The sequence below is a fragment of the Desulfomonilaceae bacterium genome (assembly GCA_041662605.1).
Lineage (GTDB): Bacteria > Desulfobacterota > Desulfomonilia > Desulfomonilales > Desulfomonilaceae > CAJBEZ01.
The window spans coordinates 173,014-288,356 of the sequence record JBAZSD010000001.1 but is presented as its reverse complement, the minus strand read 5'-3'; the positions used below and the strand labels follow the sequence as shown (position 1 = coordinate 288,356).

Genomic DNA, 115,343 nt, shown 5'->3' with positions numbered 1-115,343 from the left:
ACGCCGCTGACCCCGGTATGTTCCTGAAGAAAAAAGATATTGGCCTTGTTGTAGACGACACCAAGTATTTCAATGAGAGCAAAAACGAGAGAAGCCTTGAACATTGGACTGACTGAAAGCCAAGCTCCGGAGAGAATTCTGGTTTTTACCCGGCCCTTCAGGAAAATTTGGAATCCGAATATGATTCTGGTTATTCCGGATATTAATTTGAAAAGGCTGATATAGACGGGTCCTAGGCCCACGGCAGCGGATATAAATCCATAACCGTACGAGGCTATTGATCCGGCTACCTTGATGCGAGCTTCGACATTCTGGTTACCGCTGACCCTCAAACCGGCGAAGAAAGTTTCGGCGAATGCCTCGACGGAAAATCCGGCGGAAATCAAAGCTAGAACAGCGCTTAACTGAGCGCTAAGTTGCTGCCGCCATGCAAAAATCAAAACACCCACGAAACAGAGAATAAACAATGCTATCTTAATTATCTGAACGCCCAGAATGAGGCTCTTTGTCTCAGATTCATCAACATTTCCGAGCTTTGAAACCAGCGGGTAATAAAGACCGAATTGAATAATTGTCTGGATGACGGCTCCAGCAGCCATGGCATACATTATCTGCCCATAGTTCGTTGCGTTGATCCAGGCGAGGGTTAAAAAGAAAACAGTGCTTAACACGCCTTCCACGGCCTGCGCTGAAAGCAGATACGCCAAACGGCCCAAAATACTGTCATTACGTTTGGGAGAAAGGCCTGACTTGATCGAGCCGAACATAAAAACCTGACAACCTGGATTTTCACCCCCGTTGGAGGAGCGTGAGACGACAATCTAACATTTTGGCGATGATTTCGTAACCTTAATCCAAGAAAGGTTGAACCGTTTTCCACTATTGCGTTATGTTATGCGATCCTCTTTAGGAGAGTTCGTGACTATCGGGAGCCCAATCCATTGAAGATAGATGACCTTCTAGTAATGTGCTGGCGTTCAGCTCTTCGGAATCGCCGTCGCTACAAGGCTGTGATGATAGGCATCGCTCTTGGAACGGCAGGTTTCATCATTGTTCAGACAATGGGGGATTCAGTCGAAAAAAAAATGGGCGAGCATCTTGAATTACTGGGAGAAGCCACTGTCATGAAGGCGATCTGGCGCAATGATGACAACTACCATCCCGGCGAATATTCAATGAGCGACGTGAGAAAACTTCGACGAATTCCCCATGTTTGGGCTGTTGCTCCGGTTGTGTCCATACCAGCTATTGACGCGTTTTTCGAAGATAATGAGTGGAGTCCCGGATTAATAGGTATAGATCAGGAATTCTGGATAACCCAAAGCACGCAGTTGAAAGAAGGCAGGCTAATCGGGGCTACAGATGTGGTTGGTCGAAAAAGGGTCTGCGTTCTGGGAGAAGATGTTGTCAAATATCTTTTTGGAAAAGAAAAACCGGTTGGGAAATTCTTGGGTGTCGGCAGCCTGAAATTTGAAGTGATTGGTGTGCTTGGAGGCGTTCAGCAAAACGATCTCCAAAGATTCATAGTTATTCCCATGACAACAGCGCAAAGCCTTTTCTCAGGGCTCGAAAAAATTAGAGAAATTTATATAAGAGTGGACAACTGGGACGAAGTTGAACCCGTCAGGGATGAAGCGTCAAAAATCTTGAAGGATTCTCACAAAGGTTATGAACAAGGCGTAGACATTACGTACTACCCCCGAAGGATTGAAAAAGTCAAATCTACCGTCTATTTGGTCAAGCTATTTATATATGCGGCCTTGGGCGTTACCATCCTTTTGGGTGGTTTAGGCATTATGGCGGTCATGTTGTCCGCTGTTCAGGATCGGACCCAAGAAATTGGTCTAAGAAAGGCGTTGGGAGCCAAAGAGGGAATAATTCTGTTACAGTTTCTGCTTGAGGCGGTTCTAATAAGTCTAATCGCCGGATTTTTGGGTGTTGTGATCGGTGTGCTTTCAGTCACAATTCTCAAAGGACCATTAGGGGTCCAGGTGTCGACGTTGATGCTATCGTTCAGTATAATGAGCGGAATTCTCTTCACAGCTTTTTTGGGGATCGCCTCCGGTCTCTATCCTTCCGTGAAGGCCAGCCGCATGGATTCGGTGAGCGCTATGCGGTTTGAGTAATTATATGAATGATCCTCAATCCGTCCGGAAAGTTGGGTCCCGACTAAGTTATAAGACCCTGAAAATAAAAATTTATGAGGGGGTAATCCAACCACTCGTCTACTCACGGAATACGCCCCATTATGATGCGTTTGGAGTAGCTGTAGGACTGGTAGTAGGGCTTGGGGCTCCTTTGGGAAGCCACATGCTTTTTCTGGGTTTGATGAGGCTTGTTCAAAGGTTTAACGTTGTGGTCGCGTTTGGTTTCACATTCGTGGTGAATCCGCTCAACGCTATTCCAATGTATTATGGATACTATCTCCTCGGGTCATTTGTCATGGGGAAACCGGCTGTTTTGAGTTTCGAAAATTTTCGCATGACAATGGATCCTGTTATGGAGAGCGAATATTTCTGGGGATCCATAGTTACCTTTTTTCAACTCAGCGCTTCAATACTGGCTCGATGGTTAACATCCGCTATTTTGCTCGCCGTTTTATTTGGGGTTCTGGGGTATGCTATTACATATCTGATCCAGAGGAAGCGACTTATCAAAAAGGCCGTGAAAATGGGCTTGGAATACAAAAGTTTAGTTGAGAATTTGAAAGCCTCGGGACGAAACCCTGAATTGTCGGCACAGAAAGCGGGCTCCGAATATTCGGAAAAGCATACTCAATAAAACTACGGTGACTTTTGCGTAAATCTCTTGATTCCCTCCACAGACTATGTTTCTATAGGCATACTATAACCTCCGATAATTAAACTCTTATTAGTTCCAAATATGTACGTTGCCGGTTTTTCAGGAGTGTTTCGGGATTATCCCGTAAATGTCAAACCAGAGTCTCAACAACATTAACCCCCAAGAGGAGGCGGAAAAATGGAACGAAGGAATTTTCTAAAGTCCATCGCGGCCGCGGGAGTCGCGGCATCAGTAACTAGTCCTACCGGATTGATTTCCAAGGAGGCTCACGCTGGTGGAAAGGTAAACATCGGAGAAGTTAAGAGCGTCAAGGTTGATGTTCTCACAGAAACAAGCTGGTTTGACAATGATATCATGAAGAAGAACATGATGGATTATGGTGGCGCAATGACAAGCCAGTACGCCATTCCGTGGGATCCAAAAAACGCTGGTGGTTATGCCGCGTTGATTACTGTTACCACTCTGGATGGCAAGGAAAAGAAAATATTGCTCGATTCAGGCTGGAGCACCGAATGGATGGATTATGTTTTCCAGGATAAGAGCAATATAGCCTCTATGCTCAAGAGCGGCGAAATTGAATTCATGATTTTGTCACATTGGCATCTGGATCACTACTGGGGCATTGAATCCACATTAAAGCACAAGCCCGACATAACAATGTACGCTCCGGCGACATATTACCCCGAAGACATGGCTCTGCTAAAAGATAAAGCTCACCTTAAAGTTAAGGACAAGGCCGGTGAAGATGTCCTGATATGCAAGAATGACACGCCTCATACAGGCAAGTTGATTCTATGTAACCAGGATGGTGACGATAAAAGTGGTGTATACAAACTTATGCCTGGGGTAGCCTTGAGAATGTTTGACGTTCCGATACTCCTACGAGTTAGAGGCGAAAACGTATTGTATTTCAATGTCAAAGACCAGGGCATTGTCACTGTCACGGGATGTTGCCATCCAGGCCTTTTGTCTTTATTCTCATTCGCTCGTAACAATTTTGAAGGATATAAACCCTATGGCTGTTATGGCGGTCTTCACATCTCCCTTTTTGAGCAATGGGACCCCAAGTTTGATGATCTGATCAAAGGGGTAAAGTCGTTTAATATTGCTAAAGTAGGTTGCAACCACTGCACCGGCTGGATTTTCGCGGAAAAAGCGGCAGCGGCCGGAATCCCTATCGTAAAAGGCACCGACAAGTACAAGACCTACTCGCGATACTCGACGGTAAACAAAGGAACAAATGTATTTTTGACCAATGGTGATTCAATCGTTTTCTGAGCTTCCTGGAAAGTGAATTTTTGGTGAGACAGGTTGACACGCGAGATTTCATAGTTCCGCGTGTTAACCTGTCAAGAAACTGGAACCAAACATTTCAACCACCCAATATTGTGATGGAGGCCATTTTCATGAGCGCGAGTTCAGAGAATAAGACCGCATACAGTTTTGTCCTTGGTTTTGCTGCTTTTGTCGTTATTTTTCTGCTAGTTCTTGTCCTTTGGCGAGTATTCATGGACGCCAACGGAGTATTAAAGCTCTATACCCCAATGTACGGATTTTCACTGGTTGCCGTCTGGCTAACTTCAGTGCTGATAATTTCTAAAATATTTGAATTCTATCCCTTTAATGAAGATCAAATGACGGGCGACGGCTGGATGCCTCGAGGGCTTTCTCTAACAATAATATCGCTATGTTTAATGTTTGTCATTACGTTCGGAATATTCTGGAACTTCATTGGCAGGTTTGGTGTAGCGTATTTCAGTCCCAATGCGATAGTCATTTCAGGAGGATCAGGAGCGGAACCGTTTATAGCGAGAGAGAACTCTTCCACCGCGATAATTTACTTCGTAACAGCCTTTATCTGGTGGACCCTTGTTTGGGATCTTGGATTTGGCCGTTGGCCATGGAAGGACTCAAGTCAAGGTGTCAGGGCATGGTCCAGATTTTGTTCAATATCAATTCTCACGGTCTTGACCTACGCGATTCTTTTCCATCCTCACGTTTGCCAGTTGTTCTATCCTCCGCAGGACAAGGCCGGAGTAGCCCCATGGTGGGCCGAATACGCAGGGACCGGAAGCGCTTTCTTTAGCCTGGGGCTGGCGCTCTGCAGCCTCAAATGGGTCGTGTTGTCCGACCTGCTTTGGGAAGGATATCCCTGGAAACTCCTGGGTAAACAAGGAGAGGGGAATTTCATCAGAGGATTTTTTACGTTGCTTTCGAGTGTAATCTTGGGGATCATAAGCATGGTTGTCTTGCTTAAGATCATGAATATCTATTGGATGGAGCCATTCGAGGGGGGGCAGTATACGGACGCTCCTTATTTCAGATACTTACATGCAGGAGAAATCAGCGGTTTCATAATCCTTGCCGCCTTTATTCTAAAAACCTATTTCAACAATTTTCCCAACCTTTCGGCATTTTCTTTGACGGCCATTCTCAGGACGCTGGTTGCGTTTCTTGGAGGAGGGCTTATTTATGGGTTTTATTACTCTGATTTAAGCGTAAGATTGCTCGGGAAAGTGCCAGGAATAGCGCAACCGGATGACACACCGTTAGTGTGGACCATGTTGTTTTTGAGCGTGGTAATTGTTCATGGACAATTCTTAAATTCATGGCCCGTAAAACGATCCAATTCCTGAATCAGGGTTGATTGGTTTATACCTATGGTGAGGAATCATGTTGGATTCAGATAAAAGACAATTTTTCAGGAAACTGTTCACTGAAGCAATTCTAAAACCCATCGCAGCGTTCAAGTCTGGTGTTGATGAAGTTGATTCAAAAAGTAAACTTGACGAATTCTTCGGTTCTTATGAGTCGAGTTACTCATTGACCTTGAATTACCCTGATGAAATTATTATTGAGACGGCACGAATGGAAGGTATAGAGGTAGAAGGCCGCGAAAAAATAGACATCGTGCATGATTTGATAAAGAAGAAAGGAGAGTATTTCAATAGATTTTAAAGCGCTCTTTCGAGAACGTCTGGATAGTTTACTAATAACCGCCTCGTGGTTTCCAGAACTGAAGAATCAAATTGGCTTGCGTGGCGTGAGTCCTGTTTGGCAGGATACACCCGCGTATTATTTTTGGGTCGATAAATCGCCGTGCGTTTATTCGATTGAGTTCAGTGGAGCGTCACGTGAATCAAGGTTAGGGGTAGAGTTTGTCGATTGCGAGATGTTGGTTCGAGCTTTTCCGTTCCGGAATTCTGATCTTTACAACGGTTTTTCGGATATTGAGAAAGAGGCTCTCAATGGCCCGCTCTTTGATGGTTCAAATACCCCTCGTGTGGAATACCTTGAAAAACTCGACAAGAACCTGTTCATAGTTTCCAGAATTGAGTGGCTATATCCAGAAAGCGGCCTATGGAATATTTTCGCGCTTAACGCTCTTGATTCGAGTATTACTCGTGGCGATTTCAGCCCGGACGACGACTCCCAGCTTTCGCTCGACCCGACGGGAAGCTCCGTTCTGAGAAAGATCCCTTCTTGGGATATTAGTCTGCCTTTATTTGATATACTGAATTCTTTGTACGCTCTTTATTCGAGGCAAAAACCCCAAAGGGTCAGATTGAGTGCAGAGCCCGGTTTCGAATATGTTTCATGTTCTGCTAACCAACTAGAAGTAGTGGAAAACAAATCCATCCAATCGCTCAAATTTACCACATTATTTTGTAGTGAGCCTGATTCGAAGAATGGCGCCACATATCAACCATTTTTTCAAAGGACGTCCGTTGAGGAGTCAGGACAGGTTATTTTCGATATGAAATTTAATCCAGAGGATGTTGGTGGACATAGCTTTCAAGTCCCGTTTTATGAAAACAAAATGGGGCCAAACTGGTGGACGATAAGCGATTTGAAGTTTGATTCATCAATGACATGTCCCTGCGGGCGCAATCATGACTAAATTGACTGAAGGACCTGCAACTCCATGTCACGTCTTTTCGGATCGACGTATCACAGTGGGGTATTGCTTGATTGTGGCCTAACTGAGTTTGTCAGGAGGCGTGCCCAGCTTGTCCCAGCCTCGTTCTTTGTAGTAGTCAGCCAGGAGCGTTTGCATCTGCTCCTCTGTGATTGTTTTCCCTGTTTCTGGGAGCGCTTCAGTAGAAAACCGTTTCGGGAGTTTATCCTCTTCGGGAGTCAAGCCCTCGCGAATGTTGAATCTCCTGGTATCATCGGCAATATTCTTGGCGATAGACTTCATGTCTTCAACACTCAAATCAAGTCCGGTGATCCCCTTAATCATTTCGCCCAGTTCTTCCCACTGGTATAAATCTCGGTAAAAGCGGCAAAGAGTAAGCGTATCAAAAATAGTAAGCCGATCCTCCCACTCTATAAACATCGCGGCCTTTCCGGCAATTTGTTCGGGATCAATCATCTTGGATAATTCCGGTTTGTAGAAAGTGGAGCGGAGATGACACGCCCCACGATCCGATGTGCCGTAAGCCAGCCCCATACCCTTTAGCACACGGGGATCGTAGCCCGCAGGCTCCAGCCCTTTTACGTGGATGGCCTGATCTTCCATGCCCCACTCTCTTGCAACTGATTTGACACCATTGGCCAGTACGTCCCCGATCCCGCGCCGATAGGCTATGTCTTCGAGAAGTTCCGCAATTCTGTCGACTTGACCATAATCGATTTCATAATCAATCTTTTTCTGACGAGAGGCTTCAATAGTCAGCGCCGCCAGGTTCCCGGCGCTCATAGTGTCCAGGCCCAGCCGATCACACAGGTCATTGAGATAGATGATTTCTTCGATGGAATCCACCTCGCATAGACCTCCAAAGGCGTAAATGGTCTCGTACTCGGGGCCTTCGATAGTCAATCCTTTATGCCGCCCATCCTTGACCGTAGCCATCCGTCCGCAGGCTATGAAGCACTTCCTGCATGCATGGGGTTTGACTTCGCACCGGCTGTGAAGGGCAGCGGCGTTTATACTTTCGCGATGATCCGCCGTGCCTTTTTGCCAATATCTGGTCGGGAAGCTCCCCACATTACTCATGATGTCCACCATCATAGGTGTGCCCATGCTCTTGTATGCCTTAACGCCAGGATTATCAGTCGTCTTTTTGGCGATATCCTTGGTAAAATTCTTCACTGCGTCGACATTGGCGATCTCCTTTTTGCAATTACCCCAAAATGCAATACCCTTGATCTTTTTAGATCCCATTACCGCCCCGGTGCCAGTTCGCCCGGCCGACCTCCAATAGTCGTTTTCAATGACAGAGAAGCTGGCCGTATTTTCACCTGCAGGTCCTATAACCATGACCCCGCAGTTCTTGACATCGGGCCGATTCTCTTTGATCCATGCCTTTATCCGATCCTCAGTTTCATAAGTTTCCAGACCCCAGATATCATCAGCCGGATGGAAGTGAACTGTTTTCTCGCACACCTCAAGCCATATAGGTTCATCACTCGCTCCATGGATCATTACCGCGTCAAATCCGGTAGCGGCCATATAATCACTTACGGTTCCACCGGAATAGGATTCCGAATAATATCCCGTTTGCGGAGATTTGGTGTAAATCCCATGCCTGCATGAACCCCAGATGCCCGTACCACTCGCTGGACCCGAAGCCAGAATGAGGTGATTATCCGGTCCCAACGGCTCTGTTCCCTGAGGGTTATGTAATAGCAGCAGGTGGGTGGCAAGTCCTTTGCCCCCAAGCGTTTGGCGCAAGACACTATCGGATATTATCTTCAAATCAAAACACTTGAGAGTGGCATTGACTCTAAGCGCCATATTGTAAAAACCGAACATAGTTAATTCTCCACAAAAGACCCTGAATGCCTACCCCAAAAACGCCGTTATTCAAGTTCGACACTGGCCCGAGCGGTTAAGCCGCAAGACTTGGGCGTCATCGCTGACTAAAAACTTTTGTCACAGGACCCGGCGATAAATTTTTTCAGCGTCCTCCAGTTTAAGTTCTCTTGGGTTATTCGCCAGGAGCCTTGTAACTTTCATGACGCCCTGCGCCAGGGAAGGAATATCCTCATCTTTGACCCCAAACTCGCTTAGCGACGATGGAATCTCAACATCAGTTGCCAGGCTCCTGAGACTCTCCACCGCCACAGAAGCGGCTTCGCGCTCACTCAGACCCTGAGTGTTTTCACCTAAGAGTTCAGCCATGACGGCAAACTTTGGCAGGGATCCCATCATGTTAAATTCCATAACTGCAGCCAGCATGATGCTGTTGGCCACCCCATGGGGTATGTGAAATTCCGCCCCTATGGGGTAAGCGAAAGCGTGAACGGCGGTTACACCAGCGTTGGCGAAGGCCATGCCTGCCAGAAGGCTGCCTTCGAGCATCTTGGAGCGTGCGTCCAGATTTGACCCATTTGCGAAAGCCGTTCGGATGTTCTGTGAGATTAGCCACATCGCTTCTTTGGCCAACATATCGGTAAACGATGTAGCATTTTTGGAAGTAAAGGCCTCGACCGCATGGATTAACGCGTCCATGCCGGTTGCGGCTGTGACGGCCGCTGGTAAGCCAAGCGTAAGTTCGGGATCCAACGTGGCGACAGATGGAAACAAATAAGAACTCACAATTCCTTTTTTCAGTTTCTCATGATGATCCGAAAGGATGGCTATTGGAGTGACCTCGCTCCCGGTCCCAGCGGTGGTAGGCGCCAGAATCATCTTCAAGCCTGGTCTAGGAACCATGTCCACACCAAAGTATGAGCTTACGGGGCCGTCATTGGTTACCAATATGGAGGCGACCTTGGCTATGTCCAATGATGATCCTCCACCAATCCCGAGAATTAAATCCGCTCCTACGTCTTTAACAACTTGCGCCGCTTTAGAAGCGATCTCAAAAGGTGGGTCAGGTTCGACGCCGTCAAAACGCCGAAAAGAACACCCCCCTTTAGCCAACACACCCTCAATACGATCACAAATACCTGATTTTACTAGACCAGGGTCAGTTATGATCATGACGCTTTTTCCAGAAAGTCGCTTTACCTCATCGGCTATTTGATTGGATACTCCCGCTCCAACCAATATTCGTGGAGTAGTCTGAAAAATGTTAACTTTATTCATTTGTATGTGCCTTTCTGACTCCTGTGACCCCTAGAATTACTACACAGCCAAATATTTGCTCTGTATGGTGTCTTGTCTCTTAAATTCTTCCATCGTGTCTGTGTACACGACATGCCCCTTGTCTATGATGACCACGCGGTCCGAAACGGCAGTAGCGAACCGGATGTTTTGTTCTGAGAGAAGGATGGTGGAACCGGCGGACTTGAGAGTCATTATGAGGTCTTTCAAAACGGCTACAATTACGGGAGCGAGCCCCTCCGTAGGTTCGTCCAAAACCAACAGGTCCGGGTTACCCATGAGGGCCCTGGCAATCGTCAACATCTGTTGCTCACCCCCGGAAAGCGATCCTCCGAATCGGTCTTTGCACACCTCTAGTGTCGGAAAATGCTCCAGGACGGTAGCCATTGTCCACTGACCCTTTCTGCCCGAAATTTTACCCAACTCAAGATTTTCCCGAACGGTGAGAGGCCCAAAAATGCGTCGATCTTCCGGGACGAAACCCATTCCCATTCGGGCCATTTTATACGAAGGCACCCCAGCGCAAGGTTTATCCTTGAAAATTACCGTGCCCCTTTTGGGTGGAGTCAGTCCCATTAAGGATCTGAACGTGGTGGTTTTCCCCGCTCCATTCCGGCCCATGAGACAGACAGTCTCACCGGCGGACACGGAAAGGCTTACGTCAAACAGGATGTGGCTGCGCCCGTAGAAAGTATTAAGGCCATCGGCTTTTAGGATGTAGTTCACATGACCTCCTCGCCGAGATACGCAGTTATCACTTCTGGGTTTTTACGTATTTCTTCCGGAGTCCCTTCCGCCAGAAGCCTACCCATTTGCAGCACTCGAACTGTCTGAGCAATACCGAAAACTGTGTCCATATCGTGTTCAATAAATACCAAAGTGAGGTTGAATTCCTTCCAAAGCCTCTTGATCAAATTTCGTGTAAGCAGGCGTTCATCAGGAGACATGCCGGACGTGGGTTCATCCAGAAGAAGAACGACCGGCTCCAGTCCCAAAGCGACTCCAATATCGAGAAGCTTTTGATCGCCGTGAGCCAGTTCAAACGCAGGTCGATCAGCTTGCTTTTCCAGACTTAGACTTTCGAGTATCCTGTGTGCCTTGTCAGTCGCTTCTTTAAAGCTCGAAATACTTTTCATCATAATCCGTGTCTTATTCGATCGCGAAAGACAGGCTACGCGGACGTTGTCCAGAACAGATTCCTCTGGAAAAAACGAGGTAACCTGGAAAGCCCTGCCCATGCCGAGAGAAACAATTTCACGCGTGCTGAGATCGGTTATGTCATGGCCCAGAAAAGTTATCTTCCCCTTGTCCGGCCTTAAATAACCGGTGATCTGATTGAAGAGAGATGTCTTTCCAGCTCCATTGGGACCGATTATGGCTGATATGCTTCCTTTCGCTACAGAGAAGCTGACTCCCGCAGTAACCCTCAGTCCTCCAAATGACTTAGTTACGCTATCAAGCGTCAAAACCGGTTCCATTTCAACCTCGATTCCCGGCGCCGGGCCTTAATCGCGTCCTCAGGGATTGAATCTCTCCTACCAATCCCTTAGGTAGTAGAAGGACCATGACCATCATGATCAGCCCGATAATCAAAGACCAGTATTCAGTACGGGCTCCAACAACGTCCTGGATTATGATAATCACGGCTGCCCCGATGAACGGACCAAAGAACTGGCCGATGCCTCCGAGTACGGCCATGAGGATCACTTCTCCCGATGTAGTCCAATAAAGCATGTCAGGATGTATGGAATTGTCTGCGCCTGCCATCAGGCCACCGGCCAAAGCGGCGAAAAATGATGAAATCACGTAAATTCTGAGCTGATTGCGTCGAACTCGTCTTCCCAGAAAACGTACTCGGTCCGGATTTTGCCGGATGCATCGAAGCGTAAGGCCCATGGGCGAATTTACCAGACGTCGTAAAACCCAAATGGAAACAGCTACAAACAACAACGTAAAACAATAATAAACAATATGGTTTGAAAGAATTCCAGGAGGCATAATCCCTTGAATCCCATCGTCGCCACCAGTGAAATGGTACCATCTGAACGTTATTTGCCAGGCCAGTTGACCGAAAGCAAGTGTGAGCACGGTGAAATACACACCACTAACCCGTATTACCAAAAGGCCTATCAGGATAGAGACAACCACAGCCAGCAATAGCCCCACTCCAATTGCGGGCACGAACCAGGCTTCGCCAAAGCCCTTCGCGATCAGACCGACAGAGTATGCTCCCAGGCCGTAATATAGGGCCTGACCGAAAGAGAGCATGCCGGTGACTCCGAACAACATGTTGAAAGCCATGGCGAACATGCCCCAAATCAAAATGTGATTGGCCAACATTAGATGGTAGTCAGATTTCGCAAAAACAGGAACAAGGCCGAAGATCACAAAAAAGATTACCCAAAAGACAACTTCCTTAACTCTTGTCTGGTTATTCATGGCTACACCTTCCTGATTTTCCGAGAGGCAAAAAGGCCCTCGGGTTTGAAAATCAGGGTAAGCGCCATAACGAGGTAGTTAAACAGAGACGCCCAGTCGGGAACCGTAGCTACAGCGAAGGAGTTAACCTCGCCAAGGATCAAGGCCCCTAGCCAGGCCCCCCAGAAGTTGCCCATACCGCCAATTACTACCACAATCAAAGAGTCGATGATGACCTCAATGCCCGCTCCTGGGGAAACAGATCGCAGGGGCGCAGCGAGCGCTCCGGCAAATCCGCCCATTGCTGTTGCGATCCCAAAGACCAAAGTCATGACAAGGGGCACGTTCACGCCCATGGAACCCAGCATTTCCCGATCGAGGGCAGCGGCTCGGGCGATTCGTCCTGGACGGGTTCGGGAGAGAATCAACCATGCCATAAATACTACAAGGAGCCCGATCCCTATAATTGCAAGGTTATAGGCGGGAATGGTCAATCCCCCTATATCCACGGCTCCAGTGAACCCTGTAGGTCGCGCCAGAGACTTGTACTCAGTTCCCCACACCAGTTTTACTACGTCGTCAATTACGAGGATAAATGAATAGGTCAGAAGGATCTGAAAGCCCCCTTCATCGGAACGCCCATAAATGCGACGGAGGAACAACGCCTCAGCCAGCATACCCAGAACTCCGGCCCCTAAAGCGGCAAAGATTACCGAGGCCCAAAAGTTGGTGTGCCAGACAGAAACCGCCTGGTAGGCCAGATAAGCCCCAATCATATAAAAGGATCCATGGGAGAAGTTGAAAACATTTCCCACGCCAAAAATTAGGGTGAGTCCACTGGCTACGAGGAACAACAGAGTAGCCATCATCAACCCGCTCAGAAATTGCATCACTATGAACGAAAGGTCCATTACGAACTCTCATATATGGATGCGGACGTATGGACAGTCCGCATCCGTTGCTAACCAATTGGCTGTAATCTATTTCTTTTTCAGTTTCTCGATATATTCCTTCGGAGGAAGGAGATCTTCAGCTTTGTAAACCTTCCAGTCTCCCAGCATGAGTTTGGCTGGAGGAAACTTGTCATTCGGCATAGTGACGCCAATTGCTTGTACTTGGACAACCTGGTGTGTCGCAGGGTCAATGTAGGAAGTAAAACCTTCCGGATCTTCAGGCAGTTTAATTTTCAATCCTTCGAGCGCCTTTACAAGGGCTTCGGTGTCATCAGGGTTACCGACCTTCTTCACAGCCTCCGCAATAGCATATATTCCAGCATATGCGCCCTCAGCCGCATAGGTTGGGTAGCGACCCGTCCGTTGAAAGAACTTCTTCACGTATTCCCTGTTAAGCTCTGTGTCGGGCCAATTGTTGTGATGCCGGGCGCTGAGCACGAGTCCCTGGGGTAGGTCGGCGCCCATTGCGGCCATAAGTTCGTAGTTTCCGCCCGCGTCCGGATGAAAATAAAGCATTTTTTTGAACAGTCCATAAGGCTGGGCCTGCTTGATAAAAGCGACGGTATCTCCGCCCCAAAAACCTGCCACCAAAATGTCAGGTTTATCGTTTATAATTGACGTGATAAAGGCTGTGTAGTCTGGAGCGAAAAGTTTCGGCCAGTACTCACCCACAGCTTTATACTTTACGCCAAAACGGTCCAGGTTATATTTCAGTTCGTCCCACTGATCGTGACCATACGCATAGTCGGGACCAATGTATGCGATGGTCTGCCATGGCTTTGTTTTCTGCAGTTCCTGAAGATAAAGCGCCCCGGCCGCCATGGATTGGAAAGTGTTGTTAGACACTCTAAAATAGTATGGCTGTAATTTATCTGTAGTGAGCTGGGTTGAGGCATGATCCGTTCCAATAAATATCTTCTTATATTGCTTGGATACTTCCGTAACGGCCAAGCCAACAGCGGAACTGACTACACCAAAGAGAAAATGCGTCTTGTCCTGAGTGATGTAACGTTTGGCGACCATTACCGAATAATCGGGTTTGGCCTTGCTGTCAGTGTTTACGAACTCGATCTTGTACCCATTTACTCCGCCTTTGGAGTTAATTTCTTCAATGGCCATTTCCGCAGCGTCGACCGAATCCAGACCATATAGGCCGGCTCTACCGGTCATGGGGTACAATGCGCCTATTTTGATAATCTTGTCCTGTGCGTCCACGGAGAGCGGCAGCACTAACAATACCGACAACAGCAGCAGTATCAGTGAAAAATATTTGCGCTTAAGCATAGACCCACCTCCTCGTTACTTGGTTTTTCTAGAATTTGCTATCTGGATAGCAATAAATGTACCATCAATAGCGCAGTGTGGACCAGAGCCGGAATACATAGACATGTCCGGAGAAGTGGAGGGAATTTATATTGCAAATATGCAAGGAAACTACAGGTAGGGATTGAGTTAGATTTTATTATGGGCTCAAAATATAACTTATGGCGCTATATTGCATTGTTGCAATATCATTTCCGGTTTGCAACATTCTTGGAAACACCAAGTTTCGCCATCTTGCGCCACAACGTTGTAGGATGCACATTGAGGGCTCTTGCAGTCATGGAAAGACTCTGGTGCTTTCGTAGGGCCCCTTCTATTATTCTACCTTCCATCATTTCCAGCGCTTTCTTCAAGGTCACTCCCTCTTCAAATGGATCTACAGTTGTTGAGGCGGATTCTCTGAGTTCTTCCGGAATATCGGAAAGGGATATTAGGTGACCGTCACTCATTATCATTATGCGTTCCATTATGTTTATGAGTTCACGGACATTTCCCGGGTAGTCGTAGCGCGTCAGTCGGTCCATAGCCGCGGGATCTAAGCGTTTGTAATGACTGGAGGACTGATTGAATTTCTCCAGTCTGTTCAGGGCCAAAGCCGCAATATCATCGCGACGGTCCCTTAATGGAGGAATATGGATGGGAATTACATTCAGTCTATAGTAAAGATCTTCCCGGAAACGCCCATCCTGAACAAGTTCCTTCAAGTCGTGATTGGTGGCCGCAATAATGCGAACGTCCACTGAAATCGGCCGTGTACCTCCAAGACGGGTGAACATTTTTTCCTCGATGACCTCAAGCAGCTTCACCTGCATCGCCAATGTCAATTCACCGACCTCGTCCAGAAATACCGTCCCAGTGTGGGCAACTTCAATAAGCCCCGCCTTGCCCTCAGGGGCCGCGCCGGTGAAAGCCCCCTTGGTGTACCCGAAAAGCTCACTTTCTATTAAAGAGTCCGGAATGGCTCCGCAGTTGATCTTTATAAAAGGCTTTTCCTTTCTCGGGCTGATAAGGTGAATAATTCGGGCGAGCATGCTCTTGCCTACGCCGGACTCCCCGGAAAGTAGCACCGACGAATCAACAGCGGCGACCTTGATTGCTTTTTGTATTGTTTGAAACATAGAGGCGCTCTTAACCACTATGTCCTGCAGGTCGTACTGAAATTTTTCCTGTTCCATAAAGGACTGATAGTAGCGGGAACTCAAGCGGCGGGTTTCTTCCAGTTGGGATTGGAGATTATTTAAAAGCGTTATGTCACGAACATTGGTTACGACTAGGGCAACCTTATTTTCGTCATCAAAAATTGGAGTTCCAGTCACAAGCAGGTGCTTGTCACCCTTGATCTTTTGCATGATCGTAACCTGGCCTCTTTGCTTCAGGACGTCCAGCGTCACGGAATGGTCAAAAACCCCCTCTTCGACAAGATCCTGCATCTTTCGACCAATCAGATCTTCTCTTTTTAAGCCGGTTATTCTTTCGTAAGCATTGTTCACTCGAATTGTATTCGCTTTGCCGTCAGTAATGTATAGACCGTCAAATGAGGATTCGAATATCGCTTCGAGTTCACGATGGAGTTTCTTGTAACCATGGAGACCCGAGATCATTGCCTCGTATTCGGAAATGTCCTGAAAGACGCTTATGACTCCTTCAACCTTTCCGTGAAGAGTTATGGGACTACGGTTAGCGATGATGGTGGCTTGAGGGAAAACTATTTTTTTCCCAAGTTGAGGACGGCCCGTTTCCAAAATATTTTTCAGGTCCGGCCATGTCTCGGGCCGAATTTCTGAAAAATGACGTCCGACCGGGGACCTATCATCATCTCCAAAGATACGCCTTGCGGCCTCATTATATACCAATATCAGACCGTTACGATCAATGATGACTATTCCGTTGTGGGACGCGTCAGTTACAAGGTTACAAAATGAAGATACCTGGACAGGTTCGAGGCTTGTTGATTTCATAATGATTTTACACCGACGAAAACTCTTCTTGTGTTTCGAAAGTTCTCCAGGAAGCCTGGATTCCAGGACTATTATTGTACAATGAACAGCAAAAATTCACGAATAAAACACTTTCGAGCATCCAACGCGAAAAATCCGCATCCAAATTGACATAGAGAAGAAAAAGGACTTTAAAGGGTAATTTGAAGACTGCTTTCAACATAACCAAAATTTTGTGGTTTGTCCGGTAGGACAAGACGAGAAGTTTGAGTAGACCCAAAGTGACAATGATTGTTGACATGAACGTTTAACCTAGCTAATTTAGATAGGTTAAAGGGCTGGTAGAGTTTAATGAGATATTTACAAGGGGGTTGTTATGAGAATTATTAACATGGATCACGTCGCCGCTTCTCCGATACTCCCGGAAGTAGTAGACGCTATGTTGCCGTTTCTAAAAGAAAAATACGGTAATCCATCAAGCATGCATAGCATGGGTGAGGAAGTTACCGATGCGATGGATGAGGCACGAGAAAAAATTGCAGCGCTAATAAACGCCAAATCCCAGGAAGTATATTTTACTTCCGGAGGAACGGAAGCCAACAATTGGGCCCTAAAAGGAGGTTTGTTCGCAAACCGCGCGAAGGGTAACCATCTGATAACCTCCTCCATAGAGCATTTTTCAATAATGCACGCCATCAAAGCCTTGGAAAAGATGGGAATCGAGGTCACAAGATTGCCGGTGGATAATTACGGATCAGTAGACCCTGACGATGTCCGGAAAGCGATCACTCCTTCAACAGCGCTCATTTCCATCATGCACGCCAACAACGAAATAGGAACAATTGAACCTATAGCTGAGATCGGCAAGATTGCGAAAGAACATAATGTGCCGTTTCATACCGACGCTGTCGCCACTGTCGGTATAATACCCGTTGACGTCCAGAACCTCAATGTGGACATGCTATCCCTTGCATCCAACCCCTTTTACGGACCTCATGGGGTGGGGGCGCTTTTTGTGCGCAAAGGAACAAAGATCTCTCCCTTACTTGACGGGGGAATTCAGGAAGGTGGCTACAGAGCAGGAACAGAGAATGTGCTCGGCATAATAGGAATGGGGAAAGCAGCGGGAATCGCTATTGATAAAATTCAGGATCGAAGTAATCATGTAACACCCCTACGAGATCGTTTGATCAGGGAAATACCAGCCATAATAGAAGAGGTGGGTCAGGTCGGACATCCCACCAACAGATTACCAGGTAACGCCAGCCTAACAGTAAGATACGTTGAAGGGGAGTCCATGTTGCTGTTTCTTGATATGGAAGGAGTCAAGATAGCAAGTGGTTCCGCATGTATATCCAGATCACTTAAAGTCTCGCACGTAATGTTGGCCATGGGAATCGACGCAGGTACCGCTCAAGGCTCTCTTCTTTTTACTCTTGGCGCAGACAACACTAATGAAGACGTGGATGACGTAGTTCGAATTCTTCCCCCGATTGTTCAGAGATTAAGAGATATGTCGCCATTATATAAGAAAACAGGCAGGATCAAGGCTGCTAGTTGAACAGCCGCTCGGTAAAAGAACTCAGGAGTGTCAAAATGTACAATGAAGTAGTTATGGACCATTTTACAAACCCCAGGAACGTTGGAGAGATTCCGAACGCGGACGGTGTAGGCAGTGTAGGTAATCCCGCATGTGGGGACATCATGGAGTTTTATATCAAAGTTAATAACAACGTCCTGGAAGATGTAAAATTCAAGACTTTCGGTTGCGGAGCGGCAATAGCTGTTTCCAGCATGGTGAGTGAATTAGCCAAAGGCAAGACCCTTGATGAGGCAATGCAGATAACAAACGCGTCGGTAATTGACGCGCTGGAAGGATTGCCCAAAAAGAAACACCATTGTTCCAACCTGGGAGCGGACGCGCTTCACAGGGCAATTGAGGACTACATGGCTAAACAAAAGGGAAATCAATTCAGCAAACCTACAGATAGTCCGGAAGTCTGTTCGTGCCCTGTCTGTGATGTATCTGATCCTGAAGAAGCCCCATTTTGTTCATCGGCTTGTGAACGGGCTACATCCAAATAACCTTCGGTATTCTGAAAACCAACATTTTATTGATCGCTGAATGGGAAGAGTCAGACTCTTCCCTCAACGCGATCCTTGCGCGCCCTTCACATGACCGCGGAGAATAAACAGATCTGACGCCATTGGATGCTATATAAATAATATTAACTAAAACAATATGTTCTAAAAAAGGCCTGTGAGATGATCTACTTTTTATTAAATTAAATATTAAAAAAGCTTGACAACATATCAATAAAATGATTGATTCCTGTCCAGCGACAAACCAAACCTAATCCTTCCTTTGGCCCGTTTATAAAACGGGCTACTTTTTTGTGGGCAAAATTTTTACAATTGTCGTTACAAAAATCCGACCAACCATACCGGTCTCAACAGTGGGGCATTTGCCAAACAACTATGGTTCGACGAGTCGACCATACCCCTGGATCACGAATTCAAATCGCTCAGAAGTGTATGACAATTCAGTATGTTGCGCGGGTCAAGAGATCTCTTTATTCTTTTCATCTGCCTGACCGCTTCCTCGCCTAACGCCATTTCGAGGTATTTACTCTTGATTTTCCCGATCCCGTGCTCGCCCGCTATGCTTCCGCCCATTGAAACGACTTCCCCGGCAATTTCATCCATTGTCCGCTGCGCTGTTTTCTCATCCTCATCTGTTTGCGGCAAGATGTTGGCGTGTAGGTGACTGTTCCCGATGTGGCCAAAGACATACGAAATACAGTGTGGAAGCTTCTCGTCATACACGTCCAGAAGCTGCTTGAGGCTTTCTGATGGCACGGAGAAGTCAGACCCTATCTTTACAAAACCTGGATGTATAAGCTCATTTAACTTTTCTGGAATAGATTGGCGCAACAGCCTGAAGGCTCTGGATCCCCTAACATCAATCGCCACCTGGGTTTGAATCTTTTTTATCCCATTACCGAGCAATTGATTGAAATAATCTATGAGTTCAACCCACTGGGATGCGCTCTCGCCCATCTCCTCCTCATTCTCGTATTCCTGTTCAACAAAGATCGCTCCATAAGAATTTTTCAGGTATTTCTTGTGGTCTTCCGGCAATAGCTCTGCAGTCGAATTCCCGAACCATTCCATGCAGGACGGTAGTATCAAACGGAATCTTGAACAATCCAGTTCCTTAAACCAATGTTCGTGAGTAATTTGTTGGCTTTTGCATTCGCTGAGGCTATCCTCGGGAAAAGGTGAATTTAAAACCCTCAGCAAATTCAAGACATGGACAAAACGGACGGCTGTTTCCTCATCAGGCAGATAAATGATCAAAGAGAAAAAAGGACTTCTCCTCTTGAGCAGTTTGGTAGTTATTTGCGCAAAGACTCCGAGTATTCCTTCAGATCCGATGAACAAATCTACGAGATCCATGCTGTCCGCTGAATAAAACCCGGCTGAATTTTTTAAAACCTTCCACGGTGAAGCTTTCCATGATGGAGCCGGAACTACCAGGTCGTCATTAGGACTTGGATCCATTAGATCCTTTGGGATTCTAAACATCCCATTTTTGGCGAAAACTCGTTCGCGATCGAGATTCAGAATGGCGCCGGTAGGTAAGACAATCTTTAGGCCCTGAACATAATCACGAGTTGGTCCATAGAGATAACTCAATGCTCCGGAAGCGTTACAGGCTACGTTCCCACCTATGGTGCACGTGCTTTCGGATGTAGGATCAGGGGGGTAGAATAAACCCAACGAATCGACGAATTCCTTGTATTCTTTCAACACAGCCCCTGGTCCAACCTTGTTCGGCTCGTCCCGGCTCATCCAGTTTAGTTTTTTTACGTCTAGTATTACGCCGCCAAGAGGGACCGGAGCCCCAGTAAGAGAGGTTTTTCCTGAAACGACCGTGACAGGAGTCCCTGTGTCGTTACATGCCTTCATGACTAGAGCTACGTCAGAAATGTTTGACGCTCTGATCAAGGCGTCAGCGTGGCCGGTAAACCTGGATTCGTCCCTGAGATAGTCTTCGAATCCAGCGCTTTGAATATGGATTCCAAGTCTTGTCATTTCCTGAAAAAATGGATTTGGCATTTTCTTATGTGGTCTCTCGGGAGGCTGTTCCCTCAAGAGTAACTTCTCAATTAGATTCGAGCATATAGCCGACACCCTGGACGGTGACTATAAGCTCTGGATCCGATGGATTATCTTCTATCTTGGCTCTTAGATGTTGAATGTGGACATCAATAGCGCGACTCCCGGTGTAAAGGTCGGTATCTTTCCAAAGCGCTTTCTTTAGGTTGAAGGCGAATTGGCATTTTGTTTGTTCTCTCAGCTTGATATACTTTCCCTATAGCACAGACTGAACAGGCAGCGAAGACAATGGGCCGAGAAATCAATCAATTTTTAGACACGCCCATAACTCAATCGAAATCCACAAATCTAATTGACGTTGAACCATGAACGGATCAAAATACGCTCGTATGACCCGACCCGATTTATGTGCGGGACACGCCTGGAGAAAGCTTCCTGTGCACAGTCGGACGGATAAATTACAGGAAATGTAGATGGAAGAGCGTGATCTTCAACATCTAATCGACCGCTGCGGGAAAGACTACGTTTCCAATAGACTTCAGATACAAGTCGAACATTCTGCAAATGTCCTTGGACCTGGTCTGGGAGGTTTCCATTTTGAGAACCTCGATTGGGCTTTTGACGCTTTTGGTTGGCTTGTTAAGCTTTTCCGGGCTTGGGATAGAGGGTTTTCAAATATAAAAGCCCACAAGATTGTTATCAACCGTGTTGAATTGCCTGGTTTTCCCAATGCCTTTAATGGGTTTAAAATACTGCACCTTTCAGACCTTCATCTCGATGTGTTTGAAGGGATGGGCTCTCATGTGGGCAGACTCTGTTCTGCGTTGAATTGCGATGTTGCATTGCTTACCGGAGACTTTAGATTTCAAACCCACGGCAACTACTATCCTGTCTTTAAAGAGATAAAAGCGCTTACCAGGGATTTGAGCTGCAAGTATGGATGCTACGGAATATTGGGAAACCATGATTTCCTCGAGTTTGTTCCCAAACTTGAGGCGCATGGAATTCGAATGCTTCTGAACGAATCAACGGTCCTCGAAAAAGATGGGGTTCAACTCCATATAGTTGGGTTGGATGACGCTCATTTTTATGGAACGCATAACTATGAAAGAGGATTCGGCGATGTGCCGGATGACGCCACAAAAATTTTGATGATTCATTCACCGGAAACGCTCGATGACGCTCATAAGTATGGCGCTGACTTCGTGCTATGCGGTCACACCCACGGTGGACAGTTATGCCTTCCCGGGGGCGTTCCTTTGTGGCTGAACACAAACTGTCAGAGAAAATATTGTCGAGGGAACTGGATCCATCGTGGCATGCAGGGTTACACATCATCGGGAACAGGTAGCTCGGGCCTCCCGATCCGGTTTAATTGTCCTCCCGAAATAGTAGTCCATTTCCTTGTATCCTCAAAACCAACCAGCTAGAGTGATATACTCTCAATGCCATGCCTGGTTGGAATTCGGAAAAAAATCTTTTTAAACGCAAAAAGTCAGTCTAAATTTCACACGCCAACGCGAACCCATCATCCAAAGCGTTACCAATCTTGCCACATCTTTTCGCGTCCCCAATTATCTTCACGTTGAAGCCAGCTTCTTCCAAGGTCTTAGCCAGGGAGTTTTCGGGTCTGGAACCCATGGCCAGGACAACGGAATCGCTCTTTATGGTCACATCGTTTCCGTCAGCGTCCGTGTAAACTACAAAATTTTCTCCAATATCCTTCATCTTCGCCTGGGTGATTAGCCTGATGCCTCTCATCTCAAGCTCTTTCATTAGTACCCACCGAGTAGAAGCGCCGACATCCTGGCCCATCTTACGGGCCATCTCTATAACCGTGACGTTCTTAATCCCCTTCACCATCAGTTCTCTAAGGGTCTCAGTGGTCTCTGCGTTGTGTAGCGTTAGAAAATATAATTGTTCCGGCGATATTGTGCCTTTTGTGGCAAGGTAGATAGCAGTCTCCAAACCCACCGAACCACCACCGACAATCGTCACATCCTTGCCTGTTTGACAATTACCACTAAGCGCATCCCAAGCCTGATAAACATTTGGCGCTTGAACAGCCTCGATCGGTGGTTTGAAGGGGACAGCTCCTGTGGCAACCACCACGATGTCCGGTTTTTCTTTTAAAACCAGTTCAGGTGTGACCTCGGTGTTCAGCCGTACGTCCACACCATATTTCGGGAGAAGCGCCGTATAATAATCAAAAAGATAATGGAAATCGTGTTTTCCTGTTGGTTCAGCCGCCCATCTGACCTGGCCGCCTATTTCCGGTTCTTTATCAAGCAATATTACGTTATGTCCTCTTTCAGCAGCGGTTACGGCAAACTCACAACCAGCGGGACCAGCTCCGGCTACCAATATTTTTTTCTTGGCGGCCGCCGGTCCATATTCAGTGGAAGCTTCTTTACCTGCTCGAGGATTTACCAGGCAGCCGACCGGCTGGAGTAGGAACACATGATCAAAACATCTTTGATTGCAGGCGATACAGCGTCTGATCTCAGCGGTTTTCCCCTGTCTGGTTTTATTCACAAATTCAGGGTCCGCAATCAAACCGCGGGCTACGCCCACAAGATCAGCCACACCTTCCTTCAAAACTTCTTCGGCTACAAAAGGATCATTGATGCGGTTGCAGCCGACCACCGGCACAGTAACTGTCTCTTTAATTCCGGCCGCCAGATATACAAAGCCCGCTTGTGGCAGATCCATGGTGATCTGGGGTACCCGGCTCTCATGCCATCCACCGGTTACATTTATGCAGTCGGCCCCTGCCTTTTCAGCCTCCGCTGCAAATATTCTGGATTCTTTGTTGGTGTGGCTGCCTGGAACAAAGTCATTGCCTGCGACTCTGACTATCAGGGCGGTATGCTTTCCCACGGCGTCGCGGACAGCGGAAATGGTTTCCAAACCGAACCGCATTCTATTCTCTAGTGGTCCCCCGTATTCATCTTCGCGCTTGTTTGTCTTTGGAGACAGAAACTGACAGATTAAATATCCGGCTGACGCAAGGACCTCAACGGCGTCAAATCCGGCCTTTTCGGCCCTTTTCGCGGCTTTAACGAAATCGTCCTGAACTCTGCGAATATCCTCAATAGTCATGGCCTTGGTTTTCTGACGCGTGAAATAGCTCGTATATTCAGATGGGGCCAGCAGAGGCAATCCTTTAAGGCTACAGAATGAGTAGGCTCCGGCCATATACAGTTGAACAGCTACCTTTGCTCCGTCTTCATGAATCTTGTCTGTAAAACGTTTCAATCCAGGCACAAATGAATCATCCTTGATTCCAAGCATGAGATCAATTCCGGCCGCCTGATCGTTAATCTCAGCTCCACCCACTATTATCAGCCCTGTGCCACCTCTCGCTCTTGCTGAGTAAAAATTTATGAACTGATCACTCACGAGGCCATTAGGGGTATAATTTAGGTGCATAGCGGTCATTACGACTCGATTTTTGAGTTCAACCGGTCCAATTTTAATCGGCTCAAAAAGTTTGGTTATCAATCTTTCCTCCTCGAAATGGAAATGTTTGATTTAATGGCTAATAGATTGGGGTCTTTGCGCCGGATCAAGCCCCTTTGAAAGTTCCTTTTCTCTTCTGCATATATGCGGCGAAAGCCTCAAAGATATCTTCAGAAGGCATTATCATTGATGATCGAGCAGCGTTGAAATCAAGCGCCTGGTCAATTGGGACGTGCTGGTTATACAGAAAAACATCTTTTGCGCCCTGAACCGCCAAGGGAGGGTTGCTTGCAATCTCTTCAGCGATTTTCATGGCCTCGGCCTCCATGATCGTCTGGTCCTGATAGACATGATTAACAAGGTTGATATCACGAGCGTGCTGAGAGTCAAACCTGTTTCCACGAAAGGCTATTTCTCTGGCATGACCCTGGCCGACTACTTTGGGCAATCGCTGCAGGCCCCCCACGTCTGTTATTATAGCCAGGGTAGCTTCAGGTAGGCCAAAAATCGTTTCAGACGAGCAGACCCTGAAGTCGCAACATAGGGCAAGTTCCAGACCAGCTCCGAGGCAGTGCCCGTGAAGACAGGCAATCGTTGGTTGGGACAGTCGCTCCAATCTTGTGTGATAGTCCTGGATTCTTCTTACTACCTTGTAGAAAGTCACTTTCTGCTGTGCCGATGGGTTGCCTGTTATCATTGGAATCAGATCATTTTCCGGACTCAGGTCAAGCCCAGCGCAAAAAGACTTTCCTTGACCCTTAACCAATATGACCCTAACCTCCAGGTCAGCTTCAGCCTTAGCTATTGCCGTAGCAAGCGATTCCCAAAGACTCAAATTCATCGCGTTGCGTTTTTCGGGCCGGTTAAGAGTAATAAAACCAAGGACCCCTTCTCTATGATAAGTAACGAGGTCTTTTTTTGTTTCTGTTTGTTGATCCATATTTCAATCTCCAAGCGTCAGATTAGATTAAATCTAAGAGGTCTTTGATCTCACCATAAGTGGTCTGAGTTAATTACTCGTCAAAGAGTGAAGCCCCATGGACTATTGGCTTGGGAGGACGTTTGCCCGGTTTTGGTAAAGCCTCTCTATCCAGTGCCGCCAACATTTTGAGGTTCATGACATGATTCTCAAGAGCCGACAAATTAGCGCTGTCCGAAGACTTGGTTTTGAGACAGTCGAACAAGGTTTCTTGAAAATCGAAGTCGTGAGATTGCGGCGAGCTTTTAAGGAGGCTGTACGCCTGTTCCGGTTTGTCGAGTTTCAAAAGAATCCGGGCTCTTTTCAAAATATTCGAATGAATCGCAGGGCCTATTGCTTCATAATATTTTAGCGCCTGATCAAATTTCCCAGAGCCTGCCAGAGTATCGGCTACAGCGTTCAGGGCGTGAATTTTACCGGAAATTAGGTCAGCCAATTGGGCAACCATTTCGAGCTTATCCAGTTTTGCCATCATTTGGGTCAGCGCAAGGAAATGACCTGGTGTTCGTAGCAGTGTTTGATGGTCCGCGTCTCTGAGGCACAGGTAGTAAAGTATTTCATTTTCTGTTCTCAAAAAATCCAGATCCTGAAAATCGTAGTGGTTTTTCTTTGCCAGCCTTATGACGTCTTCTATCGACTCGGGCTGCAACGTCTTAAAGACTTTGTGAATTTTTGCATGGACTTCTACTGTCTTACCTTGCAACTCGGCCTGGAGGTAGTCTTGAGGAAAACTGAACTCAAATTTAACATCCTGCCCTGCTACGGCTCCAAGTAGCCCTTCTTCAAAGGACGGCAACAGCAACCCTCTACCTAATAGAACATCCCAATATTTGCCTGAGATACCGGTAAAAGGAACTCCGCCCATGTAACTCCTTGAATCGAATATTATTCGATCAGAGGAGTCAGAAGATTCATTGGTTTCATGGAACAAAATAAGTCCTGATATCAATTCACTGACAGATTCCTCATCCCCAACCAAATTTCTGAATCCGTTTAGAAAATCTTTTAATAGGTCGAATTCTTCTATAGCGTTGGAAGCGAGAGTCCCATAAACATAATATTCTGGCTCCTCTTTTAAATCTTCCCTGGCGTTTAACAGGAAATCCAACACCTCAAAAACACGCTGCTTATAATAAACATCTCGGCTGAGCTGTTCGTTGGCCAGAGCCCAAAGGTTTCTCACCTTTTGTATATTCTGAGCATCCATGGAGTCAGTTTCATATTGATCTCCGATGGAGAGATAGCCCGGTCTCCATTTTTCTATTGGTCTGTACCCAAAATCTCGGCAATTCCGTTCATAAGTCGACCCGAAATACAGTTGCATCTGTTGGGAACCGGAATTGGATTCCACCGGTACATTTAGTGATTTAACGAAACTGATTGTGGCCCTTGCGTCATCTATCGTCTCTCCGGGAAGCCCAAATATAGTAAAAAGCTCGGTTTCAAGTCCGATTGACTGGGCATAGGCTATATTTTCCCTTACCCTTTCCAGCGAGATTCCTTTTTTGGTTCTCTTGAGCACTTCCGGACTGCCGGATTCTAGACCGAATGCGATGGTATCAGCTCCGGCGGCCTTAAGAGAATCCATTATTTCCTCATCAACGAGGTCTGATCTAGTTTGTAGCCAGAAGGGGGTGTTGATACCAAGTCGTGTTTTTTCATTGAGAAGCTCGAGTGTCCTTTTCTTGTTCTCAGTGAAATTGGGGTCAGCGAACCAGAACCTTTGAATGCCTTGTTCGCTGAGCACGCTCATTTCTTCAATCACTCGGGATACCGAATGATATCGTATACGTCCTTTACAAACCCCCGGAGTTATACAAAACAGACAATTGTGCCTGCATCCTCTGGATGACAGCAGTATGGCCGTGTCTTTGCCCTGAACATTCAGGATCTGAGTGAGATACGGTGATGGATAATTGTCCAGATCATCACCGGGGACGGGACCTTCCGCATTGTGAAAAACGGCGCCACTTTCCCGGCCACTTAACCCCGCCACACTGTTAAAGGGGCTTCCGTTTTTTATGGAATTGACGAGGTTCAGAAACACCAACTCCCCTTCTCCGTGGACAAGAAAGTCTACGTCAGGCAAGTATTCAAGAGCGGAGGAGGGCATTCCGACAATTTGGGGACCACCAAGGGCGACAAAGATTTCTTTATGTTTGGATTTTATATATCGCGCATAAAAACGAATACGATTCATTGTGCTTTGATATGCCGTAAACCCGATGACACCCGGTCGAATCCTTTTGATCCAGGACTCGAGTTCGGTCAGCCCAAGTGGGCGGTCCTGCAGATCATCCAGTATTACTCCTTTGGAACCGTTTATTTGCAAAAAAGCCAATATGTATCCAAGGGAAATTGGAATACTTTCCGATGATTCATATCCGACGTCGTGATTTACATTGACGAAAATGAGGTTCACTTTGACTCCATAACTCTCGGTATTCTTGCTGACTTAATGACCTTTCGGATGAATTCTGACTTGTAAGGTTGACCTTGACCCAGCAGGCTGTTTATAGTGGGGACACCTGATGAATCATGAATACCACAAGAATCCGATATGAAATTTAATAAAATTTTCTATCTCCAAAAATAATCGTGTTTAAAGGAACTTTCGATGAAAAAAATAAAGAGTCCATATTACGGATTACTTTGGATTCTTATTTGGACTGTAGGGATCATTTGGTTTATTTGGACTGATATTTTTAGCCAGAGGGAGCTGACCGGTCTGATACTTGTTTGGCTTATATTGGTTGGGGTCACTTCATATTTTATCTGGATGAACTTTAAAGCCAAACGTAAAAAATTATAACCATCACCGGATGATCAACGACCCACTCGTAAAGCGGCCTCAATGGTCTGGATCACTTGAGCGCGAGCGTTCTCAACTGGCACCCCTCCCTGCAGCAAACATGTCAGATAATACCTTGCTGTCATCTGCATCTCTGCCTCGGAACGGGCATTTGCAATTAAAGCAGGGTATTGGGAGCAATCGGCTCTTGGCCTTTGCTGAACCGGGCCGATGGGGCGATGACCTCCTGGCGGTGGCGCATCCTGTCTGAATTGAGATTGCGGATTTGTCCGGGAATGGGGGTTTCCGTTTGTGGAATGGTCATTCTTGGGCCTTACAGGAGGAGACGATACCACTTGCTCTGGCGTATCGTCGGTTGGAGGCCCAAAGCCAAAATCCTTCATTATTTGGGGCGTCACGGGAGATATTTTAGGGCCTGTCCCCTGAGAATTAGGATTCTTGCTTGGACCCCTGCTTGCCGATGTAGCTGAGTCGAATTCAGGCGCCGTTGGGGCTAAATACGGGAAGTCCTGAGCCCGAGCGCAGTCAGGAACAACCAACCAGCAGTGTATGATAGACAAAACAATTATAATGCAGTAACGCAATCTCATCACTCAAAGGTCTCACCATTTTTTCAATGGCGATTTTATATCACAGGGCTGGATGAAAATCCATCCGACAAAGAGCTAATACATTATAACTATAAGGAATATATGCTCAAAAACATATTGGACACGCTAAAGGCTGGAGACATGATAGAAAATATTGACGTGAACGTGGCGATTGAGTAGGTTTTTTTAGGCGGACGGTTTCATTGATTCGAGTCAACGGAGATACGGGATGTTTGACTATACAATCCTAAAGGACAAGCGAATCCTCGCTGTCGACGACGAACCCGACATCCTGGAAGTCATTAGAGAAGAGTTTCCTGAGAGCCTAGTTCTCGTGGCGGGAAATTTTGAGACAGCGCTCCATTTAATTCAAAACAACATATTTGATCTGATCATTTTGGATATAATGGGAGTCAACGGCCTGGAATTATTAGCCCATAGCCGACAATTGGGTATGCCGGCGACGATGTTGACGGCGCACGCCATAAACTCCGATTCGTTGAACAGATCGATACGTTTGGGAGCCGTTTCATTCATCCCGAAGGATGAATTGGCCCATTTGCCGGAGTATGTAGCGGAAATATTGGAAGGACTTGAAGATGGCCACACGCATTGGAAACGTCTTTTTGAACGGTTGGGACCATTTTTCAGGGATCAACTGGGGATAGCGTGGGCCGATTTGGACAAACCCCCAAATCCGCCTTACATTTATTGATGAACTTCATGCTTGACCCTCCAGACCGTTACAGCCGCCATGTCCTCCTCCAAATGATAGGAGCCGCCGGCCAGGAAAGGATTCGAAAATCTCGGATATTGGTAGCCGGACTAGGCGCGTTAGGTTCTGTGATTTCCATTTTGTTGGCAAGGGCTGGAGTCGGTTTTCTCAGGATAGTCGATCGAGACTCTCCCGAACTACATAATTTGAGTCGGCAGATACTGTATAACGAGGATGACGTCCTCACGGGATTGACCAAGGCTGAAGCGGCCCGTAAAAATCTTTTGGCCATGGCCTCAAACGTGGAGATTGAAGCGGTCAATCAGGAGATAGACGAGACCAACGTAGGACGATTGGTCCAGGGAATTGATCTCGTGATGGACGCTCTGGACAATGCGCATACCAGATTTATCGTGAACGACGCTATCTTAAGAGCAAAAATTCCTTATATTTTTGGTGGCGCTGTAGAAACAGTAGGGAATGTTATGACGATCATTCCTGGAAAATCTCCGTGCCTAAGGTGTATCTGGCCCGACCCTACAAGTGTGGCCGGCCATGCCAAAGCGTCTACTGTAGGGGTGTTATCGTCTGTAGCGTCGTTGGTGGCGTCCGTGCAGGTCACTGAGGCATTCAAGGTTTTGTCAGGTGACATCTCGAATTTGATTCCAGGTATATTGGTCATAGACGCCTGGAAAAATCACTTTCATGTTGTTCCGGTAGAATCGAACCCACATTGTGTTTGCGAGCAAATTAGTTAAGAATTGTGGCTCACCTGAGTTAACGTTGGGGCATGTCTAAAAATAAACTAGATTTTAAGGCTTTTGTGCTCGTAGGTGGAATGGGAACCAGGCTTCGGTCAGTAGTTTCTGATCGGCCAAAGCCAATGGCCGACGTACTTGGAAAACCTTTTCTGGAAATCATAATTCGGCTCCTCGCGGCCAAAGGGGTAAGAAAATTTGTTCTACTTGTTGGCTATAAAGCTCATGAGATCGAATCATATTTCAACGGCGCAGAATTTCGTGATTATGACATAGAATTTTCTCATGAATCCGAACCCCTGGGCACGGGTGGAGCTGTAAGGAACGCTCAGAAATTTGCTACTGAACCGACTTTACTTGTCAATGGGGACACTTACTTCGATATTGATCTTGAACGATTCTGTGCATTCCATGCCCTGAAAAAGGCTGATGTCACAATATCATTATTTAAAGTCCCTGACGCTGGTAGGTATGGCTCGGTTGGCGTAAGCCCCGATGGATTAGTTACAAGCTTTCATGAAAAGGACGCAGGAAGAACAGGCGCCGGTCTTATTAACGCAGGGATGTCATTGCTGTCCAAAACATTTATTGCAGATCTTCCTAATCAGAAGTCCTTTTCAATGGAAACTGAAGTGTTTCCAAAATTTGTCAACACAGGCAAAATGTTTGGTTTGGAACAACAGGGACCATTTTTCGACATAGGAACACCTCAGAGTTATTTCGAATTCTGTAAATTTGCGAAGTCTGGCCAATAGGGATTGTGACAAAGCTATTGCTATATGGATGGATATGATTAAATCAAATTTGAATACGCAAAATCACGTTACGTAAAACATGGAGAATTTTATGTGTACCGTTAGCGCTGGAAACATTATAATGGAAAATGAAACGATAATGGATTTGATGGCTAATTCGAATCTGGACCTCATACACAAACAGGTGTTAATGACCCTGTATGCTTTTGAAGCGCAAAAGCGCCTTAGTGATTTCAAAGCCATTCTACCTGTATACCTTTCAATGTCGTGGGAAAATTGTGCAGAGATCCTGAAAGTTTTGGAATCAGAGGGCTTGATAACTCTTGTTAAGGATACAGTCGTTATGAACTATCCGCTGAATATCGAGGCTGCGGATTCATCATGCGGGTGCATGTCCTGAAGCCATCGCACGATACGTTTCTACCTTGGCGCAAATTGGCGAAAGTACGGTACTGAGGACCGTTGGCTCAAGTTATGGACACGGTTGGCTCTGGTCCTGTGGGGACAGGGTTGCCAAGGGAGTTTGGTTCGAATCCATCCGAAACAAGTATACCGTCTCGAATACGGATAATTCTGTCACACGCCCGACCTATTTCATCTTCGTGGGTTACAAGCGCTACGGTAAATCCCTGACGAGCGATATTTCTAAGTTGTTCAATCACTATGTCGGTATTTTTCTGATCCAATTGTCCGGTAGGTTCATCCCCCAAAATCAATGATGGATTGTTCACAAGCGCTCTGGCGATAGCGGCTCTTTGCCGTTCACCGCCGGAGAGTCTGTTGGACCAATGGTCTACCCGGTGTGAGAGCCCAACTCGCTCAAGAGCGCGAAGTATTTTTCCCCGGCGAATGGTTTTATCAGCTTCAGCATATATCAAAGGAAGCTCCAAATTCTCAAAGACGGTAGAGTTAGCCAGGAGATCACAGCTCTGGAAAACGAATCCAAGTTCTCTGTTTCGGAAATGGGCCTGTTCCTCTTTTGAAAACTCCAGTATGTTTTGGCCCTTGAATAAATACATTCCCGATGTTGGCGGATGGAGTAATCCAAGAACGTAAAGCAGTGTCGATTTGCCTGAGCCTGAAGGGCCCATTATGGCTACCATCTCACCCCGATATATCTTAATATTTATGCCTCGAAGCGCAGGTATCACCCTGTCTCCGTCGTAATAGTCTTTCCCCAGATCTCTTGTCTCAATTATAATTTCATTGTTCATGTGTGGCATAACCGCGTCCCATATATTTCAACATAAATATCATAAACTAAAACACGATTTTATTGAACGGCAATTATCGTCCGGCGCGTGATCAGGTGTGCAAAACAGTTTGAATATGATTTTCCGGGGGTACAAGTTTTCCACAAATCCATTCGTGTGATATAGTTGTGATATGTTCCAGATCTTGAAACAAACAGACGGCCTCCGAGGCTCTTTTGTGCGACTCATCAAAATGGGAGTTGATGATTTCACTGTCCTGATAAGGTCTTCAGACGATGGGCGTTTTCATCACCGCTACGTGGGGCCTGACTTAATAAAAGCTGAAGAAATTTTCACCTCAGAGTCTGACAAGCTACTATTCAATGTGGATTGACAAGGCGGGGCTTAACATCATATGGCCAAACTGAAATTGAAGAACGAATGGAAACTTTGGGCTGGCATAGGCGCTTTGGTTTTGTTGCTGGTTGGTTACCTCTATTGGGTAAGCCGACCTCCCACAGAGGGAGGAGAGCGTCTTTGGCGAGTTACTCAGGTTGTTGACGGAACAACTCTCACTCTGCGAGGCTCAGGCAAACTAATAGAACTGAAACTCATAGGCGTACGCGTTCCTGCATCTCAGGAAACAGCAGCGCGTGACTTTCTGACCAACTCCCTCAACGACAAATGGTTGCGGATCAAAATTGTACGAGAGAATCCAAATGGGGTTAACGAAGGTTTCGCCTACATTTCAGGTGAGGACGTAACCGCTCGAATGATTAGACTGGGCTTGGCTACAATAGATAGAGAAGAAAAAAAATTCGATGTGAGACCTTACATAGAGCTTGAGCAGGAAGCTGAAAAGGCAAAAAGAGGACTTTGGAACAAGTAATACATTAGGGAGCCTCAGTGATGAAGATTCTTTTGGTCGGATCAGGAGGACGTGAGCACGCTCTGGCCTGGAAGATGGCAGCGTCGGGATTGGTAAAGGAATTGGTTGCTGCTCCTGGAAACGTTGGAATTGCCGGTGAACCCAAGTGTCGGATCGTTCCAATTTCTTCGGATGACATTTCAGGTCTCGTCGAATTGGCGAAGAAAGAGAAATTCGATCTCACTGTTGTTGGGCCTGAAGCCCCCCTGGTCGCTGGTCTGACAGATGAGTTAATTAAAAATGGTCTCAAGGTTTTCGGCCCATCTTCGGGCGCTGCTCTATTGGAGGGAAGTAAGGCCTTTTCCAAAGAGCTTATGAAAAAGTACGGGATACCCACAGCGGACTTTGAAACTTTTGAAGACTATGGTCGAGCCGAGAACCATATTAATTCCGCTAAGTTTCCGCTGGTTGTCAAAGCCGATGGACTTGCCGCCGGGAAGGGTGTTTTTGTCTGTGAGACCCGCCACGAAGCTTTGGACGCAATCGATCAAATAATGAAGAAAAAAGTCTTCGGCGACGCTGGATCGAGATTAATTGTTGAAGACTGTTTGAAGGGTGAAGAAGCTTCATTTATCGCCTTTACCGATGGCGAGTCCGTAATGCCGTTAGCGAGTTCACAAGACCATAAGGCCATATTTGACGACGACAAAGGACCTAATACTGGGGGAATGGGCGCATATTCGCCTGCGCCTGTTGTCACGTCAACCGCTCATGACAGAATAATGAATGAAGTAATGCTTCCGACCGTAAAAGCCATGGCGGCCGAGGGTAGGCCCTACGTCGGTTTCTTGTACGCCGGTTTGATGATCAGGGACGACATTCCACAGGTTTTGGAATTCAATGTGAGACTTGGAGATCCTGAGGCTCAACCTCTTCTGGTTAGAATGAAAACGGACCCTATTCCCCTCATGATAGCGGCTTTGGAAGGGCGTCTCAGTAAACAATCCATCCAATGGGATGATGACGCTTCAGTATGCGTGGTCATGGCTTCCAACGGCTATCCGGGAACATATTCAAAAGGTAAGCTCATCTCGGGAATCGAACGGGCCGAAGCAATACCGGGGATAAAGGTCTTTATCGCCGGAGCCGGAAATTCATCCAATGGAATCGTAACAGCAGGCGGGCGAGTACTAGGAGTCACATCATTGGGTGAAAACATACCGAAGGCCATCGACATAGCCTATCAGGCGGTGGAGAAAATTGACTGGGAAGGCGCTCACTACAGACGTGACATAGGAAAAAAAGCCCTGTCTAGAGCTTGAGGGATACAAGTCTGCTTTAGACTTGAAGCCGAAAAAGTTTGTCCGGGAGCCATCAAGATTAGGATCCCGGACAAACCGCAATAGCGCTCGCCTGTTGACATTAATTATAAGCGCGTTAGGTTGGTGGTCAAGACAAAAGAAGGGCCACTCAATTTGATTGACAGGTCAATCAGATATTGATAGCTTCGCTTAATGACTGTCAATAACTCTCTAGCGACAGATTCCCGAAAGGACAAAGAAACCGTCATCCTCGACGCTGCCTGCAGGGTATTTAGGGAAAAAGGATTTCATCAGGCAAGGATTACCGATATAGCTCAAACGGCTGGCATTTCTTATGGTCTTGTTTATCACTATTTCACCAGTAAGGCGGATTTATTTGACGCAATATTGAAAGAGTGGTGGACAGGATTGTTCGATTTAATGGAGAAATGGGATAGCGACGCCGCAAACGTGGAAGTTCAACTGTCGGCCCTTGTGACCTATTTTCTCGATCAATATCAGAAAAAACCGGATCTCGTTCACATATTTATCACCGAGATTTCAAGATCGGCTGCCAACCTGACCCCGTCGCGCGTTAACTGGTTCAAGATGTTCCTGTCAAGAACCGAGAAGATAATGTCTGTAGGGCAGACGGGGAACATTTTACGAACGGACATCAAGGCGAGATATTTGACATACATTTTTTTGGGAGCTATTGAGAGCTTCGTGTCGGCTATGGTTCTCGAGAATCAACCGTTGAGGAGTAAAGCCCAAAAGCAGCGAATAGCCATTGGATTGATGCAGGTATTTATGAACGGGGCAAAACCGATAGACGCGAAAATTTAGAACAGGAGAAAAACAGATGGCCCTTACAACAGTAAATGAAGTCTTTGAAAAAATGCCGCAGGTATTTAATGCCACGGCAGCGTCAGGTCTGGACATGGTGTTTCAGTTTCACATAACAGGTGATCAGGCCGGTGATTGGAATGTAGTAATAAAAGACCAAACATGCCAAGTCGCTAGTGGAATTCATTCAAGTCCGTCAGTGACTTTGACCATGGAAGGTTCAGACTGGTTGGACATGTGCAATGGCAAATTAAACGGAGTAACTGCCTTTATGACGGGCAAATTGAGAGCTGCCGGCGACATAATGGCTGCCCAAAGAATTCCTACTCTTTTCCCTCTGTAATTGTAGACTACATTCGTTGAATGTGTGAACCGCGGCTTAGTTTTTCTGAGCCGCGGTTTTGTTCCTTATGTCTTGGGACTGCGATTTTTCAAGAATAAAGGTTGTCCGCATACCATCAGGACGACCACATCAGCCTCATTGGAAACGACTTGATTGCAACGTCCCATCAAATCCAGAAACAATCGTGTTTGTTCATTGTCCGGGACAATTCCCAACCCCGTCTCATTTGTTACCAGGATAATTTCTCCAGGATGGGACAAGCAGGCCTGAATCATGTTCGTCGCTTCTCTGAAAATGATATCTTCAGAAATTGAATTTTGATTCTTTTGACTCTCGTACATGAGATTGTTTATCCATAACGTCAGACAATCAATCAACAAGACATTATATCCACTTGAGCTAGATACCGCCCTCACTAAATTCAGCGGTTCTTCGATAGTGGTCCAGCCGGCGGATTTTCTTGCTTCCTGATGTTTTCTGATCCGGTCCGCCATTTCTTGATCCAGAACAGGACACGTGGCTATAAAAGCTCTAGGGCCGGGAATTTTTTCAGCAAGGGTTTGGGCATAATAACTCTTACCGCTTCGCCGACCGCCTACAACCAGACATATATTCCCCATCTAGAAAACCTCTTGTCAAAGTCATTCGCGTATTGACCCTTTTGAAAATCGTAGCCATGTTGCGGCCCTCAGGAAAATAAACAGTTCAAGAGATGGTCAACCCAAGCTACTCCGATAAAATATACCGATTCAAGCCTCACCATCATCTGCCATATTTCTGCCCAAATCAGTTTTATTCGTCAAGCGGTTGATAAAATGAGTTGAAAATGTTAATCATTTAAAATTCCTGTTTCTTATTAAGTGTTTCAAAAACTTTTGCCCGGAGTCTCTATGAATCTGAGTCAGATGGTGGACAGAGCCGCAAGTGATTTGCCCGATCACACTGCGTTGGTATTTGAGGATCAGAAGATTTCTTATTCTGAACTCCTAAAGGGGATCAACAGATTATCCAATGCTTTGGTAAAAGCTGGAGTACAGAGTGGCGATCGAGTTGTTACGCTCATGGGTAACCGGCCCGAATTTGTGATGTCCTATTTTGCAGTCATGCGAGTCGGCGCCATATGCGTCACCTTAAATCCCCTGTCCACGGCCTACGAGTTAAGCCATTATTTGAGCGATTGCAGACCCGCTGTTATTATCAGCGGGCCTGACCAATCAGCCAAAATCGTCAAGGCAAAGGAACACGCCGATTATTTGAAAATGATCATTTCCCTTGACCCTCAAGAGGGTGAAGTCGGATTTGCTCAAATTCAGCGGGATTTTCCTGATAAATTTGATGCTGTTGATTTAGACGAGAACGCCCCGGCCGTAATCATATTCACAGCCGGCTTATTAGGGAGGGCTTTAGGGGCGACGTTGAGTCACAGGAATCTAGATAGTAATTCCAATTTGTTACGTGATGTCGCTAAAAGGGGTCCGGAAACCCATGGGCTAGCTTTAATTCCGCTTTTTCACGCGTTTGGAGCTTCAACAAATTTATTGGGAACGATCAAGGCAGGTGGAACCGTATATTTAGTAGAAAAAGTAGATTTCCCTCGATTGATCCCCTGGCTCAAAGAAGCCCAAATTAGCTACTCCGGTCTCGTGCCGATGGTCTACTACGGGCTCATCTATCACCCATCATGCAAAGATCTGGATCTTTCAAGTTTCCAAATAGCCATTAGCGGAGGAGCGCCCCTGTCGATGGAAATCCATGAAAAATTCTGCGAGAAATACAGGATTCCATTATATCACGGCTATGGTTTGACTGAAGCGTCTCCTGTAGTGTCATGGAACAACATGAATTTTCCTAATAAGCCCAAAACCGTGGGTCTACCTGTGCCTGATGTCACGATACAAATCCATGACGATAACGGGAATCCACTGCCCACAGGAATTGAAGGGGAGGTTGTGGTTCAGGGTCCCAACGTGATGCTTGGATATTTTGGCAGACCTAACGAGACCAAAACAGTAATACGGAATGGATGGCTCTACACAGGAGACATTGGCTTTCTTGATGAAGACGGATATCTGACTTTGACCGGGCTAAAGAAGGACCTCATTATAACCTCAGGATTCAACGTATATTGCCAGGAAGTTGAAGAAATCTTGATCAGACACCCCAGTGTGGCTGACGTCGCATTAGTAGGGGTTCCAGATCTGATGCGCGGTCAAGTCATAGAAGCGATTGTGGTTCCAGAGAGTGGGGTCAAGGCGGATGAACGTGAGATTATGAGGTTTTGCAAGGAGTATCTTTCACGATACAAATGCCCAAGGAAGGTAGCGTTTGTTCAAGAAATTACCAGGGATTCTCACGGTAGGGCGTCCGGTTGGAAATGAAAAAGTTTGCCGTAATCGCTTCGCTGGATCTGGAAACCTCAAACGCTGTCATTAATGTTTCTTCAAAGGTCGCAAGAATAGTTGATGGAATCAAAATAGGCGTTCCGACTTTGCTGGAATCCGGGACAGAGATTCTCCTGAGAGTTCGTGATATCCTTGGTGACAAACCTTTACTGGTGGATCTGAAAATTGCGGACATAGGTTTTAGGTCATCAACTTCCTGGAATGGTACCAACGCTAAGATTCTTGCAAGATTGAACCAGTCTGGCGCCACCCATGTTACGGTTCATGGGTTTCCTGGGCCTTCATCAGTCGCGGAAGCGGTACATGTCGGCGATGATTACGGAATAAGGGTCTTGTTATTGCCTATGATGAGTCATGCGGGGGCTGATACTTTTTTTTCAAGGCCCCTGGACATATCACGGTTTCGCTCAGACTGCGCTTCTTGTGGAATAGAATTAGATTGCGATGACGTTGGTGAGTTTAGAGACATTACTGAGGGAATATTACGTCTTGGTGAGGCCATAGGTGTTGCTGGTTATATAGGACCCGCGACAAGGCCCGATGATCTGAAGCGTTACCGTTCTATTACGGAAAAACCAATCTGGTGTCCCGGTTTTGGGAGACAGGATCGTTTAGGAAGGTCTCTTGCCAGGCAGTTGGAAGACTGGGCGTCTGTTGTTGGCCCTCATTCCGCCGCAATAGTTGGGTCTTCGATATATGGCGCTCGGGACCCGGAAGCAGCGGCCCAACAAATAATAGAACTAAGAGATTCCATTCTCTTGGAATTCAATTCTTCATCCGAAGATTCTAGCGACTTTGCAAGCGTTGCTCGGAGTTTTACGTTCTAGACACATAGAAGGCGCATATCGGTCCTAGCGGCGCGCTATTTAGTGGAAGAATGTCCATGGCGAACTATTTCCCCGGTAGCCATATAAATGACATCCTCCGCGATATTGGTGGAATGATCAGAAATCCTCTCCAGATGTCTTGAAACAAGAAACAGGTGTGTGAGAGCATGGCGTCGGTCAAGTTCAGCAGCCAGTCTTTCTTCAAAATTCCTGTGTAATTTATGTTTCATCATGTCCACTTCATCATCATCCGTTAAAACCTCAGCGGCTAATGCGTCATCCATATTCACAAAAGCGTCCAGGGCTTTCTTGAGCATATTTTCAGTTCTCTCGGCCATGAAATAATAATCAAGAGGAATTTGAAGCGATGGTTCTGAAGCCAGTAACACGGCTGTTTCAGCGATGTTAACGGCAAGGTCGCCAATACGTTCGAGCTGATTAATTATTTTGAAGACCCCGGCTATGAATCGCAAATCCATGGCTACTGGTTGATGTAGAGCGAGGATTTCGAGGCAGTCTTCTTCTATCTCTATCTCGACTTTGTCAATTTCCCTATCCCCGTCAATGATACCTGTAGCCAACCTTGCGTCTCTATCTCGAATACTTTTTACAGCCAGCTTGACGCTTTCTTCAACTGTTGTGGCAAGAGAAATCAGCTTGTTTTTAAGCATCTCATTTTTTCGTTGCAGTCTTATCCTAGTGGCGCGAACCATAAGCTTTTCCTCTAAATAATTTGATCAATATGCTCGGCAACTGAACGTGTCTTCCGTAAAAGGGATCAAGTGCGACCCCTTCGTAAATTGGTTCGATTGAACCTGCTGACTCATGACGGTTCAATAATACATAACGGAAAGAAACTTGTCCTCTAATTTCATCACCTGTGTGATCAATCATTTAGTTACGGCACGAGGATGAATCTTCAAGATGGAGGATCGGGAGGAGTTGTGGCGCAATCTTACGGTAGTGATTTGAGTGGATTCGGATCAGAATCAAATAAGGGATCATGGAACCTGCGTTCGATATCGATAGACGCTGGTCTGACACAGGAAAGCAGCGATAGTGTCCAATTTGACAAAGAAGGACGTCTGAAATCGTTATCTGAACTGATCAACGCTTTGTCAGAGCTATTTTCTCAACAAAAACTTGCGGTGCTTGCTACACAAGGGGAAAGTGGTCCATACGGTAATCTGGTGGCTTTTCTGGCCAGCCTGGATTTAAGGAGTCTGATTTTTGCAACTCCAAAAGCCACAAGAAAATTTAGTAATATGATCGAGTGTCCTATGGTAGCTTTTGTTATTGATAACCGATCAAACAGTCTGGATGATTTTTTTCAAGCCGTGGTGGTAACGGCGATAGGCAGGGCGAGTGAATTGAAATCACACGATAGGGAATCGTTTCTGGAATTATATGAGCGGAAACATCCTAATCTTCGAGATTTCGCTTCTGACCCAGGTTGCGCCCTTATGAAAATAGACGTTGAAAAATACACCTGTGTGTTCAGGTTTCAAAACGTGTTGGAATTATACTGGCAAGGACGGGAACTAACCGCATAAGGAGCCATGCGGATTCCCCAAAGTTTCTACTGCCTGAAATTGAGTTGAGGAAAATTTATGAGAGCGATCAATGATCACAACGTATTTGACAAACGCATTATTGGTTTCTTGATAATCGATCAAACCGGCAAGATTCTGTATGTGAACCCTGGAGCGCAAAATCTGGCGATAGATAAAACGAATATAGCAGTCGGAACAGTTCTCAACAACGTCCCAGAGAATAGAAAGTCCCTTGAGCTTTCTGTAACGGAGCGGAATCAGTCCAGGTCTTTCAAGGCGATAATTTCATGCGAACCGATAGATATTTATAGCGGGAAACTCAGAATCTTGACCATTTATTCTTCGGATCCATGTGTAACATCCTATCATGAGACTATCTTTTCGGGACAAAGACTGAATTCACTGTTTTGCGACATGATGGAAAGCATGCTGATTGTCGATTCTTCTAATGGCAATATTCTGTGGTCTAACCCATGCGCCAACGCGACTTTTGGATATTCCCCTGAATGCTTGGTAGGCAAGCATTTTACTTGTATTTTCCCCCCGGGCTCGGAAATTAAAGCGACAAATGTGCTCAATGAAGTTGTTTGCGCTGACGGAGTATTTTTGACTCAAAGTTTTCAACGTAGTGACGGTCAAGTGTTCTACATGGATCTTACAGCGTGCCTCATCCCATGGGAGGGAGACTCGTCCGCGATACTCGCTGTTTTCAGAGACGCCTCAGAGCGGAAACAAATGGAAGAGGTCCGTTTAGAAACCGAGCGATTGAGATCGTTTTCAGAGCTATCAGCGGGGGTGGCTCATCATTTTAACAACATGCTCCAGGTTATAATTGGCTTCGCCGGCCTTGCCCAAATTGAGATCGAAACGGCAGACCCGCGTCGAATCAAGCAGAGACTGGAACAGATAATTATCAGTTCTAACGCCGCTGCTGCAGCCATTAGAAGTTTACAGGATTTTGCCAGATGTGGTCAGCCCATGGGTTCCGCATTCCGTAATGTGGTTAATCTCAAAAAACTCGCTCAAAGGGCCATAGATTTAAGCCGATTGTGGTGGAGAACACAATCTGAGAAGCGGGGCATAGTTGTTTCGATAGATACAGATTTGAAAGAAGATTGTTACATCGATGTGAATCAGGATCGGATCCTGGAAGTTATGATAAATCTGGTCAAGAATGGTTTGGAATCTCTATCTGAAAATGGAACGGTTCGTGTCGGGGTAGAATCTGAGGAGCACGAAGCCACGTTCTATGTTCAGGATACCGGAGTGGGAATAAAAGAAGCGGATCTCAAAAGAATTTTCGATCCCTTCTGGACGACGAAAGGACCTACAAAAAGTGGGTTGGGATTACCGAGCGCCATGGGAATAGTGAAGCAAAACAACGGGGAAATAACAGTGGAAAGTTCCGAAGGAAGGGGTTCGATTTTTAGAGTCAAGTTTCCCGCAACAAAAATTTTTCCCGGCGCTCGTTCAAGACAAGTCTCTAAAGATACTGCAGAACGCCTGACGGTCCTACTAATTGATGAAGAGGAAAAAGTTGTTGAATCATTCAGCGACGGTCTCGTTTCCAAGGGATATTCAGTTCACAGCGCAAACACTGTTGAGGACGGATTGAGGATTCTGGATGGAATTAACGTAGATGTGATAGTGAGTGACGCCAGTGTTCAAGGAATGAGTGGCTGGGATTTGGGGAGAACCCTGAAAAGAAGATTTTCTGGATTGGACAAAAAACGACCAATCCTGATCTTACTAACGGCCTGGGGGGTCGAAGACGGATCAAAGCATGACTTGTTAAAGGCCGGGGTGGATCGAGTCCTGTCAAAACCAATCTCAATAGAGGATCTCGTACATTACATAAAGGAAATCCTTTCAAGAAACCACTGATGTTCGATATCCGAGGTTAGCTAAGGGTGTTAAGTTTCTCCATGAGATCATTTTTATCCCATATAATTTGATCCAAAAACCTTGGGAAAAAACCGGAATAACCTCATTATTCTTTGAACGTGATCAGGACTTCATCTGTTTCGACAGTTTGGCCGGGGCGCACCAAAATCTGATCTATTTGACCGTCTCGTGTGGACGCGACAGCGCTTTCCATTTTCATGGATTCCATGCGAAGCAATTCCTGGCCCTTACGAACCTGAGTTCCTTCTTCAACAGTTATCGCTGTTATTAGGCCTGGCATGGGACATTTCAAAGAGTTTTCCTGGATAGGTTTGATGTCCCTAAGCATAAACTGGGCAAGGCTCCATTCAAGAGGCGTGTAGATTTCAAAGATACGGACTATTCCGCAAAAATAGGTCCTGATATGGTTGTCCAGGTACTGAAGGCGAAACATGTTGGCGATTCCGTCAATGTAGAGCTTTAAACGTCTCCTGTAATATTCAAATTCAGGTGCCACGACCGTGTATTGTTTCCCATTTACAGTGATGTCCATTCTTCTGTTTTGCTCTGAGCCTTCCAATTCTATCTCGAAGACATCAGAGGATGATCGGACTACATACCTGTGTATCAAGGGACGCTGTTCAGCAGCCCCAACATGTGGACTCATAGGTCTCAGAGAATCCCGGACCAGATTTCGTCTAGTGTGAGATACCAAGACTGCGGCCATAGTCATATAATGAAGATCCTGTTCAGCAGGTGGAATACGACTTTGCCCATCTTCAAAATAATCCTGAATGAAACTGGTTGACAAGTCGCCGCTCGCAAAAGCCGGGTGACAGAGTACGGAGTTAACAAAATCCAGATTTGTTGTGACTCCCTCAATATGATACCCGTTCAGCGCACGTACCAGATGCTTTCGAGCTTCTTCCCGATTCGCTCCCCATGCGGACACCTTCGCTAGTAAGCTATCATAATGAATAGTGATAACGCTTCCAGCGTCAATGCCGCTGTCTACTCGTATGTTCTTGCCGAGAGGAATGGCATAGCGGGTTATCATGCCGGTGGTTGGAAGAAAACCGCGTGAGGGATCTTCCGCGCATATCCGGGCCTCTATAGCCCACCCTTTTATCAATACATCTTCCTGTTTGATGGCAAGTGGTTCCCCTGCGGCAATCCGGATCTGAAGTTCAACCAAATCCAAGTCAGTTACTAACTCAGTCACGGGGTGTTCAACCTGGAGGCGGGTATTCATCTCAAGGAAATAATAATTTTTTTCTTCATTTAAAATAAACTCCACCGTGCCGGCTCCCGCGTAGCCGGCTGCCCTGGCTAGATCACAGGCTGTTTTACCCATTTGAACGCGAAGCGATTCGTGTATCGCCCTGGAAGGAGTTTCCTCAATTACTTTCTGATAACGCCGTTGTATCGAGCACTCTCTTTCACCAAGGTGAATAATTGAGCCATAATTGTCTGCCATGACCTGAATTTCTATATGTCGTGGCCGCGTTACGAAACGTTCCACGAATATCCGGTCATCTCCAAAGCTCTTCTTCGTTTCTGCCCTGCACGCTTCAAGCGCTCCGGGTAGTTCAGTCATGTCATTCACAATTCGCATGCCTCTACCCCCTCCGCCGGAGGCGGGTTTTAGAAGCACGGGGAAACCGATTTCCTTAGCCACGGCCATGGCTTCTTTGACGCTGAGGACTGGCTCTTCACGACCGGGCACTACGGGTACTCCGGTTTTAATCGCTAAAGCTTTCGACGCAATCTTGTCACCTAGCAGGGAAATAGCCTGGATCGGGGGTCCAATGAAAACTAATCCCACCTCTTGAACCATCCTTGCAAATTCAGCGTTTTCAGATAGGAATCCATATCCGGGATGTACGGCCTGGCATCCGTGATGCAAAGCGGCTTCTATGATCTTTTCTGAATTCAGGAAAGAATCCTGAGATCTGGAAGGTCCGATGAGACAAGACTCATCCGCGTCGTGAACGTAGGGAGATCTAAAGTCCGCCTCTGAATATACGGCCACTGATTTCAATCCCATTCGCTTGCAGGTGCGAATTATTCGAACAGCGATCTCGCCTCTATTGGCTACTAATATTTTGTCAAACACTCTGCCTAACCTCAAAGAGGAATGTTGCCATGTTTACGTTTTGGCCTGTCACCGTGCTTACCTTCCAGGAATTGCAGGCTTCTAATCAGTCGTCCCCTGGTGTCCCTGGGGAAAATCACATCGTCGATGTAGCCTCGTTTTGCGGCGAGGAACGGGTTTGCAAAAGTTTTTCTGTAGAAAGCTTCCTTTTCGACCAAAGCCGCCGACGGATGAGATGAAGCCTGAATTTCTTTTCGGTAAATGACTTCAGCCGCTCCTCTAGGGCCCATAACCGCTATCTCGGCGGTGGGCCACGCATAATTTAAATCCGCTCCTATGTGCTTTGAGTTCATGACAATATAAGCGCCGCCGTAAGCCTTTCTTACAACCACAGTAATTCTAGGTACCGTAGCCTCAATAAAGGCATACAGGAGTTTTGCCCCGTGTCGTATGATTCCCCCATGTTCCTGCTCGGGACCAGGCATAAAACCAGGAACATCGACGAAACAAATGAGTGGAATGTTGAAGGCGTCACAGAATCTAACAAAACGGGCTCCCTTCGCCGAAGCGTTACTATCAAGAACTCCAGCCAAAACAGCCGGTTGGTTAGCAATGAGCCCTATGGTTTGTCCACCAAGTCGTCCGAATCCCACGATCAGATTTTTTGCGAAGTGAGATTGGACTTCGAAAAACTCGGCCCCGTCCAGGACGCTGTTAATTAGAACTTTCATGTCATAAGGCTGATTAGGGCTCACCGGAACCAGATAATCGAGCGCAGGGTCTTTTCTGTCGTTTGGATCCCGGAGATCTAGAAAAGGGGGTTTTTGCATGTTGTTGGATGGTAAGTAATTAATTAGTCTGCGGACTTCCCTGATGCACAAGATGTCGTTTGGTAAAACGAAATGAGCTACTCCACTTTTGGACGAATGAACACCGGCGCCTCCCAAATCGTCAAACGAAATATCCTGATGTATTATCGTCTTAACAACATTAGGCCCAGTAACGAACATGTAAGACGAATGTTCAACCATGAAAGTAAAATCGGTCATTGCCGGGCTATAAACAGCCCCACCAGCGCATGGACCCATAATGCAAGATATCTGGGGAATCACTCCACTTGCCATCACGTTTCGATTAAAGATCTGGCCATATGCCGCCAGAGAATCCACGCCTTCCTGGATACGGGCTCCTCCGGAATCGTTCAGCCCAATGAATGGAGCCCCAACTCTAACCGCATGGTCCATAACTTTGCTTATCTTTTCAGAATGGGCTTCTCCTAATGAGCCTCCGATCACGGTGAAATCCTGACTGAAGATGAAGACTTCTCTTCCGTCGATGGTACCGTGCCCCGTGATTACACCATCACTGAGATGTTCTTTTTCTCCTCCGAGATGGCCTCCTCTTCCAGCCTTGAGGACGTCGAATTCTTCGAATGATCCTTCGTCGAGGAGTAAATCAACTCTTTCCCTTGCGGTTAGTTTCCCGCGGGCGTGTTGCTCCGTTATACGTTTTTGCCCGCCTCCACCCCTCGCTTCATCCCTCATCCTCTGCAATTTTGCGAGGTTATCGTGAATCGGCCAATCAGTATCTTTCGTCTCAATTGAATCGTTTAAAGCTGGCGAGTTGGTCGCGTCAATTGATTGATTGGACGGCTTTTGCATCTTTATCTCCAAGTTAAAATCCTGAACTAATTAGTTTCTCAACAGAATAGCCAACTAGTCAAGAATAAAAAATCTTTTCAAAGCTTCCAGAATCTCTCCCAATTGCGATTCATCCTTAAGGTGAACGCGAATCACATTCCTTTCTCTTTTAGTTAGAGTTCTTAAATCACCGAACGCCTGAGCGGATTTGAGCGTGCCGAATGAATAATTAACTCCAGGTATGGGCAGATCATCAAAATCGTCGGCTGTTATGATAAGGAAATGACCGTTATTTGCGCCTCCCTTGTGAATCTGTCCTGTTGAATGAAGATACCTCGGGCCAAACCCGACTGTCGTCGCAACTCCAAACTTGTCTCTCACAAATGTCCTTAAAACTTCGAGTTCCGAATCATTCACTGTATTTGATCTGATAAAGGCATTAAACGCAACATAATCCCCGGGTTTAACACTCGAGATAAAGTCTCCGATTTTAGAGTCAAAATTATGGCCTCCTATTTCCAGAACCTCAGACTCGGGAAATTGACCTTGAGCAGCACATTCTTTGATTGTAGAAGCTGCAATATCCTTTGATTCTTGAACGTTAGGCTGATCAAAGGGATTTATTTTGAGGATCTGACCTGCGACGGCAGTTGCGAATTCCCACCGAAAGATTTCCCGTCCAATATCATACGCGTTATGCATCCTTAAGGTAACGACAGGAAAACCATCTCGTTCAAGCTCTGAAACAGCCATGTCGTATGTTGAGTCCGAATCTAATCGGAGATAAACAAAAATTCTGTCCTTGCCGTAACAAAAAGGTCTTCCAACTGGCTCACCTTCGATTGGTAGAACTCCTTTACCGTCTTTTCCGAGACTCTCAGCTACCAGTTGTTCCAACCAACATGCGAAGCTCTTTAAAGGCGGAGAAACGATGAGGGTGAGTTTGTCCCGACCGGAAAAAGCCGCCTGAGCCATGATAACGCCGAGCCACGCTCCCGGGCTTTCCAAGGCTGGCGCATCTGCTCCAGAGGCTTCTACCGCTTGCGATGAACGGGCAAGAAGGAAACTGATATCAACTCCGATGAGCGCTGCCGGGACCAGCCCAAAATATGACAGGGCGCTAAACCTCCCACCTATATCCGAAGGATTCAGGAATATTTTCCTGAATTTTTTTTCAGCCGCGAGTTTTCCTAAAATAGTGCCTGGATCCGTTATTGCGACAAAATGTCTTCCCACAGAATCTCTCTCCGAGTCTTGCACACGTTTATAGAAATATTTGAATAAAGACATGACTTCAATTGTTCCGCCAGTTTTGCTGCTGACTATGAACAAAGTCTTTTTTAGGTCTAACGACAATTCAATATCTCGAATCGCGTCGGGAACTGTTGTGTCAATCACTCTTAGATCCGGATATTGCTCATTATGTCCAAAACAATTCAAAAAAACTTCAGAAGCGAGAGCGCTACCGCCCATCCCGATTAAAACCACATGTTCATATCCAGCCGCGATGATTTCTATCGCAAAATTCTTTAGTTTCTCGACTTCACAGACCATAGTCTCCACAATGCGAAGCCATCCCAGGCGATGAGCGATTTCGGCTCGACTAGAAGGATCATCGGTCCACAACTCGGGCCTCATGTCCCATATCTGGTCCGTCACCTTCTCCCTATCGAGTCGAACTAAAATTTCATCAACATCTCGTTGCAGGTTCCCCAAAGACGCGGACCTATGTCCCCAACCGCGAAGCAACCTGGTCCTCTTGCGAGCTATCTCCGAGAGCAATTCATCAAATGAATCGCCAAACGAACTGACCCCCGCTTCCGTTAATCTCTGCATGATCAGGTCCATGCTGAGGCCTTCTCTCTCTATTGCTTCAAAAATACTCCTGGCGTTTTTCGAATTTGGACCAATTCGACGTTCGGGATCTCCATGATCACGGTAGGCTTCCAGTGTAGCTTTCGGAAGTGTGTTGATAGTGCCCGGCCAAAGAAGATTGTCGACATAGTATGTGTCTGGATACAATGGATTCTTGACGCTGGTGCTGGCCCAAAGAACTCGTTGAGGTTTAGCTCCCATTTTTGACAGGTTTTTCCACCTGTCTGATGCAAGAATCTCAGTATAAATTTCATAAGCCAGATTTGCGTTTGCAATCGCCGCCTGTCCTATCAACTCGTTGCACGCGCTACGGCTAGCGGGACCTGAAAACTCGCGCAATCTTTCATCTACAACCGTGTCTACACGGCTTACAAAAAATGAAGCTACGGAAGCGATTCCATTTGGGTTTCCTCCCGTATCTATCCATTTTTCCAATCCATCCATATACGCTTGAACAACGGCTCGATATTGCTCAAGGGAGAAAATCAGTGTAGCGTTTATGTTAATCCCCGCCGATATCAGCTCTCTTACAGCGTCAACTCCCTGTGGAGTGGCGGGTACTTTGATCATGAGATTTGGTCGATCTACCTTGTCAAAGAGTCTCTTGGCTTCGGACACTGTTTTTGCCCTCTCATAACCCAGGTCAGGGGGAACCGCGAGACTCACAAAGCCATCGACACCGTTTGTCTGTTTAAAGATCGGGAAAAGAAGGTCTGCAGCTTCACTTATGTCCGCGATGACAAGGTGCTCATAAACACCCGTCACGCCAGCTCCTTTGTCGACTTCGATATGAATGTCTTCATCGTAAATTTTTTCGTTACTAATAGAATTAAGAAGAATAGTCGGATTCGAAGTTATTCCTGAGATACCGTCTTCTTCTATTAATCTTTTGAGAGATCCTGACCGGAGCAATTCGCGACCCAGGTTGTCATACCATATAGATTGACCGAAGGAGTTTATGAGTTTCAAGGAGCTAGACATGAGCACCTCCATCCTAACGTTTAACGAACTGAAAACTCACCGAAAATTAACAATCTTCTTGACACGGGGCATGCTTGCGATTAACAATGATAGCTAGAATCTATCATGAAAAAGTGATCGTTAACAACAAAGGCTGCTGAGACATGAACATGGATTTGAACAAATATTTGAAAATTCAGGCCCAGGAAATTGATAGACACAAATGGATTGAATCTGAAAAGGCCGGACGAGACCTGGGGACCGAGGCTGTCATTGACTGGATCATGAAGTATGCGGATAGGTTTAGTGATCAATACGAACAACAAAGGTCCGACTCCCAATAGCCGGATTTCCTCCATTTTCTCATCAGATCAAATGCCACAACATTTTAAGTAATTAGCCCAGGAGGCTTGACATTGGGGGATTTGTACGTTTGTTTCCCAAACTTGGAAATGAGCCGTGGTTTCGATGCGTGGCGTTCACTTGAAACCTGTGTTCAGGAAATATTTGTAGTGACATTGAAATGTATTAAAAAATCGCGAGTTTTTTGGTATTGGGCTGTAAAAACAATTGAGGGGCTGAACTGTCCAAAAAACCTGACGAGAAAAGAACCGCTTTATTGAATTATTAAAAAATCGTAGGAGTATTCAAGAATTGAAAAAATTCTGGCAAATATTTTCTATCGCTGGATTCCTGATCGCTTGCGGACTTATTGCCGCTGGTCTTGGAGTTTCAAAAGACCTTGGCGCCCAACTCACCAATGCCGCCTCGGCCGGAAAGGTGAATCGGGTAGTTTCGATCCTCGATAAGGGAACTCTTCCAGATGTACATGACTCCAAAGGCTGGACTGCTTTGGGTGGGGCGGCTTCTAATGGGCAAATTGAAACAGTGAAGTTACTGGTGGAAAAGGGAGCCGACATCAACTCGTCGGGACAGTATGGAAAAACCCCCTTGATGGTAGCGGCTTCTCGGGGGCATGTGGAAGTCGTACAATTGCTATTGGAAAAAGGCGCGAAAGTAAACGCAAAAGACTGGTACGGACAGACATCGCTAATTTGCGCAGCGTTAAAAGGCCACAAGGATGTCGTGAAATTGCTTCTTGCAAACGGAGCTGACGTGAACGCAAGAACCAGAAAAGGGTTTACAGCGTTGAGTCTTGCGACTGAGCAAGGACATCATCAGGTAGCGGATTTAATTCTTGAGAAGAACCCTAATCAAAATGTACTGTCATTTGGAGCTGAGATTATAACCGGTCCATAACAGCATCCCGTGATTGGCTTCAAGGATTGGAGCGATATAGGGGCAACGGCCGCGAAGCGTCCTGCCCTACAAGGAGTTAGAATGATTTTACTTCGCAACGCGATGATTGGCTTACTGCTCATCATGGCGCCTGCTTATGTCTACGGGCAGGATAAACAAACCGTTGGTTGGATCGAAAAAGCTCTTATTTACCCGGGCGGTCTGGCGTTCGATGCAAAATTGGACACTGGAGCGGCTACTACGTCAATTAACGCCGTTGACATCGAAAAATTTGATCAAGATGGCCAGGAATGGGTTCGATTTAGCGCCGTTGACAAATCAGGGAAAAGATTTCCTTTTGAGCGTAAACTGTTGGGTGTGGCTGAGATTAAACGCCACCAGGGGCCTCCTCAAAGACGTTTTGTGGTCAAAATGGGCATCTGTATTGGGAACCATTATGCTTCGACGGACGTCAACCTTATCGACCGCAGTCGTTTTAAGTATCCTCTTCTCATCGGACGCAGTTTCATGGCTGGCAGATTGATACCGGACCCCTCGGCCGAATACACTGTTGAACCGGAATGTCGGGAGAAATGAGGCAGTGAACAAAGCCCGGCTATATTTGTTAGCTATTAGTTTGACAATAGTGGGGCTCGGAGTCTTTTCCTACAAGGCCTATTATCTGGGTTTTCCTTTGACGCCTAAAACCAAGGTCCAAGTGTGGAACGTGGACGCTCGCATACGCTTTGACGCTGAAGGCGGTCCTGTGAAGGTCACGATGTTTCTCCCTTTAAATAGTGGCCGGTTCGCTTTCACCGATGAACATTTTATTTCAACCAATTACGGGCTCAATTCATCCACGGAGGATGTCAACCGCTCAGCGGTATGGTCCACACGCAAGGCTGATGGCGCTCAGAATCTTTATTACAGGGCAACCGTTCGTATGACAAGCGCTAAGAGGCCCAAGAATGAAGCAAAGCCGGCGGACATTACGAATCCTGATTTCAAAGGGGCCAAACTTGCAGCGGTCGATTCTTTGATCAGCAAGATCAAACCGAAGTCGGCAGACACTCCGAGCTTTGTCATGGAACTTCTCCGAAGGCTTAATTCATCTAATCCTGACGATAACGTGAAGTTGCTTCTCGGACAAAAAACCGCGCAGCGAAACAAAGCGGACCTCGCGGTTCGAATACTCGCCCAATCCGGCATAGCTGCAAGAGTCGTCCATGGAATACACCTAGACGACGATAAATTGGATTTTTCAAAGAAAGTTAACTTATTGCACTGGGTTGAAGTGCACAATGGCCAAAGATGGCTGACCTTTGATCCTACGACCGGGAAATCTCCCGTACCCGTGGACTGGTTGCCGTGGTGGCGTGGAGAAGGTTCCCTGGTTAAGGTTCAAGGGGGATCCAAACTTAACGTAACGGTGTCTGTGAGCCCGAAGGTCGATGAAGGAATTGCGTCGATAGCCTTTCGAGGAGAAATTTCCAAGCCTCTTTTACTTAGATTCTCACTATTTTCTCTACCGGTAAATACTCAGGCCGTGTTTCGTATCCTACTCACAATTCCAATTGGAGCCTTTCTGCTGGTCATTCTGCGCAACATAGTCGGGATAAAAACTTTTGGGACATTCATGCCGGTACTGATAGCACTGGCCTTTCGCGAAACAGGATTGGCCTGGGGGGTTCTTATGTTTGCCGTGGTGGTGGCTCTTGGTCTCATCACCAGATTCTACCTGGAAAGACTGAAGTTGCTCGTGGTACCACGATTAGCGGCTGTTCTTATTGTGGTTGTTTTGCTGATTGTGGCGTTGAGCATTCTAACCCACAGTCTTGGTATTCATCGGGGATTGTCTCTTGCCTTATTTCCTTTGGTCATTCTCACAATGACCATTGAAAGGATGTCTATAGTCTGGGAAGAGAGAGGAGCCTCGGAATCTCTTCTGTCAGGACTCGGAAGCATTTTTACCGCAGCCCTTGCATTTGTTGTCATGAATAACAAGTTTCTTGAGCATATATTTTTTGTGTTTCCAGAACTGCTATTGGTCCTGCTAGCCGCTACTTTGCTACTGGGAAGATACGCGGGTTACCGAATAACGGATCTATACAGATTCAAAGCCTTGGCAAGAGGCTGAGAAAGACATGCTGAACATATTTAGGGGACTCAAAGATAAGGGCGTTTTGGGAATTAATGGGAGGAACGCCAATTTTACACTGAAATACAACCCTAGACGTTTTTACCCGCTAGTTGATGATAAATTGCGGACTAAAAGACTCGCCCAGGCCAACGCTATCCCCGTGCCGGAACTCTACGCTCTGGTAGAAGCTGCCGGTCAGGTCCGTGATCTACCCGATGCGCTGAAAGAGTGTTCTGATTTTGTTATTAAACCCGCCCACGGCAGCGGGGGAGAGGGGATTCTGATAGTTTCAAGGGAGGACAACGGCGCTTTTCGAAGACAAAACGGCGATCCGCTATCCTTGGAGGAGTTGAAACACCACGTTCTTAACTCGTTAAGTGGTCTTTACAGCCTTGGCGGTCAACCAGACGAGGTTTTAGCTGAATACAGGGTGGAGTTCGACCCAGTTTTTGAAAAAATCAGTTACGAAGGTGTGCCGGATATCCGCATAGTCGTTATGTTTGGGATCCCCGTGATGGCAATGATTCGTCTTCCTACGAAAGAGTCCGACGGAAAAGCTAACCTGCATCAAGGAGCGATAGGCGTAGGCATCTGCATGAAGACAGGAACCACCCTTAGGGGGGTATGGAAGAACAACATTGTTACGGAACATCCCGATACAGGTAACCCAGTCACTGGGTTAATCATTCCGTGGTGGGACGACCTACTTGAACTTTCAGCGAAGTGGTATGAATTGACCGAATTGGGTTATCTAGGCGTGGATATTGTCCTCGACAAATCAAGAGGTCCTCTAATATTGGAATTGAACGCTCGCCCTGGGCTAAATATCCAGGTCGCCAATGATAGTGGCCTGCTTCCAAGATTGGAACTTGCGGAACGATACCATAAGGACTTGAAAAACATTTCAGAAAGAGTAGCTTTTGCGAAAGATAACTTTGCAGTAAACGCCCCTCATTAGGCTCTTGGGCCAAAAAGCGCAGTCCCAATTCTTACGACGGTCGAGCCTTCTTTAATCGCGACCTCAAAATCGCCCGTCATGCCCATAGAAAGTTCTTTAGAACCCGGATTCAGAACACTCTTACTTATCAGATCGTCCCGCAACTCACGTAGTCTGCGAAAAAAGGGCATGGCCGCATCCGGGTTGTCAAAAAATGGGGGCATGGTCATTAACCCCAATAATCGTAGGTTTGGTAGGGATTGAACGAGACCAATCAGGGGTGACGCTTTGGTTTCCGGAATCCCAGATTTTTGAGGTTCTCCTGACAGGTTAATCTGGATCATTACCCCGAGTGTTTTGCCGAGGTCTCCAGCCCCCTGGTTAAGGGCCTGAGCTGTTTCAAGGTCATCGACTGTCTGTATCACGTCAAAGATTTCAGCCGCCTTTTTAGCTTTGTTTCTCTGCAGATGGCCAATCATATGATATTCAAAGGCCCCACAGTCGGCTGACGGACGTTCCCTGATTGCTTCCTGGACATAATTGTGGCCGATGATTGGAATTCCCAGCCCTACGGCTTCCTCTACCGTTTTCCGACTTTGCGTCTTTGCCGCGGCCACTATCCTCACGGATCTTGGATCACGGCCCACTTGCGCCGCCGCAATAACAATCTTTTTGCGTAACTCGTCAAGATTCTCAGCTATCAATCTAATCAACTCCCAAGAAATCGAATATCCCGAGTTTTTTGAAGTCCCGGGCTACTTCACAAAGAGGTAAGCCGACAACATTCGTATAAGAACCATAGACTCTTTCAACAATCGCAGCTCCCACATCCTGTATGGCATAAGCGCCAGCCTTATCCATGGGTTCTCCTGTCAGGACGTAACCCTGAATCTCCGCTTTTGACAAAGTTCGTATAAATACTTCACTGCGAGCGTACGAGACGATTTTCATTTCGGGATAACATGAGTTGATTATAGCGTAACCGGTAAACACAATGTGAGTTCTTCCTGAAAGGATTGAAAGCATTTTCACTGCTTCAGCCCGATCGTGCGGCTTCCCCAGAATCCGGCCATCTATAACCACAATCGTGTCTGCCCCTAAAACCCATGAGTCCCGATATTTTTTTGATATTTCAGAAGCTTTTTCGTGAGCCAGTCTCTGAACATGAGCTTCTGGTTCTTCACCATCCCGAGCCAGTTCATCTATTTCGGCGGGAACTACGACAAAGGGAACCTTAATGGATTTAAGCAGCTCTTTCCTCCGAGGAGAAGAAGAAGCCAAAACCAACTTATTTTCAGAATCAATGTTAATTAGCATCTCTGGACACAAAAACTCCCAACTGATAAAAGAAAGACTGATAATATAATAAAAAGGAGACCTATGTTGGAAAATAAAATTCACACGGCTTTAATTCTTTTCCTATCAATTGTGCCCTTTCTTTTGGTGACCGCAGTTGGCGCAGCCCAATCAGTCACTACTCCATCAGGCCTCAAAGTCGAGATACTCAAGCAGGGCACGGGTCCGAAGGCCAAGTCGGGTCAGAATGTGACCGTACATTATACAGGAACGTTAATTAACGGGAAAAAGTTCGACAGTTCACGCGATCGTGGTCAACCTTTTACATTTAATCTGGGCGCAGGACAGGTAATTAAAGGATGGGACGAAGGGGTTGCGTTGTTGACAGTCGGCAGTCGAGCTAAATTGACCATCCCGCCGGAGCTTGGATATGGCGCTGCTGGAGCAGGGGGTGTCATCCCTCCTAACGCAACTCTGATCTTTGACGTCGAATTACTGGACGCCAAATAGAAATTCGGAGAATACTCAAATATCCTTGTGATAACCTTTCCAAATGGCGGGTGCGATCCAGGCCGGCCGGGGCCGTAATACACTAATATGGCCTCGTCCGGATCAGTGTTAATCAATTTGATAAATGATTGATCAGTGCAAGGAGGCGGCAAGTTGAGTCACGAATATTGGATAGCGGTTATTCTGGGAATAGTGGAAGGTCTTACCGAGTTCTTGCCTGTTTCCTCGACAGGGCATTTAATAATAGCAGGGGACCTTCTAAACTTTACCGGAGAAAAGGCCGCCTCCTTTGAAATTTTCATACAGTTAGGCGCTATACTCGCCGTCATGGTCCTTTACTGGCAAAGATTCGTCGGGCTTATCCCAGATGGATTTAGGCTGGGCAAAAAAAATGGATTCAAAGGGTATCAAGGGCTCCTGTTGCTTGCGTTGACTACTTTGCCCGCTCTGGTGGCAGGGTATCTTGCAAGACACGTAATTAGAGCCTATCTGTTCGGACCGATGACTGTGGCCCTTGCGCTCGGCGTAGGGGGAATCGCTATACTCTTGGCTGAGAAATACAAACCTCAAGCCAGGACCTCGAGTCTGGATGAACTCAGTTATTTCCAGGCGTTGATGATTGGTTGCTTTCAGTGTTTCGCTTTGTGGCCCGGAATGTCGCGGTCAGCTTCCACAATAGTTGGAGGGCTACTGTCAGGACTGGATCGGAAGGTGGCAACCGAATATTCTTTCCTCGCCGCAGTTCCCGTAATGGTAGCCGCCACAGGATATGATTTGTTGAAGAGCTGGAAACTCTTGGAAATATCTGACATACCGTTTTTCACGATTGGCTTTCTGGTTTCCTTCATAGTCGCCGCTGCGGCGATAAAAACCTTCATCGCGTTAGTGCAGAGATGGAGCCTGGCTCCTTATGCCTATTATCGAATATTGATAGCCCCCATCATTTGGTACGTAATGGTTTATTAGTATTGACCGGATGAGTCTTCAGTCTTCCCGTCAGATTACATTTCTTCTATAACAGCGTCATGAAGCAGTGGTCTGAAGTCCTTGATCCGGAAGTCAGATTCCCCCATGTAGACCCTGTTTGTCAGAAACGTGACAACAAGCTCTTTTTCAGGGTCGATCCAGAGTGATGTTCCGGTAAATCCTGTATGGCCTACACTCCGTGGACTAAATTTGTTACCGCAAGACGCTGCTGTCTCGAGATTGGTGTCAAAGCCCAAGCCGCGGGATGACGCTGGATGGAACCCGGCGAGCGAGCAGAACTCTGAGACTGTGGAATTGTCAAAAAAAGCTTCTTTCGATTTAAGACCGAGCAAAACCTGTTGGGCCATCTCTGTAACCCCTCGGGCAGTTCCGAACAACCCTGCATGACCTGAAACACCTCCTAGTGCGCGAGCGTTCAAGTCGTTGACGAGTCCAGGCGAATCACCAGAGCGAGTCCGAACGATTCTGTCCGAAAAGTCAAAAGGTTTGAACATGAGATCATGATGAAGCCCCAACGCCTCATATATGAATTCCTTCACGAACAAATCAAGAGTATGACCTGTTTCAACTTCCACTATAAAAGAGAGGAGCATGAAACCCAGGTCGGAATATATACATCCTTTTCCAGGCGCATAAACGAGGGGCTCCCTGAAGATCTTTTCTCTAATGAATGCCTTAGGTTCGGTGACCGGCGTCATGAGGTAATACGGTTTCCAGGCCGGCAGCCCGGAAGAGTGCGCAAGTAAGAAACGGGGAGTTATTTGAGCTTTATTATCAGGGATTTCTGGAAACCACTTTGTCATTGGCGCGTCAAGAATATTCGGATCTTTGGCGCTCAAGAAAAACCATGATGGTGTCGTCGCGATTATCTTGGTCAATGACGCAAGATCGAACAGGGTGTTTTGTGTGACTGGATGATCTACATCATTTGATAGGACCCCATAATACCCGTTATGGACTATTTGATCCCGGACGGACACTATAAGAGCCGCAGCGGAGAACATCCCCAGCCTCAACGCTTCATTGATCAGCTCTTCAGGTTTTTTCAATTTCATGGATTTGAAAGTTGACCAATCATTTTTTTGGACCGCCTGTTGTTTGTCGAAGGGGTAGGTTATGAAACATCAATAGGGCTATTGATCCGGGCCCCTGGTTGAAAATGTAGTCATGAGGTCCTGTTAATTTCATGTAGGTGACGGGAATTCCTTCATCGTTTAGCAAAGCTTTCATCTTATCTACGGATGGAGCCATGCTGTCCCCGTCGCTAGTAATCAATTGAATAGAGTGATTTTTCAGTTTATTCTTGTTCTTTCGAATCAGTCCGCGATATGTGTCTAGAAAAGGACCAAACGCTCCTTGGATAGAGCCTATAGATGAGAACGCTTCTGGATATTTTAGACCGAAAAGCATGGATCTCGCTCCACCCATCGAAACTCCATCAACTCCTACCAATCCCCTTGCTACCCTGTACCGGTGTTTCAAGAGTGGCAGGAGTTCCTTCATTACGAAATCCTCGTAGCCGGTGTTTTCGAACTCCGGTAAAGTTGTAATCAGCGGTGAATACGGACAGGCGACTATAACACCGGAAAAAGGGTGTCTCTTGAGCTTTTGATTAAATTCTACCAGCCTTTGCTCAGAGACAAGGCCTTTGAAGTCTGGGGCTTTCAGGTGATTGCTGGTCAAAGCGTGGATAGCATCATCCATCCTGTAATAACCCAGCCATGCCATCGCCCCCTCGCGAGGAGGACGAGAGCATTCTCCGGCCCCCCCAAAGGCAATCACCAGTGGATATGACTTGTCTGTCCGCGACGAGTAATCCAGAGGAAGAGTAACAACCACTACCGCATTCGGAACGTTTCGTGAGTTCAGAAATAGAAATTCACTAGGAGCTTTGCAAGATAAAATCGGCTCTGTTTTTCTCAATATCTTTTCAACTTCGATTTGCGCTCCTGACCCTGAAATCTCATTCGCCCCATGGTCGGTTTCTGAAGGAGAAGATCCCCCAAAGCGTGTGGATAATTCCCTCGAGGTTTTTCCGGAATCTCCATTAATGATCGAATGCTTGTTTACCCCTTTTCCTTCGGGTTTTTTGTCCGAACAACTAGCGCAAACTGTCGCGAAAACAGTAAGTGACGCGATGATCCAAAAATAGCGTGAGAAATAAGTTTCTGAATTCACTACCAATAACCTGGCAACACCCCTGAATTTCCGCTGGATGGTTTATGTGTCGTCTCTTGTGCGGCTTTCTTGAATTTGCTCTTATCAGAAGCCAGAACAGGCTTGATGTTCTGATTAATACCGAGGGCCTTAAAATTTTTGGAAAACTGTCTGGAAAACCAATAGAGAGCCTGATGTCCATTAGGATAGCGATATGCGCAATACCCGTGCCCGCAACTTTCGAATACATGTACATCAACAGGGAATCCCGCTGATTTCATATCCTGTACGAGTTCATAGAGTCGACCACGATTGCTGTAGGAATTACATCCATCTTTGACATTGGTGTTTATGTTGTAAGCGATTCCACCCGCCTTCTTGATTCGGGCCACATTGTTTCTCCACACGTCGGGGGTCATAGGATAACTCCCAAGGTCTGTCTGTTGCCCACCGGCATAACCGAATATGTCCGGTCGTCTTGCTGAGATCATTATCGCTTGGGCTGCTCCTGCGCAAGCGCCGTCAATTCCCCTGAACCTGCGATCCGGCACAGTCCTGTAATTAGCGTCAATGAAAGGGATAACCTCGTCTATAAGGTATTTTTCATAATTCGCGGTAGCCCCTCCACCGGGGTTCCAGACTGAAACCACAATGACATCCTCATAGGGCTTATCCCGAAGCCATTGATTAAATGTCTGTAACTCTCGGTCATTAATATTGTCCTGAAAGCTGGCTTTGTTCAAAGTGCCGGACTTGAGGTTATCCATCGTCAATGGAGTCTTGCACCAAACGGACCAATAAGTTGCGCCCCCGAGTTCAGGACCGTTGTCCCATCCTGATTTTCCGCCAAGAAGGTAGACAACTCCGTAACGCCTGTTTAAATCCATTTCATAATTCTCAGGTAAAATTACGTGCACAGGAAAGGGCCCTGGAACATCCTGACCACCTTTTGCTTTGGCGCTTCTAAAAACATCTGATTGAACTCGAACAACCTCGATATAATGTTTGGTTCTCAGGAACTTTGTCCGCGCTTCGATTTCAGACCAGGGCTCTTCTTTGGGGGCGGCGTATGCGGCTACTGTGCTCATGATTAACAAGCCCAGAAGCGACAATGTTAATAATTTAATTTTACCAATCATCACACTCTCCATGTGAGCTTAGAGAAAGACAGGAAAACTCTCAGACCGAACTTATCGAACATTAATCATGTATACTTGAACAGGAAACCCTTGTTGATCAACGGTTTGACCCGAAGGTGGATCCATAAGTATTACGCTGCTCTTAACATTTACCCCCCTCAGAGCGCATCTGACATACAAAGGGTAGGTTCCAGGTCTGCCTGCCTGTACCCCGACCTGCATCTCGTACGTCTTGTTTTCTCCCCAAAGCTCGATCCATTGCTCAGCCATCGGGACTTTCGTGCGAATCTTGTCGGAAGTGATCGACAGGACGGTACTGCCGGAGGGAAATACTCTTCCAGGTTTGCACGAAACTATCCGAAGACCTTGAGGGTCAGGGGAGGACACTGTTATGCCACCGTAGTCGGATTCAGCTCCCTTATTTTGAACCGTCACACTTAACACAAAAGATTTACCTGCCTGGACCTCTTTTGGGACCTTTACGTTAAGTATTTTAGGTTCAGCCTCACGAGGTTTGGCTATTTGAAAGACATTAGCCAACCATGGCTTGCCGTCTACTGTAACTTCTTCTACGTATTCCCCTTGAGTGGCTTCTATTGTGCCGGATGTTCCGAAATCCCGTGGAAAAACTACTTCGAAGTCAGTGCTTGAAGAAGGTATAGAACCCTTATAATCACGTTCTCCTGAGGGAGTTTTCAATAAAATGTTAACCAACCTGGGGTTGTCAGTCCTGTTCTGAAAAATAAACGTGACAGCCGACTTTGTGTCATCCGAGAACTTGGGAATATGCGTAACGATGTCAGGAATTTTGTTGAATACTTTGCCTGCAAGGTGGGTCAATTCGAGTTGAGGACCAACGACTTGTTTATGATCTTCTTTTTCGTTGTGGGAAGCGTCAACGCTTTGGTTTTGCAATGAGTTCCCAGGAGCTGGAGTTTCCCCTTGCGTTTCATTTTGAAGAACAGATGGTGTTGATTTTTCATGAGACGCTCCGGGGGGGAGCCCTGGTAGCGCATCCACAGGAGAGGATTTCATAGACTCCGGACTAGGGGGCGCCCCGTCTTGACGGTTAGATGAATCCTCGGACGCTACGGTAAGATCGGGTAGCTTGGCTTCAACAAATAGAATGTCTTTGTAGTCGCCCCTCGTCCCGCGAAACTGCCCCATGAATTTGGCCAAGCCCTGAGAAGAATTGATATCAATTTTGTGAACATTGCTTCGTTGCGTGGCGTGATAAAGCCAAATAGCGCCCTTTCCATCCGGTATGGCGATCACAACATGGTAATGAATCACTTTGTAACCAGGCTGATGGGCAGGTTTGCTGATATCTCCGAAATACGCATATCCCGGCCTCATTTGATTTATGACCTGGGTCCAACTGTTTCTGTCGTCAAGTCGAAATCCCCTGAGGTTCATGCCATCTGCAGTGTCAAGGTTTACTGCCCGCCCGTCAGGCATGATGACCCTACGTTCGACGCCGTCACTGAGGTTTAATATGAGATCAAAACCAAAATCCCAATCTTTCCCCAAGGCGGCTCCCTGACCGCTATTTCCATGCCTGTCCCTTGTCGCTTCGGTCAAGGTCCAGTTTTTATCGAATATAAACCTGCATACTGAAAGGACCAAACCGCTGCAATTAAGGCCTGGACTGTCAAAAAAATGATCCGGCCGACCAAACGTAGTGAAACGACCTTGATCATCCAAAGCCCCGTCATCCCGGTAAGGAATTCCAAGATGTGTATCCGCAATCGCGATCGGATCGGTCTTTTCCGCCACGCCCCTTTTCCACAGGTAATCGGGCGCATAAAGTTTAACAGGGAACGACAATGAAGGTATCAGAGCTATTATAGCTGCAATGATCAGGATACTGTAGATTTTACGAGATCTTATCACCTGACCTCCGATTTTGACTTTATAGATATTTTAGCAAGTCAATGAAGTTGACGCAATAGGAGCGTAGTGTGGCTAAGTTCCATGAAACCCTGTATTCGATGTGACGTTTCAGCAAGAAGTTACCTTACCTCACGGTAAATGTAAGGCGACGCGCCAGCTTACCCTCAAGGTACAACTCAACTTTCCAGAGACCGGGTTTATGATTGTAAAGCTGCATGGTGGGAATTGACTGAACTCGCGTGGTGCCATGGCTGCTGCGGTTTATGCCCTGTTTGCTCTCTTGTTTGGTGTCGTAGGTGGCTCTAATCTTCCTGAATTCCTGGTCCGAGGGGTCGTACCATATCGTTTCCGCCGTGTACTGATTCGTTTCATTCCTTGGCGTGAAATAAAGGTTCACGGAATCATTGACGTTGTGATCAAAATTGTCTTTCGCCGAATATGCAGACCCTGGAGAGAGAAAAACATCCTTGACTAGGTAGTAATACTCGTCAGATGATGTTTTTTCCACACCTTTCCACTTGCCCGGATTAATGGCTCCGCAACCGGTCAACCAAAAGGTGAACAGGAGACCCAACACCACGAACAGGCCGACAGACAAAAAGCATTTCGAGAACTTGTAAATTTGAAAAATTAATCCTACTTTCATCTACTCCTCAACTGTCAGATTGTTCAGAGCGCTGGTTCGAGTCCCTCACCATCGCAACCTCGTCACATTCCGGAAACTTTGGACACTTTACGCAATCTGCCCATATCTTATGAGGTAAAAGACTCTTGTCCATCAGAACAAACCCCATTTTTTCAAAGAGGCTAACACGATAGGTTAACACAAAAACTTTTTTTATTCCGAGTTCGCAAGATTCTTGTACCAGAGTATCAATAAGATTTCGCCCGACACCTTTACCCTGACGTTTCCTCTTGACCGCCACCGAGCGAACTTCAGCAAGATCTTCCCAAACTATTCGTAGGGCTCCACAACCGATGATTTCACCAGTTTCGTCATCGACAGCGACCGAGAAATCCCTAATTTGAGAATATATGTCGGCAATGGCGCGTGCGAGCAAGTGACCGCCTTTTGCCTGTTCAGAAATAAGAGCATGAACTTTTTTTACATCCGTCAGGACAGCTTTTCTTATCAACTTAGGACCTTTCCTTGGTCTTCTTTACCAGGTTTCTAACATGTTCACGAACAGGCGCCGAATCTTCGGACGCTCCCAGCATCCTGGCCAATTCCGAAATACGTTCCTCCCGGTGTAAAGCATTGGCTTCGATCGAAGTCCTACCTTCCTTCACAAATTTTCGTACGGCCAAGTGATGGTCAGCTTTAGCCGCAATTTGATGCAAATGTGTGATACAAATCGTTTGTTGTCGTCTTGCCACTTGAGCTAGCCTGTCAGCCACGGCGACCGCCGTATGTCCCCCAATACCGGCGTCAACCTCGTCAAAAACCAGAGTGGAGGCCTGTCCGGCAGAGTCAATCTCCAAAGTTTTCAACGCTAACATGACTCGTGAAAGCTCTCCGCCTGACGCAATCTTCGCAAGAGGTCTGGCTGATTCCCCTGGGTTGGCCGCAAGGAAGAACTCAATTGTTTCAAGACCCTTGGCTCCGGAGACCTCTCGAGATCTCTCGTTGAAGTTCACAGAAAATACTGCATCCCGCATCGCAAGATCAGAGAGTTCTTTCTTCATTGAGGTTTCTAAAATAATTGCCGCTTGGCGCCTCCGCTTTGATAGTGTTTGGGCTTCAATCAGGAAATCTTTTTCCGCTGATTCAAAACGTTTTTGACAATCCTTGAAGTCTTTCTCAGCGTTTAAGATAGCGGATACTTCGTTTGATACTGATTGAAGCCGCTGCATGAGATGCTCGTCATCTCCGCCATATTTTTTCTTCAAAGTCTTCAAACGACTTAAACGCTCTTCAATTTCTTCAAGTCTTGCAGGATTATCATTAGTGTTTTCTGAAATATTTCTTAACTCGAGAGCGACGTCTTCGAGCTGATACATAGCTCCAGTGAAGTTTTCAACAATCTTATTTGTTTTTGGGTTCAAAACGACAAGCGCCGCAAGCGATTTTTTAATTTCAGAGAGATTTGAGATCACGGCGCCTGATTTTGAGTAGAGCTTCTGGTAAGCGTCATAGGATTTCTCCCGAATTTGAGAAGCCTTTTTAAGGATCTCACGCTCTTCCGCCAGTTCTTCCTCTTCTCCAAGCTTCAGATTCGCTTTGCCAAGTTCCATCGCCATGGACTTATTTTCAGAGGCTCGGGTTTCAAGCCCATGAAGTCTAGTTTTTGAGGCGCGAACCTCATCTGAAGACTTGCGAACAACATGGAAAAGCTTTTCCAACTTTTTTCGCTGAGCTTGAAGATTGGCGGATCGGTCCAGTATTTCAATATGTTCCTCCGGATCCAGTAAAATATGACTTTCGTGCTGACCGAATACCGTTACCAGATTTTTTCCAATCCTTTCAAGCATAGAAATGGTAGTAAGATTCCCGTTCGTGAAACACTTTGACCTCCCGCTCTGGTTGATTCTGCGAGATATTATGAGTTCACCGGAACCTTCGAATATTGATCTGAAATCAGGATCAATAGAACCAACATCTGAAACTTCAAAAATAGCCTCTACTGCAGCTTCATCCGCGCCTGTTCTTATCAGATCCGCGCCTCCTCTTGCCCCAAGGATCAAACCGAGCGCCCCGATCAAAATCGATTTGCCCGCGCCGGTTTCCCCGGTCAGAACATTCAGGCCTTCCTGAAATTCAATTTCAATCCGATCTATGATCGCAAAATTGCTAATTCTGAGATATCTTAACATCTTTCAGAAAACATGATTCTCTGTTATTCGGGTTTGTTTTTTAGCCAACGTGCGTGAGTTACGAGTTTCAGCCCAAAATTATCTGACAATACCCAGTTTTGCTTCAAGCGCCTCGAAATATCCCCGGGTCCTTGATTTAACTATTACAAAAGGAATCGAAGATTTCTTGATTTTAATTGCATCCCCCAACTTTAAGTCACGAGACACACGTCCATCTATTGTGACTTTAAATGTTTCCCCTCTTTCAAGCGTTAACTCGACAGCTCGGTCAGCCGGTATGAGCAGCGGACGGGAGAGCCCCGAGTATGGGCATATTGGCGTGATCAACATAGCTTCCACGTCCGGATGCACCAGAGGTCCGTTTGCCGCGTACGAGTAGGCGCTGGAACCTACCGGCGTCGCAACGATTACGCCGTCAGCCCGAAGTTCAATATCTCTAGTTGCTCCTAACTTCAACACAATGTCAATGATCCTTGCCACACCACTCCAGTGGATTACCACTTCATTTAAGACCCTGACCTTGTTGTTTTCAGGCAGAGTTGCCTCGAGCATCATACGTTTGGCCAAAATTGATTTGCCCTCAATGGCCGCAAGGATTTCAGAGCAAGCTTCTTCAGGCGATATTTCTGCAAGGAACCCGACTCGTCCAAGATTAACGCCCAGTACAGGTACTGGTTTGTCATTCAGCAAAGCGGCGACTCTAAGGATTGTGCCGTCTCCTCCTAGCGCCACGATTAGATCCGCCTCTCCTGCTATATTGCTCGTTGGTTGGACATTCCAGCTTTTCGGCAAATCTGAAAAGGAATCTTCTACCAGGGCTTCTTTCCCGAATTTGGCAAGAAGATGGGAAATTTGTTCAGCCAAGGCTAACGCCTGTTCGTGCCCACTCTTAAAAACCAATCCGACCTTGCGCATGATCGCCCCGCCGTGACCTATCAGTAAAACGTTAACATTGAGTACCATGTTTTTGAGTCAAAATCTAGAGAAATAGACTAATTCTGAGCAACTGGCCGATACACCTTGATGACCTCCCCACAATCGTATAGGCTAAAACGCAAAGAAAATGACTAAGTGAAGCAATTGGCTCTCCTAGAAAAATCGAGAGAGAAGCGCAATGGACCTGTTTGAAAACAATCATCACACGTTGAAAGAAAGACCGCTTGCCGACCGAATGCGACCGAGAAGCCCGGATGAATTTGTTGGTCAGGATCGTTTGTTGGGCCCTGGTAAAGTTTTGACCAGGACTCTGGAAGGCGGGAGACTATTTTCGATGTTACTGTGGGGGCCTCCCGGAGTTGGGAAAACTACATTAGCTGAAATTATAGCCAACAAATCCAGTTCCAATTTTCATCACTTTTCAGCGGTTACAGTGGGTGTTAAGGACGTCAAAGAAGTTGCTGCAAAGGCAAGGGACGATCTTCGAATCTCGGGTGTAAAAACCATTCTTTTCCTTGATGAAATCCACAGATTCAACAAGGCTCAACAGGATTACCTTTTGCCTCACGTCGAAAAAGGAAATCTCATACTGATAGGGGCTACCACGGAAAATCCAAGTTTCGAAGTCAACGCTGCGTTGCTATCCAGAATGAGGGTTTTCATGCTTGACGAATTGAAACCCGAGGATTTGGAAACAATAGTTGATAGGGCGTTGAAGGACCAGGAACGTGGGTTGGGCCGGCACGACCTGAACATCGAAAAGTCGGCGCTTGATATGCTGGTTTCAATCGCCGGAGGTGACGCCAGAAACTGTCTCAACATCTTGGACGCTGCTGCAAATTTAGTCTTATTGAACAATCAGCAAGATATCGATGTGAAATCGATTGAGGAGGCGGCGCAAAAAAGGAGTCTTCTTTATGACAAGTCAGGGGAAGAGCATTACAATCTTATTAGCGCACTCCACAAATCTCTCCGGGACAGTGACCCGGACGCTGGATTATACTGGATGGGCAGAATGATAGAAGCGGGTGAAGATCCCCTTTACGTGGCCAGGCGACTTGTGAGGTTTGCGAGCGAGGACGTGGGACTGGCTGCGCCGCAAGCTCTTGAGCAGGCAGTGGCGACATTTCAGGCCTGCCGCTATATTGGCCTGCCTGAATGTGCGCTAGCATTGGCGCAATCTGTTGTTTACCTGGCGCTTGCGCCTAAATCCAATTCTCTGGAAGAAGCTTACATAGCAGTCAAAGGAGAAATAAAGAAGTCCGGGTCCTTGGCTACACCGTTGCACATTAGAAACGCCCCAACGAGTTTCATGAAATCCATAGGATATGGAAAAGGCTACAAATATGCCCACGATTTTCCGAACGCTGAGGTAGAACAGGAACACATGCCCGAGAAACTGAAAGGGACGAGATTCTATCACCCGACTGACCGAGGGTTTGAGAAAACCTTGAAGGAGCGTTTAGACGCTAAACATAAACTGGAAGACTGAACAAGGCCAACCCTCAGTTTTTTTAAATAAATCTGTGAGATCATAAATCCGAAATATATCGCATGGGACGTTTAGAATCACTATCAGACCACGAATTAGTAAAGGCATCTCAGAATGGCTCCGAGATTTATTTTGGAGAACTGGTGTATCGACACACTAATCTGGTCTACCGTATCGCAAGATCGATCACCGGTTCCCATGAAGAGGCTGAGGATATCGTTCAGGAGACTTTCCTAAGGGCTTTCAAAAGTATAGAAAAGTTCGATGAATCGAAATCCACGTTTAAAACGTGGTTACTGACGATCGCTCGAAACCAAAGTATTAATATTGTGAGTTCATTTAGAAGAAAAACCTTCAAATTTTTTAGCGATCGGGACGAAGATGACCCGGAACTCGAATTCTCGTCAAATCCATTATCTCAGGAAACTCAAGACGCTGAGACACAGTTATCCATTAAGCAGCAATTCCACGCGATGGAAAAGGCATTGAAGAAATTACCGGAACGACAAAGGAGCGCCCTTTTGCTGAAATCGCAGGAAAGCATGAGTTACGAAGAAATTGCGATCGTGATGGATATTTCAGTTTCATCGGTGGAATCGCTCATATTTAGAGCCAGAAAAAAAATTATAAAACTTGTGGAAAGATAAAAGATTCTCGCGAGTTCTGATTTGTTTACAGGTATAAGATATTGGAGGGCCAGACCATGAAGCACATGGAATATCAAAAAGAGATTTCTTTATTATTGGATGGCGAATTAGACTCGGCATCTCAACGTAAATTGCTGGATCACATGTCGGAATGTGCTGATTGTGTTCGGGTCTACGAAGAATTGGTGTCCCTAAATGATTCATTAGCGACCGTGAAATTCTCTTTGGCCGATCATTCTCTCGCAGACAAAGTGAAGGCTCGAATTTCCGGTGACTCAAGTTCTGTCAGCGACGCATGGAAATTTTCTCTCTTGAAGCAGGTTCCGATATGGGCTTTGATAGCGGTCCTGGCGGTCGGAGTTGGAGACAAAGCAGGGAAGACGCTGACGGAAGCTCTTAGCGCGCAGGACTCCAGCCCAAAGATGGATACATTGCTCCAGGATAACTCGGAATCTCTTTCGGATATAGCTCTTGACTTCGGGATGGCGGAGAACTCTCAATGAAAAGAGCTTTCTTTGTAGGTTTGTTGCTGTTTTCCCTATTGGTTAATGCTTCTGTTGGTGTGGTGATTGCTCGCCACTGGTGGCATGAAAAAAAATTTACAGCAATTGAGTCGACCGAGTGTCCGGCGCTATCGACCGAAGACGTAAAGAAGATTTCGAAAAGCTGGTCGGGTGAAACTAAGATGGGAATCATTAAGGCCAGGCGCGAACTCCAGAGCAAAAGAGCCGAAGTCCTTGACCTTATAGCTTCAAATCCCGGCAATTTGAAACCTGCTCAAGACGCTATCCACGAGATGATAAATCTTCGCGCCGTTTTGGAAAGTCAGATATTGGAACGCATAAGCCAGACCATGGCGTCTCTTCCTAATGAAAAGCGTATGGCCCTTTTGGAGTTTCTAAAACACAGAACCTGCAGAATGAGGCATTCGGGAAGGGGTTTAGGGCCGAGTGGAGATCGAGGTTGTGGTCCCCCCGGTTCAGGACCATGCAAGGAACCGGGAATGTAAGGCATCATTCAAGAAACGGACTTTTGAGTCCGTTTCTTATTTTTGGTGGAAAGAAAATAATAAACTTTCTCGCGCGGGATTCTCTAAACCAGTCGGTATTAGAATTATGATCGATGAGAAATTGATGATCATCGAAAACGAGAAAAGGAGAAATTGGTGAAATGAGAAACTCAAGAACAGCTCTCGGACTAGTTGCTGCAATGACACTGCTAATCGCTTCCTCGGCTTTTGCTTTTGGCCCTTGCGGAAATTGCCCTGGTTTTGGAGGAGGCAAAGGAATGGGGTTTGGTCAGGGGCTAGCTCAAATTGATAGCCTTACTAAAGAGCAAAAAGCACAGATCAATTCTTTAAGAACTGACTTTCTCAAGAAAGAGGAAACGCTGCGATCTCAGAAAGCTCAAAAAAGAATTGAGCTTATGGAGTTAGCGACCAAGTCTCCGCAAGATGAGGCCGCCATCCAGAAAAAGAAAGAAGAAATATGGACGATTCAGGATCAGATGCGAAATGAAGGCAGGGCTTTCGGCACAAAGATTCGTTCATTGCTAACTCCTGAGCAGCGCGAGAAAATGGGTGTTTGGGCTGGTCGAGGAGCAGGATTCTGCGGTTCAGGCGGATGCCGCGGTATGCGTGGCGGCGCCGGCAAAGGAATGATGGGATTTGGCCCGAAAAGCTAGACTCAACCACCCTTCTCCCTAATCCCCTTCATAAAGCCCGGCGCGACAACCGGGCTTTTTTTGCGAAATCTTTCAGGCGCCGTATTCTTCCAAATCTAGAGTGATAGTCTTATATCCTATTTTTTTTAGTTCTCCGGAAATTGTTTTTCTCAATTGACGGTTGCTGAGAATCTTTTCAAATCCATCCAAGTCAAAAACAATTCTGGCCAAATTTCCGTGAGTTCGTAGCCGAAAAATTCCGAAGCCAAGGTTTTTAAATAGCTGCTCTCCCTCTCTAATACGATCCAGAGCTTCTAACGTGATTGGGGTCCCTTGTGGAATTCGGGTAGCCAAACAGGGTTGAGAGCATTTCATCGCCATTTTATGAAACCCCGCGCCCTTTAATAAAGCCCTTATTTCATCTTTTTTCAGGGAAGCCTGACGTAGCGGGGTATGAATTCCAAGCTCAATCAGAGCAGCGAATCCTGGTCGATCTGAAGGATCATCATCAATGTTTGTGCCATCAAACAAGACAGCGTCAAGGGGAATTCCCCGGGTTGCGCTGATAGTTTGATAACGAACTTTCTTACAGTGATAGCATCGTTTCGGCCCATTTGCAGCGAAATCCGGGGAACTGCATTCCGGGGTTTCGGCAATGATTAGCTCAACGTCCAGCGCGTGCGCAAAATCCTGGGCTTCCTGTACTTGATCCTGCGAAGAAGTTGGGGAATTGGCAGTAACCGCTATTACACGATCAACACCCAGAGCGTTTACAGATTCCATTAAAAGGAGACTTGAGTCGACTCCCCCGGAAAATGCGACAACGGCCGATTTGTCCCCTACGGTTTTTGCGATTATCCGCTGAAGGTTTCTTTCTTTATTTACTAAATTCGAAAATTGTTTATGATTCATGGCCTATCCCGATACTCAAGACCGACCGGGCTCCAATTTTCTTCATTCCGGTGCTTTTTTACCATTAGCGATCCTAAAATCGCTGTTCCGTCAGAACTTGACTGCGCTCAAAATCCAGCCGCCTCCAACCACCTCATTTTCCTTATATAAAACCGCTGCTTGACCAGGCGCGACCCCGGATTGCGGAGAGTCGAAAGAAATTGTTAAGGAACCTGAGCCTGTATCTCTAATTTTGCACGTCGCTTCTCTAGAAGTCGACCGCACTTTTATTGTGAAACTATCATTCCAATCTGGAGTCTTTCCGGATACAAAACTTAGCTGATCGACTACGATACCTGAAACCAGTGTCCGGTTTTTCCTCCCTACTACAATCTCATGCCTTTCATGATTGATTGCGAGCACATATAGAGGCTCAGGCCCGCAAACCCCCAATCCTCTTCGCTGACCGACCGTAAAGAAGATAATCCCCGGGTGTTTTCCAATGACATTGCCGTCCTCGTCAACAATTAGGCCAGGTTTGGCCTCGGCGCCTTGTTCCAAAAGGAACTTGACGTAAGTATTATCAGGAACAAAACAAAGCTCCTGTGAATCTTCGGTTGAACTTACGGGAAGTCCCCTCAGTTCGGCGATTCTTCGAACCTCCACTTTGGTCAGTCCACCGAGGGGGAAAATCAAGTTGGACAGTATTTTCTGAGTCAGCATGAACAAAAAGTAGGACTGATCCCTTGAACTATCCGATCCTTTAAAAAGCGCGAACCGGTCATCTTTTGAGACAATTCTGGCGTAATGGCCTGTGGAGAGTCGCTCTGCGCCCAATTCAAGCGCTCGTTCCGCTAGAAGAGTCATTTTGATTTGTCTGTTACACCGAGGACACGGAGAGGGTGTGCGACCGGAATTGTACTCTGAAACAAAATAATCGACCACATGTTTTTGAAACGACTCACTCAGATCAACCAACTTAACAGGGATACCAATGGAGTCCCCTACGGCTCGGACCTGATCCCATGAATCGGAATCTCGGTCAATTAATTTCATGTGCAAGCCAGTCACACTGTGCCCCGCGTCTCGGAGCAATAAAGCAGCGCAAGCGCTGTCAACGCCTCCACTGAGAGCGACTGCTATGTTCATCTGACCGGGGGCGCTGGTTGGGGAGGATACATGGAGGTCGCAGGCGCCGCTCCAGTCTGAAATTGACCGGGGTCGACAGATGGAAGCGTCATTCCTCCACTTTCACTATAAAGGGGCATCGGTGACTTGACGTATTCAGCAAGCGTGTCAAAAGAATCCAACGGTGATAAAACAAGCGTGTAGCCGTTGAAAGGAGCATAGATCGGTTCTCTAACGGGTTTCAATGTTGCCCCATCCTTAGGGTCATTCACCACTGTGAGAAATTCTTTAAACATTATTTCCGGAGGTATTACGAATTCCCGCTCGGGTCTGTTACGCAGTATCTCTTTCATAAAATATCCCCAAACTGGAAGGGCGGCCCTTGAGCCCTCTTCTCTTCGACCGAGGGGACGTTTTTCATCGAATCCGACCCACACCCCGGTCGTATAGTCTGGACTGAAGCCCATAAACCACGTGTCTTCCGCATTATTCGTGGTGCCGGTTTTACCCGCTATGTCCTTGCGTTTCAGATACTGGCTAAGTCGAGATCCTGTGCCCTGACGAACACCCCCCTGAAGCAAGGAGATCATTATATAGGCTGTTTGAGGAGACATGACGGCCTTGACCCGGGGCGGTTCGGTGAGCCGATCGTCTTCTTCGAGATCATTCGTATTCTCGCTGGCGGCCGTCTTTCGAAGCTGCGGTTCACCATTCATTCCAGTCTTGGCAAAGACTTGAACCGGAGTTCCTGCCACTTGTGACGTTTTGTGTTCAGCGTTTTTTACCAATTCCCGAAATTCATCGCGCGGAGTGGGTACCAGAGGATCCGATTCCAAAACGGGGACCTCGCTGTGATCTTCAAGAACATTCCCAAACCTGTCTTCAATACGTTTCACAAAAATCGGCTCAACGTGTACTCCACCGTTGGGAAAAACAGTGTAAGCCGACGCTAACTCGAATAAAGTTACCTCTGATGTTCCCAGGCTCAAAGAAAGATTCCTGCCCAAAGGAGAAGTTATTCCCATCCGGTTAGCCATATCAAGTACTGGCCCAAGGCCGACATCCATCAAAATCTTAATGGTGCAAATATTTCTAGACAGTTCCAGGGCTCTTCGGAAACTCACAGGCCCCAGAAAACTGCCACTGGAATTCCTGGGTTCCCATTCTTCATCCGCTCCTTCAACATCAACAACTATAGGTTCATCAACGATTATCGTAGCTGGGCTATAGCTCTTCTGTTCCAACGCGACTGAATAAATGATCGGTTTGAAAGAGCTTCCCGGTTGCCTTTTGGCTTGGATGGCCCGGTTGAACTGAAAATGTTCAGAAGACGATCCCCCAATTATTGCTCTAACACTGCCATTATTGTTCTCTATACAGATTAGGGCGCCCTGCAACTTTGGGTCATCATCAGGAATGAACTCAGGGACCCCTCTGTCATATTTGGAAAAACGCAACGCCAGGACTTGCCCAACCCTATAAATAGCTGCGGCCGATTTATTTAGCTTAACCTGACCCTTAAGCTTCTTACTAAAAGCAATGTCTAATGTCACTTCATTGTTTTTCCCAGGAGCGGTCTTCACTACTATTCCCTGATAGATTCTGCCTTCCATCAGATTTGGAGTCCCCCGTTTCTGGAGTAGTTCTGATATTTCATTAGGTTGAACTGTTTTTAGGATAGCCAGGTTTTTTTGACGTTTCTTTATTTCATCAAGGCCTTTGTCCATAGCTTCAGCAGCGCGACGTTGAAAGTCCAAACGGCAGGTAGTGAAAACCTTAAGGCCATCATTGTATAGCTTGTCTTCTCCATATTTTCTTATCACGTAACGACGAACGACTTCAGTAAAATCGGGAGCCAGATCAAGAGGACGAACAATCTGTTTTCTGAAGGTCAAGGGCTCATCTTTAGCCTTTTTATATTGTTCCTCATTGATGAATCCCGCCTTGAGCATACGTCCCAGAACTGTCAATTGTCTGTGCCTGGCGAGATCCGGATTCTTGAAGGGGTCAAAACGAGCGGGACTCGCTACCAGACCGGCTATCAGAGCAGCCTCAGCTATGGAAAGGTGTTCAACCGGCTTGTCAAAATAGTCTCTTGCCGCTGCTTCCACTCCATAGCAACCATCCCCCAGATAAATTTCATTAAGATAGACATGAAGGATTTTAGCCTTTCCCCATGTTTTCTCTATCCTCGTAGCGAGGATAATCTCCTTAAATTTTCTAGAGAAGGTTCGCTCCCTGCTTAAAAGAAAATTCCTGGTGACCTGCATGGTTATGGTGCTGCCACCCTGAGTAATCCTGCCGGCAGAGATGTTTCGACCCATAGCCCTTAAGATCCCCTGCCAGTCCACACCATTATGCTCGTAGAAACGAGCGTCCTCAGCAGCGAGAAAAGCGTTTACCACATGCTTGGGTATTTGATCTAGGTCCACCACAAACCGTCTCTGCTTGAAAAACACCCCGATCACCGTTCCATCATCAGCGTAAAAAGTGGACACCGTTTTCGGTTGGTATGTGTTCAGATCAGGAATTTCCGGTAACTGTCGGGAGTAGACCAAATAAGCCCCTAAGACTCCACCCAGAATGCCTATAGGAATTTGCAGGATAAGAACAATCGGGGTCAGAAAGAATAGGGTGAAGACACCTCTATTCAATTTACGATGGCCGGATTCCTTCATGATCATATCCTATATCAGGCGCAGACGAATCGCAATCAGAGGCTGAAAAATCTCCTAATTTCGGTGTGTAATGATTGTTGTCCAAAAACCGTCCTAAAAATTGGCGTCCAATTCTATCGTCATCAAGTCCTCAGCCTTCAAAATTGGTCCGGTGAATTTGGCCCTCGCAGCGGAAAGGACATCAACCTCATCACAAGGAGGATAAAAATGGGTCAAAATCAATTGCTTCACTGACGCCTGAGTGGCCAATACGCCAACTTCCGAAGGAGTCATGTGCCCTGGAATTTTCATTGAATCAGGCATTGAACACTCGCAGATAAGCGTGTGCGAGTCTCGAGCCAGGTTGACGAGATTTTCTGAAAAGTCCGTGTCTCCAGAAATCGACAAAGAAACGTTGTCAGCTTCTATTCTGTAACACAAAGAGGGGAAAGAATGGATCGAAGGCGCTGATTTAATTCTAATTCCTTCCATTTCAAAAATATCGAATTCTACCGCTGACATCTCAGTCATCCTAAGGCGATTATCACTTGGCACGACCCAGTGACCAAAAATTTCGACCAGTCTCTCATAAACCTGTTTTAATCCATCTGGTCCTATCACGTTGATCAATCCCGTTCTTTTCACTCCGTACGCGTAATTGGAGGCAAATAGAAATGATATAAAGTCCGTAACGTGGTCAGGATGGAAATGGGTTAACGCTATCAGGTCGATCTCTCTGTAATCTATTTTCGATTCACACATGCGGCGGAGGGTTCCAGCTCCCATGTCTACGATGGCTTTGACTTCCGAAGACTGGATGTACAGGCCTGACGAGTTTCTAGCCAGTTGAGGAGTGCCTGTTCCACTTCCCAATATTGTGATTTTCATATATCGTCCTCGTTTTCCCTTTCCCTGAAAAGAATTAGCTTTAGATTGATCTTACGTTCATAGTTGGCTCATAAATTGCTCATCAGTTTTAAATAGTTCCATACAATTTGTACTGCTACAAATCCTTGAAAAGCTCCGGGTTACCATGTCCCATCCAAAACGCTGCCCCCCGGGGCTTTATTTTCTCAGAAATATGATTATTAGTTGAGGGAACATGTCGATTACAAATTATTCTGTTACTGCAGTAGCCTCTATCTATCATATAGGAACAAAAAACTATGGAAGTTTTTCCATGGAAATGATTCCATATATTGATGAATTGAATGGAGTCCATACAGATTGTCATCTCTCAAATATAATCATTCCAGGTCTCGCAAACTTTTTGTGATGCCCATTGTGCACACCGAGACAGACATGGGTGAGTTGGGCGATTCGGTAAAGTCCGCATACCTGAAGAAAATGGGGTTACAGGCATGGAAAAGGAAAAAGGAACTGATTAATCGTTTTTGGAGCGATCTCGAGAAGGTTGTCCTAGAATTGGACATCCCATATATGAAAACAAAACTTTATCAGGATGGATTACCTGTTTGTGAAGACGGCAGAGAAATCCAAATAATAGAGCAGCTTGCATCCAGCGGAAGCCTTAACCACTTGCTGTTGAAGAGATTGATTGAGAAAGGAGCGAAAGCGGTAGGGACCGAATCTCCAGAACTTCTGATGATGGAATATAACCTGGCCTTGAGGACTCTAGACGCATCAGGGGATTCGATCAAGGGCGACAACCTTGAAATGCAAAGCGGAGAGATCCTGAGACGAAGAGACGCGTTTATTGCAGAAAGGATCAATGGAACCCTTGAACTTGGGGAAACAGGCATATTGTTTGTCGGTTCTCTCCATAATGTTATTCCAATGCTTGATCCTGATATTGATGTGGTTTCCCTCATGAAGCCATTGGCTTCATCATAAAAGGAAACGATGCTTTCATATATTATGAAATTACTACGCGGGGATGGGACAAATGGTTCCTACAGGGGCTAGGGTCCTTATCGTAGATGACGAGAAAGATTTTTGCGACATTTTGTTCCGTGTCGTGAAGAAGGCTGGTTTCACCGCTCTTGTGGCTCATGATGGCGAAATGGCTCTGGACATGATTCGTCAGGGGCTGCCTGATATTGTGCTGTTGGACGTGAGAATGCCGGGAATGGATGGAATAGAGGTTCTCAAACGCGCAAGAAAGCTGAATCCAGCGTTGCCGGTTCTAATGATCACCGCATATTCAGGTGTTCATGACGCAGTTGAAGCCATTAAGCAAGGAGCGTATGACTATTTGCCGAAGCCCTTGGATAACAACGCTTTGCTGGCAAAGATCAGGGAAGCGATGTTACAAAAACCGGTTCTGGGCAAAGAGCGCAACGAAAATAGCAAGTCTGAACTATCAATAGACGAGCTGAAGAAAATTATGGGACCGAGTTCTGCTATGGATCGAGTTATAGCGGACTTGAATCTGGTGGCGAGTTCAAACTTTTCTGTTGTAATTCAGGGAGAGACTGGATCAGGAAAGGAATTGGTAGCCCAGGCTATACACCGATTCAGCGCAAGGTCAAATAAACTTATGGTCCCGGTCGATTGTGGGGCTATTCCTGAGACGCTTTTTGAGTCGGAGGTTTTTGGACACGAGAAAGGGTCTTTCACTGGCGCTGTAGCTAACAGGACTGGAAAATTCGAGATGGCCCATGGAGGGTCTTTGTTCCTAGATGAAATCACTAACATGCCTTTGAGTTGCCAGACGAAACTACTACGCGCCATTCAGGAGAAGACTTTCTTTCGAGTAGGGGGGCGACAGCCGAAACACATGGATGTTAGGCTGATAATTGCTACAAACAAAGATCTAAACACCGAGGTGGCGCTAGGGCGCTTCAGTCGGGACCTGTTTTACAGACTCAGCGAGTTCACGATAGTCATCCCGCCAATCAGGGACAGGAAGGAGGATATCGTTTATCTTGCGGACCTATTTCGTATGGCTACTAACGAGGAATTGAACAAAAATGTCAGAGGGTTTTCAAATTCGGCCCTGGATCTTATAAGGAGTTATCCATGGCCAGGTAATGTCAGGCAGTTGAAAGCGGCTATCAGAAGAGCTGTCCTTCAATCTGAAGATTGGGTCAGCCCGGAAAGCCTGGTTTTGGATTCGGAAGAGACCGGACCAGAGATCAATGGGGGCCTTGAAGAAGATACCCCATGGGATGGGCTTTCGTTAAAGGAGATTGTCCAGAAGGCCACAGCCGATGTCGAGAGTCGAGTCTTAGCCAAGGTTTTACGAAGAACCGGAGGTAATAAGGCTAAGGCGGCGCGTTTGTTGCAAATCGATTACAAAACAATCCACTCAAAAATCAAACAATACGGTATCAGGCTTTATTCGGAGGAAGAATAATGGCGAAGAAGACGACTCGAGAAGACACAATAGGGTCCAACGTTGGCGGCATACTGGGCGGCTTGTCGGACCTTGTCCAAAAACTGGCCGATCTGGCTGAAAAAGGTAAGGAACTGAAGGCGAGCGGTGAAATCCCGAACCTCCAGGGCGACAAGGAAATCAAAGCTGTTTACGGATTCAATGTTAAATTTGGTCTCGACAAGCAAGGTTCGGATCAAATCAAAGTAGAACCATTCGGAAATGTTACCAAAGATAAAGATTCTGGGCGAACCTTGGTGCACGAGGTGCGCGAGCCTCTTGTAGACGTGTTTGAAGAAGATGACCACATACTCGTGGTAGCGGAAACCCCGGGCATAGGTCCTAAGGATGTCAAGATCGATCTCAAAGATGACGTGCTGACTTTTTCCGCGGTCAAGGGTGACAAGAAATATTACAAAGAGCTTTTGTTGCCAAGGGTTTGTGACAAGAAAAAGATGAAACTATCATGCAACAATGGAATGCTTGAAATAAAATTCCCCAGTTAGTCTCGGAGTTTCAAAATGGGAAAAAATGCTGATCAACCTATAAAGTTGAAAATAGTTGAGGCTTTAAGCAAGGACATGGGTCGGGCCTACGCCAGGATGGACCCCGAGGATCTAGCTAAAATCGGCGCAAACATCGGAGACGTTGTAGAAGTTATCGGTAAAAGAAGAACCGCCTGTAAGGCCATGCCCGCGTACAAGGACTTGAGAGGCCAATCAAGAATTCAACTTGATGGTGTTTCACGACAAAACGCTCGGGCTGGACTCGACGAGACCGTCTCTGTCAGGAAGATTGTGTGTAGGCCTGCGGACCGCGTAGTTCTTTCACCAGTTAATGTGAAGCCTTCGGAACGAGATCTCGAATACATAGGAAGTCTGTTAGACGGCCTCCCCGTAATGGAAGGCGATCTTATAAAAGCTACATTGTTTGGGAGCCGTTCCGCTGATTTTACAGTTGAGAGCGTCTCGCCCAAAGAGCCGGTACTGGTTAATCCCACTACACAGCTTTTAGTGGGCAAATCTGCGGAAGCCAAAGCCGGTATGACTCTTTCCTATGAGGACATAGGAGGACTTAAACCCCAGGTTCATCGGATCAGGGAAATGATTGAGTTGCCTCTACGATACCCCGAGGTTTTTGAGAGGCTCGGCATTGACGCCCCTAAGGGTGTGCTCCTTCATGGACCTCCTGGTTGCGGCAAGACACTCATAGCCCGTAGCATTGCGAATGAGACGGACGCCAAATTCTTTTCAGTCAGTGGTCCTGAGATAATTCATAAGTTTTATGGCGAGAGTGAAGCCCATCTCAGAAAAATTTTCGCGGATGCCTCGGCCCAGGGACCGAGTATTGTTTTCCTTGATGAAATTGACGCTATAGCTCCACAAAGAGAAAAAGTGGTCGGAGATGTTGAGAAGCGGGTGGTAGCTCAATTGCTGGCTTTGATGGATGGGCTAAACAAAAGGCAGAATCTTATTGTAATAGCGGCTACCAACATTCCAAACGCCCTTGATCCCGCTCTGAGAAGACCAGGCAGATTTGACAGGGAAATAGCCATTCCTATCCCGGATAGAAACGGTCGAGAGGAAATTCTTGAGATTCATAGCAGAGGAATGCCTCTTGCCGCCGATGTAGACATGCATCATCTGGCTGAGATCACACATGGCTTCGTGGGAGCTGATTTAGAAGCTCTCTGCAGAGAGGCCGCGATGATCTGCCTTCGACGGCTCATGCCTGACATTGATTTCACTATGGCAGGAATTCCTTACGAGCGATTGGCACGGCTGGAAGTCCTCATGGACGATTTTATGACCGCCTTGAAGGATGTTGAGCCATCAGCAATTCGTGAGGTCTTTGTCGAAATTCCTGATGTGAAATGGGAAGATGTCGGAGGCCATTCAGACCTTAAGGCAAGGCTGATTGAAGCGGTCGAATGGCCATTGAAGTACCCGGAGATTTTTGCCCAGGCGGGAGTAAAACCTCCTAAAGGGATTCTGATATCCGGACCTCCTGGATGTGGAAAGACACTTATAGCAAAGGCTATAGCTAATGAGAGTCGTGTTAACTTCATATCGGTGAAAGGGCCGGCTCTTATTTCCAAGTATGTCGGTGAGTCGGAAAAGGGGGTTCGAGAGGTTTTTAAAAAAGCTCGGCAGGCTTCACCCTGTATAATCTTTTTTGATGAAATTGACGCGTTGGTTCCGGCACGCGGAGGCAGCGCCTCAGATTCCCATGTGTCCGAAAGGGTCCTGAGCCAATTCCTGGCTGAGTTGGACGGGATCGAAGAACTCAAGGGAGTGCTGGTTCTAGCAGCGACAAATCGGGCGGATATGCTTGACCCTGCTGCGCTTAGGGCAGGCAGGTTTGATGAACATTTTGAAATCCTGGTACCTGAGCAAAAAGATCGCGAGGAAATTTTCGCTGTTCATCTCAAGAATAAGCCTCTTGTCAAGAAGGTGGACATTAAGTCCCTGGCTGCGAAGACAGAGGGTTTTGCGGGTGCGGATATAGCTGGAGTATGCAATCAGGCCGCTCTTAAGGCTGTGAGGCGGGCTGTTGAGAATATCAGACAAGACCCCGACAAGCCTGTGAAAGTCGAAGTGACGGAAAAAGACCTTGATCAAGCCATTGACGAGGCTGCCTCTTAGTAAATTGAATTACTTAGTTTAGGAAACTCAACAGGCAGGTTTTGCTCGAATAGCCGACCTGCCTGTATAGTTTTTCCCAAGAAAAGAGAATTCCTAATGGGATCGGCCCTATATGTGTTCGGTTTTGTGCCGAAAGGGACCTTACCGGGAGATCTTGAAATCGACGGGATTGAGCATGACCACATAGTTATTCAGGAAGAGCTGTCAACCGTCAACGCTGTTGTGTCCTATGTTCCGATGTCTGAGTTTGTCGGAGAAGAAGCGGAAATTCGCTTGCAAGACATAGAATGGGTAACTCCCCGAGCGGTAAAACATCAGTACGCTATTGAGAAAATACTGGAGTTCAGCCCAATCCTGCCTGCTCAATTCGGCGTACTCTTCTCCAGTAGAGATAATCTGGAAAAATTTGTCCAGAGTAATCATGCGGAAATTACGGAATTCCTCGAGTTGATATCGGACAAGAGCGAGTGGGGCGTAAAAGTTTACTGGGATAGCTTACTAACAAAACAGCTTCTCATGGAGACTGAATTTGAAGCGCAGGTTCAACAACTGGCCGAACTCAGTGAAGGAGCCCGTTATTTTAAGGAAAAGCAACTAAATTCAGAAATAGAAAGAAATGTTGCAGATCAGCTCAGAAGTATTTTGGTCGACTCATCGACACAACTATCAAATATTTCGCACAACGCGCGGAAGCGGAAAATAATCATAGATGATTCAAGTGAAGAAGGCCAGCGAATGGTTGCAAACTGGGCCTTTCTGCTTGAAACGGCTAGAACTGACGAATTCATGTCGATACTCAACAAAATTAACGCTAATTTTTCACCTAATGGAATTTTTTTGCGGGTTTCCGGTCCATGGCCTCCGTATTCGTTTGTTCCCAGTCTGGAATGGGAGTATAGTTGATGAAGTGGCTCCTATACTGCGTCTTGAATTCAACAAATATTGAGGAAGAGGCGCCGCTTGTTGGAGTTGGTGAGCAGCGGATCGTGTTCCTGAGCTGTTCAGGTCTGTTTGCGGCGGTTTCTCGTTTTGACGGTTTGGAAACACCTTTCGATGTTAATTCTATGATCACCTATCACAGAGTGATAGAAACCTTGTTCAACCGAACGGCGATAATACCATTCAGATTCAAGACTCTTTTGAATAGTGAAGAAGAGGTCTTGACTATGCTTAAAGATAAAGACGCTCATTATAAAAAGTTACTTTCAACTTTGGATGGGGTGGTCGAGCTAGGGATAAGACTGGTAAAAGCCAAACCGGTTCAAGACAATCCGCTGAACAATCGCGTATTTACGCCACCCTCTGATAGTCTAAATCCCGGGATGTCATATCTGAAAAGTAGAAAAGCGTTTTACTCCACTGCGTTTTGGATTCAAGATCAGACAAAAGAATTTTCGGATTTATGCGTTAGCCAATTTGAAGGCCTTTTTATAAAGCTTAAAAGTGAAGCTACGACTCTACCTGAGATCCAGAATCGTAAGAACCTTACTCTGATATCGATCTATTTTCTCGTAAAGAAAGATCTGATTCAAGAATTCACACTCAAATTTCGGGAGATTAGGGCTCTGGTTACTGGCAGAATGTTACTAAGCGGCCCTTGGCCACCATATAATTTCGTCGTTTCATAAACCAAAGATCATTTCCAGGGGATTTATCCTTAGTTTAAGGCGCCTGCGTTGGATCAAGAGGTGTGAAAAATGGAAGCTGAGGTGTTGGGGGCTCCGAAAAGGGAAAGTTTTAGCAGACACGCCAAACTTTTTGAGATGCTGCTGGAAGCTATACCCTCATCTGTCTTGTTGATAGATAGTCAAATGAGAATTGTCGCGGTGAACAGAAATTTTCTGGAAAAAAACCGCAAGATGCGTGAACAGGCAATCGGGGCGAGACTGCAGGATCTTCTACCCGAGCCCCTCATTGAATACATGGACATCACTGCCCGAGTGAGGCAAGTTTTTGATCACAAAATGACCACACGGGGCGGACGAATGACTTACAGGGCGCCTGGCGTGCCACTACGAGTCTATTACTACAGCATTTTGCCGTTCTTGTGGCAGGGGCAAGTCGAAAACGTAATGCTGCTAATGGACGACGTGACAGAACAAATAAGATTGGGAGAAGAGGTTGTTAAGGCCCAAAGACATCTGGCCGGAATAGTTGAAAGCGCGTGGGACATAATCCTGTCTACGGATTCGGAAGGTATTGTCCTGACCTGGAATACTGCGGCTGAGAGATTGACAGGTTTCCGTTCAAATGAAATCTGCGGAGCGCTTTTCTTCGATCTGTTCCAAGCGGAGCTTCAACCGGAAATACGTAGGATCCTGAAGAAAGTTGCGGGACAAGGTGAATCTCAAGTTGGTGAATGGGACCTGATAACCAAGAACAATGAATGTCTGCCGATCGGTTGGATTTTTTCGGGGATGAAAGATGAAAATAACATGACCGTTGGTATAGTCGCAATTGGTCGAGATTTAAGGGAACGAAAAGAATTGGAGATGGAATTATTAAAGTCCCAAAAGCTGGCTGCTTTAGGTGTAATGGCCGGAGGAATAGCCCATGAAATAAGAAATCCGCTGGCAGTGAGCTATTCTTCAGCTCAGTTTCTGTTGGAAGATACGATTGATCCAGAATTTAACAAAGTCTGCATTCACAAAATCCTGTCCGGGATTGAGAAGGCGTCAACGATTATTCAAGACCTCCTTAAATTTGCCAGACCTTCTTCATCCAGCGATATGGAACAGTTGGATCTTGTTTCGGTCCTCAATGACGCGGTCAAGCTTGTTGTCAATCAAGCCAAAATACAAAAAGTGCAGGTTTCCGTCGAAAACAAGGGGCGGGAAGTCAGGGTCTTGGGACACTCCAATCTCTTGCAGCAGGTATTTGTGAATTTGTTTTTAAACGGCTTGAACGCGATGACCGAGGGTGGAGAACTTAATGTCCATGTTGAAAAAACGGAAACTGAAGCTTGTGTGAAAATATCTGACACCGGTGTAGGCATCCCAAAACAGGACCTCGAAAGGATCTTTGATCCGTTTTATACATCCGCCTCCGTTGGTAAGGGCACGGGCCTGGGACTGTCCATTTGCCATTCCATCATAGTAAAGCAGCACCTTGGTAAAATAGAAGTCGATAGTGAAGAGGGTAGTGGATCGACATTTTGCGTGAGTCTGCCTATATTCTGAAAATAGAGTTAATAATAAATGGAATCACTCCCCACGATTCTCGTAATAGACGATGAGCCTGACATGTTGTGGGTCTTGGAAAGCGTCCTCAGGAGCAACAACTTCGACGTTTTTAGGGCCTCTACAGGAGCTGAAGCATTGGCTATCGCTCCTCAAACTGAGTTTGAGATAGCTTTTCTCGACGCGAAGTTGCCGGACATGGAAGGTCTGGAAATAGCGCGTCTGCTCAAAGTATCACACCCCTCGACAAAAATTATCATGATTTCCGGTTATTACTACGAACACGATGACAAGATCCAGGAAGCGCTCAGAACAGGTCTCATTGTCCACTTTATTCCCAAGCCCTTTTCGAACGCCGCTATCGTGGATGCGGTGAAATCTGCGCGTTTGTTGTCCCAACCTTCAGATTAAAAGTACCTTAATACGGGGGCATAATGCATAGATATGGAATCAATTCCATAGATGTAGTTCCACATGTCTCCTTTTGTCGCCATACATTTCTGATATCGGCCGGCGTATTAAACGTCCGCATAAGTTATGTGAAATGCGCTTGAGATGTCTCTTGGCTTGGCTGGACGTGATAGCGCCGCCTTCGATTCTAAAGAATGAACCCGCGAGGACCTCTGTTACACCAAATGTCTTTTCTAAAGCAATGATAAGTTTATTATACCGCTTGGATAGACGCTTCCCTGCTATGCTTTAACGAGACGAGATACAGCCCCGCTCATCTTGGCACGTATCTAGCATTTACAATGGTCGGCATGCCAAATCATCAAAAGCCGTTAAGGCAAACTAAAACAGATGGAGGGAGAAAATGGCCAAGATAGCTAAATCTACCGATTCTTCCAGCCTCGCAGAGGTTGTGGACAGGATCTTGGACAAAGGTATCGTGATCGACGCTTGGGTGAAGGTCTCATTGGTTGGTATTGAGCTGCTCACAGTCGAGGCGAGGGTTGTCATCGCATCAGTCGAGACCTACCTGAAATACGCTGAAGCTATTGGTCTCACCGCCAGCGCCGCCGCTCCTGCGTAATTAGGCATATCTGCCTCTGGGTCCCCAACGGCTATGGGGGGAGCTGAGATACTGCGCCCCCCGAAGCTCTGGGTCCAGCGAAACCTGACATAACTGATCAGCTTGATTGACGAGAAAGAGTTGGCAAATCTGTCGGGTTAAACAGACAAAGGAGGATTAATGGGCGCTCTGACTGACGACATCGCCAGATTGTGCGGAGAGATTGAAGGCTTGCGGGAGTCTCGCAAAGTCTTTGGGGCTCATCTCGATAAAGAAACCAAGGAAATGAAAACCGAGGTTTCAAAAATGCGCGGCGGTTTCCGACAAGACCAGAAAAATATGGCGGTTCGGACCAAGGCCGATCGAGTAAAGTTCGTCTCAACTCTGGATGTTGAAGTTAACGGTCTCCTGAACGCCTTTGACAAGAGCCATGCTGAAATGGCGGCCAAGACCAAAAAGGCAAACGCTGAGTTCGTTTCAGATGTAGCCAACCACGTGTCCGGTCTCCTGACGGGTTATGACAAAAACCGAAAGGAGATGGGGGTCACTACGAAGCGAGAAAACGCCATTTTCGTAGCTGATGTGATCAGGTTCGTCAATGCCAAGAACAAAGAGACGAAGGTAATGATGGACGGGTTCAAGGCCGAGCACGTAAAAATGGCAAAAGCGACGAAGGCAGACAGGAACAAGTTTGTAAACCAACTTGAAAACAATGTCAAAGCGATGAGGAAAGTGAATGTTGATGAATTAGTAGGCGCACGAGCTGCATGGGTAACATTGTCTCCCCAGGGACGAAAATCAAAGTTAGAGGCTGAACAACGAGCCAAGACTGAACGGGACAGAAAAGCTCGGATGGAAGCTGAACAACGAGCTAAGGCTGAACAGGACAGAAAAGCTCGGATGGAAGCTGAACAGAGAGCCAAGGCCCTGGAAGAGTCAAGGTCAAGAGCAGAGGCCGAAAGATCTAAAGCTCAAGCTCAATCATCGGCAGGCATAAAAAAAGACAAGAAATGAAAAACATTGGTCAAGCCAAGGCCATCGGATTATCAGACCTGATCTGAAAAGCGATGGCCGACGCTAGGCCAACAAGAGAAAGACCATGAGTAAAATAACCTGTTCATTCTGCAGAGGTACCGGGAAAGACCCTTTCGGCATTATGTCGTGGCAGTCCGTATGCAGTGTGTGTGGCGGTAAAGGGGTCGTTGATGTTCCCAAACCTTACAGGGTTTGTCCTCACTGTGGTGGAACTGGGGCTGTTAAAACGTTTACCTGCACAAGCTGTAAGGGCAAGGGTTATGTTCCATTACCATCGAGTCCAATTGTTACTTGCCCGGAATGCCGTGGATCAGGAGATGATCAATCAAATCCCTCTCTTGATTGTCTCAAATGCCATGGCAAAGGATTTGTTATCACAGTCTGATCCGCTTTAGGCTGAATCGATCTCTTCCCGAAAGTTCTTCCACATTCCGGAGTGGACGGCCGATCAATAAAATTCAGGTGGTGAAAAGGGAGCAAAAGTCATGGGAGGCCTGGAAAATATAGAAGTTATTCAATCTGAAATTATCAAGAATGATGATGACAATGTTGTTCCGCAAGCTAGTGAACAGTTTGTCTATACATCGCACGTACGCAATTTGACGGAGAAGGCTATGGCCTTCCTCAACGTCGGCTATTCGGTCCATTTCGCAGGCCCAGCCGGGACCGGTAAAACGACTCTTGCTTTCCATCTGGCGGCTGAACGCGAAAGACCGGTCATTTTGATTCATGGGGATGACGAATTCGGGAGTTCGGACCTGGTTGGCCGGGATTCCGGTTATCGCAAGTCCAAACTGATCGACAATTATATTCATTCCGTCGTGCGAACTGAAGAAGAGATGCGCAGCCTGTGGGTCGACAATCGTTTAACAACAGCGTGTCGAGAAGGATATACTCTGATTTATGATGAATTCACAAGGTCTAGGCCGGAGGCTAATAACGTCCTCTTGAGCATCCTTGAGGAAAAAATTCTAAATCTACCCAGTATGCGCCGTACAGGTGAAGGTTATCTTGAAGTCCATCCAGATTTTAGGGCCATTTTTACGTCCAACCCCGAAGAATACGCCGGTGTGCATAAAACACAGGACGCTCTCCTCGATCGTCTGATCACGATAAATGTCGATCACTATGATCGTGAAACCGAAGTTCAGATAACAATGTCAAAATCCGGAATTCCTCTATCAGACGCTGAAACAATTGTAGACATTATTAGAGAGCTTCGCATGGTTGGAGTAAACAACCATAGACCGACAATACGGGCCTGTATAGCTATTGGAAAAGTGATAGCTCACATGGGCGCCCGGGCCCGTGAGAATGACCCTACCTTTGACTGGGTTTGCCAGGATGTATTAAACACCGATACGGCAAAGGTTACCAGATCGGGGCAATCCCTTATGCCTGAAAAGATCAAAGAGGTCATCAAGAGGGTTTGTCGCAAAAATAAGGCTCAGAGAAAAGCTACAATAAGGCCGGTGACTGTAGATTAAGATTGGAGTAAAAAGATGAGTATACGCCGATCACAAAATATTCGAAGTGTTCGAGATATTCGCACCTACTCCGGGAGGGTTGACGCCGGCGGGGTCCCTTACCTGGCTTATTTGAAAATAGGTTGCCTCGAGATGGAAAAAGCTCGTCGGGAGAAAGAAAGGGACGGCGCTCTGGCGCGTGTCCGAAACATCAATTCCAGGATCAACGATATTGAAGCTGAGAAAAGCATAATCCTCGAGAAACTTGGCGAACATCAGGGTAGGAAACAGGGACTCCCATCAGGAAATGACGGAACTGGCCATAGAAACGGCGGTGTGAAGGACAGGTCCTCTTTTCAATCCGGTAATAGGGACAAGGACGGTTTCAAAATAAGGTACTAATAGCGCCCGCGAATAGTGGCGCTGTGTAGTTCCGGAAAACGGAGTTGAGTAATGATCAGGATAAAAACATCCGACGAGATTAAAACCAGCTCGGAAATAAAGAGTTATCGGTCGTTGAGACATCCGGTAGGACCCCCTCTTAGCTCCCTGGATTGGGGACGAATGAAGATGGGTCACGCAAAACGTATGGCAAAAAAGGATTGGAAAATCTGGTTCCAGGCAGGAACCCAATGTGGGTTAAAAAAAAAGGTCCTGGGAAGTTGAATTCCTAAAAGATGGAAGGAATAAAAAGATGAAGATCAGATGTGTTTCATGTGGACACAGTATTTCTCTGGATGACGCCTACGACGATTTTGAAGGTCTGGTGAGGTGTTATGTCTGTAATGGACTATTACAAATAAAAACCGAAGAAGGAATGATCAAAGGCATTGTTGAAGGTTCCATGGAAAGGTCGCCCCAGATCATCGTAAAACATAGCTCACCGGTGTCAAAAGGAAAACAGGCCTAATTCGTAAATAAACTGCGGGACAGGAGCCCTGGAATGATGAAAAAAGTCACCAATATCCCCGCCAAAAACGGACGTTACCTGTACGCCATAATCCCTGGCGCGCACGAGCGGTCTTTTGGCCCGATAGGTATTAACGGGGCAAAAGTTTACACAATATGCGTCGGTGAAACCGCTGCGGTAGTTAGTGACGCTCCTAATGGAAGAATCCGTCCCGAACGAAAAAACTTCGCGGCTCACCAGGCTGTGCTCAAGACTCTTGTGGAGAATGGGGACCTTCTTCCAATGTCCTTCGGGAACATTTCCACCAATGGCTCCGCAGTAAAGGACTTTCTAGCTAAAAACAATTCTTCGATCGAAAAAGCCCTGAAACGAGTTTCAGGCAAAATTGAAATGGGGCTGAGAGTAAACCTCGATGTCCCCAATATTTTCGAATACCTGGTCAGGACTTATGATGAGCTTCGTATAGCTCGCGACGAATTGTTACGGCCGAATAGAGAACCAACCCAGGACGAGAAGATCGAACTGGGTCGCCTTTTTCAAAATATCCTGGAATCGGCCAGAGACGAACACATGGAGACGGTTTCCAAATGCCTGGCCCAACGCTGCTCGGAGATCAAGAGGAACAAGTGCAGGGATGAGCGTGAAATCATGAACCTCGCTTGCTTAATTGACCGAGGCGGCGTTGAAAAGTTTGAAGACGGCGTTTTAAAGGCTGCTAGTCTTTTTGATGACAACTTTGCGTTCGACTACAATGGGCCTTGGGCGCCACACAATTTTGTGGACCTTGAAGTAAAGTAAGAGCCTTTCCGGGCCTGTTTTAACAGAGGCGAAAATGTTTCTCGTTGACGACATATTGATGGCTCCAGTTAGTGGTGTTTTATGGATTTTTCAGGAAATCTATGAAGCTGCGGAGCAGGAACGCGCCAACGAAGCGGACAATATTACCCTCGAATTGCAAAAATTGTATAGGAGCCTGGAATCCGGGTCGATTTCCGAAGAGGACTTTGATGCCAGGGAATCTGCACTCCTTGATAGGCTTGACAGCATTGAAGGAATTGATTCTGACTCAGATGACGAGTTGGAAGACGACGAACAGGAAGATCAAGAAGCCCAGGTCGCCGAAGCGATCAGGGAAAGTAAATGATTCAACGGAACCGACTGTGTGTCATAATAGAAGAGACCGCTTATGCGCGATGATTTGATCAATGACGATCTCCACCAAGTAACTCTCTGCGAGGCCCTCGACAGGATACTGAACAAGGGAGCGGTGATCATAGGAGAAGTTACAATATCGGTGGCCAATGTGGACCTGATATACCTGGGTTTGCAGCTTGTTCTAACGTCTATAGAAACCAGGAACAACTCAAGTTCGGAAAACACGGGCCAGTCGTCAGCTTATGATTGCCTGGGACCGCAACAGGCTTCACAACTCGATAGCAATCAATTTCTCGTGTGATAAATTTAAGAGAGCGCTGATAAGGATTTAAATAATGGCTGCGCCATTTTGTATAGATGTTGAGACAAGCGAACTGGAAGGGACGGTAAACTTTCCTCGTGCAGTAAGTGTTTGTGAGGCGGCTGTCGAATCCGATTCTATCAAGGATTTCGCAACCATTATGAGCGTGACATCAGAGCTGAAGAGCAATTCCAAAAACGCCGCCGGGAAGATCAATCTTGAACAGGACAATGTTAAGAACGGTCTCGGTCAACTTGTTTTGACGCTTGTAAGGCTGTTGCACGAACTTCTGGAACGTCAAGCCATCAGAAGAATTGAAGCGGGGTCACTAAGTAATTCGGAGATTGAAAACATCGGCGTAACTCTAATGAGGCAAGCTGAAGAGATCGATAGACTTCGTAAGGAGTTTGGTCTTGAGAAAAAAGATTTAAACCTCGACCTCGGTCCGCTTGGCAAATTGCTGTAAGGAGGACCTGGAAATGGCTATGCAACAACATACGCGTCACTCGCTGGAAAGCACAAATCTAGCCGATCTGCTTGAGCGGGTGCTCGATAAAGGCATCGTAATAGCTGGCGACATAAAGATAAAACTTGTGGATGTCGAACTCTTGACGATTCAAATCAGATTGGTGATCTGTTCGGTCGATAAGGCCAAGGAAATTGGCATTGATTGGTGGGCAAACAATCCAGCGTTTCAAAAAGGACAGCCCGTCCCGATCGAAGAGTCGGCAGGAGCATAAGTTCGCTTTTCCCTTGGAAATCAGAATTTGTGTTGACTATTGCTCTGTGAGTTTCTTTATAGGCCCTGTTATGGGCTTTTCTTTTATTGGGAGCGTCACTCAACAGACGTATCCACGGGCTGACACATTGGAAGATAGACCCGTTTCAATCAAAACTCTGGCGGGCGCTCCGTCTCCACCTTCAATCTTCAACGGCAGGCAATAAATTTGGCAAGCGCCGAGGGGGGCGTCAAGCAAATCCAACCCTTCCACAATGAAAGCGCCCGCCGATAAAAGAATCCTGTGCGCAGGAGCGTCTTCGTCATCTAACCTGTCGACTGACAGATAGTCTATCCCAACAAGTTCTACGCCTCTTTCTATCAGCAATGCAGCGCCGGAATCCTCAATATATGTGTAATCACTGCGAACTTCCGGTTCTCTAATCTTTAAGCTGTTATCCGTCTTAAAAAATACCCGTTTTTCGTCGGTCAATGCTGAATTCTCGAGAACTATCCGATCGATGATGTTCACACCCCTCATATCCAGAACAACTCCCGGGCCTATCAAGACGTCGAGAGGAGCAAGCTCGATTGTCCTGCCGCCGCCCAGGTAATGGGCAGGGGCGTCAATGTGAGTTCCAGTGTGAGTAGTCAATGATAGCAGGGAAAGGTTGAATCCATCACCGTTTTTTATTGAAAATCCATGTTCAATAGAAAAAGAAGGGTCACCGGGGTAGGTCAACATCCCCGTCTTCAACGTTAAACTGACATCGAATATTGCCATGACACGGGTCTCAAATTAACAACAGAAGTGACGGGCACGCCCCGTTCCGCTACTACCAGGACTATTCATGGAGCGTCAAAAGCGTTTTGAATTATTTCTACATCCGGATCTGTCCCCAACGTGACAATCACAACATCAAATCTCATCGGGGAGTCTATCTGTTTACCGGAGATATAGAACTTCGCCGCCTTAATCACTCTGTTTAACTTGCGTTGGTCCAGTGTAAATAGGGGATTCAACGCTTCCTGTGAGTGACGGGAACGCACCTCTATAAAAACGAGGTCATCGCCCTGGGTCGCAATAAGATCGATCTCGCCCAGCTTGCAGAAATAATTCCTGGTGACAATTCTGTATCCAAGTTCCACCAGTTTGTGTTCCGCTATAAGCTCCGCCCGGGCGCCTCTAGCCCGGGTCGTAAGAGACGGGTCTGTTTGATCGTTTGGAGAAGCGATAATCTAATGCCTTTCAACCATCATTTTTTGGTGCAATCTCTTGGCTTGGAGCGAAAAAGCCTCCAATCGCGCTTCAATAATCTGTGGAAACGCATTCCCGTCTGTTTCTATCGCAAGAAAGGGCAGTTTACGGTCAGGACTCTTAAATATTGGATTGTCAAGGTTTGGTCTTGATCCGTTGTTGTCCATTGACGCGAGTTTTTCACCCACTGTGAATTTCTCGGACAAGATGGCTTCAGCGACTCGTGTAGGCATACATCCGAATGGACCTATTGAGATTATGCCGCAAGACGGATGAAGAATTTCATGGAGCGCAGCGCCTACCGTAAGGATCGCCTCTCCAGTTAACATTGGAGATATATAACGCTCCCCGGCCTTTATAAGATCGTCAACTTCCAGTATCTCGTTGAAAAACAGTCCGGAAGGTCCAAACAATTTCCTGACCTTTTTGTCAAAATGCCTCTTGACAAAATAACGAATCCAGAACGGAACATCACGGGAATCGCCCTCAATCCCAGTCTTGATGAGCCAGTCAACGTATTTAATCCATTCGCTGGTTTGAGATGTGCGGACAATAAAACCTCGATCCGACATTTTTTCAACAAGCTTTTGCAATGAGATAGGATCGTTTCGTACGTAGATTTCACCTATCAACGATATTTTCGGTATCTCATCGTACGGGGCTATAAGCGGAATCTTTGACAACTCGACCGCAGATAGGCCGATCTGTCGTTTTATCTCTTTCCATGGTCGGTGGATCACATCAACAAGAGATTTCCATTCCTTGAAAAATATTTCCAGACCGGATTCACGATCTTTGGCTGCAGCCATGATCGTGGACCAGATTTCATACATAACATCGCCTACTAGGATTGCTCGCCATGCAGGCAGTGTAAATCTGTCACCAAGTCCCATGTACCCGTTGGATGCGTTAAGAGTAAGGACAGCGGCATTGGGTATTTCGTGACGTTCAATCAACCTTCTGGAAAAAACATTGTACTGACCAAAACGACACGGACCGGCAGCTCCCGGCATGAAGTAGGCGGTAATTTCGTCCTTCGGCCGTAATTTCCAGAAATAATTCAGCATCGAGCCGACGGTTGTCTGGAGAGGCAAGCACTCTTTGCATGTTGAATTTCCGCGTCCTATTTTCAAAACTTCTTCATCCGCAGGAGGTAACCCATAGGCGTTTATGCCAACTTTTTCAAAGGTCCTGACAAGGGCTTGGTGCGCGAATCGTCCCATGGCAGGCAAGACCACACGAACTTTCGGGTGGTTTAACGGGTAATTCTGACCATCTGGTGTAATAATGCATGGTTTCCCATTCACCATGCCGGTAACTGCGGCCTTGAAGTCTTTATGAAGAGCTACAATTTTTTGCTGGCTTTGAAGCTCTCTATAGTAATGGACAATATCCAAAAACGCCTCAATTCGGGTTTCCAGACCCGCGTCGGCGGTATGACTGTCTAACTCAAGAGTAAGAGAGGGCTTGCGACCCATTTCATCCCTGAAGTAGCCGACTACAAAAGAGTCAGGACCGCATGAGAAGTTACTTATATAAACACCAAAAAGTTGAGGATGCTTTTTTACAAATCTGCCGGCCTTGAGAATCATTCTTCCCATTGACCAGTACATGGTTGCCTCGTCGTCCATGCTTTGATCTTCAAATGGCAGCATATCGAAAGGTAAGACTCGGTAACCCCTGGAAGCGAACTTCACAGGTATCCCTTTATTGGATTCCGACGTAAAGGAGTTATAAGGTCTGCCGAACAATACAATCGTGGTGATTTCGGGTGAGGCCTCTATCTCCTTCAAAATCTCGGCGCCTTTTGCCCGCAACCTTGCCTTGAAGTTGTCCTGAGCCTCAACAGCGGCCTTAAAAGCTCTCAAACCGTCGGCCTTGCTCTTGCCAAGCCCGGTGGCGATACCCACAAAATCATCTTTGCAAGATTGCAGACCTCGACTCATGTTAAGAAACGGACGTAAAATCTGTTTTGATTTAATCTGCTCAAACGCCGTCGATAGGTAGAAACCTTCACCCTGTACAAACACGCATGTACAGGTGTTGGGGTCTTCATCGTCAGTTGGAATGCCCCGGACGTGTGGCAGAAAGAGGATATCCGGGTCCGTTTGAATAAGGGTTGACATGTATCCGTGGGCAATCTCTACCGGAAAGCAGAAAGCGGCGCCCTGCTGGTCGCTTCCCTCAGGATCTATCTTATCAGGCAGGACAACACGGTATCCAAGTTCATTAAAGAATCTGTTAAAAAGGGGAAAATACGTATTGATCAGAAAAGATCTGTTCATACCGATTACAGGTCGATTATCGGACGGGGATTGGGGTTTAAGGTCTTCAAAAACCAATTTTTGCCGATAATCCACCATGTTCAAACTCTTGGTGTCAACTTCCAGGTTACGAATCAGGTTGACATATCTGTTACACGCTCCTCCAAATGGATATGTCTTTCCTTCCAGCTCGATCCGGGCGATTTCACACCGACGGTCACACTTTTCCTTCCCACCGCCGCAGACGAAAGACTTTTTGTAAATTACCTCCCGATTCGCAAGCTGTTTAAGATCAAAGCGCTCTTCCTTCATCAGGCCGAGACTTATTCGACGGTCAACTTCCAGCGCCACACCAAAGGCGCCCATCAAACCGGGCTCCGGCGGCACCACTATCTCCTTACCGGTTAACGCCGCCATAGCTGCCGGGATAGCCTCATTGTAACAGACGCCTCCCTGCATGAAGACTTTCTTCCCGACAGGTCTATTACCTTTGACCCTATTTGAATAATTCATGCAGATCGAATAAACCAACCCCGCGACTATGTCATTTACAGGAATACCCTCCTGAGCGGCGTTTTTGATGTCAGAACCGATAAAAGCGGCGCACTGGTCGTTGAAATTAGGGGGGTTGGTCGCTGTATAAGCTACTTTCCCGATATCAGTCACTTTAAGTCCCAGACTTTCTTTTGCAGATTCTTCAAGAAATGAACCAGTGCCGGCGCTACAGGCTTCATTCATAGCGTAGTCGCTCGGAACTCCGTTGGTGATGTAAGTGTACTTTGCGTCCTGCCCACCGATCTCAAATATTGTGTCAACCTCGTTATCGAAATGGACCGCTGCTGCCGCATGCGCAATAATTTCGTTTATCACGCCCTCTGTCATCGCATGAAGACCGGCAATCTGCCGACCTGATCCTGTAACGCCCAGACCCAATATGTTTATATCGCAGTCCAATTGCTTAAGCAGGCTCCGGTAAACATTTCTCGACGCTCCAACAGGGTCACCGTCCGTTCGCAAGTAGTCTGCGGCTAGAATGGCCTTGTCGTTTTGGCGCATGAGCACGCCTTTTGTGGTCGTCGAACCGACATCGAGTCCAAGGATAACCCTGTCACCTCCTTGAGCCATTCCTCTGGAACGTTCCTTGAAGCTCACGAGGTCGCGAAAGTTGGAAAGAGGTTTTAAGAAACTGAACGCGGAACTTTTTTGCTCAAAAACTTCGGTTGTTCCAGTATATGGTGTAGTTGGATTATCAAGGGCCCAAATTGCCGCGCCCATAGCCTCGAAATAAGGGGCTTGTTCGGGAATAAACAAGTCTTGTAGCTCATGGGAAAGGTAATGGATCATAGTCTTGTTAAGCGATGATCCCCCTATGAGAGCAACGGACCTTTTGGGTAATTTCTTCAACAATTCTACTATCTTGCTGGACATCATCATGGCCAGCCCTGAGACGACCTGGTCCTTAGGAATGCCTTTGTTCAAAGCGTGAGTGCAATCGCTCTTACAGAACACGGAACAACGGCCGGAAACCTTGTGTGGATGGTCCGAAACCCCGAGACGTTCGACCTCAGTTAGGCCTATGTTCATCCGTCCTATCTGTTGCAGGAAAAACTCCCCAGTTCCTGAAGCGCACTTGTTGCCTGTTTGAATACCCTGGATCTTGTTGTCTTCGTCAAGGTGATACACCATAAAGGTTTCACCGCCCGCGCTAACCAAGACCCTATATTTATTTATGTCCGGCAACGCGAATGAGACCGCTGATTCAATAGCTTCAGGTTCCGAGATTGTAGTCAATCTTATGAAATTAATGAATTTGCGTCCGGTTACGGCTAACCGAACAGTTTTGATATCCGGTATACTTTCGAGAGCATCCAGGAGGGTTTTCCTGGGGTTTCCTTCGTGAGTAATCGTCTTTGAGTCAAGAACTGAAATTTGATCGCCTTGACGTTCCACACGACAAATACTCAACGTCGAAGCTCCCAGGCACATGCCAAGCGCTTCCATCAGATTATCTCCATACATATCGTCAGTTTTTGAGGTGTCCTATTTTTTGGGGTCGCCAAAGTTAGTTATAATAAAATTAGTCTTTAATGTATTCCAATTAGTACCTTCAAAGCAACAGCACGCAAATCATTTCAAGTCGGAACTGTCATGAGTGGTTATTATAAGCTTTCACTAATATAAATAATATGTTGATATAATAAATCTAAATTTTGCATACAGTGTTTTTCCTAGATCAATCAAAAAAAAGAGTGACAAAACATCTTTTTTGATTACATTCTAAGGTCGCTAATTTTATGGGCTACGGTCAAGGAGGACAAATTTTGAACAAAAAGATTTTCATGTTGTTGGTCGTTTCGCTGGCCATAGTGGGAATGGCTTCAGTCGCTTTCTGTAGTTGAGCCGGCTGTTTTCCCTCCTGGTCAGGAGGATCATCGAGTTCCTACTCATCGAATTCATACTCGCCGTACTACGGAGGATATTCAGACCCATACGGGTACGGGTATGGCTCTTCAGGACAATATGGATACCAGACACAAAGTCCAACTCGTAAGCCTGCCAAGAAAGCCAAGAGTAACAAACCCGCCAACTAGATTAAGTCAAGCATATAAAATAGGCGGGCTTTTACACAGTCCGCCTATTCATTTCATGGAATTATAACTCTAATGCGGGGTCCCATTTTTGTTAACTCGAGCGTTGCTGTTGAACTCCAATAATTCGTGAGTTCAATCCTGTATCTCACCGAACAGGTCCACTCCATTAGCTCCCGTTATCAGCACGCGCTTGATCGCTCCTACATCGGCCGTTCCCGATGTAATATAAAGCTTTCCGTCTACTTCCGGAGCCTGGTCCCAGACCCTACCCTCCAAAAGCAAATCTGATTCTTCTGAGATACCTTCCACTATTGAGGACTCAATCCGACCGATTCTCGTCTTGTTCCTCTTTTTCAAGAATGTTGAGTGAATAGATCGAATCGCCCTGGCTCGCGCGTTTTTAATTTTCTTCTGAATGGGGTCTCCAAGCTTTTCTGAAGGAGATCCTTCTTCCTGAAAGTAGGTAAAAACCCCTACATGGTCCAACTTAAACTCGCTGATAAAACGTTTGAGTTCGTCAAAATCCGAGTCCTCTTCTGTGGGATAACCAACCATGACCGTTGTCCTAATCACTATCTCAGGGATCCTGGAACGCATGAAATCAATCATGTCCTTTATTTTTTCCCCATTCCAGGGCCTCCCCATAGATTTCAAGACCCGGTCGGAAATGTGCTGAATGGGGACATCAACATAAGGCAATATTTTCTGAGATCCCTGAATCATATCAATAAGATCTGATTTGACGCCGCTGGGATACAAGTACATCAGCCTTATCCACTCTATGCCGGGTGTTGAGTCAAGCCTCTCAAGTAACCTGACGAGGCCATTCTTGATACCCAGATCGCGTCCATATGACGAGAGATCCTGCGCGACCAGAACCAGCTCTTTCACGCCGAGACCAGACAGCGTCGTCGCCTCTCGGGCTAAATCCTCAATGGTCTCACTCCTGAGCTTTCCCCGTATCAGTGGAATCGCGCAAAATTTACATTCATGATCACATCCATCTGAAATCCTCAAATATGCGAATCCAGGGGTGGACAAGGCTCGGTTGAATTCGTAAATATCACTGCTTTTTTCTTTAACCGCGAGTTGAGCGACGGCCTCCGCTGAATCATCCGAGGAGCCGCAATCATTGCCTCTCTCGTAATCAGGACAAATTTGATATTCATAACGAAGACGGCTAGAAGACTCTTTACGGTTGTTTAACCTTTCAGTTTTTTTCAAGAGACTCAGTTTAACCGACTGCGCAAACCCTTCTATCTGTTCCGGTGTTATGAACATGTCAACTTCCGGAAACGATTCATGCAACTTCTGTTTGTAACGTAAAGGCAAACAGCCCGCGACGACGAGAAGGGCCGTGGGGTTCAATTGAAAACTGTCGAGAATCACGGAGATTGATTCTTCAACAGCGGGTTGAATGAATGCGCATGTATTTATTATTAGCACCTGGGCCTTTTGTTGATCTTCAGTATATTTAAATCCTGCGGCGAACATGACGTGGAGGATTTTTTCACTGTCCACTCTATTTTTCGGGCAGCCCAGACTTATAAGGTTAAAATATTTCATTTTATTGTAAAGATGGCGCTCTATTAGGCTCTCGATCGACGCCCTCAGTGAGAAGCCGGTTTGATGTCGAAACGGGAATCAGGAATTGATTTTAAGAAGGTCACGTCAGACAGGTCAAAACGATTGTAGTTTCCAAGGGCGTCATAAATGATGGCCCGATTTATAGTGTAACGAATTCTGTCAACGCCCAGAACTATTTTAACCTGTGCCTGTGAGTTGGCGTTATTGGTTAATTCAAGGAAAATCAGCTTTTCTTCCTGTTCGGGTTGTCTGGGAGACAACTCAACCCTGAAATTTTTGTCCAGAGCCGCGATGTTGGTAAAAAAACCAAAGAAATTCTCAATATTAATTTCCGGGGGCACTTCTCCGTGCACCTGAGATCCGTCATCGTAAAAATATACCAGGTAATTCCTGCCCTTCATCACTACCTTTTGCCGTTCAGGACTAGATACTTCCAGGGCTATATCCAGCGGTTTTTTTACATACATTCGGCCATGAAACCTGTCTCTCATATCCATGGCCACATTGACGGTCAATTGATCAAATGACGCAGTGAAGCAGCAGTTCGTGTTGTAGGTGTCCTGAATCTTTTTGATTATATTTTGGACATCCAGAGTTTCGCCCCGGCTGGGACCAGACAAGAGAGAGAATGTCACAAAAATGAGTGGAATAAGAAAAAAGATTTTCTTCAATTCAATAACCTTCCTGAACGGAACGCTTGAACAATGCTGTCCCTGATAGATTGCAAATCGAAAGTATCTTTGGGCATCGATATATTTCGAGATCTCAACTCCTCCACAAGTAATCCAACCGTGGGCAATATTCGCCTAAGTTCGGAATGATTACGTAGCTCTGAACAAACTTTCCGGATAGAACCGAAACAAACCTCTTGCCCCTCATGAATTACCAGAAGCAAGTCTAATTCCGAGAGGAAACAATCCATTTCGTGAGATACTATCATTACAGTACGGGAGCCGCCATTATTGAAAGATCTTATGAAATCCTTCAGTGTGACCAGAGAAGGTGGATCAAGGTCCGACGCCGGCTCGTCAAGTATCAGAATTTCAGGATCGTTGACAAGAGCCCCAGCCAAAGCGACGCGTCTTTTTTCACCAGACGAAAGTTCGAAAGGACTCCGGTCTCTTATCTCATCAATTTCTAATCTAACTCTGGAACATGCTTTGCTGACTAGTACTTCGACATCCTCTTCAGAGAAGTCATCATTGTTAATTAATGGGAAGGCTATATCGCGGAAAACTGTTTCTTCAAACAATTGTTTTTCAGGGTGTTGAAAGACTAGCGCAACTTTTTTTCTTAGGTCGGAACCATACTTCGAAATATCTGCGCCACCCAAAACAATTCTCCCTGAATCCGGTTTCAAAAGTCCGTTAAGGGTTCTAACCAAAGTCGTTTTTCCTGACCCTACCAGTCCCAGTATGCCGACAATTTTGCCTGAAGGGACGACGAAACTGATATTCTTGAGGGCCTGACGCTCTAGAGGGGTTCCGCGATTGAAACTGCAATTTAGATTTTCTACTCTAATTTCCAATAATGCCTGTTTGTTCGTGGTATTAATGCAGAATTTTCGTAGAGAGTCTCAAATTAGTCTTTGACTCGCCAGCTAGATCCAGTGGGGCCATCTTCTATCAAGATTCCTAATCCCAAAAGCTTATTTCGTATATCATCGCCTAGCTTGAAATTCTTGTTCTTTCTGGCGTCAGATCTTGCCTGAACCAATTCTTCAATTTCTTCTTCGGTTATACTGAGGTCCTTGGCTCCTGACCGGCGAGCATTTTCTATGAATGTTTCCGGAGACTCGTTCAACAGCCCGAAAACATCGCGAGCCCATCCCGTCAAACTTTCGCCCGCCTTTTCAACAAGATCCGGCCTGGGCGCATTATCCCGATTCTTTCCGGCCTCAGTGTGGATTCGGTTGATAGCCCTTGAAGCTTCAAAAAGTAGCGCCAACCCTCTGGGGGTATTAAAATCATCATCCAGGGCTTCCCGAAATTTGGCGTCCAGGTCCAACAGTTCTTCGGGCAGGTCATTTGATGCGCCGTTCATTTTTATGAGTTCTTCCAAGGATGCCAGGGCTGAGTAAAGACGCTCTAGACCTACGGACGCTTCCCTGATGGAAGTGTCATTATAGTCCAGTGGACTACGGTAGTGACTTGACAGCAAAAATAAGCGCAAGGCTTCGGGATGAACTTCCTTGAGGATGTCTCTGATATTCAGAACGTTCCCGAGAGATTTGGACATTTTCTCCGAACGTATGTTTACGAAACCATTGTGTATCCAATACTTCGCAAAAGGCTCCCCTGTGGCTGCTTCAGACTGGGCTATCTCATTTTCGTGGTGTGGAAATGTAAGGTCGGCTCCACCTCCATGTATGTCGAAACTTGATCCAAGGTACTTCATGCTCATTGCTGAACACTCGATATGCCAGCCTGGTCTGCCCGGGCCCCACGGGCTGTTCCAAAACGGTTCGCCTTGTTTGGCCGCTTTCCACAAAGCAAAATCTAGTGGATCTTTCTTTTTTTCGTCGACACCGACACGGGCCCCTGAAACCAGGTCTTCGGTCTTTTTGCCCGAGAGCTTGCCATAAGATGAAAAACTGGAGACTGAGAACATAACATCCCCATCAACTTCGTAAGCGTGGTTTTGTGATATTAGCTCACCGATTAGCGATATTATGTCCTGAATATGATCAGTAGCCTTGGGTTCTATTGTAGGTCGCCTGACGCCGAGGGAATCCATATCCACATGAAATTCTCTTATGTATCGCTCAGCTAGTTCTTGCCAGTTTTCCCCCCGCTGGTTGGCCCGATTTATGATCTTGTCGTCAATATCAGTAAAATTTCGGACATAGGTGACATCAAAACCGCTTTTCAGGAGATGCCTGTATATGACATCGAAGAGCACGACAGATCGAGCATGGCCAATATGACACATGTCATAGACCGTCACTCCGCATACATACATCCCAACTTTTCCCGGGTGAACTGGTAGAAACGGACCCTTTTTTCTAGTCAGTGTATTGTAGATTTTCAACTCCATACGTTTCTCCAATGAATATTGCTTCACAAGTCCTGGATTTCTTCGAGCAACGCTACCGCAGAAGCGGCCAACCCCTCATGTCTGCCTATAAATCCAAGACCTTCAGTTGTAGTGGCCTTAATGTTTACACGATTTACATCAATTGCTAAAGCTTCAGATACGTTCCGACGCATCGATTCCCTGTAGGGACCAATTTTGGGTTTTTCCGCAAAAAGAGTCACATCAACATTCGAAATCTTAAGTCCTAAAAGCACTATCCTGGCGCAGACATCAGACAAAAGACCAATACTTGAAGCCCCTTTGTATTTTGGGTCTGTGTCGGGGAACATCATTCCAATGTCGCCAAGTCCTGCAGCGCCCAGCAACGCGTCGATCACCGCATGAACCAACACGTCGGCGTCCGAATGGCCTTCGAGTCCGAAAGGATGATCAATGTCAACTCCACCTAAAATCAGCCGCCTGTCAGCGACAAGTCTGTGGGCGTCAAATCCTTGTCCTATTCGCAAAGAATAGCCTCCACAATCTGATGCCTCGAACTTAATTCATAGACCATACCGCGTCAAGAAAACTGAGGAACTCCGACCATCAGCAGAGTCCAGTTTGGGGACTTTGCTTGACGCTGCCCATCATCCGGCATAAAATCTAAATCATTTAAAACGAGTAGCCAAATATTCCTCAAAGTTTCAGCTACTTGATATTGAGAAATGACTAAAGAAAAATCAAGATTCAATTACCTGAAGGCTTTTAGCGGAATGTTTGTCTGGCTGGGAGTAGGCCTGCCGTTATTGCTGCTCTGCGGGCTGATATTCGGTTCTTTAGGGTCAGTATTCGGCGTATATCTCGTTTTTTCAAAAGATCTTCCAAAAATACCGGATCTGAGAGCTTACCGGCCTAAAACGGTTTCCACGTTTTTTGCCGATGATGGGTCAGTTATCGGTCTTTTTTACAAAGAAAAGCGATTCCCAATTCCTTTGGATACAATCCCCCCTCATGTAATGAACGCGTTTCTAGCGGCTGAAGACGCCAGGTTTTTCTCACATCCGGGAATCGACTTGCTGGGAATAGCCAGAGCCGCAATCAGGAACCTCAAGTCAGGTGAATTCTCTCAGGGCGCTAGCACAATCACTCAACAGGTCACAAGGAATTTTATTCTGACCAAGGAAAAGAAGCTGTCGAGGAAAATCAGAGAGGCCATTCTCTCTTTCAGACTGGAGAAGTCTTTATCCAAACAGGAAATACTCAGCCTTTATCTAAATGAAATATATCTCGGACGAGGAGCTTATGGTGTAGAAGCCGCGGCGAGGACTTATTTTGGGAAATCAACGGAGGGGTTAACGGTTGCAGAGGCCGCCATGATCGCGGGGCTTGTTTCAAATCCTAACAGGAGCGCTCCTCCAAAGAATCTCGAAAACGCCATGAAAAGAAGGGAATTTGTCCTTAGCAGCATGCTCCGAAACAGTTTTATAACGCAGGAACAGTTTCAGAAAGCGATGGATGAAGTCCCCGCATTCCGGGAGAATCTTCCCAATCCCTTCACCAGAGCGCCATACTTCACTGAGGCTGTGCGCCAGAAGATCATTGAAAAGTATGGAGCGAAGCGACTTTACAATGAGGGGCTGCAAGTCTGGACCACACTGGACCCGCGTCTGCAGGATACGGCCGCGTCTGCTCTGTTAAAGGGGGCGCAAGGTTGGGAGAAGCGCGAGCGTCGACCACAGGGACTATTGAAAAGATTGAAACCATTGGAAGCTAAAGAGTTTGTTAACAGCTCGTCTCCAGAGTCTTTCAAGGTAGGTGAGACAGTGCAGGCGTTGGTGCTGTCTTCTCCGGAAAACAAGAAACAAAAAGGCAAGAAAAATGCCGCTCCTGGCTCCGAAGAATACCTTCTGTCTCTAAATGGCAATATCAAATTCCATATGAAACTTGCTCAAGGATCAGTATACAGACCTAATGATCTCCTTGATTTCCGGGTTACCCAATCTGATGAGAAGAATTTTTCACTCCAACAAATTACGGCGCCGCCGATACAGGGCGCTGTTGTCTGCATAGAAAACAGCAGTGGATACATAAGGGCCCTTGTAGGAGGGATGGATTTTGATAAATCCCACTTCAACAGGGCCACTCAGGCTATGCGTCAACCAGGAAGCGCTTTCAAGCCGGTTGTTTATTCAGCGGCTCTTGAGAATGGGGCCTATAGTCCCAACACCATGGTTGTTGACGAACCAATTGCGGTATTGATCGATCCGAGTGAGCCGGAGTGGATGCCTTCCAACTCGGATGGCGGTTTTATCGGTTCAACCAACCTGACAAGAGCCTTGGCTTTATCCCGAAACATTGTCGCTGTGAAGCTACTCATGGATGTAGGGCTGGACACTACCATCAGCATGGCGAGAAGCATGGGAATAAAATCCCCATTAGGTCATAACCTGTCTCTGGGGCTCGGCTCATCAGAGGTCACGCCGCTTGAGCTAACCAGCGCATATACGGTGTTCCCCAACATGGGGGCTTTGATAACCCCTGTAATGATCAAGAAGGTAGTGGACCGTTTTGGGAATGTGCTTGAAGACAATACCAGACCTATCATAAATCCCAATGACAACAAGGATCCTTCCCCAGCCTGGATAGCGAATAAAATTGTGGAAGTTGACCCAGTCCATCCTGGTCCCGGTCAAGATCTAGACGATGAGGATGTTACAAACCATGCTTCTGTCCAGGACAATCCGGTGGTTGAAACAAATCAACCCAGCCTGCATCTCGAATCTGTGCTAAAAGGCTCCTTTCCAAGCATTAAGGGCCCTGAAACAAGGACCATTGAAAGGGCGATGAGTCCTCAAGCAGCGTTTCTCATGGTCAACATGCTCACGCAGACATGCGTTTCAGGCACAGCTTCCAATGTGGCGAAAATGCGCAGGACGGACCTGGCTGGTAAAACCGGCACGACGGACGGATGCGCCGATGCATGGTTCATAGGATTCAATCCTAGTTACACAACTGGTGTATGGATCGGTTTTGATTCTAAAATCTCACTCGGCAAGCATGAATATGGGGGCATAGCAGCTCTGCCGGTATGGATGGATTTCATGAGTGAAGCGCTCAAAGGGACAGTGTCTCAAGCCTATACCCCTCCACCGGGTATCGCTTTCCGGTCCCGACTTCAACAAACAGATCCTTATGGCAATAGGGCGAATAATTCAGGACCTGACTTTGATCCAAGTTTCGGGGCGAAGCAATATTGTCCTGTTGACGCTCCGCACTTCATGGTCGGAGGACCTGCTGGTTATCCTATGGGAATACAGACAGGGTACTCTTCAGGCTACATGTATCAAGGGGCAATGAGGGTACTGTCCCCAACGGGGCAAACACTGGGTTACGCATCCACATTAAATGATGACAGGGGACGGACGTTGCTTTATCCTGAAAGCTCCTACGATGGGCGAATGGGCTATTCTGAATTGCAGGAATCATATGATAGTCAGGGCATGAACGAGGGTAATCCGTACGATCAGTCGGGCGCGGGTTATATGAATCAATATCCTTCTCAGATCTGGGGTAGATAATGAAATCTCGTAGTTGGTCTGCGATAATTACAATTCTAACAATTCTTGTCGCAGGGGTGGTCATAGGCATGTGGCTCAACAAACGGCCCGCTGTTGTTTCAAAGCCGGCGCCTCCACCTGAAGCTTATAAGGCGCTCGAGACGGATGAATCGGTTGTAATGAGGGTTTATAAAGAGCTTAGCCCTGCCGTGGTCAATGTTGTTACTAAGACGCTCGCATACAATTTCTGGATGCAGGTAGTTCCGCAAACCGGCCAGGGAACAGGATTCGTAATTGACCAACAAGGACACATCTTGACCAACAGCCACGTAGTTGGCCATAGTCAAAATATTGAAGTGACCTTCATCGGGGAGCGAAAACTTCCGGCGAAACTGATCGGACAGGACCCTGTGAGTGACCTTGCGGTAATTAAGGTGGATCCCTTCAAGGGAATGGAGGTAGCTCCTCTTGGGGATTCCGACAACCTTTCCGTCGGCCAGCGTGTGATAGCCATAGGGAATCCGTTTGGTTTTCAACATACTGTTACCGCTGGTTTCATAAGCGCTTTGAACAGAGACATCGTAGTCGATCAAAGGACTATGATCGGAATGATCCAGACGGATGCGGCCATTAACCCTGGTAACAGCGGAGGGCCACTTATCAATTCAAGGGGTAAAGTCATAGGGATCAACACAGCCATATTTAGTCAGACCGGCGGGTTTATGGGGATAGGCCTGGCTCTCCCGATTGATAGGGCTAAAAAAGTTGCGCATCAAATATTGAAACTGGGCCGTGCAGTATATCCCTGGTCGGGGATAGTTTCGGGCACAGACATTGATCCTCAATTGGCTCAAAGTCTCGGGGCGCCTTCAGTTAAGGGATTCTTGATCACCATGGTGGCTCAAGGGAGCCCCGCTTACCAGAGCGGCCTCAGAGGCGGGAATCAGTTTGCCGGTGTCTATCGAGGCCGTCCTTTGCTGCTTGGTGGAGATATAGTTACAGCGTTGGATGACATTCCAACTCCGACATTTGATGATTTCCAGAATCTTATTTCTCAGAAAAACATAGGGGATGAGGTCAAATTAACAGTGGACAAAGGCGGCAAGCCAGCGACTGTGAAGATTAAACTGGGGGAGGACCCCAGAATCGGTCGCTAAATTTTGAACGACTGAATTATTGACAATTTCGTTTCCTCCAATTAAAGTTAAACATTACGTCGTATCTCCGACGTAATGTTCTGTCATACCTCCAGTGCGCCCGTAGCTCAGCTGGATAGAGCGTCTGACTACGGATCAGAAGGTCGGGAGTTCGAATCTCTTCGGGCGTACCAATAATATCCTCACAAACCAAACAGTTTCATATTTGGCTTCATCCGGCTTTTCTTCTCAAGATTACGATTGAGTGAGATTTGCGTGAGTTATTAACATGTCATTGGCGATAATTATTGTGGACATAGTTAGTTTCATTTGTTGATAACTTTATCAACTGTGACATAAAAGGAGTTAATACAATGGGAAACACAATCGGCTATATTAGGGTTTCAAACACACTCCAGGCCGAAGAAGGTGTCAGTTTAGAGGCTCAGAGCAGGAAAATCATGTCCTATTGTGATCTCCATGACGTGGAATTAATTGAGATAGTAGAAGATTCAGGGCTTTCGGGAAAGTCGATCAGTGGGTGCCCCGGTATCCACAGAGTCCTTAATCTAGTCAAGTCCCGGAAAGTGAAAAATGTCGTGTCGTCCTCACAGAGCCCGGATGGTTATAATTATAGGTCTGAATACGGTTCCTTTAAACTTTTGAATTTCTAATTCCGGCGTAACCGAAGTCGACTGTCATACAATTCTCCACTAACAAATTTCGGCCATCGAAAATAATTACTGACTCTGATCCAATTTTATCCTATTCTAACTTCCAGCCATTGATTCAATAATCAAGCATGGTAGACAATTTGCCGCTACACATTAGCGACGGCGCAAGTCAGAATATCTGACTTCTGATGTCGCTGGATTGTTCTTCGCTCCAATCATTCTGACCTTTGCGTGCTAGGGAGGGCGTCGATAAAGACCATTTTTTTAACATGTGTCCCAAGAGACGAAGTCCTAAAAGGCCATCTCAAAGAAGAGATTTTCCGGGCCAGCCTCAACGAAATATACGGCGGTCAGGCTGAAGATGTTTACCAGGACCCGAATATTTTCTTTAGCCATACATTCGTAACCGACGGTTTGAAGACCCTCGCCAATGAGGCGCTTGGCAGATTGACAGGCAGTAGCCCGGTAATCAGGCTGGAAACATCAATTTGAATGTCGGCAAAATTAATGTGTTGCCAAAACCGATACATTGATCGTGATCTGCACCAGATATATTTCTTCAGATTTTAGTTACTGACTTCTTGATTTTTATTACCTAATAGGTAATACTTTTGGGGGGCGGCATGGACATTTTCTTTGCGTCCAGAAAGTTACAGAGAACTTTTAATTCAGAAAACCAATTGTGTCGTGTTTACGGTGAAACAAGAGCGAAAATAATAAAGCGACGGATATCAGTTTTGGCCGAGGTGTCAAATTTGGATCAGGTTCCAAAATTGCCTCCGGACAAGTGTCACGCTCTGGCTGGTGAAAGAAAAGGACAATTCGCTGTATCTATCGGGAAACAGTTCCGACTGATATTCGAACCTGCGCACGACCCGGTTCCTACCACGGAGGATGGCGGGACTTGTTTGAAGTCCATCACTTCTGTAAGGATCCTGGGTGTTGAGGATTATCACTAATGAAGAAAGCGGCTAAATATAAATTCAAACCTGATTATGCAGTATCCCCAGGCGAAATCCTTGAAGAGACTCTTGATGCTCGCTGTATACAAAAGACGGATTTTGCTCTTCGTACAGGCCTCTCACAAAAGACCATATATGGCATTATTGCTGGAAATGCCCCAGTTTCCCCGGAGACGGCGTTAGCGCTTGAACGGGTCCTGAGCACTCCTGCTGAGGTCTGGCTTAATCTACAGGCAACATATGACGCGTTCGTCGCTAGGAAAAAGGCTTCAATCAGAACGGCAGAGGAGATTTCCTGGGCGAAATCATTTCCACTCAAAGACCTTGAGAAGATAGGAATGATTGATTCATCCCAAGACTCCGTGGAAAACGGATTGCGTTTCTTTGGAGTAGCTTCGATCGACGCGTGGAAGAAAATTTATGGCAAGAGGATTGAGCGCTTGACCAAGTCATTGGGGTCTAAAGACCGTCTGTATAGCAATCTGACGTGGCTTCGTATGGTCGAAATTAAGGCCTCCGAAATTGAAACAGACCCTTTTGATGAAACAAAATATAAGAGATGTCTGTCAAGGTTCGACAAATCTGACAAACAAGACCCTTATAGACTAATCGACACTATTTCTAACGATTGCCGGCAATCAGGAGTGGCCTTAGTATTGGCCCCACAATTAGGGAGAGCCAATATTAATGGAGCAGCATTTTGGCAAACCCCATCCAAACGTGTTATCGCTATTGGAGTTAGAGACAACAATGACAATCAATCATGGTTGAAATTCTTGAATGAGGCCTTACGCCTGCATCGCCACAGGAAGAAAGAAATTTTTATTGATGAACAGGAAATTCCAACTAGAAATCGCTCAGCTTCAAAAAAGCGAAATAGCTCTCTCACTGGAGGAAGCGCAACCTGTTGAGCCGCGAGCCAAAGGCTCTCACCTTATCACTGTGGCAGGTCTCCCGCTAAAGATAACGCTGGAAACAATTTTGACTATACTCAAAAAACAGGGTTATCCCCCCACACAATTCGCACCTCAACGAAAAGAACCTTTCGATCTCGATGAACCGGCCGGAGTCAGATTGGGCCTGATGTTTTTTTGCCCCTAAACCTCTGAAGAAACCATCACGTATGGCAGAAATTGTCTCGGAGATAAATCGAGTAATGGTCCAAGAAAAATGGACACTGGCTTAGGTGCAAGAGGTCTTGTAGGCCCTCTTAAAATCATTGAAAGGCTTGCCATCTCTCAGAAAAACGCGATTTGTTTTATGATTCCTCGGTAGTTTGGCTAACAAGGTTTTCACTCGGGGATGCAGCCACCAACCGTCGGCAATTGCGGATGATGTGAATTCTCTGTCCGACAGGCTCTTAGAAGCTGATATTTAGAGCTAAACCCGCGGCAATATCGTACCGAGTGAATGTGAGATTAATCTCGTCCAGAGGTAATACTGAAAAACCGGGCGAAGACACACAGTTGTTTGTGACATCACCCTTCCCGGAAATTCGCAGCCAGCCGGATTTCCCCCAAAGGCTTAAGTTTACGAGCGGAAGCCAGTTCATGAGATATTGGATATTGAATTCAAGATACGAGGCCGGCTCATTCGACGTTAAGATTGTGTAACAAGAAACACCGGATATCTGAGAGGCGTTTGCGCTCACTCTAGCCTCCATCTTGATATGTGACGGCGCAAACAAGCTGCCGATGAGGAATGCTTTAAAACTTTTTCCATTCAAGCCACATCCGATGTATGGTAGCCAGATGTAGCTATCGGCTTGATATGCCTTAAAAGTCACACTGGTAATTTTTGATCCAGTTGCGGCTTTGATCTCATAAGGCTCTTTAAACGCCAAACGAAAATCGTCATACCTAAGGCCGGCCTCTATGCTGAGAGGACCCAGTATTGATTGAATCAAGCCTGTCTCAATTTCAATCCAACTAAAATCGCTCTGTTTCCCGAGGAGTCGCTCGGCTGCTTCACGAGTCTCGGGAAACCAGGTGTTCAAAAGTCCCTGCAAAATATTGCCGGAGATCCTTGCAAACACGGAGGCTCCGCTGATGAATTGAGCTTCTATTCCAGCCTCAGCGACCCAGAGGTCCACTTCTTTGAGCTTTATAGTGTAGTAATCGCCAACTAAATCGGCCGATTCATTGAAAAGAAAAGTGTAAGGAACTGGAATTATGGCTCTCCAGCCTACTCTACGGTATCCGAATTTACCATAGGGGAAAAATTGAATTCGACTGACATTTGGAAACCCAATATCCGGAATAAATCCAACTAACTGAGAAGACAAGGTCTCAGACTTTGCCGATGCCTGGTCTGACGCGCGAGCAATCTTCGTAGGAGAACCTAAGATGCCTACAGTCAATACCAAATAGATAAGAACCAGAAATATTGTTTTACGGAATATCCGCGACGCTGAGTTGTCATCCGCAAATCGTAAGGCGCTATGTGTCTGCAGGATGTGTTTTTCCAGCAAGCCATGAAAGAATTGATCGTGAAAATGAGTGCGATGACAAAAAATCCTCCTACCCTCGCCTGTTTGGAGCGTACTAGACTGCTTTTCGATCGGCTTTAGCACGGAAACCGCAGTGATTTGGTAGCCTCTCAATGTTTTGCTACGACGGCAATATCTTCTTGAGTATTTTGTGTCAAATGCCAAGACTGCGGTGGTCTTGGTGGGTTAGCACCGTTACCCTCAACCGAGGGTTTTGGTCTATTCGCTATCTATGGACGGATTTCTGTCGCTGGGGCCACTAGAGGAGCCTGAATAGCCGCCTTTTTTATCGCGGAATGTCCATCCATCTCCATTACGCTCCGCTGCCCCCCGATAGGCGCCATCTGGGCCAAAATATTCTCTGCGTACATCGTTCCCACGCCACATTCCGGCATATTTGCCGTCCTTGTCACGATAGATGCCGTCCGCATGGGCTAGAGAGATTATCAGGAGCGATAACATTATGACTGTGAGTCTCATTGTTCACTCCCCGCAACATTTTTGGCTTTGATCGAATAGAGGCGCCTCTTTAACCTTTTTGCTTTTGCTGGAAGGACTAACCTCAAACGACAGCTTCGGACGCCCTAAGTGGACCCAAATGGCGCTATCGATAACATGGGATACCGAATATCCCTCCTGGTAAAGCTCCTGGAGCATATTATATAGTGATTCGTCCACTGTTATCGCCATTTTGACTCTTTTAGCTTTTTGGTCCTTCGTGGGCCTGGGACAGCTTGGTAATTTGTCGCCCATCGTGTTTCTGAGCCTCCTGATCCAGAGAATCCTGAAATACGTAAAGTCCATTCTGGGGCTGTTGTTTGAGCCTGTCAACCAAATCCTCAAAAATGGTGTTGTGTTCCAATGGAGGCAATGGTCTCTTTGTCATGATAGTGTTAATTTCTATGGTGATGTAATTGACTTCTAGCTAAACATTGACATCTTTTATCTACTAATTTCGAAAGGGAGATGGATAATGCGCACGAACACTAAATTGCTTGCCGTTGGACTCCTGGTTTTTTGCTCCGTTGTGTCTCCATTTGTCTCTGCGGTCTTTGCAGAAAATGTCGACACGGAACTCAACAAATTTCAAGGAACGTGGGTTTTGATTTCTGGAGAAATGGATGGAAAGAAGATTGCAGATGAGGACGTTAGTAAGAACAAAATAATCTATCAAGGGAACCAGGGTCAGCTCACGTCTCCCCACCAGAGTAAGGAAACGATTTTATTTGATATCGTAAAAATAGACCCCACGAAAAACCCAAAAGAATTTACCCTGATCCGCAAGAACGGGCCAAGCGCGGGTAAGACAATAAGAGCGATTTACGAGTTCGACGGTAATGACCAGTTCAAATTTGCCTTCGACCCTACCGGAGCTACAACACCCAAAGAGTTCGCTACCAAAGTGGGGTCCGGGTACCTTCTACACATATGGAAACGGCTGAAGCCATAGGTGGAGAATTGTCCCATCGTGAAAGATATTTTTCGTACCCGCCTTAGCGTTCTTCGCTAGGGCTTTTTTATTACAACTTACCTCTTCAATTATTCCCTGTTTCACGACTTTTCTCAATCGATTGATCCGACACTCTTCGCTGAATGTACAGACGAGAGCCACGCCTGAACGAACGCTAACCGCCATATATGAGAAAAACTATTGTTAGTCTTGGGCTTCCTGATATACTAATTAGCAAAATAATTTGACAGTTTCATTCCTTCTACCAGTCAGTTGATACTGAAGAACAGTGCCCTCAAGGTCCCGCCGAACCCTCACATGCATAACTTTCAGTCAGGAGGAATCTCCCATGCAAGACCAATACAAAACCAAGAAACAGCTAATTGACGAATTGAATGAAATGCGGCTTGAGGTGGCTGAATATAAAGCTTCCAGCACTATTCAACTGGACATTCCGGAACGCAACCAGACGGAACATGAGTTACGTGAGAATGAGCTGTGCTCCCGCTCTCTATTTGAACGACATCAAGCCGTCATGCTGTTGATCGAACCCAACTCAGGGGCTATTATCGATGCCAACGCAGCAGCAGCTAAATACTATGGATATTCCCGTGACGCCCTCAGAAAAATGGGAATCCAGGACATTAATTGTCTGCCTCCAGACGAGATTCTGGACGAAAGGCGTCGCGCCAAACTGGAAGAGCGAAACCATTTTGTCTTTCCGCATAGACTAGCCAGTGGAGAAACTCGAACAGTAGAAGTGCATTCATCACCCATAGACATTCAAGGGCGAACATTATTGTTTTCCATAGTCCATGACATCACCGATCGCAAGCGAGCGGAAGATGGGCTAAGAGATTCAGAGCAAAAATATCGTGCTGTTGTGGATGGAGCAAATGAGGGGATTCTCGTTGCCCAGGATGGAAAGATTCGCTTTGTTAACCCAAGGGCACGTGAAATGGTTGGTTTTGAAGTGGCCGAATTGCTTGATAGGCCTTTCACTGAGTTCATACATCCAGATGACAGGGATCTGGTGCTTCAGCGCCATTACCGGAGACTCAAAGGCGAGGAATTCGAGAGCCGTTATTCATTGAGGTTGATTGTAAAAGATGGAACGGAAAGAAGTTTTGATATCGATTCAAGACTAATTTCATGGGGTGGTGAACCGGCAAGCGTGGTTTTCCTTACTGATATTACCGAGCAAATACGAATGGAATATGAGCTTAAGAATAGCGAGGAACTCTATCAGTCTCTGGTAGAAAACAGTTTTGATGGAGTATTTCTTCAAAAAGGGCCGAAGATCGCATTCGCCAATTCGCGGCTTTATGAGATGCTTGGTTATTCGAAAGATGAGTTGGTAGGTATGGACCACTGGGCGGTTTATCATCGAGACGACCGAGAAATTATTCCCAGACGGTCGTTGGCAAGGATGAGAAAAGAACAAGTTCCTACTAGATACGAGGCCAGGTTGGTGCGAAAAGACGGAACATCGTTCCACGCAGAAATCAGCGCTCGTGAAGTGACAGTGAAAGGTATGCCTGGACTGCAAGTTTGGGTAAGAGATATTACGAAGCAAAGGCAATCCGAGAACGCACAAAGGCGGCTGGCCGCCGCTGTAGAACAATCGGCTGAAAGCATAATTGTGACTGATACTGACGGAAATATAGAATACGTAAACCCTGCCTTCGAGAGCATAACAGGGTACACACGAGACGAAGCAATCGGGAGAACACCTGGGTTCTTGAGTAGTGGTACCCATGACCAGAAATTCTACAAGGATCTTAGGGATGTCATTGCACGTGGAGACGTATGGAGAGGTGAATTCGTAAACAGGAGAAAAGATGGAACGCTTTATCAGGAAGACTGTGTAATATCACCCGTTCGGGATTCTTTAGGCAAACCAGTAAATTTTGTTTCCATAGGACGAGACAAAACTCTAGAAATCGAACTTCGAAAGCAGCTTTTCTGGGCACAAAAAATGGAAGCGATTGGAACCCTTACCGGGGGCATTGCCCACGATTTCAACAATCTCCTACAGGTAGTATTGGGATATTCCGACCTCATGCTCCAGAGAAAAAAGGGAGATGAAACTGACTATACCCAATTACTCCATATACATGAAGCTGGCAAACGCGGAGTAGACCTTATCCAGCGCTTGCTGACCTTCAGTAGAAAAATTGAGCCCAATCTCCGTCCTGTGAACTTGAACCAACAGGTAATTGAAATCGAGGGCCTTCTATCTCGAACTATACCCAGAAATATCAAAATTGACCTACACCTAGGCGCTGACTTGGAATTAATTAGAGCTGATCCGTCCCAGATTGGGCAAATTATAATGAATCTTGGGGTGAACGCCAGAGACGCAATGCCGGATGGTGGGACATTGTCTGTCATAACTGCAAACGATCAGTTGGACCAGGATTTCTGCCGGAGACATCTTGGAGCCAAACCTGGGCGCTACGTATCCCTCACCGTTTCAGACACTGGTTATGGTATGGATCAGGAAACGCAACTTCACATTTTTGAACCATTCTTTACTACCAAGGAAGAGGGAAAGGGGACTGGTTTGGGGCTTGCTACGGTTTACGGAATCGTTAAGCTCCATACAGGTTACATAATTTGTTACAGTGAACCTGAACATGGGACTACCTTTAGAATCTTTTTTCCTGCAATCTCAGGCGAAAGGGAACCCCAAACCAAAGTCGAAGAGACGCTCATTCGGGGCGGGTCCGAGACAATTCTCCTTATTGATGACGACACCTCTGTAAGAGATTGGAGTACCGAAATTCTAAGTAGCGTTGGCTACGAAGTCCTCACTGCAACTAATGGAAAAGAGGCCTTGGAGATATATCAAAGAGAAATAGCGAGAATCTCCCTGGTGATTCTGGACCTAATAATGCCGGAAATGGGTGGCAAGCAATTTCTGACGGAAATTCTAGGGGTCAACCCCAAAGCGAAGATGCTATTGGTCAGTGGTTTTCCCGCGGATAAACAGGCTCACTCTACGTTGACAGTGGGAGAGAAGGCGTTTTTACAAAAACCTTTTAGTGTGAAGCAACTTTTAAGTGAGGTTCGCAAAATTTTGGATGAGGATTGATTGATCAATTTCCAAGTCCAACTAAACCTCCTGGATATAGTCAACAACGACCAATTAATAGATTTGAAGATACGTATTCATTGCCTTTTCCTGGGCCTCACTCATTAGCCAATGAATTTGCTCATAATTGGCGTCTAGCACCTCAATTATGTTGATGTCCAAAAGGCGCCTATTGCCAAGATCTTTCAAAATAGACATGGCGTCATTCTTGTTCATGGCTTGTCTGTAAGGACGGTCCTCAGCCAATGCCGTGAAGATATCGGCGATTGAAACGATCCGAGATCCTATACCAAGTTTTTTCGATGAAAGGTGAAAAGGATATCCTGAGCCATCTAATCTCTCATGATGAAGCGCAGCCCATTCAGTGATTTGCCGTATTCCACCTATGCTACTCAATACCATGTAAGTCAAATAGGTATGTTGGCGCATCAATGCGAATTCTTCGTCCGTGAGTTTGGTGTCTTTTTCCAAAATGCTGTTAGGAATGGCCATCTTTCCCAAATCGTGTAAATTGCCGGCGACCGTCATCGATTCTGTTTCAAGCTCTGTCAGACCAAATAAACTCGCGATCATGGAAGCTGCGGCAGACACCCCAGCCGAATGTGTCACGGTGAATTTTGACCTGAAATCAATTAAATTCCGCACAAATTGGGATATAATAATCAATTGATCAAGTTCCACCTCAATTCCTCGACATGGAGCGCGGTGCAGGAGGAGCGAGTATAACCTTGGTGATGTTATGTCAAGCCAAAAATCCTCTCTCTGTCCAACGTATTTCAGCAAATCAACCACCAGGGGATGAATTTGATTGTCTGATAGGGATGACATCATAGAGGTTAGTTCATTGCTTTGATATAAGATGTACTGGTCTCGATTGATAAATCGTTCGAGCGTACCAGCTAGAAAGAGAATCTGTGACTGCAATACTAGTTCATTTTCTATTGGCTCGCTCCAGTCTCTCCAATGCCTATGGTGACATCGTACTATTTTAGCGCAAGGTTCGAAAATTGGGACCGTTTGAAGGAGCCGTTCTCCACGGAGGCAATGTTCATCTAGATTTGCAGCCTCTCCCTTATAAAGAGAGACCTTTTCGTCGGGTGACAGTGCCCCTAGGTCATGAAACAGGGCCGCAATAAAGAGATTCTTCAAGGGTTCCGGAGGTAGGTTAGCTGCTTGCCCTAGTTCCCAGGCCACAAAGGCTGACCGAATCTGACGTTGAAATAGACTTGGGCTAGCCAAGTCCAAAGCATCGGACAGAGAAAGCACCAAATTAAGAAGATTTGTAGTGACATTGTGATACATCTTAACCTCCTCCAACTATTTTCACATTTGTTTCCTGACTGAATCCACATGGAACCATTGATCAACTCAAAAGGCTATAAGCGAAATGTAAGATCATTCTATTTGCAAGTTGTACCCGATAACATAGTACATAAACAAAAAATGAGAAGATGCAGTGTTTAACTGTTAAAAATCCGGGATGGCGGTATCTTTATATTAGATGCTCGACTTTTGCGCTTGACGATACGGCCAGGTCTTAGAACTTGTCGAAACCCCGATCTTTACAAAATCGGTTCTGAGTCTTCTTCCTGATGATCAGTACCGTGAGTTGCAAACCCATCTTGCGAAATACCCTGACTCGGGAGTCATGATCCAGGATTCAGCCTGAAAATCGTATCTCAATAGGGCTGTATGATCTCATTACAATACCGATTCCAAACAACGCTATGTCACGCAAATAGACCATACTATGCGTCGCTTGAGGTACCCGCCTGTATGACCTGATTCGATATCATACATGAATGTAGGTATTTCGAGGGGACGATCTTGTCAACTTCAGCAAATAACGGCTGTAATTACTGGCCATTGGACAATAATTCATAGTTGGCACGTTTATTGATACCTGTTCGGCCATGAATGGTGGCTCATATTCCGGACACACACATCGATTGGGAAATCTCAAATAGTTCCGGCGCTGGGGATACGGACCGATTTACCCTGCAGTAGCCCCATTACAGACTGACTGCTTTGCGGTCATAGGCTAATGCATTGGAGGAATATATGAAATCGCCTGATACTGACGAATGTCGAGATACAAAAGATGGTCTCGACCGACGCACGGTTCTCAAATATGGGGCTGCTTTTGCAGGAACGCTGATCATGAATCAGCTCGCTGTCAAGAACGCTGGGGCTATGAACATAAAGCGCATGGACGCTACCGGAAAGTATCACATTCTCGGGTGCAATGACATGACGTCCACAGAAGGGTATTGGGATAATTCCATAAAACCTGCCCTTACCATGAATTCGGGAGAGATTGTGGAAATCGAGACAAATACACATTTGAAAGGCAAAATGATTCCGGGAGCGGAGATTGAAGACTGGATGGGTTGGTATAAGGAAGTGATGGCTAAAACTCCAGACGCCAGTTTTTATCCAGATGGTAAAACTGGAGTTCAAGCAGCTAAGAAAGGAGCGGGGCACCATACTCTTACAGGTCCGATCTTTGTGAAT

Annotated in this window: 110 protein-coding genes and 1 tRNA gene (2 of these 111 only partly in view); 64 read left to right on the top strand and 47 right to left on the bottom strand. The window is 46.4% G+C overall.

What is annotated here, in order from left to right; translation table 11 throughout:
- Positions 1-767: the 5' portion of a hypothetical protein gene (locus WC647_01210; GenBank protein MFA6220911.1), read on the bottom strand. It extends 685 nt beyond the left edge of the window; 767 of the gene's 1,452 nt are visible here — the first part of the coding sequence; the start codon lies at positions 765-767; its stop codon lies beyond the left edge, outside the window.
- A gap of 174 nt (positions 768-941) precedes the next feature.
- Between WC647_01210 and WC647_01205 the strand changes: the two genes are divergently transcribed.
- The 6 genes from WC647_01205 to WC647_01180 all read left to right on the top strand — a co-directional run bounded on the left by WC647_01205 (position 942) and on the right by WC647_01180 (position 6,703).
- The gene (locus WC647_01205) at positions 942-2,126 is read left to right on the top strand and encodes an ABC transporter permease (GenBank protein MFA6220910.1); all 1,185 of its coding nucleotides are present in this window, start codon (positions 942-944) and stop codon (positions 2,124-2,126) included.
- Positions 2,127-2,130: 4 nt separating this feature from the next.
- On the top strand, positions 2,131-2,781 hold the full coding sequence (locus WC647_01200) for a DUF2062 domain-containing protein (protein ID MFA6220909.1): 651 nt from the start codon (positions 2,131-2,133) through the stop codon (positions 2,779-2,781).
- 198 nt (positions 2,782-2,979) lie between these two features.
- A complete protein-coding gene (locus tag WC647_01195) occupies positions 2,980-4,080 on the top strand; it encodes an MBL fold metallo-hydrolase (GenBank protein MFA6220908.1) in 1,101 nt (366 codons plus the stop codon).
- A 128-nt stretch (positions 4,081-4,208) separates the two neighbouring features.
- Entirely contained in the window at positions 4,209-5,438 is a 1,230-nt protein-coding gene (locus WC647_01190) for a hypothetical protein (GenBank protein MFA6220907.1), read from the top strand.
- 37 nt (positions 5,439-5,475) lie between these two features.
- Positions 5,476-5,760: a hypothetical protein gene (locus tag WC647_01185; GenBank protein MFA6220906.1), complete on the top strand. Its 285-nt coding sequence runs from the start codon at positions 5,476-5,478 to the stop codon at positions 5,758-5,760.
- 85 nt (positions 5,761-5,845) lie between these two features.
- Complete coding sequence (locus WC647_01180; GenBank protein ID MFA6220905.1) at positions 5,846-6,703, top strand: hypothetical protein; 858 nt, start codon at positions 5,846-5,848, stop codon at positions 6,701-6,703.
- A gap of 78 nt (positions 6,704-6,781) precedes the next feature.
- Here WC647_01180 and WC647_01175 read toward each other — a convergent pair whose 3' ends face one another.
- The 8 genes from WC647_01175 to WC647_01140 form a co-directional block, all read right to left on the bottom strand.
- Positions 6,782-8,560, bottom strand: a complete 1,779-nt coding sequence (locus tag WC647_01175) for an aldehyde ferredoxin oxidoreductase family protein (protein MFA6220904.1) — start codon at positions 8,558-8,560, stop codon at positions 6,782-6,784.
- A gap of 120 nt (positions 8,561-8,680) precedes the next feature.
- Entirely contained in the window at positions 8,681-9,838 is a 1,158-nt protein-coding gene (locus WC647_01170) for an iron-containing alcohol dehydrogenase (GenBank protein MFA6220903.1), read from the bottom strand.
- Positions 9,839-9,877: 39 nt separating this feature from the next.
- A complete protein-coding gene (locus tag WC647_01165) occupies positions 9,878-10,582 on the bottom strand; it encodes an ABC transporter ATP-binding protein (GenBank protein ID MFA6220902.1) in 705 nt (234 codons plus the stop codon).
- Positions 10,579-11,334, bottom strand: coding sequence for an ABC transporter ATP-binding protein (locus WC647_01160; protein MFA6220901.1), 756 nt, complete (start codon positions 11,332-11,334; stop codon positions 10,579-10,581). The genes WC647_01165 and WC647_01160 overlap by 4 nt, the downstream gene beginning before the upstream one ends.
- Position 11,335: 1 nt before the next feature.
- Positions 11,336-12,295, bottom strand: a complete 960-nt coding sequence (locus WC647_01155) for a branched-chain amino acid ABC transporter permease (protein MFA6220900.1) — start codon at positions 12,293-12,295, stop codon at positions 11,336-11,338.
- Positions 12,296-12,297: 2 nt separating this feature from the next.
- Positions 12,298-13,185 (bottom strand): branched-chain amino acid ABC transporter permease, encoded by an 888-nt coding sequence (locus tag WC647_01150; protein ID MFA6220899.1) that lies wholly within the window; start codon positions 13,183-13,185, stop codon positions 12,298-12,300.
- A 69-nt stretch (positions 13,186-13,254) separates the two neighbouring features.
- On the bottom strand, positions 13,255-14,511 hold the full coding sequence (locus WC647_01145) for an ABC transporter substrate-binding protein (GenBank protein MFA6220898.1): 1,257 nt from the start codon (positions 14,509-14,511) through the stop codon (positions 13,255-13,257).
- Between the two features lie 227 nt (positions 14,512-14,738).
- Complete coding sequence (locus tag WC647_01140; GenBank protein ID MFA6220897.1) at positions 14,739-16,508, bottom strand: sigma 54-interacting transcriptional regulator; 1,770 nt, start codon at positions 16,506-16,508, stop codon at positions 14,739-14,741.
- Positions 16,509-16,863: 355 nt separating this feature from the next.
- Here WC647_01140 and WC647_01135 point away from each other — a divergent pair, with 355 nt between their 5' ends.
- Entirely contained in the window at positions 16,864-18,048 is a 1,185-nt protein-coding gene (locus tag WC647_01135; GenBank protein MFA6220896.1) for an aminotransferase class V-fold PLP-dependent enzyme, read from the top strand.
- 35 nt (positions 18,049-18,083) lie between these two features.
- The gene (gene nifU, locus WC647_01130) at positions 18,084-18,572 is read left to right on the top strand and encodes a Fe-S cluster assembly scaffold protein NifU (GenBank protein ID MFA6220895.1); all 489 of its coding nucleotides are present in this window, start codon (positions 18,084-18,086) and stop codon (positions 18,570-18,572) included.
- 423 nt (positions 18,573-18,995) lie between these two features.
- Here nifU and WC647_01125 read toward each other — a convergent pair whose 3' ends face one another.
- Together WC647_01125 and WC647_01120 are read right to left on the bottom strand one after the other, a co-directional pair.
- Complete coding sequence (locus tag WC647_01125) at positions 18,996-20,609, bottom strand: FAD-binding oxidoreductase (protein MFA6220894.1); 1,614 nt, start codon at positions 20,607-20,609, stop codon at positions 18,996-18,998.
- Between the two features lie 46 nt (positions 20,610-20,655).
- The gene (locus tag WC647_01120; protein MFA6220893.1) at positions 20,656-20,850 is read right to left on the bottom strand and encodes a helix-turn-helix domain-containing protein; all 195 of its coding nucleotides are present in this window, start codon (positions 20,848-20,850) and stop codon (positions 20,656-20,658) included.
- 232 nt (positions 20,851-21,082) lie between these two features.
- Between WC647_01120 and WC647_01115 the strand changes: the two genes are divergently transcribed.
- The gene (locus WC647_01115) at positions 21,083-22,039 is read left to right on the top strand and encodes a metallophosphoesterase (GenBank protein MFA6220892.1); all 957 of its coding nucleotides are present in this window, start codon (positions 21,083-21,085) and stop codon (positions 22,037-22,039) included.
- Positions 22,040-22,109: 70 nt separating this feature from the next.
- Here the strand turns inward: WC647_01115 and WC647_01110 are convergent, their stop codons facing one another.
- From WC647_01110 to WC647_01095, 4 genes are all read right to left on the bottom strand, one after another.
- A complete protein-coding gene (locus tag WC647_01110; protein ID MFA6220891.1) occupies positions 22,110-24,113 on the bottom strand; it encodes an FAD-dependent oxidoreductase in 2,004 nt (667 codons plus the stop codon).
- A gap of 64 nt (positions 24,114-24,177) precedes the next feature.
- A complete protein-coding gene (locus WC647_01105; GenBank protein MFA6220890.1) occupies positions 24,178-25,011 on the bottom strand; it encodes an enoyl-CoA hydratase-related protein in 834 nt (277 codons plus the stop codon).
- A 73-nt stretch (positions 25,012-25,084) separates the two neighbouring features.
- Positions 25,085-27,472 carry a radical SAM protein gene (locus tag WC647_01100; GenBank protein ID MFA6220889.1) on the bottom strand — a complete coding sequence of 796 codons (2,388 nt, stop codon included), beginning with the start codon at positions 27,470-27,472 and terminating at the stop codon, positions 25,085-25,087.
- Between the two features lie 404 nt (positions 27,473-27,876).
- Positions 27,877-28,452, bottom strand: coding sequence for a hypothetical protein (locus WC647_01095; protein ID MFA6220888.1), 576 nt, complete (start codon positions 28,450-28,452; stop codon positions 27,877-27,879).
- Between the two features lie 229 nt (positions 28,453-28,681).
- Between WC647_01095 and WC647_01090 the strand changes: the two genes are divergently transcribed.
- The 4 genes from WC647_01090 (at position 28,682) to WC647_01075 (ending at position 31,080) form a co-directional block, all read left to right on the top strand.
- Positions 28,682-29,167: a response regulator gene (locus WC647_01090; protein ID MFA6220887.1), complete on the top strand. Its 486-nt coding sequence runs from the start codon at positions 28,682-28,684 to the stop codon at positions 29,165-29,167.
- Between the two features lie 8 nt (positions 29,168-29,175).
- Positions 29,176-29,925 (top strand): HesA/MoeB/ThiF family protein, encoded by a 750-nt coding sequence (locus WC647_01085; protein ID MFA6220886.1) that lies wholly within the window; start codon positions 29,176-29,178, stop codon positions 29,923-29,925.
- A 32-nt stretch (positions 29,926-29,957) separates the two neighbouring features.
- Complete coding sequence (locus WC647_01080) at positions 29,958-30,680, top strand: nucleotidyltransferase family protein (protein MFA6220885.1); 723 nt, start codon at positions 29,958-29,960, stop codon at positions 30,678-30,680.
- A 91-nt stretch (positions 30,681-30,771) separates the two neighbouring features.
- A complete protein-coding gene (locus WC647_01075; GenBank protein MFA6220884.1) occupies positions 30,772-31,080 on the top strand; it encodes a hypothetical protein in 309 nt (102 codons plus the stop codon).
- A 67-nt stretch (positions 31,081-31,147) separates the two neighbouring features.
- Here WC647_01075 and WC647_01070 read toward each other — a convergent pair whose 3' ends face one another.
- Complete coding sequence (locus tag WC647_01070) at positions 31,148-31,894, bottom strand: ABC transporter ATP-binding protein (GenBank protein MFA6220883.1); 747 nt, start codon at positions 31,892-31,894, stop codon at positions 31,148-31,150.
- Between the two features lie 217 nt (positions 31,895-32,111).
- Between WC647_01070 and WC647_01065 the strand changes: the two genes are divergently transcribed.
- The 5 genes from WC647_01065 (at position 32,112) to WC647_01045 (ending at position 35,231) form a co-directional block, all read left to right on the top strand.
- The gene (locus tag WC647_01065; protein ID MFA6220882.1) at positions 32,112-32,267 is read left to right on the top strand and encodes a hypothetical protein; all 156 of its coding nucleotides are present in this window, start codon (positions 32,112-32,114) and stop codon (positions 32,265-32,267) included.
- A gap of 21 nt (positions 32,268-32,288) precedes the next feature.
- Positions 32,289-32,762: a thermonuclease family protein gene (locus WC647_01060; GenBank protein MFA6220881.1), complete on the top strand. Its 474-nt coding sequence runs from the start codon at positions 32,289-32,291 to the stop codon at positions 32,760-32,762.
- A gap of 20 nt (positions 32,763-32,782) precedes the next feature.
- A complete protein-coding gene (gene purD / locus WC647_01055) occupies positions 32,783-34,063 on the top strand; it encodes a phosphoribosylamine--glycine ligase (protein MFA6220880.1) in 1,281 nt (426 codons plus the stop codon).
- Between the two features lie 192 nt (positions 34,064-34,255).
- Complete coding sequence (locus WC647_01050; GenBank protein ID MFA6220879.1) at positions 34,256-34,888, top strand: TetR/AcrR family transcriptional regulator; 633 nt, start codon at positions 34,256-34,258, stop codon at positions 34,886-34,888.
- Between the two features lie 16 nt (positions 34,889-34,904).
- A complete protein-coding gene (locus WC647_01045; GenBank protein ID MFA6220878.1) occupies positions 34,905-35,231 on the top strand; it encodes an SCP2 sterol-binding domain-containing protein in 327 nt (108 codons plus the stop codon).
- Between the two features lie 65 nt (positions 35,232-35,296).
- Here the strand turns inward: WC647_01045 and cobU are convergent, their stop codons facing one another.
- A complete protein-coding gene (gene cobU / locus WC647_01040; protein ID MFA6220877.1) occupies positions 35,297-35,851 on the bottom strand; it encodes a bifunctional adenosylcobinamide kinase/adenosylcobinamide-phosphate guanylyltransferase in 555 nt (184 codons plus the stop codon).
- Positions 35,852-36,121: 270 nt separating this feature from the next.
- On the opposite strand from cobU, the gene WC647_01035 reads away from it, so the two are divergent.
- Together WC647_01035 and WC647_01030 are read left to right on the top strand one after the other, a co-directional pair.
- Positions 36,122-37,609 (top strand): AMP-binding protein, encoded by a 1,488-nt coding sequence (locus WC647_01035; GenBank protein MFA6220876.1) that lies wholly within the window; start codon positions 36,122-36,124, stop codon positions 37,607-37,609.
- On the top strand, positions 37,606-38,460 hold the full coding sequence (locus WC647_01030; GenBank protein ID MFA6220875.1) for an orotidine 5'-phosphate decarboxylase / HUMPS family protein: 855 nt from the start codon (positions 37,606-37,608) through the stop codon (positions 38,458-38,460). Before WC647_01035 ends, WC647_01030 begins: the two co-directional genes overlap by 4 nt.
- A 35-nt stretch (positions 38,461-38,495) precedes the next feature.
- Here the strand turns inward: WC647_01030 and phoU are convergent, their stop codons facing one another.
- The gene (phoU, locus tag WC647_01025; GenBank protein ID MFA6220874.1) at positions 38,496-39,173 is read right to left on the bottom strand and encodes a phosphate signaling complex protein PhoU; all 678 of its coding nucleotides are present in this window, start codon (positions 39,171-39,173) and stop codon (positions 38,496-38,498) included.
- Positions 39,174-39,371: 198 nt separating this feature from the next.
- Here phoU and WC647_01020 point away from each other — a divergent pair, with 198 nt between their 5' ends.
- Both WC647_01020 and WC647_01015 read left to right on the top strand, forming a co-directional pair.
- Positions 39,372-40,013, top strand: a complete 642-nt coding sequence (locus WC647_01020) for a pyridoxamine 5'-phosphate oxidase family protein (GenBank protein ID MFA6220873.1) — start codon at positions 39,372-39,374, stop codon at positions 40,011-40,013.
- A 57-nt stretch (positions 40,014-40,070) separates the two neighbouring features.
- Complete coding sequence (locus WC647_01015) at positions 40,071-41,897, top strand: ATP-binding protein (protein ID MFA6220872.1); 1,827 nt, start codon at positions 40,071-40,073, stop codon at positions 41,895-41,897.
- 106 nt (positions 41,898-42,003) lie between these two features.
- On the opposite strand, the gene WC647_01010 is transcribed toward WC647_01015, so the two are convergent.
- From WC647_01010 to WC647_01000, 3 genes are read right to left on the bottom strand one after another with little or no spacing between them, the layout of a single operon-like run.
- Entirely contained in the window at positions 42,004-44,013 is a 2,010-nt protein-coding gene (locus WC647_01010) for an acetyl-CoA carboxylase biotin carboxylase subunit (GenBank protein MFA6220871.1), read from the bottom strand.
- A gap of 11 nt (positions 44,014-44,024) precedes the next feature.
- Positions 44,025-45,653 carry an acyl-CoA carboxylase subunit beta gene (locus WC647_01005; protein MFA6220870.1) on the bottom strand — a complete coding sequence of 543 codons (1,629 nt, stop codon included), beginning with the start codon at positions 45,651-45,653 and terminating at the stop codon, positions 44,025-44,027.
- Between the two features lie 54 nt (positions 45,654-45,707).
- On the bottom strand, positions 45,708-48,488 hold the full coding sequence (locus tag WC647_01000) for a bifunctional transaldolase/phosoglucose isomerase (GenBank protein MFA6220869.1): 2,781 nt from the start codon (positions 48,486-48,488) through the stop codon (positions 45,708-45,710).
- 149 nt (positions 48,489-48,637) lie between these two features.
- Between WC647_01000 and WC647_00995 the strand changes: the two genes are divergently transcribed.
- The 5 genes from WC647_00995 to WC647_00975 all read left to right on the top strand — a co-directional run bounded on the left by WC647_00995 (position 48,638) and on the right by WC647_00975 (position 52,804).
- Positions 48,638-48,811, top strand: coding sequence for a hypothetical protein (locus WC647_00995; protein ID MFA6220868.1), 174 nt, complete (start codon positions 48,638-48,640; stop codon positions 48,809-48,811).
- A gap of 310 nt (positions 48,812-49,121) precedes the next feature.
- The gene (locus tag WC647_00990; GenBank protein ID MFA6220867.1) at positions 49,122-49,727 is read left to right on the top strand and encodes an ankyrin repeat domain-containing protein; all 606 of its coding nucleotides are present in this window, start codon (positions 49,122-49,124) and stop codon (positions 49,725-49,727) included.
- An 81-nt stretch (positions 49,728-49,808) separates the two neighbouring features.
- Positions 49,809-50,303: a RimK/LysX family protein gene (locus WC647_00985; GenBank protein MFA6220866.1), complete on the top strand. Its 495-nt coding sequence runs from the start codon at positions 49,809-49,811 to the stop codon at positions 50,301-50,303.
- Positions 50,304-50,307: 4 nt separating this feature from the next.
- Entirely contained in the window at positions 50,308-51,843 is a 1,536-nt protein-coding gene (locus WC647_00980) for a UUP1 family membrane protein (GenBank protein MFA6220865.1), read from the top strand.
- Positions 51,844-51,850: 7 nt separating this feature from the next.
- Positions 51,851-52,804 (top strand): alpha-L-glutamate ligase-like protein, encoded by a 954-nt coding sequence (locus WC647_00975; GenBank protein MFA6220864.1) that lies wholly within the window; start codon positions 51,851-51,853, stop codon positions 52,802-52,804.
- Here WC647_00975 and WC647_00970 read toward each other — a convergent pair.
- Complete coding sequence (locus WC647_00970; GenBank protein MFA6220863.1) at positions 52,801-53,487, bottom strand: YggS family pyridoxal phosphate-dependent enzyme; 687 nt, start codon at positions 53,485-53,487, stop codon at positions 52,801-52,803. The genes WC647_00975 and WC647_00970 overlap by 4 nt on opposite strands.
- A 1-nt stretch (position 53,488) precedes the next feature.
- Positions 53,489-54,100, bottom strand: coding sequence for a Maf family protein (locus tag WC647_00965; protein ID MFA6220862.1), 612 nt, complete (start codon positions 54,098-54,100; stop codon positions 53,489-53,491).
- 63 nt (positions 54,101-54,163) lie between these two features.
- Between WC647_00965 and WC647_00960 the strand changes: the two genes are divergently transcribed.
- A complete protein-coding gene (locus tag WC647_00960; GenBank protein ID MFA6220861.1) occupies positions 54,164-54,589 on the top strand; it encodes an FKBP-type peptidyl-prolyl cis-trans isomerase in 426 nt (141 codons plus the stop codon).
- Positions 54,590-54,742: 153 nt separating this feature from the next.
- Complete coding sequence (locus WC647_00955; protein MFA6220860.1) at positions 54,743-55,555, top strand: undecaprenyl-diphosphate phosphatase; 813 nt, start codon at positions 54,743-54,745, stop codon at positions 55,553-55,555.
- 35 nt (positions 55,556-55,590) lie between these two features.
- Here WC647_00955 and WC647_00950 read toward each other — a convergent pair whose 3' ends face one another.
- The 8 genes from WC647_00950 to WC647_00915 form a co-directional block, all read right to left on the bottom strand.
- The gene (locus WC647_00950) at positions 55,591-56,631 is read right to left on the bottom strand and encodes a serine hydrolase domain-containing protein (GenBank protein ID MFA6220859.1); all 1,041 of its coding nucleotides are present in this window, start codon (positions 56,629-56,631) and stop codon (positions 55,591-55,593) included.
- A 19-nt stretch (positions 56,632-56,650) separates the two neighbouring features.
- Complete coding sequence (locus WC647_00945) at positions 56,651-57,754, bottom strand: alpha/beta hydrolase-fold protein (GenBank protein ID MFA6220858.1); 1,104 nt, start codon at positions 57,752-57,754, stop codon at positions 56,651-56,653.
- The gene (locus tag WC647_00940; GenBank protein MFA6220857.1) at positions 57,754-58,872 is read right to left on the bottom strand and encodes an alpha/beta hydrolase-fold protein; all 1,119 of its coding nucleotides are present in this window, start codon (positions 58,870-58,872) and stop codon (positions 57,754-57,756) included. Before WC647_00940 ends, WC647_00945 begins: the two co-directional genes overlap by 1 nt.
- Positions 58,873-58,923: 51 nt before the next feature.
- Positions 58,924-60,765: a hypothetical protein gene (locus WC647_00935; GenBank protein ID MFA6220856.1), complete on the bottom strand. Its 1,842-nt coding sequence runs from the start codon at positions 60,763-60,765 to the stop codon at positions 58,924-58,926.
- Positions 60,766-60,889: 124 nt separating this feature from the next.
- Positions 60,890-61,411, bottom strand: a complete 522-nt coding sequence (locus tag WC647_00930) for a hypothetical protein (GenBank protein ID MFA6220855.1) — start codon at positions 61,409-61,411, stop codon at positions 60,890-60,892.
- Positions 61,412-61,418: 7 nt separating this feature from the next.
- Positions 61,419-61,901, bottom strand: coding sequence for an N-acetyltransferase (locus WC647_00925; protein ID MFA6220854.1), 483 nt, complete (start codon positions 61,899-61,901; stop codon positions 61,419-61,421).
- Position 61,902: 1 nt separating this feature from the next.
- Positions 61,903-63,579, bottom strand: a complete 1,677-nt coding sequence (recN, locus tag WC647_00920) for a DNA repair protein RecN (protein ID MFA6220853.1) — start codon at positions 63,577-63,579, stop codon at positions 61,903-61,905.
- A gap of 78 nt (positions 63,580-63,657) precedes the next feature.
- Complete coding sequence (locus tag WC647_00915; GenBank protein MFA6220852.1) at positions 63,658-64,494, bottom strand: NAD(+)/NADH kinase; 837 nt, start codon at positions 64,492-64,494, stop codon at positions 63,658-63,660.
- Positions 64,495-64,693: 199 nt separating this feature from the next.
- On the opposite strand from WC647_00915, the gene WC647_00910 reads away from it, so the two are divergent.
- The 5 genes from WC647_00910 (at position 64,694) to WC647_00890 (ending at position 68,337) form a co-directional block, all read left to right on the top strand.
- Complete coding sequence (locus WC647_00910) at positions 64,694-66,007, top strand: replication-associated recombination protein A (GenBank protein ID MFA6220851.1); 1,314 nt, start codon at positions 64,694-64,696, stop codon at positions 66,005-66,007.
- Positions 66,008-66,069: 62 nt separating this feature from the next.
- On the top strand, positions 66,070-66,654 hold the full coding sequence (locus WC647_00905) for an RNA polymerase sigma factor (protein MFA6220850.1): 585 nt from the start codon (positions 66,070-66,072) through the stop codon (positions 66,652-66,654).
- Positions 66,655-66,710: 56 nt separating this feature from the next.
- Positions 66,711-67,157 carry a zf-HC2 domain-containing protein gene (locus tag WC647_00900; GenBank protein ID MFA6220849.1) on the top strand — a complete coding sequence of 149 codons (447 nt, stop codon included), beginning with the start codon at positions 66,711-66,713 and terminating at the stop codon, positions 67,155-67,157.
- Complete coding sequence (locus WC647_00895; protein ID MFA6220848.1) at positions 67,154-67,663, top strand: hypothetical protein; 510 nt, start codon at positions 67,154-67,156, stop codon at positions 67,661-67,663. Before WC647_00900 ends, WC647_00895 begins: the two co-directional genes overlap by 4 nt.
- 161 nt (positions 67,664-67,824) lie before the next feature.
- Positions 67,825-68,337: a Spy/CpxP family protein refolding chaperone gene (locus tag WC647_00890; GenBank protein MFA6220847.1), complete on the top strand. Its 513-nt coding sequence runs from the start codon at positions 67,825-67,827 to the stop codon at positions 68,335-68,337.
- Between the two features lie 72 nt (positions 68,338-68,409).
- Here WC647_00890 and WC647_00885 read toward each other — a convergent pair whose 3' ends face one another.
- From WC647_00885 to WC647_00870, 4 genes are all read right to left on the bottom strand, one after another.
- Positions 68,410-69,228 (bottom strand): ATP-dependent sacrificial sulfur transferase LarE, encoded by an 819-nt coding sequence (locus WC647_00885; GenBank protein ID MFA6220846.1) that lies wholly within the window; start codon positions 69,226-69,228, stop codon positions 68,410-68,412.
- A gap of 90 nt (positions 69,229-69,318) precedes the next feature.
- Positions 69,319-70,356 carry a tRNA 2-thiouridine(34) synthase MnmA gene (gene mnmA, locus WC647_00880; GenBank protein MFA6220845.1) on the bottom strand — a complete coding sequence of 346 codons (1,038 nt, stop codon included), beginning with the start codon at positions 70,354-70,356 and terminating at the stop codon, positions 69,319-69,321.
- The gene (locus WC647_00875) at positions 70,353-73,013 is read right to left on the bottom strand and encodes a transglycosylase domain-containing protein (GenBank protein MFA6220844.1); all 2,661 of its coding nucleotides are present in this window, start codon (positions 73,011-73,013) and stop codon (positions 70,353-70,355) included. The genes mnmA and WC647_00875 overlap by 4 nt, the downstream gene beginning before the upstream one ends.
- A gap of 93 nt (positions 73,014-73,106) precedes the next feature.
- The gene (locus WC647_00870; GenBank protein ID MFA6220843.1) at positions 73,107-73,880 is read right to left on the bottom strand and encodes an MBL fold metallo-hydrolase; all 774 of its coding nucleotides are present in this window, start codon (positions 73,878-73,880) and stop codon (positions 73,107-73,109) included.
- A gap of 339 nt (positions 73,881-74,219) precedes the next feature.
- Here WC647_00870 and WC647_00865 point away from each other — a divergent pair, with 339 nt between their 5' ends.
- The 20 genes from WC647_00865 to WC647_00770 all read left to right on the top strand — a co-directional run bounded on the left by WC647_00865 (position 74,220) and on the right by WC647_00770 (position 88,772).
- Positions 74,220-74,846 (top strand): hypothetical protein, encoded by a 627-nt coding sequence (locus WC647_00865; protein MFA6220842.1) that lies wholly within the window; start codon positions 74,220-74,222, stop codon positions 74,844-74,846.
- 52 nt (positions 74,847-74,898) lie between these two features.
- A complete protein-coding gene (locus WC647_00860; GenBank protein ID MFA6220841.1) occupies positions 74,899-76,311 on the top strand; it encodes a sigma-54 dependent transcriptional regulator in 1,413 nt (470 codons plus the stop codon).
- Positions 76,311-76,835 (top strand): Hsp20/alpha crystallin family protein, encoded by a 525-nt coding sequence (locus tag WC647_00855; protein MFA6220840.1) that lies wholly within the window; start codon positions 76,311-76,313, stop codon positions 76,833-76,835. The genes WC647_00860 and WC647_00855 overlap by 1 nt, the downstream gene beginning before the upstream one ends.
- Positions 76,836-76,850: 15 nt before the next feature.
- Positions 76,851-78,974 carry a CDC48 family AAA ATPase gene (locus WC647_00850; protein MFA6220839.1) on the top strand — a complete coding sequence of 708 codons (2,124 nt, stop codon included), beginning with the start codon at positions 76,851-76,853 and terminating at the stop codon, positions 78,972-78,974.
- Positions 78,975-79,070: 96 nt separating this feature from the next.
- Positions 79,071-79,877 carry a GvpL/GvpF family gas vesicle protein gene (locus tag WC647_00845; GenBank protein ID MFA6220838.1) on the top strand — a complete coding sequence of 269 codons (807 nt, stop codon included), beginning with the start codon at positions 79,071-79,073 and terminating at the stop codon, positions 79,875-79,877.
- Positions 79,877-80,602, top strand: coding sequence for a GvpL/GvpF family gas vesicle protein (locus WC647_00840; protein ID MFA6220837.1), 726 nt, complete (start codon positions 79,877-79,879; stop codon positions 80,600-80,602). The genes WC647_00845 and WC647_00840 overlap by 1 nt, the downstream gene beginning before the upstream one ends.
- A 69-nt stretch (positions 80,603-80,671) precedes the next feature.
- On the top strand, positions 80,672-82,153 hold the full coding sequence (locus tag WC647_00835; protein MFA6220836.1) for an ATP-binding protein: 1,482 nt from the start codon (positions 80,672-80,674) through the stop codon (positions 82,151-82,153).
- An 18-nt stretch (positions 82,154-82,171) separates the two neighbouring features.
- Entirely contained in the window at positions 82,172-82,564 is a 393-nt protein-coding gene (locus WC647_00830; protein ID MFA6220835.1) for a response regulator, read from the top strand.
- A 403-nt stretch (positions 82,565-82,967) separates the two neighbouring features.
- Positions 82,968-83,186 carry a gas vesicle structural protein GvpA gene (gene gvpA / locus WC647_00825; protein ID MFA6220834.1) on the top strand — a complete coding sequence of 73 codons (219 nt, stop codon included), beginning with the start codon at positions 82,968-82,970 and terminating at the stop codon, positions 83,184-83,186.
- Between the two features lie 159 nt (positions 83,187-83,345).
- Positions 83,346-84,179: a hypothetical protein gene (locus WC647_00820; protein ID MFA6220833.1), complete on the top strand. Its 834-nt coding sequence runs from the start codon at positions 83,346-83,348 to the stop codon at positions 84,177-84,179.
- 85 nt (positions 84,180-84,264) lie between these two features.
- Positions 84,265-84,585, top strand: a complete 321-nt coding sequence (locus tag WC647_00815; GenBank protein ID MFA6220832.1) for a hypothetical protein — start codon at positions 84,265-84,267, stop codon at positions 84,583-84,585.
- Positions 84,586-84,685: 100 nt separating this feature from the next.
- Positions 84,686-85,687: a gas vesicle protein GvpN gene (gene gvpN, locus WC647_00810; GenBank protein MFA6220831.1), complete on the top strand. Its 1,002-nt coding sequence runs from the start codon at positions 84,686-84,688 to the stop codon at positions 85,685-85,687.
- A 15-nt stretch (positions 85,688-85,702) separates the two neighbouring features.
- Entirely contained in the window at positions 85,703-86,068 is a 366-nt protein-coding gene (locus WC647_00805; protein MFA6220830.1) for a hypothetical protein, read from the top strand.
- 51 nt (positions 86,069-86,119) lie between these two features.
- Positions 86,120-86,332, top strand: coding sequence for a hypothetical protein (locus WC647_00800; GenBank protein MFA6220829.1), 213 nt, complete (start codon positions 86,120-86,122; stop codon positions 86,330-86,332).
- 28 nt (positions 86,333-86,360) lie between these two features.
- Positions 86,361-86,576, top strand: coding sequence for a hypothetical protein (locus WC647_00795; GenBank protein MFA6220828.1), 216 nt, complete (start codon positions 86,361-86,363; stop codon positions 86,574-86,576).
- Between the two features lie 33 nt (positions 86,577-86,609).
- A complete protein-coding gene (locus tag WC647_00790; GenBank protein ID MFA6220827.1) occupies positions 86,610-87,374 on the top strand; it encodes a GvpL/GvpF family gas vesicle protein in 765 nt (254 codons plus the stop codon).
- A gap of 34 nt (positions 87,375-87,408) precedes the next feature.
- Positions 87,409-87,720 carry a gas vesicle protein GvpG gene (locus WC647_00785; protein ID MFA6220826.1) on the top strand — a complete coding sequence of 104 codons (312 nt, stop codon included), beginning with the start codon at positions 87,409-87,411 and terminating at the stop codon, positions 87,718-87,720.
- A 42-nt stretch (positions 87,721-87,762) separates the two neighbouring features.
- On the top strand, positions 87,763-88,032 hold the full coding sequence (locus WC647_00780) for a gas vesicle protein (protein ID MFA6220825.1): 270 nt from the start codon (positions 87,763-87,765) through the stop codon (positions 88,030-88,032).
- 34 nt (positions 88,033-88,066) lie between these two features.
- Positions 88,067-88,498 carry a gas vesicle protein K gene (locus WC647_00775; GenBank protein MFA6220824.1) on the top strand — a complete coding sequence of 144 codons (432 nt, stop codon included), beginning with the start codon at positions 88,067-88,069 and terminating at the stop codon, positions 88,496-88,498.
- A gap of 13 nt (positions 88,499-88,511) precedes the next feature.
- On the top strand, positions 88,512-88,772 hold the full coding sequence (locus WC647_00770) for a gas vesicle protein (GenBank protein ID MFA6220823.1): 261 nt from the start codon (positions 88,512-88,514) through the stop codon (positions 88,770-88,772).
- 99 nt (positions 88,773-88,871) lie between these two features.
- Here WC647_00770 and WC647_00765 read toward each other — a convergent pair whose 3' ends face one another.
- From WC647_00765 to ispF, 8 genes are all read right to left on the bottom strand, one after another.
- Positions 88,872-89,534, bottom strand: coding sequence for a cyclase family protein (locus WC647_00765; GenBank protein ID MFA6220822.1), 663 nt, complete (start codon positions 89,532-89,534; stop codon positions 88,872-88,874).
- 65 nt (positions 89,535-89,599) lie between these two features.
- Positions 89,600-89,986, bottom strand: a complete 387-nt coding sequence (locus WC647_00760; protein ID MFA6220821.1) for a YraN family protein — start codon at positions 89,984-89,986, stop codon at positions 89,600-89,602.
- 3 nt (positions 89,987-89,989) lie between these two features.
- The gene (locus WC647_00755; GenBank protein MFA6220820.1) at positions 89,990-94,273 is read right to left on the bottom strand and encodes an acyl-CoA dehydratase activase; all 4,284 of its coding nucleotides are present in this window, start codon (positions 94,271-94,273) and stop codon (positions 89,990-89,992) included.
- Positions 94,274-94,995: 722 nt separating this feature from the next.
- The gene (gene rimO / locus WC647_00750) at positions 94,996-96,429 is read right to left on the bottom strand and encodes a 30S ribosomal protein S12 methylthiotransferase RimO (GenBank protein MFA6220819.1); all 1,434 of its coding nucleotides are present in this window, start codon (positions 96,427-96,429) and stop codon (positions 94,996-94,998) included.
- Between the two features lie 44 nt (positions 96,430-96,473).
- Positions 96,474-97,121 carry an outer membrane lipoprotein carrier protein LolA gene (locus WC647_00745; protein MFA6220818.1) on the bottom strand — a complete coding sequence of 216 codons (648 nt, stop codon included), beginning with the start codon at positions 97,119-97,121 and terminating at the stop codon, positions 96,474-96,476.
- Entirely contained in the window at positions 97,118-97,978 is an 861-nt protein-coding gene (locus WC647_00740; protein ID MFA6220817.1) for an ATP-binding cassette domain-containing protein, read from the bottom strand. The genes WC647_00745 and WC647_00740 overlap by 4 nt, the downstream gene beginning before the upstream one ends.
- Before the next feature lie 53 nt (positions 97,979-98,031).
- Positions 98,032-99,486: a cysteine--tRNA ligase gene (cysS, locus tag WC647_00735; protein MFA6220816.1), complete on the bottom strand. Its 1,455-nt coding sequence runs from the start codon at positions 99,484-99,486 to the stop codon at positions 98,032-98,034.
- Positions 99,487-99,509: 23 nt separating this feature from the next.
- Positions 99,510-99,992 carry a 2-C-methyl-D-erythritol 2,4-cyclodiphosphate synthase gene (gene ispF, locus WC647_00730; protein ID MFA6220815.1) on the bottom strand — a complete coding sequence of 161 codons (483 nt, stop codon included), beginning with the start codon at positions 99,990-99,992 and terminating at the stop codon, positions 99,510-99,512.
- 198 nt (positions 99,993-100,190) lie between these two features.
- Here ispF and WC647_00725 point away from each other — a divergent pair, with 198 nt between their 5' ends.
- The 7 genes from WC647_00725 to WC647_00695 all read left to right on the top strand — a co-directional run bounded on the left by WC647_00725 (position 100,191) and on the right by WC647_00695 (position 106,705).
- The gene (locus WC647_00725) at positions 100,191-103,043 is read left to right on the top strand and encodes a PBP1A family penicillin-binding protein (GenBank protein ID MFA6220814.1); all 2,853 of its coding nucleotides are present in this window, start codon (positions 100,191-100,193) and stop codon (positions 103,041-103,043) included.
- Complete coding sequence (locus WC647_00720) at positions 103,043-104,179, top strand: trypsin-like peptidase domain-containing protein (GenBank protein ID MFA6220813.1); 1,137 nt, start codon at positions 103,043-103,045, stop codon at positions 104,177-104,179. The genes WC647_00725 and WC647_00720 overlap by 1 nt, the downstream gene beginning before the upstream one ends.
- A gap of 96 nt (positions 104,180-104,275) precedes the next feature.
- Positions 104,276-104,352: transfer RNA gene (locus tag WC647_00715), tRNA-Arg, on the top strand.
- 180 nt (positions 104,353-104,532) lie between these two features.
- The gene (locus WC647_00710; GenBank protein ID MFA6220812.1) at positions 104,533-104,832 is read left to right on the top strand and encodes a recombinase family protein; all 300 of its coding nucleotides are present in this window, start codon (positions 104,533-104,535) and stop codon (positions 104,830-104,832) included.
- Between the two features lie 231 nt (positions 104,833-105,063).
- Positions 105,064-105,324: a hypothetical protein gene (locus tag WC647_00705; protein ID MFA6220811.1), complete on the top strand. Its 261-nt coding sequence runs from the start codon at positions 105,064-105,066 to the stop codon at positions 105,322-105,324.
- Between the two features lie 131 nt (positions 105,325-105,455).
- Positions 105,456-105,791, top strand: coding sequence for a hypothetical protein (locus tag WC647_00700; GenBank protein ID MFA6220810.1), 336 nt, complete (start codon positions 105,456-105,458; stop codon positions 105,789-105,791).
- Complete coding sequence (locus tag WC647_00695) at positions 105,791-106,705, top strand: HigA family addiction module antitoxin (GenBank protein ID MFA6220809.1); 915 nt, start codon at positions 105,791-105,793, stop codon at positions 106,703-106,705. The genes WC647_00700 and WC647_00695 overlap by 1 nt, the downstream gene beginning before the upstream one ends.
- Positions 106,706-107,154: 449 nt before the next feature.
- On the opposite strand, the gene WC647_00690 is transcribed toward WC647_00695, so the two are convergent.
- The 3 genes from WC647_00690 to WC647_00680 all read right to left on the bottom strand — a co-directional run bounded on the left by WC647_00690 (position 107,155) and on the right by WC647_00680 (position 109,168).
- Positions 107,155-108,396, bottom strand: a complete 1,242-nt coding sequence (locus tag WC647_00690) for a hypothetical protein (GenBank protein MFA6220808.1) — start codon at positions 108,394-108,396, stop codon at positions 107,155-107,157.
- Between the two features lie 105 nt (positions 108,397-108,501).
- Positions 108,502-108,762, bottom strand: coding sequence for a hypothetical protein (locus WC647_00685; protein ID MFA6220807.1), 261 nt, complete (start codon positions 108,760-108,762; stop codon positions 108,502-108,504).
- Between the two features lie 220 nt (positions 108,763-108,982).
- Positions 108,983-109,168 carry a hypothetical protein gene (locus WC647_00680; protein MFA6220806.1) on the bottom strand — a complete coding sequence of 62 codons (186 nt, stop codon included), beginning with the start codon at positions 109,166-109,168 and terminating at the stop codon, positions 108,983-108,985.
- Between the two features lie 87 nt (positions 109,169-109,255).
- On the opposite strand from WC647_00680, the gene WC647_00675 reads away from it, so the two are divergent.
- Both WC647_00675 and WC647_00670 read left to right on the top strand, forming a co-directional pair.
- Positions 109,256-109,732 carry a TIGR03067 domain-containing protein gene (locus WC647_00675; protein ID MFA6220805.1) on the top strand — a complete coding sequence of 159 codons (477 nt, stop codon included), beginning with the start codon at positions 109,256-109,258 and terminating at the stop codon, positions 109,730-109,732.
- A gap of 349 nt (positions 109,733-110,081) precedes the next feature.
- Positions 110,082-112,829 (top strand): PAS domain S-box protein, encoded by a 2,748-nt coding sequence (locus tag WC647_00670; protein MFA6220804.1) that lies wholly within the window; start codon positions 110,082-110,084, stop codon positions 112,827-112,829.
- A gap of 54 nt (positions 112,830-112,883) precedes the next feature.
- Here WC647_00670 and WC647_00665 read toward each other — a convergent pair whose 3' ends face one another.
- Positions 112,884-114,131, bottom strand: a complete 1,248-nt coding sequence (locus WC647_00665) for an HD domain-containing phosphohydrolase (protein ID MFA6220803.1) — start codon at positions 114,129-114,131, stop codon at positions 112,884-112,886.
- 759 nt (positions 114,132-114,890) lie between these two features.
- On the opposite strand from WC647_00665, the gene WC647_00660 reads away from it, so the two are divergent.
- Positions 114,891-115,343: the 5' portion of an acetamidase/formamidase family protein gene (locus WC647_00660; protein MFA6220802.1), read on the top strand. The gene runs 747 nt beyond the window's last position; 453 of the gene's 1,200 nt are visible here — the first part of the coding sequence; its start codon is at positions 114,891-114,893; its stop codon lies beyond the right edge, outside the window.

Bases quoted from the DNA above. Each gene is read 5' to 3' on its own strand.
- WC647_00910 (MFA6220851.1), top strand. From the start codon at position 64,694: ATGGACCTGTTTGAAAACAATCATCACACGTTGAAAGAAAGACCGCTT.
- WC647_01050 (MFA6220879.1), top strand. From the start codon at position 34,256: ATGACTGTCAATAACTCTCTAGCGACAGATTCCCGAAAGGACAAAGAA.
- WC647_00775 (MFA6220824.1), top strand. From the start codon at position 88,067: ATGGCTGCGCCATTTTGTATAGATGTTGAGACAAGCGAACTGGAAGGG.
- WC647_00665 (MFA6220803.1), bottom strand. From the start codon at position 114,131: ATGTATCACAATGTCACTACAAATCTTCTTAATTTGGTGCTTTCTCTG.
- WC647_01060 (MFA6220881.1), top strand. From the start codon at position 32,289: ATGGCCAAACTGAAATTGAAGAACGAATGGAAACTTTGGGCTGGCATA.
- WC647_00875 (MFA6220844.1), bottom strand. From the start codon at position 73,013: ATGAAGGAATCCGGCCATCGTAAATTGAATAGAGGTGTCTTCACCCTA.
- WC647_00820 (MFA6220833.1), top strand. From the start codon at position 83,346: ATGGGCGCTCTGACTGACGACATCGCCAGATTGTGCGGAGAGATTGAA.
- WC647_01150 (MFA6220899.1), bottom strand. From the start codon at position 13,185: ATGGACCTTTCGTTCATAGTGATGCAATTTCTGAGCGGGTTGATGATG.
- WC647_01200 (MFA6220909.1), top strand. From the start codon at position 2,131: ATGAATGATCCTCAATCCGTCCGGAAAGTTGGGTCCCGACTAAGTTAT.
- WC647_01155 (MFA6220900.1), bottom strand. From the start codon at position 12,295: ATGAATAACCAGACAAGAGTTAAGGAAGTTGTCTTTTGGGTAATCTTT.
- WC647_01170 (MFA6220903.1), bottom strand. From the start codon at position 9,838: ATGAATAAAGTTAACATTTTTCAGACTACTCCACGAATATTGGTTGGA.
- WC647_00780 (MFA6220825.1), top strand. From the start codon at position 87,763: ATGCGCGATGATTTGATCAATGACGATCTCCACCAAGTAACTCTCTGC.
- WC647_00710 (MFA6220812.1), top strand. From the start codon at position 104,533: ATGGGAAACACAATCGGCTATATTAGGGTTTCAAACACACTCCAGGCC.
- WC647_00855 (MFA6220840.1), top strand. From the start codon at position 76,311: ATGGCGAAGAAGACGACTCGAGAAGACACAATAGGGTCCAACGTTGGC.
- WC647_00785 (MFA6220826.1), top strand. From the start codon at position 87,409: ATGTTTCTCGTTGACGACATATTGATGGCTCCAGTTAGTGGTGTTTTA.
- WC647_00700 (MFA6220810.1), top strand. From the start codon at position 105,456: ATGGACATTTTCTTTGCGTCCAGAAAGTTACAGAGAACTTTTAATTCA.
- WC647_01140 (MFA6220897.1), bottom strand. From the start codon at position 16,508: ATGAAATCAACAAGCCTCGAACCTGTCCAGGTATCTTCATTTTGTAAC.
- WC647_01030 (MFA6220875.1), top strand. From the start codon at position 37,606: ATGAAAAAGTTTGCCGTAATCGCTTCGCTGGATCTGGAAACCTCAAAC.
- WC647_00800 (MFA6220829.1), top strand. From the start codon at position 86,120: ATGATCAGGATAAAAACATCCGACGAGATTAAAACCAGCTCGGAAATA.
- WC647_01105 (MFA6220890.1), bottom strand. From the start codon at position 25,011: ATGGATCAACAAACAGAAACAAAAAAAGACCTCGTTACTTATCATAGA.
- WC647_00840 (MFA6220837.1), top strand. From the start codon at position 79,877: ATGAAGTGGCTCCTATACTGCGTCTTGAATTCAACAAATATTGAGGAA.
- WC647_00805 (MFA6220830.1), top strand. From the start codon at position 85,703: ATGAGTATACGCCGATCACAAAATATTCGAAGTGTTCGAGATATTCGC.
- phoU (MFA6220874.1), bottom strand. From the start codon at position 39,173: ATGGTTCGCGCCACTAGGATAAGACTGCAACGAAAAAATGAGATGCTT.
- WC647_00890 (MFA6220847.1), top strand. From the start codon at position 67,825: ATGAGAAACTCAAGAACAGCTCTCGGACTAGTTGCTGCAATGACACTG.
- WC647_00845 (MFA6220838.1), top strand. From the start codon at position 79,071: ATGGGATCGGCCCTATATGTGTTCGGTTTTGTGCCGAAAGGGACCTTA.
- WC647_00670 (MFA6220804.1), top strand. From the start codon at position 110,082: ATGCAAGACCAATACAAAACCAAGAAACAGCTAATTGACGAATTGAAT.
- WC647_00905 (MFA6220850.1), top strand. From the start codon at position 66,070: ATGGGACGTTTAGAATCACTATCAGACCACGAATTAGTAAAGGCATCT.
- WC647_00685 (MFA6220807.1), bottom strand. From the start codon at position 108,762: ATGAGACTCACAGTCATAATGTTATCGCTCCTGATAATCTCTCTAGCC.
- WC647_00930 (MFA6220855.1), bottom strand. From the start codon at position 61,411: ATGAAAGTAGGATTAATTTTTCAAATTTACAAGTTCTCGAAATGCTTT.
- recN (MFA6220853.1), bottom strand. From the start codon at position 63,579: ATGTTAAGATATCTCAGAATTAGCAATTTTGCGATCATAGATCGGATT.
- WC647_00985 (MFA6220866.1), top strand. From the start codon at position 49,809: ATGATTTTACTTCGCAACGCGATGATTGGCTTACTGCTCATCATGGCG.
- WC647_00675 (MFA6220805.1), top strand. From the start codon at position 109,256: ATGCGCACGAACACTAAATTGCTTGCCGTTGGACTCCTGGTTTTTTGC.
- WC647_01085 (MFA6220886.1), top strand. From the start codon at position 29,176: ATGCTTGACCCTCCAGACCGTTACAGCCGCCATGTCCTCCTCCAAATG.
- cobU (MFA6220877.1), bottom strand. From the start codon at position 35,851: ATGGGGAATATATGTCTGGTTGTAGGCGGTCGGCGAAGCGGTAAGAGT.
- WC647_01185 (MFA6220906.1), top strand. From the start codon at position 5,476: ATGTTGGATTCAGATAAAAGACAATTTTTCAGGAAACTGTTCACTGAA.
- WC647_00795 (MFA6220828.1), top strand. From the start codon at position 86,361: ATGAAGATCAGATGTGTTTCATGTGGACACAGTATTTCTCTGGATGAC.
- WC647_01095 (MFA6220888.1), bottom strand. From the start codon at position 28,452: ATGAGATTGCGTTACTGCATTATAATTGTTTTGTCTATCATACACTGC.
- WC647_00815 (MFA6220832.1), top strand. From the start codon at position 84,265: ATGAGTAAAATAACCTGTTCATTCTGCAGAGGTACCGGGAAAGACCCT.
- WC647_00860 (MFA6220841.1), top strand. From the start codon at position 74,899: ATGGTTCCTACAGGGGCTAGGGTCCTTATCGTAGATGACGAGAAAGAT.
- cysS (MFA6220816.1), bottom strand. From the start codon at position 99,486: ATGGAGTTGAAAATCTACAATACACTGACTAGAAAAAAGGGTCCGTTT.
- WC647_00695 (MFA6220809.1), top strand. From the start codon at position 105,791: ATGAAGAAAGCGGCTAAATATAAATTCAAACCTGATTATGCAGTATCC.
- WC647_01005 (MFA6220870.1), bottom strand. From the start codon at position 45,653: ATGCAAAAGCCGTCCAATCAATCAATTGACGCGACCAACTCGCCAGCT.
- WC647_01070 (MFA6220883.1), bottom strand. From the start codon at position 31,894: ATGAACAATGAAATTATAATTGAGACAAGAGATCTGGGGAAAGACTAT.
- WC647_01015 (MFA6220872.1), top strand. From the start codon at position 40,071: ATGAGAGCGATCAATGATCACAACGTATTTGACAAACGCATTATTGGT.
- WC647_00995 (MFA6220868.1), top strand. From the start codon at position 48,638: ATGGATTTGAACAAATATTTGAAAATTCAGGCCCAGGAAATTGATAGA.
- WC647_00790 (MFA6220827.1), top strand. From the start codon at position 86,610: ATGATGAAAAAAGTCACCAATATCCCCGCCAAAAACGGACGTTACCTG.
- WC647_01080 (MFA6220885.1), top strand. From the start codon at position 29,958: ATGTCTAAAAATAAACTAGATTTTAAGGCTTTTGTGCTCGTAGGTGGA.
- nifU (MFA6220895.1), top strand. From the start codon at position 18,084: ATGTACAATGAAGTAGTTATGGACCATTTTACAAACCCCAGGAACGTT.
- WC647_01125 (MFA6220894.1), bottom strand. From the start codon at position 20,609: ATGCCAAATCCATTTTTTCAGGAAATGACAAGACTTGGAATCCATATT.
- gvpN (MFA6220831.1), top strand. From the start codon at position 84,686: ATGGGAGGCCTGGAAAATATAGAAGTTATTCAATCTGAAATTATCAAG.
- WC647_01195 (MFA6220908.1), top strand. From the start codon at position 2,980: ATGGAACGAAGGAATTTTCTAAAGTCCATCGCGGCCGCGGGAGTCGCG.
- WC647_00755 (MFA6220820.1), bottom strand. From the start codon at position 94,273: ATGGAAGCGCTTGGCATGTGCCTGGGAGCTTCGACGTTGAGTATTTGT.
- WC647_00940 (MFA6220857.1), bottom strand. From the start codon at position 58,872: ATGATTGGTAAAATTAAATTATTAACATTGTCGCTTCTGGGCTTGTTA.
- WC647_01160 (MFA6220901.1), bottom strand. From the start codon at position 11,334: ATGGAACCGGTTTTGACGCTTGATAGCGTAACTAAGTCATTTGGAGGA.
- WC647_00835 (MFA6220836.1), top strand. From the start codon at position 80,672: ATGGAAGCTGAGGTGTTGGGGGCTCCGAAAAGGGAAAGTTTTAGCAGA.
- WC647_00830 (MFA6220835.1), top strand. From the start codon at position 82,172: ATGGAATCACTCCCCACGATTCTCGTAATAGACGATGAGCCTGACATG.
- WC647_01135 (MFA6220896.1), top strand. From the start codon at position 16,864: ATGAGAATTATTAACATGGATCACGTCGCCGCTTCTCCGATACTCCCG.
- WC647_00720 (MFA6220813.1), top strand. From the start codon at position 103,043: ATGAAATCTCGTAGTTGGTCTGCGATAATTACAATTCTAACAATTCTT.
- WC647_00900 (MFA6220849.1), top strand. From the start codon at position 66,711: ATGAAGCACATGGAATATCAAAAAGAGATTTCTTTATTATTGGATGGC.
- WC647_00870 (MFA6220843.1), bottom strand. From the start codon at position 73,880: ATGAAAATCACAATATTGGGAAGTGGAACAGGCACTCCTCAACTGGCT.
- WC647_01020 (MFA6220873.1), top strand. From the start codon at position 39,372: ATGAATCTTCAAGATGGAGGATCGGGAGGAGTTGTGGCGCAATCTTAC.
- WC647_01115 (MFA6220892.1), top strand. From the start codon at position 21,083: ATGGAAGAGCGTGATCTTCAACATCTAATCGACCGCTGCGGGAAAGAC.
- WC647_00915 (MFA6220852.1), bottom strand. From the start codon at position 64,494: ATGCGCAAGGTCGGATTGGTTTTTAAGAGTGGGCACGAACAGGCGTTA.
- WC647_01000 (MFA6220869.1), bottom strand. From the start codon at position 48,488: ATGTCTAGCTCCTTGAAACTCATAAACTCCTTCGGTCAATCTATATGG.
- WC647_00765 (MFA6220822.1), bottom strand. From the start codon at position 89,534: ATGGCAATATTCGATGTCAGTTTAACGTTGAAGACGGGGATGTTGACC.
- WC647_00885 (MFA6220846.1), bottom strand. From the start codon at position 69,228: ATGAATCATAAACAATTTTCGAATTTAGTAAATAAAGAAAGAAACCTT.
- WC647_00725 (MFA6220814.1), top strand. From the start codon at position 100,191: ATGACTAAAGAAAAATCAAGATTCAATTACCTGAAGGCTTTTAGCGGA.
- WC647_01090 (MFA6220887.1), top strand. From the start codon at position 28,682: ATGTTTGACTATACAATCCTAAAGGACAAGCGAATCCTCGCTGTCGAC.
- WC647_00960 (MFA6220861.1), top strand. From the start codon at position 54,164: ATGTTGGAAAATAAAATTCACACGGCTTTAATTCTTTTCCTATCAATT.
- rimO (MFA6220819.1), bottom strand. From the start codon at position 96,429: ATGAAATATTTTAACCTTATAAGTCTGGGCTGCCCGAAAAATAGAGTG.
- WC647_00850 (MFA6220839.1), top strand. From the start codon at position 76,851: ATGGGAAAAAATGCTGATCAACCTATAAAGTTGAAAATAGTTGAGGCT.
- purD (MFA6220880.1), top strand. From the start codon at position 32,783: ATGAAGATTCTTTTGGTCGGATCAGGAGGACGTGAGCACGCTCTGGCC.
- WC647_00770 (MFA6220823.1), top strand. From the start codon at position 88,512: ATGGCTATGCAACAACATACGCGTCACTCGCTGGAAAGCACAAATCTA.
- WC647_01190 (MFA6220907.1), top strand. From the start codon at position 4,209: ATGAGCGCGAGTTCAGAGAATAAGACCGCATACAGTTTTGTCCTTGGT.
- gvpA (MFA6220834.1), top strand. From the start codon at position 82,968: ATGGCCAAGATAGCTAAATCTACCGATTCTTCCAGCCTCGCAGAGGTT.
- WC647_01145 (MFA6220898.1), bottom strand. From the start codon at position 14,511: ATGCTTAAGCGCAAATATTTTTCACTGATACTGCTGCTGTTGTCGGTA.
- WC647_00895 (MFA6220848.1), top strand. From the start codon at position 67,154: ATGAAAAGAGCTTTCTTTGTAGGTTTGTTGCTGTTTTCCCTATTGGTT.
- WC647_00950 (MFA6220859.1), bottom strand. From the start codon at position 56,631: ATGAAATTGAAAAAACCTGAAGAGCTGATCAATGAAGCGTTGAGGCTG.
- WC647_01075 (MFA6220884.1), top strand. From the start codon at position 30,772: ATGTGTACCGTTAGCGCTGGAAACATTATAATGGAAAATGAAACGATA.
- WC647_00975 (MFA6220864.1), top strand. From the start codon at position 51,851: ATGCTGAACATATTTAGGGGACTCAAAGATAAGGGCGTTTTGGGAATT.
- WC647_00965 (MFA6220862.1), bottom strand. From the start codon at position 54,100: ATGCTAATTAACATTGATTCTGAAAATAAGTTGGTTTTGGCTTCTTCT.
- mnmA (MFA6220845.1), bottom strand. From the start codon at position 70,356: ATGAACATAGCAGTCGCTCTCAGTGGAGGCGTTGACAGCGCTTGCGCT.
- WC647_01035 (MFA6220876.1), top strand. From the start codon at position 36,122: ATGAATCTGAGTCAGATGGTGGACAGAGCCGCAAGTGATTTGCCCGAT.
- WC647_01175 (MFA6220904.1), bottom strand. From the start codon at position 8,560: ATGTTCGGTTTTTACAATATGGCGCTTAGAGTCAATGCCACTCTCAAG.
- WC647_00680 (MFA6220806.1), bottom strand. From the start codon at position 109,168: ATGACAAAGAGACCATTGCCTCCATTGGAACACAACACCATTTTTGAG.
- WC647_01045 (MFA6220878.1), top strand. From the start codon at position 34,905: ATGGCCCTTACAACAGTAAATGAAGTCTTTGAAAAAATGCCGCAGGTA.